Annotated in this window: 108 protein-coding genes, 1 tRNA gene, 2 pseudogenes and 1 riboswitch (1 of these 112 running past the window's edge); of the genes and pseudogenes, 61 read left to right on the top strand and 50 right to left on the bottom strand. The window is 68.7% G+C overall.

Annotated elements, in window-relative coordinates; genetic code table 11:
• From OXS27_RS07765 to OXS27_RS07725, 9 genes are all read right to left on the bottom strand, one after another.
• On the bottom strand, positions 1-285 hold the start of the coding sequence (locus OXS27_RS07765; RefSeq protein ID WP_267355392.1) for a hypothetical protein. It extends 960 nt beyond the left edge of the window; only the first 285 of its 1245 coding nucleotides appear in the window; its start codon is at positions 283-285; the stop codon falls past the left edge of the window.
• A gap of 70 nt (positions 286-355) precedes the next feature.
• A complete protein-coding gene (locus OXS27_RS07760) occupies positions 356-1381 on the bottom strand; it encodes an ABC transporter ATP-binding protein (RefSeq protein WP_243927005.1) in 1026 nt (341 codons plus the stop codon).
• 8 nt (positions 1382-1389) lie between these two features.
• Positions 1390-2445 carry an ABC transporter ATP-binding protein gene (locus OXS27_RS07755; protein ID WP_267355391.1) on the bottom strand — a complete coding sequence of 352 codons (1056 nt, stop codon included), beginning with the start codon at positions 2443-2445 and terminating at the stop codon, positions 1390-1392.
• Positions 2442-3371 (bottom strand): ABC transporter permease, encoded by a 930-nt coding sequence (locus OXS27_RS07750; RefSeq protein WP_243927219.1) that lies wholly within the window; start codon positions 3369-3371, stop codon positions 2442-2444. Before OXS27_RS07750 ends, OXS27_RS07755 begins: the two co-directional genes overlap by 4 nt.
• Positions 3372-3384: 13 nt before the next feature.
• On the bottom strand, positions 3385-4338 hold the full coding sequence (locus OXS27_RS07745) for an ABC transporter permease (RefSeq protein ID WP_267355390.1): 954 nt from the start codon (positions 4336-4338) through the stop codon (positions 3385-3387).
• A gap of 161 nt (positions 4339-4499) precedes the next feature.
• Complete coding sequence (locus tag OXS27_RS07740; protein ID WP_267355389.1) at positions 4500-6122, bottom strand: ABC transporter substrate-binding protein; 1623 nt, start codon at positions 6120-6122, stop codon at positions 4500-4502.
• Between the two features lie 417 nt (positions 6123-6539).
• Positions 6540-6923, bottom strand: coding sequence for an oxalurate catabolism protein HpxZ (gene hpxZ, locus OXS27_RS07735; protein WP_267355388.1), 384 nt, complete (start codon positions 6921-6923; stop codon positions 6540-6542).
• Positions 6923-8302 carry an AtzE family amidohydrolase gene (locus OXS27_RS07730; protein ID WP_267355513.1) on the bottom strand — a complete coding sequence of 460 codons (1380 nt, stop codon included), beginning with the start codon at positions 8300-8302 and terminating at the stop codon, positions 6923-6925. Before OXS27_RS07730 ends, hpxZ begins: the two co-directional genes overlap by 1 nt.
• 14 nt (positions 8303-8316) lie before the next feature.
• Positions 8317-8523, bottom strand: a complete 207-nt coding sequence (locus OXS27_RS07725; RefSeq protein ID WP_267355387.1) for a DUF4089 domain-containing protein — start codon at positions 8521-8523, stop codon at positions 8317-8319.
• A gap of 922 nt (positions 8524-9445) precedes the next feature.
• Between OXS27_RS07725 and OXS27_RS07720 the strand changes: the two genes are divergently transcribed.
• From OXS27_RS07720 to OXS27_RS07710, 3 genes are all read left to right on the top strand, one after another.
• Positions 9446-9826 carry a DUF6481 family protein gene (locus tag OXS27_RS07720; protein WP_243926993.1) on the top strand — a complete coding sequence of 127 codons (381 nt, stop codon included), beginning with the start codon at positions 9446-9448 and terminating at the stop codon, positions 9824-9826.
• 175 nt (positions 9827-10001) lie between these two features.
• Positions 10002-10268 carry a hypothetical protein gene (locus OXS27_RS07715; RefSeq protein ID WP_267355386.1) on the top strand — a complete coding sequence of 89 codons (267 nt, stop codon included), beginning with the start codon at positions 10002-10004 and terminating at the stop codon, positions 10266-10268.
• Between the two features lie 130 nt (positions 10269-10398).
• Positions 10399-10653 (top strand): hypothetical protein, encoded by a 255-nt coding sequence (locus OXS27_RS07710; RefSeq protein ID WP_243926989.1) that lies wholly within the window; start codon positions 10399-10401, stop codon positions 10651-10653.
• Positions 10654-10671: 18 nt separating this feature from the next.
• Here the strand turns inward: OXS27_RS07710 and OXS27_RS07705 are convergent, their stop codons facing one another.
• The 4 genes from OXS27_RS07705 to OXS27_RS07690 all read right to left on the bottom strand — a co-directional run bounded on the left by OXS27_RS07705 (position 10672) and on the right by OXS27_RS07690 (position 12878).
• Complete coding sequence (locus tag OXS27_RS07705; protein WP_243926987.1) at positions 10672-10878, bottom strand: hypothetical protein; 207 nt, start codon at positions 10876-10878, stop codon at positions 10672-10674.
• 189 nt (positions 10879-11067) lie between these two features.
• Complete coding sequence (locus OXS27_RS07700) at positions 11068-11733, bottom strand: HAD family hydrolase (protein ID WP_267355385.1); 666 nt, start codon at positions 11731-11733, stop codon at positions 11068-11070.
• A 146-nt stretch (positions 11734-11879) separates the two neighbouring features.
• Positions 11880-12335 carry a DUF2934 domain-containing protein gene (locus OXS27_RS07695; protein ID WP_267355384.1) on the bottom strand — a complete coding sequence of 152 codons (456 nt, stop codon included), beginning with the start codon at positions 12333-12335 and terminating at the stop codon, positions 11880-11882.
• A gap of 78 nt (positions 12336-12413) precedes the next feature.
• Positions 12414-12878 carry an atp-dependent helicase gene (locus OXS27_RS07690; RefSeq protein ID WP_243926981.1) on the bottom strand — a complete coding sequence of 155 codons (465 nt, stop codon included), beginning with the start codon at positions 12876-12878 and terminating at the stop codon, positions 12414-12416.
• A gap of 174 nt (positions 12879-13052) precedes the next feature.
• Between OXS27_RS07690 and OXS27_RS07685 the strand changes: the two genes are divergently transcribed.
• The 12 genes from OXS27_RS07685 (at position 13053) to OXS27_RS07630 (ending at position 27885) form a co-directional block, all read left to right on the top strand.
• Entirely contained in the window at positions 13053-13619 is a 567-nt protein-coding gene (locus OXS27_RS07685; protein WP_243926979.1) for a NifU family protein, read from the top strand.
• Between the two features lie 1214 nt (positions 13620-14833).
• Positions 14834-16525, top strand: a complete 1692-nt coding sequence (locus OXS27_RS07680) for a HAMP domain-containing methyl-accepting chemotaxis protein (RefSeq protein WP_267355383.1) — start codon at positions 14834-14836, stop codon at positions 16523-16525.
• Positions 16526-16709: 184 nt separating this feature from the next.
• Positions 16710-17390, top strand: a complete 681-nt coding sequence (gene tsaB, locus OXS27_RS07675; RefSeq protein WP_267355382.1) for a tRNA (adenosine(37)-N6)-threonylcarbamoyltransferase complex dimerization subunit type 1 TsaB — start codon at positions 16710-16712, stop codon at positions 17388-17390.
• Positions 17387-17902 carry a GNAT family N-acetyltransferase gene (locus OXS27_RS07670; RefSeq protein WP_267355381.1) on the top strand — a complete coding sequence of 172 codons (516 nt, stop codon included), beginning with the start codon at positions 17387-17389 and terminating at the stop codon, positions 17900-17902. The genes tsaB and OXS27_RS07670 overlap by 4 nt, the downstream gene beginning before the upstream one ends.
• Before the next feature lie 4 nt (positions 17903-17906).
• A complete protein-coding gene (locus OXS27_RS07665) occupies positions 17907-18773 on the top strand; it encodes a lysophospholipid acyltransferase family protein (RefSeq protein ID WP_243916918.1) in 867 nt (288 codons plus the stop codon).
• 168 nt (positions 18774-18941) lie between these two features.
• Positions 18942-20678 carry an L-lactate permease gene (locus tag OXS27_RS07660; RefSeq protein ID WP_243916920.1) on the top strand — a complete coding sequence of 579 codons (1737 nt, stop codon included), beginning with the start codon at positions 18942-18944 and terminating at the stop codon, positions 20676-20678.
• 166 nt (positions 20679-20844) lie between these two features.
• Positions 20845-22182, top strand: coding sequence for a tRNA (N6-isopentenyl adenosine(37)-C2)-methylthiotransferase MiaB (gene miaB, locus OXS27_RS07655; protein WP_267355512.1), 1338 nt, complete (start codon positions 20845-20847; stop codon positions 22180-22182).
• 112 nt (positions 22183-22294) lie between these two features.
• Positions 22295-23311: a PhoH family protein gene (locus OXS27_RS07650; protein WP_243917216.1), complete on the top strand. Its 1017-nt coding sequence runs from the start codon at positions 22295-22297 to the stop codon at positions 23309-23311.
• Between the two features lie 2 nt (positions 23312-23313).
• Entirely contained in the window at positions 23314-23793 is a 480-nt protein-coding gene (gene ybeY / locus OXS27_RS07645; RefSeq protein WP_267355511.1) for an rRNA maturation RNase YbeY, read from the top strand.
• 36 nt (positions 23794-23829) lie between these two features.
• Complete coding sequence (locus OXS27_RS07640) at positions 23830-24960, top strand: hemolysin family protein (RefSeq protein WP_243916921.1); 1131 nt, start codon at positions 23830-23832, stop codon at positions 24958-24960.
• A 10-nt stretch (positions 24961-24970) separates the two neighbouring features.
• A complete protein-coding gene (gene lnt / locus OXS27_RS07635) occupies positions 24971-26644 on the top strand; it encodes an apolipoprotein N-acyltransferase (protein ID WP_267355380.1) in 1674 nt (557 codons plus the stop codon).
• Positions 26641-27885 carry an MFS transporter gene (locus OXS27_RS07630; RefSeq protein ID WP_267355379.1) on the top strand — a complete coding sequence of 415 codons (1245 nt, stop codon included), beginning with the start codon at positions 26641-26643 and terminating at the stop codon, positions 27883-27885. The genes lnt and OXS27_RS07630 overlap by 4 nt, the downstream gene beginning before the upstream one ends.
• Here the strand turns inward: OXS27_RS07630 and OXS27_RS07625 are convergent.
• Positions 27837-28340 (bottom strand): cupin domain-containing protein, encoded by a 504-nt coding sequence (locus OXS27_RS07625; protein ID WP_267355378.1) that lies wholly within the window; start codon positions 28338-28340, stop codon positions 27837-27839. The two genes, OXS27_RS07630 and OXS27_RS07625, sit on opposite strands and share 49 nt — an antisense overlap.
• A gap of 232 nt (positions 28341-28572) precedes the next feature.
• Between OXS27_RS07625 and OXS27_RS07620 the strand changes: the two genes are divergently transcribed.
• Positions 28573-29073, top strand: coding sequence for a hypothetical protein (locus OXS27_RS07620; protein ID WP_267355377.1), 501 nt, complete (start codon positions 28573-28575; stop codon positions 29071-29073).
• A 122-nt stretch (positions 29074-29195) separates the two neighbouring features.
• Here the strand turns inward: OXS27_RS07620 and OXS27_RS07615 are convergent, their stop codons facing one another.
• On the bottom strand, positions 29196-30785 hold the full coding sequence (locus tag OXS27_RS07615; RefSeq protein WP_267355376.1) for a catalase: 1590 nt from the start codon (positions 30783-30785) through the stop codon (positions 29196-29198).
• Between the two features lie 135 nt (positions 30786-30920).
• On the opposite strand from OXS27_RS07615, the gene OXS27_RS07610 reads away from it, so the two are divergent.
• From OXS27_RS07610 to ilvA, 4 genes are all read left to right on the top strand, one after another.
• A complete protein-coding gene (locus OXS27_RS07610; RefSeq protein ID WP_267355375.1) occupies positions 30921-31856 on the top strand; it encodes a LysR substrate-binding domain-containing protein in 936 nt (311 codons plus the stop codon).
• A 144-nt stretch (positions 31857-32000) separates the two neighbouring features.
• Positions 32001-33059, top strand: a complete 1059-nt coding sequence (locus OXS27_RS07605; protein ID WP_267355374.1) for an AbrB family transcriptional regulator — start codon at positions 32001-32003, stop codon at positions 33057-33059.
• Positions 33056-33403 (top strand): diacylglycerol kinase, encoded by a 348-nt coding sequence (locus OXS27_RS07600; protein ID WP_243916940.1) that lies wholly within the window; start codon positions 33056-33058, stop codon positions 33401-33403. The genes OXS27_RS07605 and OXS27_RS07600 overlap by 4 nt, the downstream gene beginning before the upstream one ends.
• Before the next feature lie 88 nt (positions 33404-33491).
• On the top strand, positions 33492-35021 hold the full coding sequence (gene ilvA, locus OXS27_RS07595; RefSeq protein ID WP_243916947.1) for a threonine ammonia-lyase, biosynthetic: 1530 nt from the start codon (positions 33492-33494) through the stop codon (positions 35019-35021).
• Between the two features lie 13 nt (positions 35022-35034).
• Here ilvA and OXS27_RS07590 read toward each other — a convergent pair whose 3' ends face one another.
• The 3 genes from OXS27_RS07590 to OXS27_RS07580 all read right to left on the bottom strand — a co-directional run bounded on the left by OXS27_RS07590 (position 35035) and on the right by OXS27_RS07580 (position 38132).
• Positions 35035-35694 (bottom strand): MgtC/SapB family protein, encoded by a 660-nt coding sequence (locus OXS27_RS07590; RefSeq protein ID WP_267355510.1) that lies wholly within the window; start codon positions 35692-35694, stop codon positions 35035-35037.
• A gap of 82 nt (positions 35695-35776) precedes the next feature.
• Complete coding sequence (locus OXS27_RS07585; RefSeq protein WP_267355373.1) at positions 35777-36718, bottom strand: EcsC family protein; 942 nt, start codon at positions 36716-36718, stop codon at positions 35777-35779.
• A 25-nt stretch (positions 36719-36743) separates the two neighbouring features.
• Positions 36744-38132, bottom strand: coding sequence for an AmpG family muropeptide MFS transporter (locus OXS27_RS07580; protein ID WP_267355509.1), 1389 nt, complete (start codon positions 38130-38132; stop codon positions 36744-36746).
• Between the two features lie 234 nt (positions 38133-38366).
• On the opposite strand from OXS27_RS07580, the gene OXS27_RS07575 reads away from it, so the two are divergent.
• On the top strand, positions 38367-39407 hold the full coding sequence (locus OXS27_RS07575) for a histidine kinase dimerization/phosphoacceptor domain -containing protein (protein WP_267355508.1): 1041 nt from the start codon (positions 38367-38369) through the stop codon (positions 39405-39407).
• Between the two features lie 68 nt (positions 39408-39475).
• Positions 39476-39907 (top strand): response regulator, encoded by a 432-nt coding sequence (locus OXS27_RS07570; protein WP_243916951.1) that lies wholly within the window; start codon positions 39476-39478, stop codon positions 39905-39907.
• Between the two features lie 359 nt (positions 39908-40266).
• Here OXS27_RS07570 and mutS read toward each other — a convergent pair whose 3' ends face one another.
• From mutS to OXS27_RS07545, 5 genes are all read right to left on the bottom strand, one after another.
• Positions 40267-42981 carry a DNA mismatch repair protein MutS gene (mutS, locus tag OXS27_RS07565; RefSeq protein ID WP_267355372.1) on the bottom strand — a complete coding sequence of 905 codons (2715 nt, stop codon included), beginning with the start codon at positions 42979-42981 and terminating at the stop codon, positions 40267-40269.
• An 86-nt stretch (positions 42982-43067) separates the two neighbouring features.
• Positions 43068-43370: a hypothetical protein gene (locus tag OXS27_RS07560; RefSeq protein WP_267355371.1), complete on the bottom strand. Its 303-nt coding sequence runs from the start codon at positions 43368-43370 to the stop codon at positions 43068-43070.
• Positions 43371-43588: 218 nt separating this feature from the next.
• Positions 43589-44446, bottom strand: a complete 858-nt coding sequence (locus OXS27_RS07555; RefSeq protein ID WP_267355370.1) for an alpha/beta hydrolase — start codon at positions 44444-44446, stop codon at positions 43589-43591.
• A gap of 41 nt (positions 44447-44487) precedes the next feature.
• Positions 44488-44664, bottom strand: a complete 177-nt coding sequence (locus OXS27_RS07550; protein WP_267355369.1) for a hypothetical protein — start codon at positions 44662-44664, stop codon at positions 44488-44490.
• A gap of 101 nt (positions 44665-44765) precedes the next feature.
• Positions 44766-46499 (bottom strand): patatin-like phospholipase family protein, encoded by a 1734-nt coding sequence (locus OXS27_RS07545; RefSeq protein WP_267355368.1) that lies wholly within the window; start codon positions 46497-46499, stop codon positions 44766-44768.
• A gap of 326 nt (positions 46500-46825) precedes the next feature.
• On the opposite strand from OXS27_RS07545, the gene OXS27_RS07540 reads away from it, so the two are divergent.
• The 4 genes from OXS27_RS07540 to mmsB all read left to right on the top strand — a co-directional run bounded on the left by OXS27_RS07540 (position 46826) and on the right by mmsB (position 52006).
• Positions 46826-47575: an SDR family oxidoreductase gene (locus OXS27_RS07540; RefSeq protein WP_243916977.1), complete on the top strand. Its 750-nt coding sequence runs from the start codon at positions 46826-46828 to the stop codon at positions 47573-47575.
• A 423-nt stretch (positions 47576-47998) separates the two neighbouring features.
• Positions 47999-49054 (top strand): multiple monosaccharide ABC transporter substrate-binding protein, encoded by a 1056-nt coding sequence (chvE, locus tag OXS27_RS07535; RefSeq protein ID WP_267355507.1) that lies wholly within the window; start codon positions 47999-48001, stop codon positions 49052-49054.
• Between the two features lie 193 nt (positions 49055-49247).
• Complete coding sequence (gene mmsA / locus OXS27_RS07530) at positions 49248-50783, top strand: multiple monosaccharide ABC transporter ATP-binding protein (RefSeq protein WP_267355367.1); 1536 nt, start codon at positions 49248-49250, stop codon at positions 50781-50783.
• 56 nt (positions 50784-50839) lie between these two features.
• Positions 50840-52006: a multiple monosaccharide ABC transporter permease gene (mmsB, locus tag OXS27_RS07525; protein WP_267355506.1), complete on the top strand. Its 1167-nt coding sequence runs from the start codon at positions 50840-50842 to the stop codon at positions 52004-52006.
• Between the two features lie 155 nt (positions 52007-52161).
• Here mmsB and OXS27_RS07520 read toward each other — a convergent pair whose 3' ends face one another.
• Positions 52162-53133: a polyprenyl synthetase family protein gene (locus tag OXS27_RS07520; RefSeq protein ID WP_243916980.1), complete on the bottom strand. Its 972-nt coding sequence runs from the start codon at positions 53131-53133 to the stop codon at positions 52162-52164.
• Positions 53134-53289: 156 nt separating this feature from the next.
• On the opposite strand from OXS27_RS07520, the gene mtgA reads away from it, so the two are divergent.
• Positions 53290-53940, top strand: a complete 651-nt coding sequence (gene mtgA / locus OXS27_RS07515; RefSeq protein WP_267355505.1) for a monofunctional biosynthetic peptidoglycan transglycosylase — start codon at positions 53290-53292, stop codon at positions 53938-53940.
• Here the strand turns inward: mtgA and OXS27_RS07510 are convergent.
• Positions 53918-54493 carry a hypothetical protein gene (locus tag OXS27_RS07510; RefSeq protein ID WP_267355366.1) on the bottom strand — a complete coding sequence of 192 codons (576 nt, stop codon included), beginning with the start codon at positions 54491-54493 and terminating at the stop codon, positions 53918-53920. The genes mtgA and OXS27_RS07510 overlap by 23 nt on opposite strands.
• Before the next feature lie 269 nt (positions 54494-54762).
• Between OXS27_RS07510 and OXS27_RS07505 the strand changes: the two genes are divergently transcribed.
• Complete coding sequence (locus OXS27_RS07505) at positions 54763-55413, top strand: hypothetical protein (RefSeq protein ID WP_243916984.1); 651 nt, start codon at positions 54763-54765, stop codon at positions 55411-55413.
• A gap of 4 nt (positions 55414-55417) precedes the next feature.
• Here the strand turns inward: OXS27_RS07505 and OXS27_RS07500 are convergent, their stop codons facing one another.
• Positions 55418-56656, bottom strand: coding sequence for an argininosuccinate synthase (locus OXS27_RS07500; RefSeq protein WP_243916986.1), 1239 nt, complete (start codon positions 56654-56656; stop codon positions 55418-55420).
• A 199-nt stretch (positions 56657-56855) separates the two neighbouring features.
• Here OXS27_RS07500 and OXS27_RS07495 point away from each other — a divergent pair, with 199 nt between their 5' ends.
• From OXS27_RS07495 to OXS27_RS07465, 7 genes are all read left to right on the top strand, one after another.
• Positions 56856-57482, top strand: coding sequence for a 2-hydroxychromene-2-carboxylate isomerase (locus tag OXS27_RS07495; protein ID WP_243916988.1), 627 nt, complete (start codon positions 56856-56858; stop codon positions 57480-57482).
• A 108-nt stretch (positions 57483-57590) separates the two neighbouring features.
• Positions 57591-58280 carry a DsbA family protein gene (locus OXS27_RS07490; protein WP_243916990.1) on the top strand — a complete coding sequence of 230 codons (690 nt, stop codon included), beginning with the start codon at positions 57591-57593 and terminating at the stop codon, positions 58278-58280.
• 217 nt (positions 58281-58497) lie between these two features.
• The gene (locus OXS27_RS07485) at positions 58498-59070 is read left to right on the top strand and encodes a F0F1 ATP synthase subunit delta (RefSeq protein ID WP_243916992.1); all 573 of its coding nucleotides are present in this window, start codon (positions 58498-58500) and stop codon (positions 59068-59070) included.
• Positions 59071-59124: 54 nt separating this feature from the next.
• Positions 59125-60657, top strand: a complete 1533-nt coding sequence (atpA, locus tag OXS27_RS07480) for a F0F1 ATP synthase subunit alpha (protein ID WP_243916995.1) — start codon at positions 59125-59127, stop codon at positions 60655-60657.
• 133 nt (positions 60658-60790) lie between these two features.
• Complete coding sequence (locus tag OXS27_RS07475; protein WP_244000767.1) at positions 60791-61681, top strand: F0F1 ATP synthase subunit gamma; 891 nt, start codon at positions 60791-60793, stop codon at positions 61679-61681.
• Positions 61682-61723: 42 nt separating this feature from the next.
• Entirely contained in the window at positions 61724-63181 is a 1458-nt protein-coding gene (atpD, locus tag OXS27_RS07470) for a F0F1 ATP synthase subunit beta (protein ID WP_243917010.1), read from the top strand.
• Between the two features lie 149 nt (positions 63182-63330).
• Positions 63331-63732 carry a F0F1 ATP synthase subunit epsilon gene (locus tag OXS27_RS07465; protein ID WP_243917012.1) on the top strand — a complete coding sequence of 134 codons (402 nt, stop codon included), beginning with the start codon at positions 63331-63333 and terminating at the stop codon, positions 63730-63732.
• A gap of 91 nt (positions 63733-63823) precedes the next feature.
• On the opposite strand, the gene OXS27_RS07460 is transcribed toward OXS27_RS07465, so the two are convergent.
• The 7 genes from OXS27_RS07460 to hrpB form a co-directional block, all read right to left on the bottom strand.
• Positions 63824-65065, bottom strand: a complete 1242-nt coding sequence (locus tag OXS27_RS07460; RefSeq protein WP_243917014.1) for a CCA tRNA nucleotidyltransferase — start codon at positions 65063-65065, stop codon at positions 63824-63826.
• Positions 65062-65319, bottom strand: a complete 258-nt coding sequence (locus OXS27_RS07455) for a DUF6111 family protein (protein ID WP_243917016.1) — start codon at positions 65317-65319, stop codon at positions 65062-65064. Before OXS27_RS07455 ends, OXS27_RS07460 begins: the two co-directional genes overlap by 4 nt.
• 12 nt (positions 65320-65331) lie before the next feature.
• Positions 65332-66003 carry a CoA pyrophosphatase gene (locus OXS27_RS07450; RefSeq protein ID WP_267355365.1) on the bottom strand — a complete coding sequence of 224 codons (672 nt, stop codon included), beginning with the start codon at positions 66001-66003 and terminating at the stop codon, positions 65332-65334.
• The gene (locus OXS27_RS07445) at positions 66000-66581 is read right to left on the bottom strand and encodes a DUF1285 domain-containing protein (RefSeq protein ID WP_267355364.1); all 582 of its coding nucleotides are present in this window, start codon (positions 66579-66581) and stop codon (positions 66000-66002) included. Before OXS27_RS07445 ends, OXS27_RS07450 begins: the two co-directional genes overlap by 4 nt.
• Before the next feature lie 87 nt (positions 66582-66668).
• Entirely contained in the window at positions 66669-67892 is a 1224-nt protein-coding gene (locus OXS27_RS07440; protein ID WP_267355363.1) for an SMP-30/gluconolactonase/LRE family protein, read from the bottom strand.
• Between the two features lie 77 nt (positions 67893-67969).
• A complete protein-coding gene (locus OXS27_RS07435; protein WP_243917047.1) occupies positions 67970-68395 on the bottom strand; it encodes a PaaI family thioesterase in 426 nt (141 codons plus the stop codon).
• Between the two features lie 45 nt (positions 68396-68440).
• A complete protein-coding gene (gene hrpB, locus OXS27_RS07430) occupies positions 68441-70894 on the bottom strand; it encodes an ATP-dependent helicase HrpB (RefSeq protein WP_267355362.1) in 2454 nt (817 codons plus the stop codon).
• 156 nt (positions 70895-71050) lie between these two features.
• Here hrpB and OXS27_RS07425 point away from each other — a divergent pair, with 156 nt between their 5' ends.
• From OXS27_RS07425 to OXS27_RS07410, 4 genes are all read left to right on the top strand, one after another.
• Positions 71051-71689 (top strand): carboxymuconolactone decarboxylase family protein, encoded by a 639-nt coding sequence (locus OXS27_RS07425; protein WP_267355361.1) that lies wholly within the window; start codon positions 71051-71053, stop codon positions 71687-71689.
• A gap of 148 nt (positions 71690-71837) precedes the next feature.
• Positions 71838-72071: a hypothetical protein gene (locus tag OXS27_RS07420; protein ID WP_267355359.1), complete on the top strand. Its 234-nt coding sequence runs from the start codon at positions 71838-71840 to the stop codon at positions 72069-72071.
• Between the two features lie 105 nt (positions 72072-72176).
• Positions 72177-72563, top strand: a complete 387-nt coding sequence (locus OXS27_RS07415) for a hypothetical protein (protein WP_267355358.1) — start codon at positions 72177-72179, stop codon at positions 72561-72563.
• A gap of 189 nt (positions 72564-72752) precedes the next feature.
• On the top strand, positions 72753-73451 hold the full coding sequence (locus tag OXS27_RS07410; RefSeq protein WP_267355357.1) for a YoaK family protein: 699 nt from the start codon (positions 72753-72755) through the stop codon (positions 73449-73451).
• Here OXS27_RS07410 and OXS27_RS07405 read toward each other — a convergent pair.
• From OXS27_RS07405 to OXS27_RS07390, 4 genes are all read right to left on the bottom strand, one after another.
• On the bottom strand, positions 73441-73689 hold the full coding sequence (locus tag OXS27_RS07405; protein ID WP_243917058.1) for a flagellar protein: 249 nt from the start codon (positions 73687-73689) through the stop codon (positions 73441-73443). The genes OXS27_RS07410 and OXS27_RS07405 overlap by 11 nt on opposite strands.
• Positions 73690-73810: 121 nt before the next feature.
• Positions 73811-73897 (bottom strand) — tRNA-Leu (locus OXS27_RS07400).
• Positions 73898-73931: 34 nt separating this feature from the next.
• A complete protein-coding gene (locus OXS27_RS07395) occupies positions 73932-75125 on the bottom strand; it encodes an FAD-dependent monooxygenase (RefSeq protein WP_267355356.1) in 1194 nt (397 codons plus the stop codon).
• 13 nt (positions 75126-75138) lie between these two features.
• Positions 75139-75396: a zinc-finger domain-containing protein gene (locus OXS27_RS07390; RefSeq protein ID WP_243917062.1), complete on the bottom strand. Its 258-nt coding sequence runs from the start codon at positions 75394-75396 to the stop codon at positions 75139-75141.
• A 199-nt stretch (positions 75397-75595) separates the two neighbouring features.
• On the opposite strand from OXS27_RS07390, the gene map reads away from it, so the two are divergent.
• The 6 genes from map (at position 75596) to OXS27_RS07360 (ending at position 81365) form a co-directional block, all read left to right on the top strand.
• Positions 75596-76423, top strand: a complete 828-nt coding sequence (map, locus tag OXS27_RS07385; RefSeq protein ID WP_243917064.1) for a type I methionyl aminopeptidase — start codon at positions 75596-75598, stop codon at positions 76421-76423.
• 6 nt (positions 76424-76429) lie between these two features.
• On the top strand, positions 76430-77176 hold the full coding sequence (gene radC, locus OXS27_RS07380) for a DNA repair protein RadC (protein ID WP_267355355.1): 747 nt from the start codon (positions 76430-76432) through the stop codon (positions 77174-77176).
• A gap of 96 nt (positions 77177-77272) precedes the next feature.
• Positions 77273-78712: a circularly permuted type 2 ATP-grasp protein gene (locus OXS27_RS07375; protein WP_243917068.1), complete on the top strand. Its 1440-nt coding sequence runs from the start codon at positions 77273-77275 to the stop codon at positions 78710-78712.
• Positions 78713-78777: 65 nt separating this feature from the next.
• Positions 78778-79725 (top strand): alpha-E domain-containing protein, encoded by a 948-nt coding sequence (locus tag OXS27_RS07370; RefSeq protein ID WP_243917070.1) that lies wholly within the window; start codon positions 78778-78780, stop codon positions 79723-79725.
• Positions 79726-79746: 21 nt separating this feature from the next.
• Positions 79747-80574, top strand: coding sequence for a transglutaminase family protein (locus OXS27_RS07365; RefSeq protein ID WP_267355354.1), 828 nt, complete (start codon positions 79747-79749; stop codon positions 80572-80574).
• A 41-nt stretch (positions 80575-80615) separates the two neighbouring features.
• Complete coding sequence (locus OXS27_RS07360; RefSeq protein WP_243917074.1) at positions 80616-81365, top strand: peptidase; 750 nt, start codon at positions 80616-80618, stop codon at positions 81363-81365.
• 14 nt (positions 81366-81379) lie between these two features.
• Here the strand turns inward: OXS27_RS07360 and OXS27_RS07355 are convergent, their stop codons facing one another.
• Genes OXS27_RS07355 through thiO form a run of 4 tightly spaced genes read right to left on the bottom strand, consistent with a single transcriptional unit; the run spans position 81380 to position 84211 of the window.
• Positions 81380-82009, bottom strand: coding sequence for a thiamine phosphate synthase (locus OXS27_RS07355; RefSeq protein ID WP_267355353.1), 630 nt, complete (start codon positions 82007-82009; stop codon positions 81380-81382).
• The gene (locus OXS27_RS07350) at positions 82006-82809 is read right to left on the bottom strand and encodes a thiazole synthase (RefSeq protein ID WP_243917078.1); all 804 of its coding nucleotides are present in this window, start codon (positions 82807-82809) and stop codon (positions 82006-82008) included. The genes OXS27_RS07355 and OXS27_RS07350 overlap by 4 nt, the downstream gene beginning before the upstream one ends.
• Before the next feature lie 2 nt (positions 82810-82811).
• Positions 82812-83024 (bottom strand): sulfur carrier protein ThiS, encoded by a 213-nt coding sequence (gene thiS, locus OXS27_RS07345; RefSeq protein WP_243917080.1) that lies wholly within the window; start codon positions 83022-83024, stop codon positions 82812-82814.
• On the bottom strand, positions 83021-84211 hold the full coding sequence (thiO, locus tag OXS27_RS07340; RefSeq protein WP_267355504.1) for a glycine oxidase ThiO: 1191 nt from the start codon (positions 84209-84211) through the stop codon (positions 83021-83023). The genes thiS and thiO overlap by 4 nt, the downstream gene beginning before the upstream one ends.
• 97 nt (positions 84212-84308) lie before the next feature.
• A riboswitch (TPP riboswitch) is annotated at positions 84309-84437 on the bottom strand.
• 215 nt (positions 84438-84652) lie between these two features.
• On the opposite strand from thiO, the gene OXS27_RS07335 reads away from it, so the two are divergent.
• Together OXS27_RS07335 and OXS27_RS07330 are read left to right on the top strand one after the other, a co-directional pair.
• On the top strand, positions 84653-85162 hold the full coding sequence (locus tag OXS27_RS07335; RefSeq protein ID WP_267355352.1) for a TIGR02281 family clan AA aspartic protease: 510 nt from the start codon (positions 84653-84655) through the stop codon (positions 85160-85162).
• Between the two features lie 255 nt (positions 85163-85417).
• The gene (locus OXS27_RS07330; RefSeq protein ID WP_267355351.1) at positions 85418-86590 is read left to right on the top strand and encodes a glycosyltransferase; all 1173 of its coding nucleotides are present in this window, start codon (positions 85418-85420) and stop codon (positions 86588-86590) included.
• Positions 86591-86834: 244 nt separating this feature from the next.
• Here OXS27_RS07330 and OXS27_RS07325 read toward each other — a convergent pair whose 3' ends face one another.
• The 3 genes from OXS27_RS07325 to dnaG form a co-directional block, all read right to left on the bottom strand.
• A complete protein-coding gene (locus tag OXS27_RS07325) occupies positions 86835-88094 on the bottom strand; it encodes an adenylate/guanylate cyclase domain-containing protein (RefSeq protein WP_243917089.1) in 1260 nt (419 codons plus the stop codon).
• A gap of 70 nt (positions 88095-88164) precedes the next feature.
• Positions 88165-90153, bottom strand: coding sequence for an RNA polymerase sigma factor RpoD (rpoD, locus tag OXS27_RS07320; RefSeq protein ID WP_243917091.1), 1989 nt, complete (start codon positions 90151-90153; stop codon positions 88165-88167).
• A 210-nt stretch (positions 90154-90363) separates the two neighbouring features.
• On the bottom strand, positions 90364-92253 hold the full coding sequence (gene dnaG / locus OXS27_RS07315; RefSeq protein WP_267355350.1) for a DNA primase: 1890 nt from the start codon (positions 92251-92253) through the stop codon (positions 90364-90366).
• 246 nt (positions 92254-92499) lie between these two features.
• On the opposite strand from dnaG, the pseudogene OXS27_RS07310 reads away from it, so the two are divergent.
• Together OXS27_RS07310 and OXS27_RS07305 are read left to right on the top strand one after the other, a co-directional pair.
• Positions 92500-92745, top strand: a pseudogene (locus OXS27_RS07310) (BrnT family toxin); the annotation flags it as partial.
• A gap of 13 nt (positions 92746-92758) precedes the next feature.
• Positions 92759-93016, top strand: a complete 258-nt coding sequence (locus tag OXS27_RS07305; protein WP_267355349.1) for a BrnA antitoxin family protein — start codon at positions 92759-92761, stop codon at positions 93014-93016.
• Positions 93017-93022: 6 nt separating this feature from the next.
• Here OXS27_RS07305 and OXS27_RS07300 read toward each other — a convergent pair whose 3' ends face one another.
• A complete protein-coding gene (locus OXS27_RS07300) occupies positions 93023-93484 on the bottom strand; it encodes a GatB/YqeY domain-containing protein (protein ID WP_267355348.1) in 462 nt (153 codons plus the stop codon).
• Between the two features lie 211 nt (positions 93485-93695).
• Here OXS27_RS07300 and carA point away from each other — a divergent pair, with 211 nt between their 5' ends.
• On the top strand, positions 93696-94928 hold the full coding sequence (gene carA / locus OXS27_RS07295) for a glutamine-hydrolyzing carbamoyl-phosphate synthase small subunit (protein WP_243917104.1): 1233 nt from the start codon (positions 93696-93698) through the stop codon (positions 94926-94928).
• A 144-nt stretch (positions 94929-95072) separates the two neighbouring features.
• The gene (locus OXS27_RS07290) at positions 95073-95450 is read left to right on the top strand and encodes a hypothetical protein (RefSeq protein ID WP_243917242.1); all 378 of its coding nucleotides are present in this window, start codon (positions 95073-95075) and stop codon (positions 95448-95450) included.
• Between the two features lie 30 nt (positions 95451-95480).
• Here the strand turns inward: OXS27_RS07290 and OXS27_RS07285 are convergent.
• Positions 95481-95911: pseudogene (locus OXS27_RS07285) on the bottom strand (pseudoazurin).
• A 307-nt stretch (positions 95912-96218) separates the two neighbouring features.
• On the opposite strand from OXS27_RS07285, the gene carB reads away from it, so the two are divergent.
• From carB to OXS27_RS07250, 7 genes are all read left to right on the top strand, one after another.
• Positions 96219-99692: a carbamoyl-phosphate synthase large subunit gene (carB, locus tag OXS27_RS07280; RefSeq protein WP_243917106.1), complete on the top strand. Its 3474-nt coding sequence runs from the start codon at positions 96219-96221 to the stop codon at positions 99690-99692.
• 90 nt (positions 99693-99782) lie between these two features.
• Positions 99783-100259, top strand: a complete 477-nt coding sequence (greA, locus tag OXS27_RS07275; RefSeq protein WP_243917246.1) for a transcription elongation factor GreA — start codon at positions 99783-99785, stop codon at positions 100257-100259.
• Between the two features lie 4 nt (positions 100260-100263).
• Entirely contained in the window at positions 100264-100764 is a 501-nt protein-coding gene (locus OXS27_RS07270; protein WP_267355347.1) for a hypothetical protein, read from the top strand.
• Positions 100765-101035: 271 nt separating this feature from the next.
• A complete protein-coding gene (locus OXS27_RS07265) occupies positions 101036-102085 on the top strand; it encodes a mitochondrial fission ELM1 family protein (protein WP_267355346.1) in 1050 nt (349 codons plus the stop codon).
• Positions 102086-102097: 12 nt separating this feature from the next.
• Positions 102098-103078, top strand: a complete 981-nt coding sequence (gene trxB, locus OXS27_RS07260) for a thioredoxin-disulfide reductase (protein ID WP_243917112.1) — start codon at positions 102098-102100, stop codon at positions 103076-103078.
• Positions 103079-103354: 276 nt separating this feature from the next.
• Positions 103355-104245: a LysR family transcriptional regulator gene (locus OXS27_RS07255; protein ID WP_243917114.1), complete on the top strand. Its 891-nt coding sequence runs from the start codon at positions 103355-103357 to the stop codon at positions 104243-104245.
• Between the two features lie 41 nt (positions 104246-104286).
• On the top strand, positions 104287-104553 hold the full coding sequence (locus OXS27_RS07250; RefSeq protein ID WP_267355345.1) for a YARHG domain-containing protein: 267 nt from the start codon (positions 104287-104289) through the stop codon (positions 104551-104553).
• A gap of 28 nt (positions 104554-104581) precedes the next feature.
• Here the strand turns inward: OXS27_RS07250 and msrP are convergent, their stop codons facing one another.
• The 4 genes from msrP to OXS27_RS07230 all read right to left on the bottom strand — a co-directional run bounded on the left by msrP (position 104582) and on the right by OXS27_RS07230 (position 109798).
• Positions 104582-105535: a protein-methionine-sulfoxide reductase catalytic subunit MsrP gene (gene msrP, locus OXS27_RS07245; protein WP_243917117.1), complete on the bottom strand. Its 954-nt coding sequence runs from the start codon at positions 105533-105535 to the stop codon at positions 104582-104584.
• Between the two features lie 128 nt (positions 105536-105663).
• Positions 105664-107370 (bottom strand): AMP-binding protein, encoded by a 1707-nt coding sequence (locus tag OXS27_RS07240; protein ID WP_267355503.1) that lies wholly within the window; start codon positions 107368-107370, stop codon positions 105664-105666.
• A 150-nt stretch (positions 107371-107520) separates the two neighbouring features.
• Positions 107521-108252: a hypothetical protein gene (locus OXS27_RS07235; RefSeq protein ID WP_267355344.1), complete on the bottom strand. Its 732-nt coding sequence runs from the start codon at positions 108250-108252 to the stop codon at positions 107521-107523.
• Between the two features lie 34 nt (positions 108253-108286).
• Positions 108287-109798, bottom strand: coding sequence for a leucyl aminopeptidase (locus OXS27_RS07230; RefSeq protein WP_267355343.1), 1512 nt, complete (start codon positions 109796-109798; stop codon positions 108287-108289).
• Positions 109799-110009: 211 nt separating this feature from the next.
• Between OXS27_RS07230 and lptF the strand changes: the two genes are divergently transcribed.
• The 3 genes from lptF to OXS27_RS07215 all read left to right on the top strand — a co-directional run.
• Positions 110010-111170 carry an LPS export ABC transporter permease LptF gene (gene lptF / locus OXS27_RS07225; protein WP_267355342.1) on the top strand — a complete coding sequence of 387 codons (1161 nt, stop codon included), beginning with the start codon at positions 110010-110012 and terminating at the stop codon, positions 111168-111170.
• 7 nt (positions 111171-111177) lie between these two features.
• Positions 111178-112266: an LPS export ABC transporter permease LptG gene (lptG, locus tag OXS27_RS07220; RefSeq protein WP_243917131.1), complete on the top strand. Its 1089-nt coding sequence runs from the start codon at positions 111178-111180 to the stop codon at positions 112264-112266.
• Positions 112267-112343: 77 nt separating this feature from the next.
• Positions 112344-112529: hypothetical protein (locus OXS27_RS07215; RefSeq protein WP_267355341.1), on the top strand; the 186-nt coding region annotated here is incomplete at its 3' end.

Below are 112529 nucleotides of genomic sequence, written 5' to 3'. Positions count from 1 at the left end.
CGGCGCGTGCAGGCCCGGGCCCTCGTTCGAGAGGTCGAGCAGCAGCGCCGCGCGCCCGGTGCGCAGGTTCTCGACATCGCCCGGGTGCAGCAGATCCAGCCGTCCGTTCGCTTCCGGGAAACCCAGGCGGACGAAATCGAGCACCGGCAGGCAGAGGACGTGGCGCGCCGCGCCCGGATCGGCCGTGACGGTGATCGGCTTGCCCATCCAGCCGAGCGCAGCCGGCAGGAAATGGCCGGCCTCGCCCCGGGGGACGAGCAGAATTTCGGAGGAGGGTTGGCTCATCGTCACGCCCGGACGGCCCACAACCGGGCCGCGCGAAGCCGGATAAAGCCTCTGCGCGCAGGCGTCGAGGTCAGGCCGGGACCGGCTCCGCGGCGCGCACCGGCGTCGGCCCCGCCCGGTAGGCGGCCGAGGCCTCCTCGGTCCGCCAGCAGGCGACGTCGTGGCCGGCGGCGATCGCGGCGACCGGCGGCATCTCCCGGCGGCAGCGCTCCTCCGCCAGGAAGCAGCGCGGCGCGAAGGGACAGCCCGGCGGCCGGTTCGCGAGATCCGGCGGGCTGCCCGGGATGGTCTCCAGCCGGGAACCCTTGGCGAGCGCCCCCTCCGCGCGGCTGCGCAGGAGGCCGATCGTGTAGGGGTGGTGCGGGTTCAGCACCACCTGATGGGCGGTGCCGGTCTCGACGATCTTGCCCGCGTACATCACGGCGATCCGGTCGGCGACCTCGACCGCCGCGCCGAGATCGTGCGTGACGATCACGATCGACAGGCCGAGATCGCGCTGGAGTTCGCGGAGCAGCAGCAGCACCTGGATCTGCACCGTGGCGTCGAGCGCCGTGGTGGGCTCGTCGGCCAGCAGCACCTGCGGGTGGCAGGAGAGCGCCAGCGCGATCATGGCCCGCTGACGCATGCCGCCCGACATCTCGTGCGGGTAGTTGTCGAGGCGCCGCTCCGGGCTCGGGATCCGGACCCGCTCGAACAGGGCCAGCGCCCGCTTGCGGGCCTCGTCCTTGGAGATCGTCTCGTGCCGCCGGATCGCCTCGGTGATCTGCTGGCCGACCGTATAGACCGGATCGAAGGCGAGCAGCGGTTCCTGGAAGATCATCGAGACGTCGCCGCCGCGGAAATCGGCGAGCTGGCGCTTGGTCAGGGCCTGCACGTCCTTGCCGGCGGCCAGGATCCCGCCCTCGATCCGGCTGCGCCCCTCCGGGAACAGCCGCAGGATCGCCCGCAGGGTCACGCTCTTGCCGGAGCCGGATTCGCCGATGAGCGCCAGCGCCTGCCCGCGCTCCAGGGTCAGGTCGACACCGTCGACGACCTGCACCTTGCCGAAGGCGACGCGCAGGTCCTTGAGCGCAACGGCGGGTTCTGAAGAGGACATCGGGGTGCTCATGCGGCCAGGGCCGCGGCGGGGGCCGCGGAATGGCCTGAGCCGGGCTGACGGGCGAGGCAGGCGACGCGGTGCAGCGGCCGGATCGGGTCGAGCGGCGGCTCGGTCTCGGCGCAGACGCCCTCCGCCAGGGCGCAGCGGGGATGGAAGCGGCAGCCCGAGGGCGGGTCGATCGGGTTCGGCGGATCGCCGGCCAGCAGCGCGACCTCGGTGCGGTTGTCGGGATCGAGCGACGGCATCGAGGCGAGGAGCGCCTCGGTGTAGGGATGCGCCGGCGCGTCGAGCACGGTGTCGGACGGGCCGATCTCGGCGACCCGGCCGAGATACATCACCATCACCCGGTCGGAGATGAAGCGCACCACGTTCAGATCGTGGCTGATGAAGATGTAGGTCAGGCCGAACTCGGCCTTCAGGTCGAGGAGCAGGTTCAGCACCTGCGCCTCCACCGACTTGTCGAGCGCCGAGACCGCCTCGTCGAGCAGCACCAGCCGCGGCTCCAGGGCGAGCGAGCGGGCGATGTTGACCCGCTGGCGCTGGCCGCCGGAGATCTCGTGCGGATAGCGGCCCGCGAAGCGCTTCGGCTCCAGCCCGACCCGGGCCAGCAGCGCGCGGGCGCGCTCCACCGCCTCGCGGCCCGGCACGCCGTTGACCTTCGGGCCGAACGCGATCGACTGCTCGACCGTCATGCGCGGGTTCAAGGACGCGTAGCTGTCCTGGAACACCATCTGGACCTGGCGGCGGTAGGCGCGCCACGGCATGGCGCGCTCGCCGATCGCCTGTCCGTCATACAGCATGGCGCCGGAATCGCGCTCGATCAGCCCCATGAGCAGCTTGGCGGTGGTGGACTTGCCGCAGCCGGATTCGCCGACGATGCCGAGCGTTTCGCCCTTCAGGACATCGAAATCGACACCGTCGACCGCGCGGACGACCTGTTTCTTGCCGCCGGCCTTGCGGACCGGGAAGTGCTTGATCAGCCCCGAGACTGACAGCAGCGGCTGGGCCGGTCCGCCGCGGTCGTGGGCGAACGGATCGGGGGCGTCCGGGATGACGCTCACTGGCGAATCTCCATGGCCGCGCGCAGGCCGTCCGAGAACAGGTTGAAGGCGATCGAGACGATGAAGATGCACACGCCCGGCAGGGCGGCCACGACCGGATTGACGTAGATCGCGGTGCGCAGGGTGTTGAGCATCAGGCCCCATTCGGGCTCCGGCGGGCGCACGCCGAGGCCGAGGAACGACAGGCCCGAGGCCAGGATCATCGAGACCGAGATCAGGCTCGTGGAATAGACGAAGATCGGCCCGACGACGTTGCCCAGCACCTGCACGCGCATGATCGTCAGCGCCGAGGCCCCCGAGAGCTTGGCGGCATCGATGTAGTCGCGGCGGCGGATGCCGGTGGTGACGCTCTCGGCCACCCGGGCGATCTGGGGCACGAACACGCAGGTCAGCGAGACGATCGAGTTGAAGATGCCCGCCCCCAGGGCGCCGGACAGCGCGATCGCCAGCAGGACGGAGGGGAACGCGAAGAATACGTCGATCGTGCGCATCAGGATCGTGTTGGTCCAGCCGCCGACGTAGCCGGCCAGGATCCCGATGCCGGAGCCGATCACGAAGGCGATCAGCACCGGGGTGACGCCGATGAACAGCGACAGCCGCGAGCCCAGCATCAGCCGGCTGATCATGTCGCGGCCGAGCTCGTCGGAGCCCAGCCAATAGGTCGCGTCGCCGACATGCTTCAGGCGGCGGATCATGGAGCCCTTGTAGGGGTCCATCGGGGTGATCCAGGGCGACAGGATCGCGATCAGGACCACGAGGAGGATCACGGCGCCCGCGCCCATGGCGACGGGGTCGCGGACAAGCCGGTGGCCGACATGGCCCCAGAACCCGCGCGACGGCGCGAAGGCGGCCTCGGGGGCGATGTCGTCGACGGCGAGCACGCCGCCGTCGAGGGCCAGTGAGGCGGCGGTGATGGGCGCGGTCATCATGGCCTCCGGGTCAGGCGCGCTCGATGCGCGGATCGAGGGCGGTTTGCATCACGTCCACCAGCAGGTTGAGCAGCACGAAGAACATCGCCAGCACGAGGATCGAGCCTTGCAGCAGGGGCAGGTCGCGCTGGAAGATCGCGGCGTTGAGCAGGAAGCCGGTGCCCGGCCATGCGAACACGGTCTCGACCAGGATCGAGCCGCCGAGCAGGTAGCCGAGCTGCAGGCCCATGATGGCGAGTGCGGTCGGGGCGGCGTTGCGCACGACGTGCTTGAACACGCCGCGCTCGTCCATACCCTTGGCGCGCAGGGCCTCGACGAAATCCTGGGACAGGATGTCGGCCACCAGCGCCCGGACCGTGCGGGCGATGATGCCCATCGGGATCACCGACATGGTGATCGCGGGCAGAAGCAGGTAGCGCAGGTGGTCGAAGTCCGGCCGCCAGTTGCCCGATCCGTCGGGCCCGGCGCCGGTCGGCGGCAGCCAGCCCAGCGTCGCCGAGAACACGATCACCAGCACCATGCCGAGCCAGTAATGCGGCACGCTCACCCCGAAGACCGAGAGGGCGGAGGCGGCCCGGTCCGCGAGCGAGTTGCGGCGATAGCCCGCTACGAAGCCGAACAGCGTGCCGAAGGTGAAGCCGATCACGGTCGCCACGGAGGCGAGGATCAGGGAGTTGACCACCGCGCGGCTGACCTCCCCCAGCACCGGACGGCCGGTGGCGATCGAGATGCCGAGATCGCCGTGCAGCACGTGCCAGAGCCAGATCGCGTATTGGACCGGCAGCGGCTTATCGAAGCCATAGGCGGCGCGCATCTCGTCGATGGTCGCCTGGGTGGCGTCGGCCGGCAGGATCGCGCTCAGGGGATCGCCCGGCGCGAGATGGACGAGCAGGAAGCAGACGATGCTGACACCGAACGCCACCGGTGTGGCGGAGACCAGTCGTTTGAGGGTGTAGAGGAGCATTCAAAGACCTGTTGTCATGCATAGCCGAAGCTATTCCCCTCCCCCTTGCGGGAAGGGGTTAGGGGTGGGGGTGGTGCAGGAGGCACCGCAGCGCCTCATTCTGCACCACCCCCACCTCCGGCTCCTCCCCGCAAGGGGGAGGAGAAAGGGGCCCCGTTACGCTACCGCCCCGCCGTGGCGATGGTGATCTTCGAAAAGTCCTGGAACCAGTTCTGCGCCTGAACGAAGCCCTTCACCTTCGGGCTCATCGCCCGCGGATTGACGTCGTGCGTGATCATGACGAACAGCGCGTCGTCAACGTACTTCTCGTGGATCTTCTCCAGCACCTTCGTCTGCTCGGCCTTGTCGAAGGTGTTGCGGACCTGATCGAACAGCTTGTCCATCGCCGGGTCACAGTAATAACCCCAGTTGGTGCCGTTCGGCGGGGCGAAATTGCACTGCAGATGGCGGATGAAGCCGGTGAACGGGTCCTGGATGAAGTACGAGTAGTTGATCGCCGAGACGCCGCGGGAGATCTCGGCCTTGGCGCCGGCCCGCCAGATGTTGATCAGCGTATTCCACTCGACCACTTCGTAATCGACCTGGATGCCCACGTCGGCGAGGTTCTGCTGGATGAACTCGTTCATCGGCAGCGGCTGCATCTGGCCCGAGCCCGAGGCCGAGATCGCGACCTTCAGCTTCAACGGCTTGGCGGGGCTGTAGCCGGCCTCCGCGAGCAGCTTCTTGGCGGCCTCAGGATCGTACTTCACGTCGAAGGTCGGATGGCCGAACCACTGGTGGCCGGGCGGCATGAAGCCCTTGGCGGGGATGGCGAGGCCGCCGAGCAATTCCTTCAGCCCATCGCGGTCGATGGCGAGGTTGGCGGCCTTGCGCACCCGGATGTCGTTCCAGGGCGAGCCCTCGACCCGCGACAGGTGCCACGTCCAGTTATGCGGATAGGCGTTGGTGACGATGGTGAAGCCGGCGCCCTTGAGCGAGGCCACGGAATCCGGCGCGGGCGCCTCGATCCAGTCGACCTGGCCGGAGCGGAGTGCCGCGGTCCGGGCATTGGCCTCCGGCAGCGGGATCAGCACCAGCTTGTCGAGCTTCGGCACCCGGTCCTTGTCCCAGTACTCCTTGAAGGGGACCATCTCGGCGCGCTCGCGCGGGGCGAACAGGGTCAGCTTCCACGGGCCGGTGCCCGAGGGCTGCTTGGCGAAGGCATCCCAGGATCTGCCCAGCTTCTCCCACTGGGCGGGCGACGACATCATGATCCAGGCGATCTGGTAGGGCAGCGTCGCGTCGGGAGCCTTGGTGGTGATCTCCACCGTCAACGGATCGACCACGCGGTAGCTGGCCACGGCCGGGACGCGGGTCTTGCCCTGCGCCGACTGGCGCGGATCGTATTGCGGCGCGTCGGCCTTCAGGAGCTTGTCGAGGTTCCACACCACTGCGTCGGCGGTGAAGTCGGAACCGTCGTGGAATTTCACGCCGGGCCGCAGCTTGAAGGTCCACTTGGTCTTGTCGGCGGGATCGACGGCCCAGCTGGTCGCCAGCCCGGGCACGAGGTCGGAGGCGAGTTCCGCGCTCGACAGGTCCCAATTGATCAGCCCGTCATAGACCGTGTAGCCGAGGAAGCGCATGCCCTCGCCGCCATTGTCGGTTTGCCCTGTGGTCAGCGGGATGTCGGAGGCGGTCATGCCGATCCGCAGCGTCCCCTGCGCGAGGGCAGCGGTGCTCGCGGTGAGCGCCAGGGCGCCGGCCAGCGCCGCACGGGCGCCGAGTTTTCTCAGACGGGACAGCATCTTGGATCGGGTACTCGCGTCGGTCCGGGCCAGGACGGCCCGGAATACGCTCGACCGTATGCAAGCCCGCGGCCACTCGCCCCGCGGAGCTGGAACGGCGACTGATTGCGTTGCCCATCGTGCACGACAGAACCCTGCGGCTGGGTCATGAGCGATCCCACCCAATCCCCCTCATCCTGACGTGTGAGCGCAGCGAGCCTCGAAGGAGGGCTCCAGCCAGCCGCGCGATCCCTGGAGACCTCCTTCGAGGCCTGCACAACGCTTCGGCACCTCAGGATGAGGGCTTGGGTGGGATGTCCGGAAGGGTTTCAGTCTTCTGTCGTGTACTGTGCGCGTTGCATACATGCGCAGCACCAAACCATTACTTTCAAACCGCTTTCGTGCTGCGAACCGGTGTCCACGTCGGCGCCGAGCGCTTTAGTCAGCGTCAATCAAACTCACATGCGCGGCGATCACCCGCCAGCCCTCGGGGAAGCGCATCCAAGTCTGGCTCTGGCGGCCGATCTTCCCGGGTGCCGACGCGCGGGTGAACAGCGTCATGGCGATAGCGGCATCGCGCCCGTACGTGGTGATCTGTGTCTGCGCCAGGGTGCGCTCCAGGCCCACGGGCGAGCGGGCGCGGCGGAAGGCGCGGATGGCGTCCATGCCGTAGAGGTTCTCGCCGATACCGTAGCGGATGGTCAGCGGATCGTCCCGGAACAAAGCCTCCAGGGTCGGGACATCGTTGGCGGTGAGCGCCGTTTCGTAGGCCTCGAACGCGGCCTCGACCTCGGCCTTCACGGCGGGATCGTCGATCACCATCAGGTCAACTCCGCGATCGGCGCCGTGCAGATTCCAGCCCGTTCGAGGTGGCGGGCGACACGCAGGGCCAGATCCTCCCGCCAGGGGGCGGCGATCACCTGAACACCGAGCGGCAGCCCGTCGTCGAGCCGGACCGGTACGGCGACCACCGGCAGGCCGATGAACGAGATCGGCTGCGTGAACACGCCGATATTGGCCCGCACCGGCAGGCTCACCCCGTCGAGCACGAAGTGGGTCTGGCCACCCTTCGGCGCCCGGCAGGGGGTGGCGGGCGCCAGGATCACGTCGACGCCGCCGAACAGGTCGAGCACCGCATCCCGGTACCAGCGGCGGAAGCGCTGCGCCCGCTCGACGAAGGGCGCCGGGATCATCGCGCCGGCGATCAGCCGGTCCCGCACCGCAGGATCGAAATCCCCCGGCCGGGTGCGCAGGCGGTCGAGGTGGAGCGTCGCGCCCTCGGCCGCTGTGATGAGGTAGGCGGCAGCCCGGGCGCGATGGGCCTCCGGCAGCTCGACGGTCCGTTGTGCGCCCAGCGCCTCTGCGACGCGCGCTACCGCGGCGAACGCGTCCGGATCCCCCCCACGGGCGAAATAGCCGCCCGCAACCGCGATCCGCAGGCCGTCGATGCCGGATTCCAGAACCGGCAGGACCGGCTCGGCTGCGCGGGGCGTCGCCACGGGATCGTCCTGATCCGGGCCCTGCATCGCGTCATACGCCAGGGTGAGATCGGCGACGCCGCGGGCCATCGGCCCGAGATGATCGAGGCTGCCGACGAAGGGGAAGCTCCCGGCGCGGCTGAGCCGGCCGTAGGTCGGCTTCAACCCGAAACAGCCGCAGAAGGCGGCGGGCACCCGGATCGAGCCGTTGGTATCCGAGCCCAGCGTCAGCGGCACCATTCCGGCAGCCAGCGCCGCGCCGGACCCGCTGGATGAGCCGCCGGTCATGTGATCCAGCGCGTGCGGGTTGTGGGCGTCCCCGTCGTGGATGTTCTCGCCCGTGAAGTCATAGGCGTATTCGCCCATGTTGAGCGCCCCGACGACGATCGCCCCGGCCGCCTCGAGCCGACGCACCAGGGCGCCGTCCCGCTGGGCCTGGGGATGCCCCCGGTTGATCTTCGCGCCCGCCCGGGTGGTCAGGCCTGCGACATCGATGAGGTTCTTCACCGCGAACGGCACGCCCGCGAGCGGCCCGGCGGTGGCGCCCTCACTGAGGGCGGCGTCGAGGGCCTCGGCCCGGGCCAGGGCGCGGGCGCCGAGCACGTCGGTGAAGGCGTTGATGCGACCGTCGGTCCGCGCGATCCGGTCGAGGGTCTGCGCAACCACGTCGCGCGCGGTGCTGCGTCGGCCGGCGACCGCGGCGGCGATCGACGCCGCATCCATCGGAGGCGCCGCGCTCACGCTTCGAACCTCGGCGCGGCCTCGACTGTATCGGGCAGCGGGAACTCGGTCAGCAACGCGGCGGCCCCCGCGAGGACGCGCAGATTGGCCGTGATCGCGTCCGTCCACCCGGCCTCGATGGCGATGCCGAGAAGCGGCGCGGTCGCCGCGATGTAGGCGTCCGGATCGAACACGGCGGCGGATGACGGTACGGGTTCGGGCATGGCGCGACTCGATTCGGCGCTGGGATCGACGCGGCTGGGTTTAGCAGGCCTCATGCCGACAGGTTCGGCGGCGAAGACTTTGATCCCCTGCCTCATTAATGTGCAACACCCTATCGGCTGCGCGAGCGAGCAGTTCAGGATGCCGCGCTGCCTCATTCTTGAGCGCAAAGCGCTCGTCGCCAAGGCTGGCTCTGGGTCGATTTGATAGACCGCGTCGGTGCTGGGTTTAGACGCTGTGCCTGATCGTGATGCGCTGAGACGCGGCCTGGGCGGCCCGTCGCCACCAATACCCGAGGGCCGAGACCCCGCTTCCAAATACGGCGCAGCCATTCCGCAGATCGGCTCGCATCACCCGGCAACGCAAAGATGTCGCTGGTGCAAATCAGGGTTGCAGCCACCGAAGGTGAACCATCGCAAACAAGTCCGGTGGTGTGTTGGCGCGCGAACCGTGATGCCGAATGAGCTGCGCATGGCCTCGGGCCGTCTGTCAGGGTGACGGCCAATACAGGTTGGCCATCTTGCCGCCTCTTAGGCCCCGTCCTATCTTGTGGAAGGCGCCGCGCGATGCTGGCACCCCACTCACTGAGGCATGCGTTGCGACTGGCGCTTGATGTTTTTCTGCATCGCCGGGTGAGACTCTTACAGAGACGGTGTGGATTGTCGCTGTGTCGGCGGGCCGAACGTGTTCCCGCGATTGCATCGCCGCCGGGGCTCCGGCTAAAGGCTAACCGTTTTCAAACCTTGGTTCGACCCGAGCGCTGCGGCGTCCGCTGAGCGCTCGGGTCGAGCCATCGGTACACCCGATGGGTCGGCATGGTTCCGAGGTCCGGGGACGGCATCGGGATCCGCAGACGAAAGGTCCCGCACCGGCGTGGCCGGATGTCCCTGTGCATGTCGAACGTATTGAACTGAGAAAGGTCAGATGAGCGCATTCGACTACAGAAATTTCGACGACCGCCGCCAGCACTCCCAGAGTGCCAAGGCTGCCCTGCTGGCCAAGTTCAAGGCACGCCCCCCGGCCGATGATCCGGAGGTGATCGCCAAGGCCAAGGCCCGGGCCGAGATCACGAAGGCCCGCGAGGAGCGTACCCGCGAGCGTGAGGCCGCGCGCATCGCCGCCGAGCTGAAGGCCGCCGAAGAGAAGCGTGAGCGCGAGGAAACCGAGCTGGCTGCCCAGCTCGCCCGCGAAGTCGCCGAGTTCGCCGCCGCGCAGGAGCGCAAGTCGGCCGAACTTCACGCCAAGAAGGCCCAGCGCGACGCGCGGTACGCGGCGCGAAAGGCCAGCGTCAAGGTCAAGCGCTAAGCGCGCGCCGGTCGACTCGGCTGTTTCGATGGCACGACGCCCGCCCCTCCGGCGGGCGTCGTCGTATTTGGGCCTGGAGCCTGAAACCTGCGCGCGGCGTGCCGCGTTTGCGACTGTCCTTCGGCCGTCCTGATTCGTGCGGCTGCCCTGGAGAGGTCGCGCGATGCTGTACAGGATGAGTCCGCTCGTTGCCCTTCTGCTGTGGTCAGGGGCCGCCGCGGCTCAGGACCCGGCCAAGGCGATGGCGTGCGACACGCTGCTGGCGGCCCGCCGGGTCGATGCCTCGACTGGCGCGAGCCGTACGGCCGAGGGCGAGGTTGGCTGCCGCAGCATCGATCGGAAGTCGATCGGTTCGGTGGAGCAGCGGGCTCTGATCGGCGGCGCGCCGTACGAATGCATGACGATCGCGGGTGCCGGCCGCTGCCTGTGGATCGTGCCCTGACGGACGCGCAGACCGTAGTCTCGGACGGTTCACTGCCGCGCGAAACGCTCTATTTCGGCATCGGAGTGGAGCAGGGATCGCGATCGGAATGCTGAATAATTGGGCGAGACAGCGTTTATCCGCATGCGGAGTGTTCGGAACGCTGATCGGCCTGATGCTGGCCGTGAGCCCCGCCCGCGCCGAACCCCCGATTCGCAGTCCGGAAGACGCAGCCTGCCGGCTGGAGGCCCGGGCCAAGGTCTTCGTGGCACCCAACCCCCGCGGTCTGGAACTCGAGGAGATCGGGAAGCAGATCTATTACGCCTGCATGGCGCGCTTGGGAGAGGCCGCGCAGCCGGCCAAGCCCGCACACCGACGGCACAAGCGGCGCCATCGGCGGTCGTGAGCCCTCAGGCTCCGGCGATTACGAGTTGAGCGGCGCTCCGATCCGGGCGCGCAGGCGCAGGCGCAGGGTCTCGTCGCCGCCCTCGGCCTGCAGGGCCGCCATCAGGCGCAGCAGGTGGCTCAGCGGGGTCGACTGACACGCGACGGCGTCGGCGATCTGATCCGGCAGCGACTTGGCGGCCGGAACGAAGCGCATCGCCGGTTCGGCCTGATGGGTCTGAGGCATCCGCAGCGCTCGTCCTTTGAAAGGATCCAGGTTGGCGGGCGGCTGGCTACGCCTTTTGCCGAAGCCGCACCAGCCCCTATCGCGATTTTACGTAGCCGGCATCATGCCGAGTCACCGCGCTGCAACAGATCGCGTGAAACATGGGGATAGCGCGGGTTGCCGTATAGACAGCGCGGGTCTGGCGGGCCGTCAACGCTGCGCCAGCGGGGAGCGGTCGTAGCCGTCGAGGAGATCCTGGGGATCGCGGAAGATCGCCACGCAGCCCGCCGCCGAGAGGTCGGCCTCCGGGAATCCACCGCAGAGCACGCCGATCGTCGGCACGCCGGCCTTTCCCGCGGCCTCGGCATCGTAGGGCGTATCACCGACCGCGTGGATCGTGTCGGACCGCCCGGCTCCGAGCTTGGTCAGGGCAGCCTGAAAGATGTCGGGATGCGGTTTCGACCGCTCGGCGTCATCCGAGCTGGTGGCGACATCGAGGAGATCGCCGATCTTCAGGATCTCGGTGTAGCGCTCCACCTCGGGCCGCTTGCCCGACGAGGCCAGCGCGATCGTGAGGCCATCCGCGCGGATCCGCTCGAACAGGGCGCGGACGCCGGGGAACGGCCGCACCTCGGGCAGGAACTTCTGCTTGAACAGGTCCGACCGGAACGCCTCGATGGTCTTGCCCTCGCGTTCGATCCGCTCCTGCGGCAGGAACACCGGCATCAGTTCGTCGCCGCCCTTCCCGATCTGGCTGCGGACGTGGCCCTGATCCGTCTCCACGCCGAAATGCGCGAAGGCTTCCACCCAGGCGCGGGCATGCAGATCGACGCTGTCGAGCAGGGTCCCGTCGATGTCGAAGATAACAGCGCGCATGCGAGCCTCGTTGCGGCGCAGGGCAGCCCGCTTCAGGGCCAACAACCGGGGCGGCGGGAGGCCTGTTCCCTTTCGGGGCGCCGGAACGGCAGAAGCCCGCCCCCGGTCGGGGACGGGCTTCTGAAATGAATCCGGTGCGGCGTGCGTCAGTGCATCGCGGCCGGGGTGCGGGCGGGCTTCGCCTTGGCGGCCAGCCCAGCGGTGACCGCAACCTTCGAGGCCCGGACGGGCTTCGGCGCCGTCGGCTTCGCGGCAGCCTTGACGGGGGCGGGCTTCGGCGCAGCCGGCTTGGCGGCAGCCTGGGGCGCAACCGCCTTCGCGGTCTTCGGCGCGGCGGCCTTCGTCGCAGCCTTGGGGGCAGCGGCCTTGAGGGCAGCGGACTTGGGGGCAGCGGCCTTGGGCGCGGCAACCTTGGCAGAGGCTGGAATGGCGGCCTTCTCGGCGGTGACGGCCTGGATCACGGTTCCCGCCGCCAGCGTGGCGTTGGCGTGCAGCTCGGTCTCCGCGCGCATCCAATGCGCCACGGCCTGGCCGTGGATCCGGCCTTCGTTTTCCCAGATGAAATAGGCGCATTCGCGCACGTGGTGTTCGCTGATCTGCATGCCGTCGGCCTCCTGCTGTCCGTCCCGCGACCGACGATGGGAGGGCTGGGTTAAGGGGCAGTTAACCCTGCAGATCGGCTACTCGGTGCGGCCGAGAATGCGCCGGGCCTCGGCGAGGAGAATCGCGTGGCGCTCCGCCCCGGGACCGGCCACGGGAGCGTCGCGGCCGGCTTGAGCGATGCGCTTCTGGAACCGGCGCCGGTCCAAGCCCCAGACGCGCAGGCTTGCCAGGACGGCGTCGAGAACGATGCGGACGGCATCGGTACGCGCCTCGGCGCGGGCGACGACCTCGCCGTGGGCGGCTGTGGCATCCGCCACGGTCCTGGCGTCCGCAGCCGCGATGTCTGCGCCGGCCCGGGCGTGATCGAGGTCCAGGCCCGCGCGCCGCGCGGCCTGCCAGGCTTGCGCGTGCTGGTGCGTGCGCAGGGCGAGCAGGACCTTGAGGGCCGCGACCTCGGTCTGGGCCGCGTCGAGCTTCGCCTGGATCTCGCGTAGGTCTCCCGGCTGATCCTGCGCGAGCATCTCGTCCCCGGTCACGGTCACCGCTGGCTCCTCTGTTGCCTCGATGCGCCCGTCCTCGGATGCGCGAAGCGGAATGTCCACTCTCGCGGGAGGCCGCGCAGGTTGAGAAAATCCGATGGTCGGTCCACATGAACAGGGCGCCCTGGGGCGCATGTCCCGGCCGGCCTTGAACCGGCGCAGCGGAGTTATGCCAGCATGTTCATCCAGACCGAAGCCACGCCGAACCCGGCCACCCTCAAGTTCCTCCCCGGGCGCGTCGTCCTGTCCGAGTCGACCTTCGAGGCGAAGGACGCCGAGGCTGCCGCCCGCTCGCCCCTGGCGTCCGCCCTGTTCGCGGTCCCGGGCGTGTCGGGCGTCTATTTCGGGCACGACTTCATCTCGGTCACCAAGGCCGAGGACGGGTCCGACTGGGCGCAGGTGAAGCCCGCCGTGCTCGGCGCGATCATGGAGCATTTCCAGTCCGGCGCCCCTGTGATGGACGAGGGCGGTCATGATGCGACCGAGGCCGGGGACGAGTTCTACGACGAGGCCGATCACGACACGGTCGTCACCATCAAGGATCTGCTCGAGACGCGCGTGCGCCCGGCCGTAGCGGGCGACGGCGGCGACATCACCTTCCGCGGCTACAAGGAGGGCGTCGTCTATCTCGAGATGAAGGGTGCGTGCTCGGGCTGCCCGTCCTCGACCGCGACGCTGCGGCACGGGGTTCAGAACCTGTTCCGGCACTTCCTCCCCGAGGTGCGGGAAGTTCAGGCGATCTGAGGAGCGTATCGGCGACGAACGGTGCGCCGCGGGCTTTTTCGCCCGCGGCCGCGAGGGTGTCGGCGTGGCGCCGATGCTTCGAAAAGAGAGCGTATTTCCGCTCTCCGCACACGATACGATAGTTAAACCTTTCTCGCCGCGGGGCTGTCTTCTCCCCCTTGCGGCTACGGGTGACACAGGTTTTCGGTCTCGTCAGGCGCGCCCTTCTGCAGGTTGAGGCGCGGGTCCCCTCTCCCGCTCGGGAGAGGGGGCCGGTCGCGCTCTATCATGAGCGGCATGCTTCAAACCTGCGTCCCCCGCAGCCGCGATAGGAGAGCGCGCATCGGGGGGTAAGGTGTGATCAGCGTGACCAAAGGGCTGACCACCCTACGCCATCCTTGACAATGTTCCTATTTTATGCTCATTAGCCGCCACCTGTCCGCGACGCTTCTGGGGTGACCCAGGGGCGTCCTTCGGGGGCCCGCGCGGTGGCTGACCGGGCGGGTCCGGGGACGGGGCGGTGCCCGCGTCGGTGGCTCTCAGCCGCCATCGCCCCGGGCGGCGGACCGGTACGGGGCGTGCCTCGGATGCGGGCGTGAGACCGGGCGGCAGTTTGCCCGGCGGGGGGAGGAAATGCCCCCCGCGCCGACCCGCGTCTGGGCTGACCCTGAGCGACCTGCGGACCCGCCCACGACGAGGCGGGGGACGGCTGGAAGGCCACGGCGCCGATGCGGGTTCCGGGGGTGCGTGCACCCCGCCCGAGACCGCTAACGGGGAGTCGCAGGATCGGGACGTCGGAGACACCGCGACGAGAAAGACGGCACCGGCCGGGGGCGATGCCCGGTCGATGCCGCGGGCGCCGCGGGGACCGGATCCCGCGCGTTACTTGGCCGACACCTGGGTTCCCGCGGCGTCCCGCGTCCCGCGTGTTGCTTCTTGGGCCATGCCCCCGGCGCCGAAAGGCGCGCGGGGACGATCAGACGTGTTCGAAGCCATGCGCGTTCGCGTTCCAGGTTTGCCGCTCCGGGCAATTTATCAGAGCATGCCAAGGGTCATCAGCGGTAAGGATATTTGCAGTCTTTCAATTAAGAAGCGTCTAAATCTATTTTTGTTTCTGAATATTTTCTTGAACGGAAAATTTTATCTCGAAACGATCGTCATGGTCATTCGATCTTGTTCGGATTGACTGTCGCGATGATCCAGACTTCTGGTGTGACCGGGTCTCGGAGATTCGCATGAGCTTGCTGGCGCGCACGAACATCCTCACGAAACTGCTGTCGATCAACCTGATCACCGCAGCCATCGTGGGAAGTTGCATCTGGTTCGCGCAGGACCGGATGGCCATGGTCGATGCCACGTACAGCATCATGGTCGCGCGCGACGCAAAGGCCGTCTCGAACGTCCGCCGCAGCAACCGTCTTCACAACACGCTGACATATCTGCTGTATCGGATGATGGCCGAGACCGATCCGGAGCAGGTCCGGCGGCTTGCGGCGGCGTTCGAGGCGGCGGTCGCGCAGACCGACGCGACGCTGGCCGAGATCGCCCAGCAGGTTCCAGCCTTCGCCGAACAGGTCCAGGCGCAGCGGGATCGCACCACGCGCTTCGTCGAGCAGGCCTCTGTCGTGCGCAGCCTCGTGCTCGCGGGCCGGAGAAGTGAGGCGCTGGATCGGGCGCATGACGCGGTCGATCCGATCTTCGCGTCGCTCGGGACCGAGGGGACGCGGATCGGGAACGCCATCGAAGACAGCATGTACCGGCGTTCCAACGACCTGACTGCTCAGACCGATGCCACCCGCCACAGCCTGATCGGCTTCGGCGCGCTCGGGATGCTGGCCGGGCTGGTCTGCGTCCTTGTGGTCTCGACGATCGGGATCACCGGCCCCCTCAAGCGTCTCGTGGCGGTCCTGGAGCGAATGGCGCAGGGCGCGATCGATGCCGAGATCGCCGAGGCGCGCCGCGGCGACGAGATCGGCGCCGTGGGCCGGGCGGTCGAGGCCATCAAGGCGTTCATGGCCGCGAAGGCCGCCGAGGAGGCCCAGATCAAGCGCAACGCCGACGAGGCTGCGTCCAACGAACGGCAGCGCGTTCAGGTCGAGCTGGCCGACCGCTTCGAGGCGGCGGTGGTCGGCATCGTCGGCCAGGTCTCGTCCTCGGCCACGGCTTTGCGGGCCACCGCACAGGGCCTCAGCGAGACCGTGGCCCTGACCGCCCGGCAATCCACGGCCGTGGCGGCTGCCGCCGAGCAGGCGGCCAGCAACGTCAACACCGTCGCGGCAGCGGCCGAGGAACTCGGCAGCTCGATCGGCGAGATCGGCCGGCAGGTCGAGGGCTCGTCCGACCTCGCCCGGCAGGCGGTGGACGAGGCCGATCAAACCGCCGCCCTGATGCACGAACTCAGCGCCGCCGTGACGACGATCGGCGCCGTCATCGAGATCATCTCGACCATCGCGGGTCAGACGAACCTGCTGGCCCTGAATGCCACGATCGAGGCCGCGCGGGCCGGCGATGCGGGCCGGGGCTTCGCCGTCGTGGCGGGCGAGGTCAAGGAACTTGCGCTTCAGACCGCCCGGGCCACCGAGACGATCACCGGACAGATCGGTCGGATCCAGGGCCGGACCGGCGATGCCGAGGACGCGATCCGTACGATCACGGGCCGGATCCGCGAGATCAACGGCGTGGCCGCCTCCATCGCGGCGGCGGTGGAACAGCAGGGCGCGGCGACGCAGGAGATCGTGCGCAACGTCGCCCAGGCGGCGGGCGGCACGGATGAGGTGACGCGCAATATCGGCGGCGTGGCCGAGGCCGCGGAGGGGACCGGCACGGCGGCCAGAGAGGTTCTGGCATCGGCCTCCGCGCTGTCGGGCCAGTCCGACCGGTTGAATGCCGAGATCCGTTGCTTCCTCGACACCATCCGGGCCGCCTGAGAACCGCCAGCCGGCGCTCCGGGGCAAAGCGGCGCAAGCCGGCAACACTCCGCCGCTGATCGGGCACACGCGGCCGGCTCGACGCTGACGGGACGGTGATTTTGCTCTATCGATTCCGACTCTTCGCGCCCTTCCGGGGCGCAGGGAGCCGAGGGCCGGTGAAGCCCGGCAGGTGGGAGTGGGCGTGCGTATCCTGGCCATCGACACAGCGCTGGAGACCTGCGCCGCCTGCGTCATGGCGGAGGGTGACGACACGCCGATCTCCACCGAATCGCTCCCGATGGCGCGCGGACATGCCGAGTCGCTTCTGCCGCTGATCGAGCGGGTCATGGCCCGCCTGGACGGCGGCTTCGAGGCCATCGACCGTGTCGCCGTCACGGTGGGTCCGGGCAGCTACACGGGCCTGCGCGTCGGCCTCTCGGCCGCCCGGGCGATCGGCCTCGCCACGGGCAAGCCCGTGGTCGGGGTCGGCACCCTCTCGGCCCTGCTGGCCCATCTGCTGGCCGAGACGATCGAGGGCTCGATCGCCGCGGCGATCGATGCCCGGCATGGCGCGCTCTACGTCCAGGCTCTCAACCCGGGGGGCGACGGCATCGCTCCGGCCCACCTGTCCGTCGCGGACGTCGCCGACCGTTTGGTCGGGGCGGGTCCCATGCTGCTCGCCGGATCCGGTTCGTCGGCGCTCGCGGCCGCGTTGGCGGAGCGCGGGGTCGAGGCCCGCGTCAGCCGCGTCACGGGGCCGGACATCGCGTCCGTGGCCGCCCTCGGCTTGCTGGCCGATCCCGAACAGGCCCTCCCCCGGCCGCTCTACCTGCGCGGGCCCGACGCGCGGCCTCAGGATCACGCGCGGATCGCCCGGCAATGACGCGGCCCATCCTCTTCTGGCCCTTCGACTGGTGGTCCGCATGGTGGGACGCGCTGAGTCCCGAGCCCTACGTGGCGCCGCTCACCGATGCGTCGCAGGCCCCGGCGCTGGCCCGGCTGCACGCGACCGCCTTCGCGCGGCCCTGGGAGGCCCATGAATTCGAGCGGATGCTCTGCGAGCGCTCGACGCAGGCACATGCCCTCTGGCGCGCCGGCACGCTCCACGGCTTCGTGCTCTCGCGCCGCGCCGTCGACGAGGCGGAGATCCTGACCGTGGTGCTGTCACCGGCGCTGCGGGGCGGCGGCCACAGCCGCAAGCTGCTGCGCGAGCACCTGTCGAGCCTTGCGTTGTCCGGTATCGCCCGGGTCCACCTGGAGGTCGCCGAGGGCAACGCGCCGGCCCTGCGCCTCTACGCCCGCAACGGCTTCCGGCAGGTCGGTGCGCGCACGGGCTACTACCTCAAGGCCGACGGCAGCCGGGCGACCGCGCTGACGATGAGCGCCGACCTCTGACGCCGTGAGCCGCTTCGGCATCGCCTGCCGCGTGGCGGCCCTGGCCCTCGCCTTCCTGGTTCTGGTGCCGCCGCACTGGGTGGCGCTGCGCCTGCTCGGCCGCCGCTCCGCCCTGGCGCCGATCCTGTTCCACCGGGTCGTCCTGCGCCTGTTCGGGGTGCGGGTGACGCAGAGCGGCACGCCGCCCGCCCCCGGCGAGGCCGCCCTGGTGCTCGCCAACCACGTCTCCTGGCTCGACATCATCGCCATCGGCTCGCTGCGGCCGCTCTCCTTCGTGGCGAAGTCGGAGATTGCCGGCTGGCCGGTGATCGGCGTCCTCGCCGGGCTTCAACGGACGATCTACATCGACCGGCAGCGCCGGGGGGCGACCGCCACGGTGAGCGTCGCGATGGGACATCGCTTGGCCGAGGGCGAGCTGGTCGTCCTGTTCGCGGAGGGTACGACCGGCGACGGCACCCGGCTCCTGCCGTTCCGTTCGTCCCTGGTCGGCGCCGCCCGAGCGGCGCTGCAGGCCGAGGCTGGCCGCAGCCGCGTGCGCCTGCAACCGCTGGCGATCGCCTATCCCCGGCGCAACGGCCTGCCGGTGACCCGCTCCGAGCGGGCCGAGATCGCATGGTACGGGGATATGGAACTGGCCCCGCACCTCACCGCCTTCGTGCAGGGCGGCCCGCTTGACGTGCATGTCGCCTGGGGCGCACCGATCGCCTTCGAGGCGACGACGGACCGGAAGGTCGCCACCGCCGCCGCGGAGGCCGAGGTCCGCGCCGCGCTGCGGGGCATCGGCACGGGGGGCTGCCGCACGCCTGCGGTCAGCGTAAGCCCGGCCCGCCCGGGCCTCGACCTTCACGACCCGGAGGTCGCGGCGATCTGATTGTGCGGGCACGACCCCTTTGTGGCGTCACCTGCGATGATCAGACCGCACGCTAGATCATCGGTAGAAATGGTCGCTGTAATACATGATGCAGTGCATTGAGCAGGCCGAATCTCTCTGCTAGCTAGGCCGCAATCCGCATCAGGCGGGATTAGTGGAGGTCGCCCGGTGCAAACCTGGAATCAGGTTTACGATCCGTTTGGGAGCGCTTGGCTCTCGACGCTTGCCGCCTCAGTGCCGGTCATCGCGCTGCTCGCCATGATCGCCAGTGGGCGCGTGAAAGCCCACATCGCGGCCGTGATCGCGCTGGGCCTCGCCATGCTGGTGGCCGTCGTCGGCTTCGGCATGCCGACGGAACTCGCCACCCGCGCCGCCATCCTCGGGATGGTCACGGGCTTCTTCCCGATCGGCTGGATCATCCTCAACGTCATCTTCCTCTACCGGCTGACGGTGGAGAAGGGCTGGTTCGCGATCCTGCAGCAATCGGTCGCCGGCATCACGGCCGACCGCCGCCTGCAACTGCTCCTGGTCGCCTTCGCGTTCGGCGCCTTCTTCGAGGGCGCGGGCGGCTTCGGCACCCCGGTCGCCGTCACCGGCGCGATCCTGATCGGTCTCGGCTTCTCGCCGCTGGCCGCCTCCGGCCTGTCGCTGATCGCCAACACCGCCCCCGTCGCCTTCGGCGCCCTCGGCGCGCCGATCCAGGGCCTCGCCTCGGTGACCGGTTACCCGCCCGAGATCCTCGGCGCGATGATCGGCCGGCAATTGCCGCTGTTCTCGCTGATCGTGCCGTTCTGGCTGATCTGGGTGTTCGCGGGCTTCCGCGGCATGATCCGGGTCTGGCCGCCGATTCTGGTCTGCGGCGCCACCTTTGCGGTCGCGCAGTTCCTGATCTCCAACTACGTCAATCCCTGGATCGTCGATATCGGCGCATCGTTGGCCTCGATGCTCGCCCTCGTGCTGTTCCTGAAGGTCTGGCAGCCGCGCGAGATCTGGACCTCCCCGGCACTGCGCGGCCACGATCCGTCGCTCGCCGTCGCGGGCCCGCGTCCGGTGGCGCTCGGTGCCGGCGTGCCCGGCATGCCCCCGGTCCATACCGGCGCCCGCACGGCTTCGCAGGGCGAGATCCTGATGGCCTGGGTGCCATGGATCGTGCTTTCGATCATCGTGGCGATCTGGGGCACCGGCTGGTTCAAGGGCATCGTCAACCCGCTCTTCACCTGGAAGTACGAGGTGCCTGGCCTGCACAACGTGATCATGAAGGTGCCTCCGGTGGTGGCCAAGCCCGTCCCCGAGGGTGCGGTCTTCCTGTTCACCTACATGTCGTACACCGGCACGGGTGTGCTGATCGCCGCGCTCATCTCGGGCCTGATCATGCGCTTCTCGCCGCTGCGGCTGATCACGGCCTACTTCGAGACCATCTGGGCCCTCCGCTATTCGCTGATCACGATCGCGGCGATGCTCGCGCTCGGCGTCCTCACCCGCTACGCGGGCGTCGATGCCACGCTCGGCCTCGCGTTCGCCGGCACCGGCATCCTGTACCCGTTCTTCGGGACGCTGCTCGGCTGGCTCGGTGTGGCGCTCACCGGGTCGGATACGGCTTCGAACGTGCTGTTCGGCGGTCTGCAGCGGATCACCTCCGAGCAGCTCGGCCTGCCGGGCGTGCTGATGGCGGCGGCGAACTCGTCGGGCGGCGTAATGGGCAAGATGGTCGACGCCCAGTCGATCGTCGTCGCCTCCACGGCCACCGGCTATTTCGGCCAGGAAGGCAAGATCCTGCGCTTCGTGTTCTGGCACTCGATCGCGCTGGCCTGTCTGGTCGGCCTGTTCGTCATGCTCCAGGCCTACGTACCGTTCTTCCAGCAGATGGTGATCGACGTGCCGAACGCGGCGCCGGTCGCCCACTGAATACCGGCGGCAGACACATCTGCCGCCCGACTACACCGGCCGCCTACGGGCGGCCGGTCGCGTTTCAGGGACGCCGCGACGCCTCGCGCGATCCGTGCTACAGGCCGGACGCCGAGCCCTGCGGGGCGGGCGCATGGATCACGCTGACGGTTCGGGACGGCGCGCGTTGAAGAAGGCCTACGTCAAATCCTACGGCTGCCAGATGAACGCCTACGACGCGGCCCGCATGGCCGATGTCCTGGGCGCCGAGGGCTACGTACCGACCGATTCGGTGGACGAGGCCGATGTCGTCGTCCTCAACACCTGCCATATCCGTGAGAGGGCCGCCGAGAAGGTCTATTCCGAACTGGGCCGCCTGCGTGTCCTGAAGAACGAGCGGACCGCGAAGGGGCTCGATACGCGCATCGTCGTGGCGGGCTGCGTCGCCCAGGCCGAGGGTGCCGAGATCCAGGCGCGCCAGCCCGCTGTCGATGTCGTTGTCGGCCCGCAGAGCTACCACCGGCTGCCCGACCTGCTGGCCCGCTCCCGCGAGCGGCGCGTGGTCGATACGGAGTTTCCGGTCGAGGACAAGTTCGACCACCTGCCCCGGCGGCGTACCCTCGGGGCCTCGGCCTTCCTCACCGTGCAGGAGGGCTGCGACAAGTTCTGCGCCTTCTGCGTGGTTCCCTACACCCGCGGCGCCGAGGTCTCGCGTCCGGTCGCGAAGGTGCTGGCCGAGGCGGAAAAGCTCGCCGAGGGCGGCGTGCGCGAGATCACGCTGATCGGCCAGAACGTCAACGCCTATCACGGCGCGGGCTCCGACGGCGCGCCGGTCGGCCTCGCCGAACTGGTGCAGGCCGTCGCAAAGATCCCCGGCCTCGCGCGGATCCGCTACACGACGAGCCACCCGAACGATTTCGACGACGCCCTGATCCGGGCGCATGCCGAGGTCCCGGCCCTGATGCCCTACCTGCACCTGCCGGTGCAGTCGGGCTCGGACCGGATTCTCGCGGCGATGAACCGCAAGCACACCGGCGACGCGTATCGACGCCTGATCGACCGGATCCGTGCTGCGCGTCCGGACATCGCCCTCTCCTCCGACTTCATCGTCGGCTTCCCGGGCGAGACCGACGCGGATTTCGCCGAGACTCTGCGGCTCGTGCGCGATATCGGCTTCGAGAGCGCCTTCTCGTTCAAGTACAGCACACGCCCGGGGACGCCGGCCGCCGATCGCACCGATCAGGTGCCCGAATCCGTGATGGCGGCGCGGCTCGCGGAGCTGCAGGCGCTCCTCGACAGCCGGCGCTACGCCTATCAGCGCGCGGCTGCTGGCCAGGTCTTCGACGTGCTGGTCGAGAAGCCGGGCCGGTATCCGGGGCAGGTCGCGGGCAAGACGCCGCACCTGCTCGCCGTGCAGTTCGATGCAGCACCGCACCATATCGGTTCCGTGGTTCCGGTGCGCATCATCGAAGCCGGCACCAACAGCCTGTTCGGACAGCTCGTCTCGGAAGCTGCGGCGGCATGAGGCACATGACGAGGATGACGGCTTGAGCGCATCGGACGGGGCGGGCGCGCGCGGCGCGCTCAAGGGGCGCGGCCCGGCGGCGCGGCCGCCCGGATCGGACGAGCCGGTCGAAGTGCCGCTGACCTTCGACGACAACCGCCTCGCGAGCCTCGTCTTCGGCCAATACGACCAGAACGTCGCCCATATCGAGCGGCGGCTCGATGTGACCGCGACGGCGCTCGGCAACCACCTCGTCATCAAGGGCTCGCCCGACGCCGCCGAGAAGGCCCGGCGGGTGTTCCAGAAGCTCTACACCCGGGTTCGCACGGGCGGCAGCACGCTGACGCTCGGTGATGTCGACGGCGCGATCCGCGAGGCCACCGCGCAGGCGACGCTGTTCCCCGCCGAGACCATCGCGGCCGAGGCCGACAAGCCGCATTTCGAGCAGATCGCGACTCGGAAGCGCGGAGCCGTGCGGGCGCGCAACCCGGCGCAGGACGAATACATCAAGCTCCTGCGCACCAACGAGCTGGTCTTCGCCGAAGGCCCGGCCGGGACCGGCAAGACCTGGCTCGCCGTCGGTCACGCGGTCTCGCTGCTGGAGCAGGGCCATGCCGAGAAGCTGATCCTGTCGCGTCCCGCCGTCGAGGCTGGCGAGCGCCTGGGCTTCCTGCCTGGCGACATGCGTGAGAAGGTCGATCCGTATCTGCGCCCGATCTACGACGCGCTCTACGACTTCATGGAGGCACGCCATGTCGATCGGGGCCTGCAGACCGGGCAGATCGAGATCGCGCCGCTCGCCTTCATGCGCGGGCGGACGCTCACAAATGCCGTGGTGCTGCTCGACGAGGCGCAGAACACGACCTCCATGCAGATGAAGATGTTCCTGACTCGCCTGGGCGATGGCTCGCGCATGATCATCACGGGCGATCCGAGCCAGATCGACCTGCCGCCGGGCCAGAAGTCGGGTCTCGTGGAGGCGGTCCGGGTGCTGGAGGGCGTCGAGGGGATTGGTCGCGTGCGGTTCAAGGACGTCGACGTGGTCCGCCACGATCTCGTCCGCCGGATCGTCACCGCCTACGAGAGCGCCGCCCACGGGGCGGACGAGGCCGACCGCAACCCGAATCCCCGGCGCCGGCCGCTGGCGTGAGCATGCCGCACGAGATCGACCTCGCCGTCGAGGATGAGCGCTGGGAGACGGCGATTGCCGACCTCGAAGCGCTCGTCACCCGCGCCGTGGAGGCCGGGCTGGCGATCGCCCCAGAGAAGCCGGACGGCCCCGTCGAGGTCAGCGTCCTGCTGACGGATGATGCTGCGGTCCAGGAGCTGAACAAGACCTGGCGCGGCAAGGACAAGCCGACCAACGTCCTGTCCTTCCCGGCCGCCCCGCAGCCGCGGCATGCGCAGGTCGCGACGCCGCTCGGCGACGTGGTCCTTGCGTACGAGACCCTGGTGCGCGAGAGTGCGGAACAGTCGAAGCCGCTCCAGAATCACCTCGCTCACCTCCTCGTCCATGGCACCCTGCATTGTCTCGGTCAGGACCACGAGATCGGCGAGGCCGAGGCCGAGGCCATGGAATCCCTCGAAGTCGCGGCTCTCGCGACCCTCGGTATCCCGGATCCCTATGCCTGAGTGCGCGACGTCCGAACGCTCCCAGACCCGAGAGACATGAGCAACGATCGAAGTCGCGGCGCGGCCCTGGCCGCGCCCAGTTCCAACGAGGGCGAGTCCCCAAATCGGGAGCCCTGGTACGACCGCCTGCTACAGGCGCTTCACCTCAAGCCGCGCGATTCCCTACGCGAGGGTCTTGAGGAGGCGCTGGCGGAGCCGGATGCCGGCGAGAGTGGTCTTTCCCCGCTCGAGCGCGTGATGCTCAAGAACGTGCTGGGCCTGCACAAGGTGCGGGTCGACGACGTGATGGTCCCCCGGGCCGACATCGTTGCCGTCTCCAACGAGACGAGCCTCGGCGAACTGCTCAAGCTGTTCCGCACCGCCGGCCATTCCCGCTTGCCGGTCTACGGTGAGACCCTCGACGACCCCCGCGGCATGGTCCACATCCGCGATCTCGTGGATCACATCGCCGCCAAGGCCGAGCCGACCCGGCGCAGCGTCCCGGCTGCCAAGCCCGCCGAGCCGGGGATCGACGGCGCGGTCGATGCGGCGGCCGCGCCGCGCGTCCGCCGTCCGGCGCCACGGCTTCCGCGCAGCCTCGACCTCGGCAAGGTCGACCTGACCACGACCCTGGCGGCGACGCGTATCCAGCGGCCGGTCCTGTTCGTGCCGCCCTCGATGCCGGCGATCGATCTGCTGGTGCGGATGCAGGCCACGCGCACCCACATGGCGCTGGTGATCGACGAGTATGGCGGGACCGATGGGCTGATCTCCATCGAGGACCTGATCGAGGTGGTGGTCGGCGACATCGAGGACGAGCACGACGTCGCCGAGGCCAGTTACGTTCAGCGGGTCGATGGCGAAGGCGATGTCTTCGTGGCCGACGCGCGCACGCCGCTGGCCGAAGTGTCGGAGGCGACCGGCGTCGATCTCGCTGCCGCAGTCGGCGAGATGGCCGAGGAGATTGACACGCTCGGCGGGATGATCGTGACGCTGGCCGGACGCGTCCCCTCCCGGGGCGAGCTGATCGCCGGGCCTGGCGATCTCGAATTCGAGGTGCTCGACGCGGATCCGCGCCGCCTGAAGCGGCTGCGCTTCCACAAGGGCGCGGCGCGGATCGGTGCCGTCGTTCCGCTCGCCCTGCCCCCGCCCTCCAATCCACCGGCCGCCGAGACGCCTCACCCGTGATGGTCCCGGCGTGACGCGCGTGACGGCGGGGTACGCCCGGGCTTCCGCAGCACCGGGCACGCCGACGCATGACCGGATGCCGGGTTTCGTGCAGGCCATCGCGGGTCTGACCGGTTGGCGTCGCCTTGGGCTGGCGTGGCTCGTGGGTGCGCTGGGTGCGCTGGCAATGCCGCCCTTTGGAGCTCTGCCGGCCTTGGTCCTATCGCTGACCGTCGTGGTCTGGCTCATGGATGGGGCCGCTGCGGATCGCCCTGCCCTGCGCCGCCTCTGGCCATGCTTTCTGATCGGCTGGGCCTGGGGTTTCGGTTATCTCACCGCCGGTCTGTGGTGGCTGGGCCAGGCCTTTCTGGTGCAGGCCGACGAGTTCCTTTGGGCGCTGCCGCTCGGCGTCGTCGGCCTGCCCTTCGGGCTCGGCCTGTTCTACGGCACGGGTTTTGGCGCCGCAGGCCTTCTATGGCGCCGGGGGGCGGGGCGGATCGCCGCCCTCGCCTTCGGAATCGGCGGCGCCGAATGGCTGCGCGGCCACCTGTTCACGGGCTTCCCGTGGAACACCCTTGGCATGGCGCTCGCCCAGAACCTCTGGCTGATACAGGGGGCCGCCGAGATCGGCCTCTATGGCCTGACCGTGCTGGCCATCCTGATCTGCGCCGCCCCTGCGACGCTCGCCACCGGCTCGCAGCCGCGCAGCCGGCTCGGTCCGAGCGTGGCCGCCGCCTTGCTGCTTGGCGGTATGGCCCTGTTTGGGGCCGAGCGGTTGGGGTCGGCGGATCCGGTGGTTGCGGGTATTCGCCTGCGCCTCGTCCAACCGAACCTGCCGCAGGACGCCAAATTCAGACCGGAGAATCGCGCCGACATCGTCGACCGCTACATCGAGTTGAGCCAGCGCCCGGTGGAGGCTGGCGAGCCTGAGCCGACCCATATCGTCTGGCCGGAATCCGCCTTCCCGTTCCTGATTCAGCGCGATCCCGAGGCTCTGGCCAAGGTGGCGGCTGGCCTCAAGCCCGGTCAGCACCTCGTCACCGGCGCGGCCCGGGCCGAGGAACCGCTGCCGGGCGAGCGCCTGCGCTACTTCAATGCCATCCTGGTGATCGGGCCGGATGGCGTGATCTCCGACAGCTACGACAAGGTCCACCTTGTCCCGTTCGGCGAGTACCTGCCCAGCCCCCTCGACGCCGCCCTGCGGGCGCTGGGCCTGCGCCAGTTCGTGGCAGTTCCCGGCGGCTTCTCGGCGGGGGCGCTTGCCGCGCAGCGGATCCTGGCCGTGCCCGGCCTGCCGCCGGTGGCGGCGACGATCTGCTACGAGGCAATCTTTCCGGGTGCGATCCTGCCGGCGGGCCACGCCGCGCCTGCCGCCCATCCCCCGGGGCTGATCCTGAACGTCACCAACGATGCATGGTTTGGCGACACGCCGGGCCCGCGCCAGCATCTCGCCCAGGCACGCCTGCGCGCCGTCGAGGAGGGGCTGCCCCTGGTCCGCGACGCCAATACCGGGATCTCCGCGGTGATCGACCCGCACGGCCGCATCGTCGCCGAAACGCCGCTCAATCAGGAGACTTGGCTCGACGCCGATCTGCCTGCGCGGATCGTCGGGGGCACCCTGTACGGTCGGTTCGGCGACGCGGTCTTCGCGCTGATGCTGGCTGCCTGCTTCGTCGGGGCGGTGACGGCCGGGCGCCGGATATGAGTGCGGGATTCGCCAGCGGGCGTCGGATCCTGCTCGTTCTCGCGCTGATGCTGGTCGCGTTCAACCTGCGGCCGGCGCTCAGCACGGTCGGGCCCCTGCTGGCGACCATCCGGGACGAGACCGGCCTCGGCGCGGGCGGGGCCGCAATCCTCACCACGCTCCCGGTCCTGTGCCTCGGCATCGCCTGCGCGCTGGCGGCGCCGCTGATCCGGCGGATCGGGGCCGATCTCGCGGTGCTCGCGGGCACCACCATCCTGACGGCCGGCCTGACGCTGCGCGGCCTTGGCGGCCTCGTGCCGCTGTTCGCCGGAACGGCGCTCGCCGCCATCGGCATCGGCCTTGACAACGTCCTGCTGCCCGCTCTGGTCAAGCGCGACTTCGCCGGCAGCAGCGGCCTGATGACCGGGCTCTATACCATGACCCTCTGCCTCGGCGCCGCGGCCGGGGCGGGTGCGGCGGTCCCGGTCGAGCACGCCCTCGGGGGCGGCTGGCCCTCCGCCCTGGCGATCTGGGCGCTGCCGGCGCTGGTCGCCGGTCTGGTCTGGATCCCCTTCGCACGCCGGCCGAGCGCGCGGTCGGCGCCCTCGGCCGGGCGGCTGCTCCGCAACCCTCTTGCCTGGTGGGTGACCGGGTTCATGGGCCTGCAATCCTCGCTCGCCTACACCCTGTTCGGCTGGCTGCCGCTGCTGCTGCAGGGCCGTGGCCTGACGCCGCTGGATGCCGGCCTGTTCGCCTCGCTGACCACGCTGGTCCAGGCACCCGGTGCTTTGCTGATCGCGATGCTGGCCGCCCGCGCCCGCGATCAGCGGGCCTGGATCGTCGCGATCCCGGGCCTGACCGCCGGCGCCTTTCTGGTTCTCGCCTTCGGACCCGACACTCTGCGCGTCCCGGCTGCCTGCGCGCTGGGTTTCGGGATCGGCGGCTGCTTCGGCCTGGGACTCACCCTGATCGTGCTCCGCGCGGCCGACGCGGCCAGTGCCGCCGGCCTGTCGGCCATGGCGCAGGGCATCGGCTACGCCGGGGCTTGCCTCGGACCGCTGGCCTTTGGGCTCGCCCACGAGGCGACCGGGGGATGGGGCATCCCGGGCATCCTGTTCGCGGGGATCGCCACCGCCGCGATCCTGATCGGCCTCGCGGCGGGCCGTGACCGCAAGGTCAGCGCGGCAGAGCCGGAGTTCTCTGGTCCCGTGGATCAGCGACTGAGCGCGTTCCAGCCCTCGAACCCGGCCAGCGGCTCCTGATCGTAGCGCAGCATCAGGTCTTCCATCGCCTCGGCCTCCGACAAGCGCTCCGCGGCCGCGAGATCCGCCAAGCCCTCGAAGAAGCCCTCACGGGCGAGTGCCGGCGCGAAGCTCAGGGTGAAGCGGACCGCCTCGTCGCCGCGGTTGGCGAAGGCGTGCGGCGTGCCGGGCCGGACCAGCGCGAAGTCGCCGGGCCCGAGATCGATGTCGGTCCCGTCGAGGTTGAGGATGAGGGTGCCGGCCTCCACCGCAAACGTTTTAGTGAGCCGGGCGTGCCGGTGCAGCCCGGCTCCGGGCGTGCGCGGATCCATCGTGACCCGGTAGATGCCGATCGCGTCGGCAGTGGCATCGCTGCGCGCGAGATAGGTGACGTGCATCCCGCCGATGACCGCGTCGGGCTTCGCATCGTACCGGACGATCGCTGTTATGGCATCCTCCCAACGCTCCAGACTCAAGCCGGCCTGCCTCCGCATCATGGGGAACGACCCAGAGCGTCGCAATACTCAGAGAAGTTCAAGCACGTGCCTCGCCGATGCATGACTGCTGAAGATAGACCTCCCGGCCTGCATCCCGAAGGTCCTTGACTGCCCCCATTCCGCAAGCACGTTTACTCGGAGTATTGCGGCATGGGCCAGCCGTGATGGCCGCTTTCGGCGTCGGGTGATGAGCATGGCACGGATCGCTAGGATGGGATGGCGTCTGGTTTCCGCGGCGCTGTTCGCGTTTGCGCTGACGTCGACGGGGGCCGAGGCGCGCGGGTTTGGCGGTGGTTTCCATGCTGGCGCGGTCGGGCCGCGGGTCGGCGCCTGGGGTCGCCCACTGGGACCCGTTCGGCCGGGCTTCGCTCCCGGCGGCGGCTTTGCCCGGCCCGGCTTCGTCGGCCGGCCTCCCTATGCCCATCGTCACTGGCATCGCGGCGACTCGGGCTACTACGCCTACGGGCTGGGTGGCTTCGGGCTCGGCCTGGGCCTCGGCGGCTTGTTCGGGCGTTACGGCTACCCCTGGTATGACGACGACTACGTCTACACACCGCCGGTCTACGTGGCGCCCGTCGAGGTGCCCCTTGAGACAGAGGTCGTGACGGACGATCCCGCCGCCATCGCGGCCTGCGCGTGGCGGTTCAAGACCTACGATCCGAGCACGCAAACCTTCATCGGCAAGGGTTACGTACGGAGCCACTGCCCCTGAGGCGACATCGCGGCAAGGGGGGCGGCGACTTTCGCCGCGTGAGGGCCGCAGCCTCGACACAACGAAAAGGCCCCGCGCGCTGATGCTCGCGGGGCCTCCCATCGGTCAGGTATTAGGAGACCTTACTCCGCGGCGACCCGGTGGGCCTGCGAGCCGTCCGTGTAGGTCTCGGCCTGCAGGCGCTTGCCCGGGGCGGCGCGGCCCGGCAGAGGCGGCAGGGCCTTGGCCTTCTCCAGATCGATGCCCGCACCCTCGGCGACACGACGGCCGTAATCCTCGTCGGCGTGCCAGAAGTGCCAGACCATCCGCAGCTGGATCGGCTCCGGGCACTGCTTCATGTCGCCGACCAAGTTGGCGATCAGGTCGTCGCGCTCCCAATCCTCGAACGAGCGGTAGCGCACGCCCGCCTGCGTGTAGTCATCCTCGGTCCGCGAGGTCTGGTAGCGGCCCAGATTGCCCTGGACCGGCTGGTGATAATCCCGGGACGGCTTCGGGGCCTCCTGCAGGCCTTCGGCCAGCGTCGAGGGCTCGTAGTTGATGTGCTTGTTCGGCCCCGTGCCGTCGACCGAATAGGTCATCTGGCCGTCCCGCTGATTCGAATAGACCTTCACGCCGGGCTGCGGCGCGTTGATCGGAAGCTGCAGGTAGTTGGCGCCGACCCGGTAACGCTGCGTGTCCGAGTAGGACAGCGTCCGGCCCTGAAGCATCTTGTCGTCCGAGAAGTCGATGCCGTCGACCAGCACGCCGGTACCGAAGGCCGACTGCTCGACCTCGGCGAAGAAGTTGTCCGGCACCCGGTCGAGCACCATCCGGCCGCAGGGCAGCAGCGGGAACTGGTCCACCGGCCACAGCTTCGTGTCGTCCAGCGGGTCGAACGACAGGTGGTCGTTCGGGCCGTCCGGCATGATCTGAACCGAGAACTCCCACTCGGGGAAATTGCCGGCCTTGATGTTGTCGTACAGGTCGCGGGTCGCGTGCCCGACATCCTTGCCTTGGATCTCGGCGGCCTGGGCCGAGGTCAGGTTCCTGACGCCCTGCTTGGGAGTCCAGTGGAACTTGCACAACACCGCCTCGCCCTGGTCGTTGACCAGCTTGTAGGTGTTGACGCCTGAGCCTTCCATCTCGCGATAATTGGCCGGGATGCCCCAGGGCGACTTCAGGTGCGTCACCATGTGGATCGCTTCGGGGTGCTGGGCCACGAAGTCGAAGAAGCGCCACGCCTCCTGGCGGTTCGTCACCGGATCCGGCTTGAACGCGTGGATCATGTCGGGGAACTTGATCGCGTCCCGGATGAAGAAGACCTTGAGGTTGTTGCCGACGAGATCCCAGTTGCCGTCGACGGTCTTGAACTTCACCGCAAAGCCGCGCGGGTCGCGCTCGGTCTCGGGGCTTTCCTTGGCGCCGGCCACGGTCGAAAAACGCACGAACATCGGCGTCTTCACGCCGGTCTCGTTCAGCACGCGGGCGCGGGTGTACTTGGAAGCGGGCTCGTTGCCAATCTTGCCGTAGGCCTCGAAATAGCCATGGGCGCCGGCGCCGCGGGCGTGGACGACGCGCTCCGGGATCCGCTCGCGATCGAAGTGGGTGATCTTCTCGATGAACTGGTAGTTCTCGAGCGTCGCCGGCCCCCGCTCACCGACCGTGCGGGTGCTCTGGTTGTCGCGGACCGGATGGCCCTGGCGGGTGGTCAGGATCGGGCGTTGATCGGTCATACGTACCGTCTCTCCGTTTGCGAAGGCTCGCGGCTGACACCGGGGACAACCTGGAACCGTTCTCGTGATTGGTTATGACCCTGCCGTGACCCCGAAGCAAATGCATCGTCACAAACGCTGTGATAGATAGGGTCTATGAATCTATCGGGCCTGTCCCTGCGCGATCTGGAATACGTCATCGCCGTCGCCGACGAGGGCCATTTCAGCCGGGCGGCGGAGCGCTGCAACATCAGCCAGCCGACGCTGAGCGTGCAGATCCGCAAATTGGAAACCGCCCTTGGCGTGGTTTTGTTCGAACGCTCGAAGCGCCGGATCCTGCTGACGGAAGCAGGTCAGGTGATCGTGCGGCAGGCGCGCGTCGTCCTGGTCGAGGCGCAGCGCCTGCTCGCCTTCGCCAGCGAGGGACGCGGCTCGCCGCTCACCGGGCGACTGATCCTCGCCGCGATTCAGACCCTCGGTCCCTATCTCTTTCCGCTGGTGCTGCGGCCGCTGCGCGAGGAATATCCGCTGCTGACCTTGTCGCTGCGGGAATCCCGCACGGCCGACATCGTCGAGGGCCTGCGAGACGGGCGGATCGATGCGGCGCTGGTTTCGCTGCCGGTACCCCAGCACGGGTTGACCGCGTCGCCCCTGTTCATCGAGCCGTTCTGGCTCGCCTGCCCGGCCGAGCACGCCCTCGCCCGCGGCGGCGCCCTGTCGGCCACCGAGATCGCGGGGCCGGACCTTCTGCTCCTCGACGAGGGCAACTGCTTGCGCGATCAGGCGATCGCGGCCTGTGGCGCCGGCTCCTCGATCGGCCGCCACGCGACGAGCCTGGAAACCTTGCGCTCCATGGTGGCGGCCGGAGCCGGGTACACCTTGCTCCCCGCTTTGGCGGTGCCGGCCGGGCCCGACCCGAGCGGGCTGATCGTCACGCGGGCGTTCGACCTCGACGGTCCGGGCCGGACCATCGCCCTCGTCTGGCGTACCAGCGATCCACGTGCGCCCGGCCTGTCGAGCTTGGCGGCCTTCTTCCGGGCCCACGCGCCGCCCGGTACGGCGGCCTGTCGCGATATGGCTCCACGGATCTGAGCGCCGCGCGCAGCCTCGGAGGCGTGAGCCCTGACATCCGCGCGGGGCCGCGATGCTCAATCTTTGCCGTGACAGGGCCAATATTGCCGTGTAGCGCGCGGAGGACGCCTGACCGTCCGTCCGGGCCCCGCCCCTCCGATCGCCTTGCCCTCCCTTCGCTCAATCGGCCTCTGGGCCGCCCTCATCGCCGCGTCCGCGGCCATCTCGTACGGGCTGATGCGCGCGCATTTTCCGGCGGCTTTGCTGCTCGGACCGATGATCGCAGCGATTGCGTTCGGCGTCGGCGGATCGCGGCTCCACGTGGCGCGGCCCGCCTTCAACGCCGCGCAGGCGATGATCGGCTGCCTCGTTGCCCACGCCGTCACCGGGCAGATCGCCCAGACCCTGCTGGAGGATGGCCCGCTTATCGTCGCCGTCGTGCTCGTAACGGTGGCGGTCAGCGGCGTCGTCGGCTTGGTCCTGACGCGCCTGCGGGTGCTGCCCGGCACCACCGCGGCCTGGGGCTCCTCGCCGGGCGGCGCCTCCGCGATGGTGGCGATGGCCGAGGATTTCGGTGCGGATCCGCGGCTCGTGGCCTTCATGCAGTATGTGCGCGTAGCCGCCGTGGTGTTCTCGGCCTCGCTGGCCGCCCGGTTTCTCATGGAAAACCCGGCCGCAGCGGGTGCCTCCGCCGGTGCCGAGGCGATTGAGCCGCTCTCCCTGCTGGCCACCCTCGCGGTGGCGGTGATCGGTGCCGGCGCGGCGCTGGCGCTGCGGGTGCCGGCCGGTGCTCAGATCGGTCCGATGGTGCTGGGAAGCCTCCTCCACGCCACCGGCCTCGTTCGGATGGCCCTGCCGGTGCCGATCCTCGAACTCGCCTATGCCTGCATCGGCATCTATGTCGGCCTGCGCTTCACCCGCGAGACCCTGCGCCTCACCATCACGGCGCTGCCGGGGGTCCTGGTGGCGACCTTCTCGGTGATCGCGCTCTGCGCGGCCTGGGGCTGGGGGCTGACCCTGCTGCTGCCGATCGACCTGCTGACCGCCGTGCTCGCCACGAGCCCGGGGGGGCTCGACTCGGTCGCGATCATCGCGGTCGGCTCGAAGGCCGACGTCTCCTTCGTGCTGGCGGTCCAGACCCTGCGGTTGTTCGTGGTTTTGCTCACCGGACCGCTGCTCGCCAAGTGGATCAGCCGGTCCGTGCCGGAGGGCGCGGCCCGATGAACGCCCTGGTCCTGGCCTTCCTCAACTCCTGGCGCGGCCTGCGCCATGGCGCGCGCACCGAGCGGGCGGTCCGACAGGAACTGGTATTGCTGGCGGTGGGCGTGCCGGTGGCGTTGCTACTCGGCGCGACCCTTTGGGTGCGTGTTGCCCTGATGGTGAGCCTGCTGCTGATGCTGGCCGCCGAGTTCCTCAACACCGCCGTCGAGAAGCTCTGCGACCACGTCCATCCGAGCCACCATCCGATGATCGGCCGGGTGAAGGACCTCGCTTCGGCCGGGACCTTCATGGCGCAGGTGGCGGCGCTGCTGGTGTGGGTGGCCGCGCTGGTCGAACGGCTGGGCTGATCTGCCCTGCCTGTCAGGTGCTCGCTTCTCTGACTGTGAGGGTCTATCTGCCGGACCTATCCAAGTGCATCGCCTGAGATCCCGCCCCGTGACGGACTACATCCGCAAGATCCTCACCGCCCGCGTCTACGACGTGGCGATCGAGAGCCCACTCGATCCGATGCCGCGTATCACGAAGCGGCTCGGTCGACCGGTGCTGCTGAAGCGCGAGGATCTGCAGCCGGTCTTCTCGTTCAAGCTCCGCGGCGCCTACAACAAGATGTCGGGCCTGAGCCCCGAGCAGATCGCCCGCGGCGTTGTCTGTGCCTCGGCGGGCAACCACGCTCAGGGCGTCGCGCTCGCCGCCGCAAAGCTCGGGGCGCGGGCCGTGATCGTGATGCCGCGCACCACGCCGTCGATCAAGGTCGATGCCTGCCGAGCCCGGGGTGCCGAGGTGGTGCTGCATGGCGACGCCTTCGACGAGGCGCTGACCCAGGCCAAGATCCTCGAAGCCGAGCAGGGCCTGACCTTCCTGCACCCCTTCGACGATCCGGAGGTGATCGCCGGCCAGGGCACGATCGGCAAGGAGATCCTGGAGCAGCATACCGGACCGATCGAGGCGATCTTCGTGCCGGTGGGCGGCGGCGGGCTCGCCGCCGGCATCGCCACCTTTGTGAAGTACCTGCGCCCGGGCACCAAGGTGATCGGCGTCGAGCCGGAGGACGCCGCCTGTATGGCCGCAGCGCTGGCCGCCGGGACCCGGGTCAGCCTGCCCACGGTCGGGCTGTTCGCCGACGGCGTCGCCGTGCGGCAGGCCGGCGAGGAGACCTTCCGGCTCTGCCGCGAGCACCTCGACGAGGTCATCACGGTCGATACCGACGCCATGTGCGCGGCCGTCAAGGACATCTTCGACGATACCCGCGCGGTGTCGGAGCCCTCCGGCGCGCTGAGCCTCGCCGGCGCCAAGCTCTATGCCGAGCGTGAGGGCGGCGACGGAACGCTGATCGCCATCTCGTCGGGGGCCAATCTCAACTTCGACCGTCTGCGCCACATCGCCGAGCGGGCGGAGATCGGCGAGCAGCGGGAGGTTTTGATCGGCGTCACGATCCCCGAGCGGCCCGGCGCTTACCGGGCCTTCATCAATGCCCTGGGGCCGCGCGCCGTCACCGAGTTCAACTATCGCCACGCTCCGGGTGCCGAGGCGCAGATCTTCGTTGGTATCAACGTCACCGGCGGCAGGCACGAGAAGCAGGCGCTGATCGGCTCCCTGCGCGAGGCCGGCTACCGCGTCCTCGACATGAGCGACAACGAGATGGCCAAGGTCCATGTCCGCTACATGGTGGGCGGCCGGGCCGTTGGCGTCGCGCACGAGCGGCTGTTCCGCTTCCAGTTCCCGGAGCGGCCCGGCGCGCTGATGAAGTTCCTCGACGTGCTGGGGCCCGACTTCGACATCACGCTGTTCCACTACCGCAATCACGGTGCGGATTATGGCCGCGTGCTGGCCGGCATCGCAGTCCCCCCGGGCGAGCGGGCGCGGTTCGATGCGGTCATCGAGGCGCTAGGATACCCGGCCACCGACGAGACCGAGAACCCGGCCTACCGTCTGTTCCTCGACGGCGAGATGGCCGGGGCTGCGTGAGGCTGGGCCCAGTCTATTCGGACGCGTCCTCCACCGCAGTCACGTCCGGCATGGCCCGGAGCTTCTCGGCGATCGCCGCGACGCTCGTCCGCGAAAGTCGCACGAAAGTGACCGTAACGTCGTCGAAATCCGGGTTCGCGCTGGGGCGGACCGTGAAGGTCCGCACCCGGGAGGCGCGCTCGCCCGTCGCCATCTGAAGGGTGTCGATCGACAACCTGCCCGCGCGTGCAGTCAGCCGGAGCGTCCGCGCCCGCATCCGGTCGCGCCAGCGCTCCTCGAACGGCTTCACACCGGCCAGGATGCCGACGATCAGCGCCGTCGTGGCGATGGCCGGCACGTAGAGCCCGCTGCCGATCGCGAGGCCGATCGCGGCCACGCCCCAGAGGCTCGCCGCCGTGGTGAGCCCCTTCACCACCTCGCCGCGCAGCAGGATCGTCCCCGCCCCCAGGAAGCCGATCCCCGACACGACCTGGGCCGCGATACGGGACGGATCGAGCACGACATGCTCGGTGCCCAGCACGTCGCCGAAGCCGAAGGCCGAGACCAGCATGATCAGGCAGGAGCCGACGCAGACCAGCATGTGGGTCCGCAGGCCTGCCGCCCAGAGCAGCCGCTCGCGTTCGAGGCCAATCACGCTGCCGAACAGGGCCGCCAGCGCCAGCCGCGCCACCATCTCACCGTTGCCGATCACGACCCGCTCCGCTCATCCGCGTAATGCGGAATGAGCCGATCCTGGACGATGATGAGCCGACTTATCAACTGGTTCCCAGCGCCGCCTTCTCGACCTCGTAGGCGGCCCGCACGACATCCGACCCGTAGACGCGCTCCAGGCGACGGACGGTGAAGTGGGCCCGCGCCGTGGCCTGAAAGTGGTTCATGAAGGCGGTGTTGACCGCTGCCCCGCCGAACGCCCCGAGGATCGGCACCGCCTGCGCGGCAACCTTCTGCGATACGACGATGCCGAAGCGGGCCGCGATCTGCGCGGTGAAGCGGATCAGCGCGGGGGCCGACTGGTCGAGAAGGGTCTTGCTGCCGGCGTAGCGCGCGGCCTCCGCCAGTGTCTTGGCCAGGGCTGCGCGGACCGCGAAGTAGCCGCTCTCGGTGAGCGCCGAACCCGCCTCCGTGACCGCCGGCGCCCGGCCGCCCAGGGCGAAGACCTGCACGCAGGCCAGCGCGCCTTCGGGCGTTTCCAGATCCTCGCCCGCCTCACGGGCGATCTCGGCGATCGAGCGGAGCATCAGCGTTGTCGAGACCGGCAGTTCGACCGCCAGGGTCGAGAGGCCGAACGCGCCGCCGATGGCGCCGGACAGCGCGGCATAGGCCTTGTGCTTGGCGTCGCCCGAACCGAGGAGCCGCGTGATCCGACTCTCGGCCTTGGCGGTCGCCGTCCCGATTGTCTCGCCCCCAGTCGCCGGCGCGAGTTCCGTGCGGGGCAGCGTCGCCAGCGCGACCCGGAGGGCGCCGCGCATGGCGGCCTCGGTGCTGCGGCTCACCACCTCGGTTACGGGTGCCGGCAGCGAGCGTCCGATGATGTCCAGCGGCGCCCCGGCGGCTGCGGAAAGGCGGGCGGCGAGGCTCGGCCGTTCCAGGGCCTGCACGGCCCGGCGCAGGGCGGCGAGATCCGCCTCGCTCAGCATCGTCTCGCCGGTCACCGTCGGCAGCGTCGTATCGGCGCGGGAAATATCGGTCGTGGTCATCCAAGGATCCCTGGATCTGTTCCGGTCACACGGCCCCCGGGGCGCGCGCCGTGGAAGGAAGTTCTGCGCCCGTCGCGCGGTTCCCCACCGCGTTCGGCCCCGGTGCTAACGGAGCCTCCGCGGCCGTTCTGCCGCTGCGACGACCGACGGCGAGGCACAGTGCCAGCACCGGAATGCCGACCAGCGATGTCAGCACGAAGAAGGCCGGGTAGCCGATGGCCGCGACGATGAAGCCCGAGGCCCCCGCGATCAGCTTGCCGGGCAGCGCGTAGAGCGAGGAGAACAGCGCGTATTGCGTTGCCGCGTAGGCCGGGCTGGTGAGACTCGACATGAAGGCGATGAGCACGATGCCCGCGAAGGAGCCGCAGAAGTTCTCGATCGAGATGGCCACCGTCAAGCGCCAGAGCTCCGGGGCGCCGGCCGAGAGCCACGCGAAGGCGAGGTGCGAGGCGGCCGCCAGGAAGGCGCCTAGCAGCAGCGTCGGGAACAGGCCGAGCCGCGCGAGCGCCCAGCCCCCCGCGAAGCCGCCCGCGATTCCGACCCAGATGCCGTAGAGCTTGGTGACGGTCGCGATTTCCTTGAGGTCGAAACCGAGCGTCCGGTAGAGCGGGCTCGCCATCACCCCCGAGAGGAAGTCCGGCAGGCGGAATAGCGCCACGAGCAGCAGGATGCCCCACAGGGCGTTCCCGAAGCGGCCGCGCAGCTCGATCAGCGGTTCCAGCACGGCACGGCGCATCGACCAGAGCCGCGAATGGCCGGGCGTGTTGGCCACGGTCGCCCGGTGGGCATCGAAGGCGGGCGCCAGCAGAGCGGCCCCCATGCCGACCAGCATGAGCGCGGCCATGATCAGGTAGGCCAGCGTCCAGCCCCCGGACGCGGCGATGAACAGCGCGCCGGCGCCCGCGGTGATCAGCCCGAGGCGGTAGCCGAGGTTCGATGTCGCCGCCAGGATGCCCTGGAAGTCGCTGCCGGCGGCGTCGATGCGCCAGCCGTCGATGACCACGTCCTGGCTCGCCGCGCAGAACGCGACCAGGAAGGCCCCGAACCCGAGCAGCGCGAGGTTGGTCTTCGGATCGGAGAAGGCCATCAGGACGAGGCAAATCGCGACGGCGGCCTGCGTCGTCACCATCCAGGCCCGGCGGCGACCCAGCCGCGCGCCCAGGACCGGTACGTTCAGGCGGTCGATCGCCGGCGCCCAGAGGAACTTCAGCGAGTAGGGCAGCGCCACGTAGCTGAAGAGCCCGATGGCGCGCACGTCGATGTCCGAGAAGGCGAGCCGGAGCGTGAAGGTCCCCAGCACCAGCAGCAGCGGCAGGCCCGATGAGAATCCGAGCGCGAGCATCAGGATAATGCGCCGGTCCTCCACGATGTCGCGGAGACGGAAGCGGCGCATAGCCTGTGGCTGGTTGCCCATGGCATGGAACTCCTGAGCCTTCATGGCCTTGATCCCGCGAAATCGTGGCAACTGTGCGCCGCGGTGATGCTCGCTGGATTGTGATGCAGGTCGCCTCGATCTTGATCGAAGCTTGGTTAACGCAATCTCCATGCACCGTGGATCGGGGCTGGGAGCTATGGGACGGACGCGTCGCGTTACACAGTGTGGAATGATGCGGTGAGTGCCCGATCGGAGCCCACTCCGCCACCCGCGATGCTGGTCGATGCTTTCGCACGCAGCCTGTCGCCGATGGTGATCACCGACGCCCGCGCACCCGATAACCCGGTCGCCTGGGCCAACGATGCCTTCCTCCAGGCCACTGGCTACGACGCGACGGAGGTCGTCGGGCGCAATTGCCGCATGCTCCAGGGGCCGGGCACCGATCGGGCAACGGTTGAGCGGATTCGCGCGGCCGTCGAGGCGGCCGAGCCGATTTCCGTTGAGCTGCTCAATTACCGGAAGAATGGCACGGCGTTCTGGAACGCCATGACGATCACGCCGGTGAGCGACGCGCAGGGTGTGGCGTTCTACTATGCCGCCCAGGCGGACATGACCCCCACCCACCAGCTCGAAGACACGATGCGGGGCACCAACGACGAGCTCGAGCGTCTTGTCGATGCCCGCACGCACGCCCTGACCGCAGCACTGGAGCAGAAGACCGCGCTGCTGCACGAGGTCGATCACCGGGTGAAGAACAATCTCCAGGTGATCTCCTCACTGATACTGCTGAAGGCCCGCCGCACGCCGGAGGGCGAGGCGCGCGACGCGCTCCAGGGCATGGCGGAGCGCATCGGGGCGCTGTCGACGGCGCACCGGCTACTCTACTCGGAGGGGGACTGCGCCCATTTCAATCTCGGCGAGTTCGCGTCCGAATTCCTGTCCGACATGAATGCGGGCCTCGACCCTGAGCGGCATCGGATCGAGGCCGACGTGGAGTCGATCTCGGTGGCGGCCGCGATGGCGGCGCCGCTGGCTCTGCTGATCCATGAACTCACCGCTAACGCCCTGCGCCATGCCTTCCCGGACGCACGAGAGGGACGGGTGTCGATCGCCGCGAAGCGGACCGAGCGAGGGATGCATCTGACGATTCGGGACGACGGGGTCGGCCTTGCGGCGGCGCCGCCGAACCCGGCGGGTTTCGGGCGCAATCTCGTGGAAATGGTGGTGCGGCAGATGCGCGGAACCATCGCCTGGATGGATGCCGTGCCGGGCACAACCGTCGAGATCGACATCCCGCTGCAGACGGCGTCTTGAGTATTCGGCGCCAACACTCCACGCTCGCCGAAGCGTGTGCGATCGAGGCGTCGGAGCACGGAGACGGGATGGGGACCGGAAACGCGGGGGCCGCGCTTCGCATCCTCGTGGTCGAGGACGAGGCACTGATCGCCCTGGAGCTCGAGTGCCTGCTGGACGATCTCGGTCATGTCACGGTGGGCATCGCTGGAACCTCTGCCGAGGCGATCGCGCTCGGCCGCTCCATGGCGCCCGACGTCGCCCTGGTGGATATTCATCTCGTTGACGGCCCGACCGGGGTCGATGTCGCTCGGGCGCTCTCGGAGGACCGGCGCACCACCGTGGTGTTCATGACGGCCAACGCGAAGCGGATTCCGACGGATTTCGCGGGCGCCATCGGGGTGATCGCCAAGCCGTATTCCGAGCGGGTGGTGGCCAGTACCCTCGACTACGTGGCGGAACGGCGCGCCGGCCGGAGCGGAGAGGTCTGCCCGGACGGATTTTTGCCGGCGCCGGGGTGAGGTTTTCTGGGTTTATGGCAGGCCATCCCCTTATCCTCAGCGAAGGCCGTGCTTTTCACGCATCTCTCACGCACATCGACGCTGGCGGCAGAGCGCGACAGGCCCCCTCTCCCGTGCGGGAGAGGGTTGGGGTGAGGGACGAGAACTCGCAGGATAAGGCACGAAATCGATGCGCCGACCGGGCGCGCGTCGTTTTGCGACTATCGCGACCCTCACCCCGTCCCTCTCCCAACCGGGAAAGGGGGGGACTTGCGTTCGTTTTTGAACCGGGGTGACCGGTCCTGATGGCTTAATCCGCAAGCCCGGAAAGGGTGAAGAAAAGACGCGGCGCCGTCTGAGCCTCCTTCGACATCCGCACCTCACCCCCGCCCCGCCCGCTCCCGCTTGAGCCGATAGAGCGCGTCCAGCGCCTCCCGGGGCGTCAACGCATCCGGATCGATGGCGTCGAGGAGCGCCCCGAGTGGATCCTCGGGCAGGGGCTCCGGGGGCGGCGGTGGTGCGAGGGCGGCGAAGAGCGGCAGGTCGTCGATCCGGGCGCGGGCCGGGCGGCCGCGCTCCGCCTTCTCCAGGCTCTTGAGGATCGCCCCGGCCCGCGCCACGACGCTGCCGGGCAGGCCGGCAAGCCGCGCCACCTGCAATCCGTAGCTGCGCTCGGCCACACCGGCCACCACCTCGTGTAGGAACACGACGCCGTCCCGGTGCTCGGCGACCTTCAGTGTCGCGTTCTCCAGCCGGGCGAGGCGGTCGCCCAGCGCGGTCAGCTCGTGGAAATGCGTGGCGAACAGCGCCCGGCAGGCGTTCACCTCGTGCAAATGCTCCAGGCAGGCCCAGGCGATGGACAGGCCATCGAAGGTCGCCGTGCCGCGGCCGATCTCGTCGAGGATCACCAGGGAGCGGCGGGTGGCCTGATTTAAAATCGCGGCGGTCTCGACCATCTCGACCATGAAGGTCGATTGCCCGCGGGCGAGATCGTCTGCCGCGCCGACCCGGGAAAACAGCCGGTCGATCCGGCCGATCCGCGCCTCCGCGGCCGGCACGAAGGCCCCCATCTGGGCCAGTACCGCGATCAGCGCGTTCTGGCGCAGGAAGGTCGACTTGCCGCCCATGTTGGGGCCGGTGATCAGCCGGATCCGGCCCCGTGTGTCGCCCGAGAGATCGCATTCGTTGGCGATGAACGGCTCGCCCGCCCGGCGCAAAGCCGCTTCGACCACCGGATGGCGCCCGCCGACCACGACGAAGCTTAGGGAATCGTCCACGACGGGCCGGCGCCAGTCGAGCTCGACCGCCAGTTCGGCATGGCTCGCCGCCACGTCGAGACCGGCCAGCGCCTCCGCCACCTCCGCGATGCTCTCGGACTGTGCGAGCACGCGCGCCGCGAGATCGTCGAAGACGGCCGCTTCGAGGCCGAGCGCCCGGTCGGAGGCCCCCGAGATCTTGGATTCGAGGCCTCCCAGCTCGACGCTGGTGAAGCGCATGGCGTCGACCATTGTCTGACGATGGACGAACTCGTTCTGGAGACCCTTCAGACAAGCCTCGCCGATGGATTGCGGGACCTCGATGAAATAGCCGAGCAGGTTGTTGTGCTTGATGCGCAAGGTCCTGCACCCGGTCTGCTCGGCGTAGCGGGCCTGAAGGGCGGCGATGACCTTGCGGGAATCCTGGCCGAGCGTCCGGGCCTCGTCGATCTCAGGGTGATAGCCGGCGCGCACAAATCCGCCGTCCCGGCGGTTCAGGGGAAGCTCGTCGGCGAGCGCGGCCGACAGCGTGGCGATCAACGCCGCGTCGGCTCGCGCCAGATGGTCGGCCAGACGGGCGAGATCCCCGGGCAGGTCCGGCGTGGCCAAGAGGCGTGCACCAAGATCCGCCGCGACGGCCAGACCTGCGCCGATGGCGGCAAGGTCCCGTGGCCCGGCGCGTCCGAGGCCGGTGCGCGACAGGGCGCGGGCGAGGTCGGGCGCCCGGGCGAGCGCATCGCGCAGGCCGGCACGTTGGGGGCCGTTCTCGGCGAGGTGCGCCACCGCTTCGTGCCGCCGGGCGATAGCTTCGAGGTAGGTCAGCGGGCCCGCGAGGTGCTCGGCGAGCAACCGTGCCCCGTTGGCCGTCACGGTGCGGTCGATCGTTGCGAGCAGGCTTCCCGTTCGCTCCCCCGACAGGGTGCGGGTGAGTTCGAGATTGGCCCGGGTGGCTGCATCGATGGCGAGCGTCGCGCCGGCATCCTCCCGGGTCGGGACCGCCAGGGTCGGGCGGGCCGCGAGCTGCGTGCGCGCGATGTAAAGGAGCGCGGCCCCGGCCGCCGCAATTTCGGCGCGGGTGAACTGGCCGAAGCCCTCCAGGGTCGTGACGCCGTACTGCTCGCGCAGGCGCCGCTCGGCGGCGGCCGGCTCCAGCTCCGCCTGCGCCAAGGGGACGATCGCGGCGCGGCTCTCCTGCCAGATCCGCGCCAGCGCCGGATCTGCGTGGATCGCCTCCGACAGCACGATCTCCCGCGGGTCGTGGCGGGCAATGGCGCCAATCAGGTCGCCGGCCGGAACTTCGCTCAAGGAGAAGCGGCCGGTCGAGATATCGACCGCGGCAAGCCCGTAGGCGACCGCGCCCTCCCCCGTCTTGCGACGTCCGATCGCCAGCAGGAGGTTGGCCTGGGCCGGATCGAGCAGACGGTCCTCGGTGATCGTCCCGGGGGTGACGAGGCGCACGACCTCCCGGCGCACCACCGATTTCGGGCCGCGCTTCTTGGCCTCGGCGGGATCCTCGGTCTGCTCGCAGACCGCCACCCGATGCCCGAGGGCGATGAGGCGGTTGAGGTAGTCGTCGGAGCGCTCGACCGGCACGCCGCACATCGGGATCTCACCGCCCGCATGCTTGCCGCGCTTTGTCAGCACGATGCCCAGCGCCCGGGAGGCGATCTCCGCATCCTCGAAGAACAGCTCGTAGAAGTCGCCCATCCGGTAGAACAGCAGGCAGTCCGGATTGGCGGCCTTGATCTCGATGTACTGCGCCATCATCGGCGTGGCGCCGACTGGATCGAGGCCCGGGGCGGGCGGTAGCTCTGCGGGGCGGACGGCGGTTCGGGCCATGGCGCGTCTTAGCAGAGCGCAGCTCGCGAATCAGGAGCCGCGCACCGCCGCGGCTGGGGAGAAGCCGCGGCGGCAGTGGATGGCGCTCAGTAGCGCGGGCCGTTCGTGGTGCCGCCGAGGTTCTGCTGGTAGCCCCGGAGGGCGGGGTTCTTCGCGTTCGGGTTGCCGTGGCGCATCGTGTTGTGACGGCGCATCCGGCGCTCATGGCGGGTCGTGTGATGCCGGTGCATCCGATGATGATGATGATGGTGATGCATCACGACGTTCTCGGTCAGGCCGCCGTCGGCCAGGCCGGGCTGCGGCATCGCGGGGGCGGCATGAGCCACCGCCGAGCCGGCCAAGAGGCTGCCGGCGAACAGGCCCGCGGTCAGCAGGGTGCGAAACGACATAATCTCAAATCTCCAATCGGCTTTCAGAAGCCATCCCCCAATCAGGAAACGATCGGACAGTTCCATCTCAGTGCTCGAAACGACAAAATATACCTTAGGCAAAGACGGGATTAAAGCGATGCCTGCTGCGTGCTGAGGATTGTCGCCCTATCGACTTGCAGTAACTGTAACGCGAAATCGCTTTATTGGTGCAATTTTATGGAGCGGACAGCGGCGGCTCAGGCGAGAAAGGCGATGAGCTCGGCATTCACCGCGGCCGGCTCCTCGTGCGCGAGCCAGTGGCTGGCGCGATCGAACCAGCGAATCCGTCCTTCGTCGCAGACCGCGAGGCTCGCCTCCGCCAAGCCCGCCTGCAGGGCTGTGTCCCGCCGGCCCCAGAGAATCAGGGTGGGCACCCGAACCCGGGGCGGCTTCGCCCGGGGGAGCCGCACCAGGGCCCGGTACCAGTTCAGCATGCCGGTCATCGCCCCGGGCTGACGCCAGGCCTCGACGTAGCGGTCGAGATCGGCGGCCGCGAAGGCGCCGGGACGGCTGGTGGTGGTGAGCGCCCGCCGCAGCGCCCGGCACCGGTCCGCGGTGAGCAGGCGTTCCGGCAGACCGGGCAACTGGAACAGGCCGATGTAATAGCTGCGCAGCATCTGGCCCGGATGGTGCCGCATATAGTCACCGACGATGCCGGGATGCGGCGCGTTCAGGATCGCCAGTCGCTCGATCCGATCCGGGTAGTGGCTCGCAACCCACCACGCGACCAGACCGCCCCAATCGTGCCCGACCAGCCGCACCGTCGGGAAACCATAGGCGTCGGCGAGCGCGATCACGTCGCCGGCCAAGCGGTCCAGATGATAGGCGGCGAGGTCCGTCGGCTTGTCGCTGAGGCCATAGCCGCGCTGATCCGGCGCGATGACCCGCAGGCCCGCCGCGGCGAGCGGGCCGATCTGGTGGCGCCAGCCGTACCAGAATTCCGGAAAGCCGTGCAGCAGGATGGTCGGCGCGCCGGCAACCGGACCGGCCTCGGCCACGTGCAGGCCGAGTTCCGGGAGCGCGATCCGCCGGAAGGTCACACCCGCACCATCCATCGTCGTCGATGCTCCGCTCAAGCGGGCGGCCTGCTTGGCCGTCAGAAGCCCAGGGTGGCGCAGGCGCCGGCTTCTGGCGAGAGCTGGTCACGCAGGCGATCCGGCGCGGTCCGGGTCCACAGGCAGAGCAGGACGAAGGCCGCTCCCGCGAGCAAACCTCGGGACTGATCGGCGGCGGACAGGTTTCGGGCAGATTCGGTCGTGGCGGAGGTGAGCACGGTCTTGAACTCCGATGGCGATCCTGTGGGAAAGATCGTTGCCGGGGCGCCGGGGTTACAGGGGGAGGCGGTGTCCCTGTGCGCTGCCGCACGCGGACATCTCAGCGCACCGGGTCCAGCCAGCGTGCGAGGGTGCCGTCCTCAAGGCCGGCGCGGGTCTCGCGGTAGCCGAGTTCGGCCGATTCGCGGAACCGCGACCATGCCCGCAGGTCGATGCCGGACAGCTGGGGTTTGAGCACCGCCGTGGCATGAGTCGCCGCCATCAGGCTCTGCGCGTCGCTCGAAACGGTGGCGGCGCGCAGCAGCAGCGGCGCGAGGCCCGGCATCGCCAGCGGCGAGCCGATCAGCTTGCGCACGAGGCGGCCGGTCCAGCCGCGCGCGGGCATGTCCTGGAACGCGCGGTCGCTGCCGACATCGACGGCGAGCACCGGGCCGCGTTCCAGATCGGCGGCGACGTCGGCCGGGAGGTTGTTCATCATGCCGCCATCGACCAGCACGCCCTCGTCGCAGAGCACCGGTGGCAGCAGGCCCGGGATCGCGATGCTGGCGCGCAAAGCCTGCGTCAGGTCGCCGGAGCGGTGGACCATCGTGTTGCCGGTGGTGAGGTTCGAGGAAACGCAGAAGAACGGCAGCCACAGATCCTCGATGCGTGCGCCGCCGTAGCGGGCCGCGAGGCCCGCATCGACCTTGGCGCCCCGGGTCAGGGCGTGGAGCGGCAGCGTGTAGTCGTTGATCGGGTTGCTGGTGGCGAAGAACGCCTCGATCTGACTCTGGATCTCGGGGAGGCTCCAGCCCATGGCGACGCTTGCCGCGATGATTGCTCCCATACTCGTCCCGCCGACGAAATCTGGGGCGCACGACACCTCGTCGAGGGCCTTCAGGACGCCGAGATGGGCGAGCCCGCGGGCGCCACCGCCGCCGAGCACGAGGCCCCTGGCCGCGCCGCTGGCGAGCCGGGCGAGCCGGTGCAGATCGGCTTGCTCACCGTCGCGGAGCTGGATCCGCAAGGCAGCGGGCAGCTTGGCGACTGCCGGATGCAGCGGCTTCGGGCGCCGCGCCCCGGGATCCTGCCGGACGACGAAGTCCATGCGGATCCAGTCGGAGCGCACCCGCTCCAGATAGGCTGCCGCCGCGGGTCGCGGCGGGGCTCCGGGCTCGGCCAGCAGCAGCGCATGGTCGCCCCGGCGCTGGCTCTGCCGGCACCACGGGCAATCGATCTCGCGGGCCGCGAAGATCACGCGCGCATGCCGCGCCTCGTAGGCCTGGAACCACGCCTCGTCGGCGCCGTCCGGCCAGTCCGTCAGACAGCCGGTCTCGCCGGGCAACAGAGCGTCGAAGGCGGCGGCGAGCCGATGGGCGAAATCCGCCGGATCCGGCCCGTCCGTCACCGACAGGATCGTGAAGATCCGGGGCGCATGATGCACCGAGTGGCCGTCGTAGATGTGGCGCAGGCGGTCGGCGAGGACGCGGGACAGGTAAAGGAGTGTCTGCGGATACTCGGCGATCACAGCCTCGAAGGCGCCGCGGGTGAGCTGCAGAAGCTGCGTATCGCGCAGGGCGATCACCGTCGCCGCCCGTGGGGCGTCGGACAGCAGCGCCATCTCACCGAAGATCTCGGGAGGGCGCAGCCGCGCGATCCGGGTCGGCATCCCGGTATGGTCACGGGCCGAGACACCGACGACGCCGGAGACGAGGACGTAAAGCGCATCCCCGGGCGCGCCCTGGTCGAACAGGATCCGGCCGGCCGGCACGGTCACCGGAACCATGCGGGCGCGCACAGCCGCGACGGCCGCCGGGTCGAGCCCGGCCAGGAACGGGATCTCGGGCGCGCTCAAACCCGCCCCGCTCCGTGGATCGCCTCGGGCCGTTCGGCCGTCATCCACCGTGGCTTCTGCCCGCTCTCCACTGGATTTGACCTGCCTTCGACTGACTTGGGCGCTACTCGAGTGTCCCGCCCCGAAAGGAGGCCGTCAGCTCTCGCCGTCAAGACAACGGGGCTCGAAATACGGGTGCCGCTGTCCGGTTCCGATGCGCGGCCCGTATCGCTGTGCGCGATTCCGCCCGGCGCACATGTAACCGCGCGTCGCCTCTGACATGCCGATCCCTTCGCGCCGGCGTCGCCATCCGGTACAGCGCCGTGAGACAGAAGCGGGAGGCATCCATGGCGGGCAATCGGATCGCAATCGTGACCGGAGCCGGAACCGGAGTCGGCCGGGCCGCCGCCGTGGCGCTCGCTGGCGCCGGGTGGCACGTGGTGCTCTCGGGGCGGCGGCCGGCGCCCCTCGAAGAGGTGGCGGCCGAGATCGGGGCAGACCGGTCGCTGGTGGTGCCCACCGACGTGACCGACCCCGATTCGATCGCCAACCTGTTCGCCCGCACCCGGGCGCAGTGGGGCCGCCTCGATCTCCTGTTCAACAATGCCGGTATCGGCGCTCCGCCGGTGCCCCTGGAGGATCTGCCGCTCGAGACGTGGCGGCAGGTGGTGGACACCAACCTGACCGCCCTGTTCCTGTGCACCCAGCACGCCTTCCGGATCATGCGCGATCAGGATCCCCGTGGCGGCCGGATCATCAACAACGGCTCGATCTCGGCCCACGCCCCGCGGCCTAACTCGATCGCCTACACGGCGACCAAGCACGCGGTGACCGGCCTGACCAAGGCGACCTCGCTGGACGGCCGCGCCTACGACATCGCCTGCGGACAGATCGATATCGGCAACGCCGACACGCCCATGGGCGGCAAGATGAAGGCCGGGGTCCCCCAGGCGGACGGCTCGCTGCGGGCCGAGGCGGTGATGGATCCCGCGCATGTCGGTCAGTCCGTACTCACGATGGCGAGCCTGCCGCTCGACGCCAACGTGCAGTTCATGACGATCATGGCCACCAAGATGCCGTTCGTCGGCCGCGGCTGAGCCCGGCGGCCGTGGCCGCCTCTCCGACTTCGCTGTGCATTCTTGGAAGCGGCGCGGCCTGCCCGCGAACACGCGATTGACGTCCCGTTCTATAACTCATACAAATTCAGCAACGAAGAACGGACGGGGTCGAACCCGTTCACATGATGGGATGAGGAATTCCGCCGCCTCGGCGTCGACTTCGCGGTGATTCCGCAAACGATCGCGATACGCGCTCGATAGAATTCAGCACATCGGTAGATTCTCAATATCCATTTCAATTACTGGAAATGGATAGCGTCGATCCAAGTCACATTTATGCTTAAAGCATAAATGATTATGATTCGGATTCTCCGCCGGTGGTGATGGAACGCGGTGGCAAAAGGCGTGAAAAGCCTTGTACTGCCGCACGATAAACAAGGGGGAGTCATGTTCGCCAAGCAGATGTTACGCAAGCTGATCCTCGGTGCCGCGCTCCTGGGGAGTGCCTTATCGTCGGCCCAGGCCGCGGGCGGTGACCCGATCGGGGTTGCCATGCCGACGAAGTCGTCTCAGCGCTGGATCGATGATGGCAACAACATCGTGAAGCTGCTCCAGGCGAAGGGCTACAAGCCGGACCTGCAATACGCGGACGATGACATCCCGACCCAGCTTGCCCAAATCGAAAACATGCTGACGAAGGGCGTTAAGCTCTTGGTCGTCGCGTCGATCGATGGAACAACCCTCGGTGACGTGCTGTCGAAAGCGGCCGAGCGCGGCGTGAAGGTGATCGCTTACGATCGTCTGATCAAGGGAACGCCGAACGTCGATTATTACGCGACGTTCGACAACTTCAAGGTCGGAGTGCAGCAGGCGACCTCAATCGTCGATGCTTTGGGCCTCAAGGATGGCAAGGGCCCGTTCAACATCGAGCTGTTCGGAGGCTCGCCCGACGACAATAACGCATACTTTTTCTACGACGGCGCCATGTCGGTGCTGAAGCCTCACATCGATTCGAAGAAGCTCGTCGTGCGCTCCGGCCAGTTCGGCATGGACAAGGTTTCGACCCTGCGCTGGGACCCGGCGACCGCCCAGGCCCGGATGGATAACCTGCTCTCCGCCTATTACGGCAACGCCCGCCTCGACGCGGTGCTCTCACCCTACGACGGCATCTCGACGGCCATCATCTCGTCGGTGAAGAGCGCCGGCTACGGCTCCGGCAATCAGAAGCTGCCCGTGGTCAGCGGCCAGGACGCCGAACTGCAATCGGTCAAGTCGATCATCGCGGGCGAGCAGACCGCGACGATCTTCAAGGATACCCGGGAACTCGCGAAGGTGACCGTGGCGATGATCGACGCCATCGAGTCCGGCAAGCAGCCCGAAGTCAACGATACGAAGACCTACGACAACGGCAAGAAGGTCGTCCCGTCCTACCTGCTGACGCCGGTGATCGTGACCAAGGACAACTGGAAGCCGGTTCTGGTCGACTCGGGCTACTACACCCCAGACCAGCTAAGGTAAGCGCCGCCCGGGCCGGATGCCGGCCCCTTCGATCCTGCGCCGACGTCGCGCCGGCGTGGGCCCATCCGACGCGCTTTCCGCCGAACTGGACGCCGGTCCGGCGTGAGCGCGCGTCGAGCCAAGGATTTCGCGCCGTTCCCGATCGCGCTGCAGGGGGGAACCACGCGACGCAAACCGAGCCGGAAAAGGTCGCATGCAGCCCGTCCTCGAAATGCGGGGGATTTCAAAGTCGTTCCCCGGCGTGAAGGCCCTCAGCGACGTCAACCTCGCCGTCGCGCCCGCCGAGATTCACGCCCTTGTCGGCGAGAACGGCGCTGGCAAGTCGACGCTCATGAAGGTGCTGAGCGGCGTCTATCCGCACGGCTCCTATGAGGGCGAGATCGTCTACGAGGGCCGCCCGGGCCATTTCCGGGACATCTCCGACAGCGAGCGCCTGGGGATCGTGATCATCCACCAGGAGCTGGCGCTGGTGCCGTTCCTGTCGATCGCCGAGAACATCTTCCTCGGCAACGAGCCGGCGCGTTTCGGCATCATCGACCAGGACCGCGTCTACACCCGGTCGCGCGAGCTGATGGCCACCGTGGGGCTCGACGAGAACCCCGATACGCTGGTGACCCATCTGGGCGTCGGCAAGCAGCAGCTCGTGGAGATCGCCAAGGCGCTATCCAAAAAGGTCAAGCTGCTCATCCTCGACGAGCCGACCGCGAGCCTGAGCGAAACCGACAGCGAGGCGCTGCTGCAATTGCTGCTGCGCTTCAAGGACCAGGGCATCGCGTCGATCCTGATCTCGCACAAGCTCAACGAGATCTCGAAGGTCGCCGACCGGATCACCGTCCTGCGCGACGGCACCACCGTCGAGACGCTCGATTGCCGGAACGAGGCGGTGGACGAGGACCGGATCATCCGCGGCATGGTCGGGCGCACGATGGCGAACCGCTATCCGGTGCGCGAGCCGAAGATCGGCGACGTGCTGATGGAGGTGCGGGACTGGACGGCCCATCACCCGATCCATCCCGACCGGACCGTGGTGCGCGGGGTCAACCTGACCGTCCGCCGGGGCGAGATCGTCGGGATCGCCGGCCTGATGGGCTCGGGCCGGACCGAGCTCGCCATGAGCATCTTCGGACGCTCCTATGGGCAGGGCATCAGCGGCACCGTGCGGATCGACGGTGCAGACGTCGATGTCTCGACGATTGACAAGGCGATCGCCGCGGGGATCGCCTACGTCACCGAGGACCGCAAGCAGCTCGGCCTCGTGCTGGGCGAGGACATCGCCAAGAACACCACGCTCGCCAACCTGCCTGGCGTATCCACGGCGACGGTGATCGACGAGGACGCGGAGCACCGGGTCGCGAGCGGCTACCGGAGCAAGATGCGGATCCGCTCCTTCGGCGTGGCGCAGCAGACGGTGAACCTGTCGGGCGGCAATCAGCAGAAGGTCGTGCTGAGCAAGTGGCTGTTCACACAGCCCAAGGTGCTGATCCTGGACGAGCCGACGCGTGGCATCGATGTCGGCGCCAAGTACGAAATCTACAGCATCATCAATGAATTGGCCGATGAGGGCCGGGGCGTGCTGGTGATCTCGTCCGAGATGCCCGAGCTGCTCGGCCTGTGCGACCGGATCTACGTGATGAACGACGGGCGCTTCGTGGGCGAATTCCGGCGCGAGGAGGCCAGCCAGGAAGCGATCATGCGCGCGATCATGCGCTCCAAGGACCTGAACGGATGACCGATATCCCCATGAGCAAGCCCATGATCCCGGCCACAGAAGGACTGTCCGCCTCCATGTCTGCCAATGCGTCCCGTGCCCAGCGGGGCTTTCTGTCGATGGCGCAGCTGCGCGACTACGGGCTGGTCTTCGCGCTCGCGGTCATCACCCTGTTCTTCGAGTATACGACCGGCGGCGTGCTGTTCCAGCCGCTGAACCTCACCAACCTCATTCTCCAGAACAGCTACGTCGTGGTGATGGCACTGGGGATGCTGCTGATCATCGTCGCGGGCCATATCGACCTGTCGATCGGCTCGGTGGTGGGTCTTGTCGGCGCGCTCGCGGCCATGCTGATGGTCCGGTTCGGCTTCGATCCGTTCACGGCGACGATCATATGCCTGGCCGTGGGCGCAGCCATTGGCGGCATGCAGGGCTACTTCGTGGCCTATCTCGGCATTCCGAGCTTCATCGTCACGCTGGCCGGCATATTGGTGTTCCGCGGCGTGACGCTGGCCCTCCTGCAGGGCGCCTCGATCGGCCCGTTCCCGGAGGTGTTCCAACTCCTCTCCAAGGGCTTCCTCACCAATTTCGCCGGCCCCTGGACCGCTCTGCTGATCGCGGCCGCCCTGTCGCTGATCCTGGTCGGCCTGAACTGGCGCCGCCGCGGGGCGCGGGTCCGCAACGGCGGCGAGGCCGATTCCTGGGCCTCGTTCATCTTCCGGAACGGCGCGACCACCATCGTGATCCTCGCCTTCGCCTACCAGATGAGCGCCTATCGCGGCTTGCCGAACGTGCTGCTCGTGATGTTCGTGCTGGTGATGCTCTACCGCTTCGTCACGACCCGGACCACGATCGGGCGGCGGATCTACGCGCTGGGCGGCAACCTCAAGGCGGCGCGGCTCTCCGGTATCAAGACCGAGCGGCTCACCTTCCTGACCTTCGCCAATATGGGCGCGCTGGCGGGCCTCGCCGGCATGATCTTCGCCGCCCGGCTCAACACCGCGACGCCCAAGGCGGGCGTGGGCTTCGAACTCGACGTGATCGCGGCCTGCTTCATCGGCGGCGCCTCGGCCTCCGGCGGCATCGGCAAGGTCTCGGGTGTGGTGATCGGCGCCTTCATCATCGGGGTGATGAACAACGGCATGTCGATCATGGGCATCGGCGTCGATTACCAGCAGGTGATCAAGGGGATCGTGCTGCTCGCCGCCGTCTGCCTCGACGTCTACAACAAGAACAAGGCCTGATCGGGCGGGCGCCGGCTCTTCCGGCGCCGCTCCAACGATGATTTCGGATTTCCAAAGGGCTCAGCCCTATGGCGGGTGCTCAGGGCAGAGCCCTGAGATGGTCTCCAGGGCTCTGCCCTGGACCCGCGAAAGGTCTCGACCATTCGAAACCAGACTCAGGTCTTGCGCGCCACCGTGAACCGGGCGGCGTCCCGCAGGATGCGGGCCTTCTCGCCCCAGGAGCCGACCGCGTCCTCGCAGACGCCGACGAGGCGGTCGCATTCGGACCGTGCGCCGTCGATGCCGAGGCGGTCGACCAGCGTCGCCTTGCCGGCGTCCTTGTCCTTGCCGGTGGCCTTGCCCATCGCCTCGGGGGAGGCTTCCCGATCGAGGATGTCGTCGGCGATCTGGAAGGCCTGCCCGAGGGCGAGGCCGTAGCGCAGCAGGGCCGCGCGCTGGCTCTCATCGGCGCCGCCCACGATCGCACCGGCCTCCACCGAGAAGGCCAGGATCGCGCCGGTCTTCATCGCCTGCATGCGCAGGGTGTCGTCCACGTCCATGTTGGCCGCGCCGAACCGGCCCTCTGCGGTCAGGTCGAGGAGCTGGCCGCCGACCATGCCGCCGAGGCCCGAGGCCCGGGCGAGGCCGAGCACGAGGTCGGCCCGGATCCGCGCATCCGGCTGCCAGGTCGGGTCGGCCACGATCTCGAAGGCCAGGGTCTGGAGCGCGTCGCCGACCAGGATCGCGGTGGCCTCGTCGTAGGCCTTGTGCACCGTCGGCTTGCCGCGGCGCATATCGTCGTCGTCCATGGCTGGCAGATCGTCGTGGACGAGGCTGTAGCAATGCACCAGCTCAATCCCGGCGCCGGCCGCCAACGCCGCCGCTTCGGAACCGCCGAGCATCCGGGCGGTCTCGATCGCGAGGAACGGGCGCAGGCGCTTGCCGCCGCCCAGCACTGCGTGGCGCATCGCCTCCATCAGGCGGGGCGGCCGGGCGATCTCGCCGGGGCCGACCTCCGGGCCGAGGCGCTCGACCAGGAAGGTCTCGACCGTCCCAGCGACCTCAGTCAACCTGTGGGTAAACTCGACGGCTTGCGTGCCAGCCTTGACCGAACCGGTCGGGGCCTGCGTTGAGGATGTCGGGGTCATCGAGCGCTACGTCCGGTCCTGGCCTTGCGAAAACCAATCGCGTGTCAGTTGTACGGGAACGAAATCGCGGTGAGCGGGGTGGGCAGCATGGCGGGGGCGGCGGAACGCAATCTTCCGCGCGCCCGCCCGCGGCGCTCCCGCCGGGTCCGGCAGATCGTGGGGACGCTGCTGCTGCTCCCCGCCATCGGTTTCGTCCTCGTGCTGGGTCTGTCGCTCGTCTATAGCGCGGTGATGCCGCCGTCGACCCTGATGCTGGGTCGGCGGTTGACGCTTCAGCCGGTCAGCCGCGATCCGGTTCCGCTGTCCGGCATCGCCCCGGCCCTGGTGCTGGCTGTGATCGCCTCCGAAGATCAGCGCTTCTGCCTCGATCACGGCGTCGATTTCTCGGCGATCCGCGACGTGGTGGACGACGAGGATTCGCCGAGCCGCGGCGCCTCGACCATCGCGATGCAGACGGTGAAGAACGTCTTCCTGTGGCCCGGTCGCTCCTACATCCGCAAGGCGGTCGAGATCCCGCTGGCGCTTGCCCTCGACACCCTCTGGGGCAAGCGGCGCATGATGGAGATTTATTTGAATGTTGCCGAGTGGGGCGACGGGATCTACGGCGCCCAGGCCGCGAGTCGGCGCTGGTTCGGCAAGGATGCGAGTCGCCTGAGCCGCGGCGAGGCGGCGCTTCTCGCTGCCGTCCTGCCGAACCCGATCCTGCGTAGCGCCGGACGTCCCTCCCCCGGCGTGCGCCGCCGCGCCGCGCGGATCCAGGCCATGATGGGTCAGGTGGAGGGGCTCACGAGCTGTGTGCGGCGATGACCCGTCCCGGGCTCGAAGGGCGCTCACTGTCGCGTTTGATCGCGGCGAGCATGTGCCGCCGGATGAGACCGCTCACCGGGCGGATCAGGAGCCAATAGGGCGTGAACGCGAGCCGCGCGGCCCGGCTTGCGCAGAAGACCCGCGTCTCGGTGATGAGCGGGGTCCGGCCCTCGGGACCGCGCCGGACCACGAAGGCCAGGGCGAGCTTGGCGGCATGCGGTGCGTCGGAGTCGTGGAAGGCCGTACTGTCGGCAACCCGCTCCGGGTCGAAATCTGGCCGCCAGAACCGGCCGATCAGACCGCAGACGATCGCATCGTCGCTGCGGTCGAGCAGCGTGAAGTCGTGCAGACCGAAGGCCGGACGCGCCGCACTTTGCCCTCCCAAAAGGCGCGTCGGCAGTTCCCGCAGGCCGATCGCGAATCGGACGACGCGGTCCGTCTCCGGTCGATAGGCGACGACTCTGTCGATGATCGCCGCGGGACCAGCAGCCACGTCGCAGGCGTGCACTTCGCTGAACTGATAGATTGGAAGGTAGCGATCGAGCAGGTGCATCCCGGCCTCATACCGTGGCCGGGTGAGTCGGTGGAGCCGTCGCCCGCGCCATCGGTATGCTTTGGAGAAGTGCCGATTCGGCTTCCGTCTCTGGCGACCGTGGAGCCCATGACCCGGCTCGGGCCGGCACGGCCCCCGCTCGGCGCAACCGGAGAAACGAAACGCCGTCTGCCGGATGAACCGCGACGGAAACGACTAACGGCGGCGGTAGCAGCCGCCGAATCCGGTCTGTAAGACATGCGCCAGAACCGAAACCAGGGCCGACACCCATGAGCGACGCCGTCTACGACCTGACCTTGGAGCGCATCGCCTTGCTCCGCCGCATGGTCGTGGCCTGGGGCGGCGCCGAGCCAGGCGCGCCGACCATCCATCCGGATGCCCCCTACGGGAGCCTCGATCGGGACGGTGACATCGCCAACGTGACCGGCGACGACGAGGAGGCCGCGGCTGAGCATCGCGCGCTGGAAAAGGGATTGGCGGTCTTCGTCCAGAACGCGCAGCTGAAGCCCGGCCGCTACCAGTATCACAACGGCCTGGCGAAGCTCGACCACGGCACGGTCGGCGATGTCTTCCGGGATGCGCAGACGGGCGAGACGCCGGAGCACATCACCTTCGCGGTGACCGCCGAGCACCTCGCGCTGATCCCGCACCTCGTCTTCGACTGGGACCCGGCGGGGGACGTGCCGCGGGTGGATCCGACTCAGCCCTATGGAGCCGGTGACACCTACACCGCCGCCATGGGCCGCCATCTCGCGGCGGTGCCGGAAGCGGCGGCCAACGACGACGAGGACGCGGAGAAGCACCGGATCCGGCTCCACCGCGAGATGCAGCCGGCCCTCCAGATTTTTTTGCGGTATGCCGATCTCGGGCCGGGCGACTTCCAGTGCGCGGGATCGTCCGCGGTCTGGAAGCCGGCCTGACGCCTCAGCCTTCGCGCTTCTTGCGCTGCGCCAGCGTCCGCAACCGCAGCGCGTTGAGCTTGATGAAGCCCGCCGCGTCGCGGTGGTCGTAGGCCACGGCGCCTTCCTCGAAGGTCACGAGATCCTGGTCGTAGAGCGAGTGCGGGCTCTCGCGGCCGATCACGTGGATGCCGCCCTTGTAGAGCTTCAGCCGCACCGTGCCGGTGACCTTCTCCTGACTCCGGTCGATCAGCGCCTGGATCATCTCGCGCTCCGGCGAGAACCAGAAGCCGTTGTAGATCAGCTCCGCGTATTGCGGCATGAGCTGATCCTTGAGGTGCGCGGCGCCGCGGTCGAGGGTGATCGACTCGATGGCCCGGTGGGCCGGCAGCAGGATCGTGCCGCCCGGCGTCTCGTACATGCCGCGGCTCTTCATGCCGACGAAGCGGTTCTCCACGAGGTCGAGCCGGCCGATGCCGTTGGCGTGGCCCAGCTCGTTCAGCTTCGCCAGCAGGTTCGCGGGTGACAGCGCTTCGCCGTCGATCGAAACCGCGTCGCCCCGCTCGAACCCGATCGTGATGACCGTCGGCTGGTCCGGCGCCTCCTCGGGGGAGAGGGTGCGCGAGTAGACGTAGTCCGGCACCTCGACGGCCGGATCCTCCAGCACCTTGCCCTCGGATGAGGCATGCAGAAGGTTGGCGTCCACCGAGAACGGGCTCTCGCCGCGCTTGTCCTTGGCGATCGGGATCTGGTGCTGCTCGGCGAAGGCGATGAGCTGCTCGCGGGAGCGCAGGTCCCACTCGCGCCAGGGGGCGATGACCGTCACGTCCGGCTTCAAGGCGTAGTAGCCGAGCTCGAATCGGACCTGATCGTTGCCCTTGCCGGTGGCGCCGTGGCAGACCGCATCGGCCCCGACGCGCTCGGCGATCTCGATCTGCTTCTTGGCGATCAGCGGCCGGGCGATCGAGGTGCCGAGAAGATAGACGCCCTCGTAGACGGCGTTGGCCCGGAACATCGGGAAGACGTAGTCGCGGACGAACTCCTCGCGCAGGTCCTCGATGTAGATATTCTCGGGCTTGATGCCGAGCAGCTCGGCCTTGCGCCGGGCCGGCTCCAGCTCCTCGCCCTGGCCGAGATCGGCCGTGAAGGTCACGACCTCGCAGCCGTAGGTGGTCTGCAGCCACTTCAGGATGATCGATGTGTCGAGCCCGCCCGAATAGGCCAGCACGACCTTCTTCACGGGGCTCTTCGCGGGAACGGACATGCGGCTTCCGGAACTGGGAGAGGGCTTGTGCCGCTTATCGCGGGTGGGATTGGCCTGCAACCGGCGTGCCGCTTGGCGCGTAGCCTTTGCCGAAGGATCGGCCGCGTTTCGCCTCACGGCGGCCTTGCGGCCGTGGAAAAACGGCGCGGGCGTTGCCTGTGATCACCGCCGCGAAAGTGCATTCGGAGAAGCGAAGTCTATGGCGCGCCAGCCGATTCTGGAGTTCTGGTACGAATTCGCCTCGACCTACTCGTATCTCGCGGCGATGCGCGTCGAGGCGGCGGCCGCGGAGGCCGATGTGGCGATCCGGTGGCGGCCGTTCCTGGTCGGGCCGCTCTTCGCCTCCCAAGGCTGGACCACCTCGCCGTTCAATCTCTACGCGGCCAAGGGCAAGAACATGTGGCGCGACGTGGAGCGCGAGGCCGCGCGCCTCGGCCTGCCGCCGCTGACCAAGCCCGCGCAATTTCCGCAGAACAGCCTGAGCGCGGTGCGGGTCGCCGTGCTCGGCCAGGATCAGGACTGGCTGGTGCCCTTTTCGAAGGCGGTGTTCACCGCGAGCTTCGCCGAAGGCCGTTCCATCGCGGAGCCTGCGGCGGTCGCCGAGATCCTCGACACACTCGGCCTCGACGGGACCCAAACCGTGCGCGCCGCCGCCGCGGAGGCCAACAAGACCAAGCTCCGCGTCAACGTCGAGGAGGCGCGCTCGCGTGGCATCTACGGGGCTCCGACCTTCCTGGTCGACGACGGCGAGCTGTTCTGGGGCAACGACCGGCTGGAGCAGGCCCTGGCCTGGGCGGCGGGTGACCGACCGAAGGGCCTGCGATAGGCCGCGCGTTCACGCCGTTCGGCCATCAAACCGACGCGAGCTCCTGGTTTCGCTCAAGGCCCGCCCGGGCGAAGTCCGGGCGGACCCGTGATGCCCTGGACGAACCCCATGCCGGTCTCCCGACGTCTTTTCCTCGCAGCCGCTGGTGCCGCGCTGGGTTCCGGTCTCGGCCATGCGGCCGCGCAATCCTACGGGCAGCGCGTCGCCGTCACTGGGGACGACGGACGGGCGGTCGCCAACACGGTCCTGCCGGGCGAGATCACCGGCCAGATCCCTGCCCTGCGCGGCGTCACCTATGTCGGACCGCGCGAGGCCGGCACCACGCTCTACGAGTTCTACGATTTCAACTGCCCGTTTTGTCGGAAGGCCGCTGCCGACATGGTGGCGCTGCACGACAGCGACGGTGAATTGCGGATCGGGCTTGTCCACAATCCGATTCTGTCGCCGCAATCGGCGCAGGCCGCCAAGGTGATGCTGGCGGTCCAGCGCAGGCTCGGTTCGGAGGCCGCCTGGGGCTTCTATCGAACGCTGCTGGGCAAGCCCGGCCGGATCGACGGGCCGGGTGCGCTGACAGCCGCGGCTGCCCTCGGGATCCCGCAGGCGGAGGTCGAGGAGATTGCCGACAGCGAGGAGGTGCGCGTGGCGCTCAAGAGCCAGATGCGCATGGCCGCCGATCTCGGGCTCTATGCCACGCCCTCGTACGTACTCGGAAACAGCGGCATCCTCGGTCATCCGGGCGCCGGTGCCCTGGCGAAGATGATCGCCAGCGTCCGGCGCTGCGACCGGCTGGCCTGCTGAGGCGGGGCCTGCGTCACACTTCTGCCGTCCTCACGCGCTGCGAGACGCGCCTGCCGTGTTGCGCGCGGCCATGCTGGCATGCTAGGCGGTCGCCGCGCCGCGAGGATGGTTCTCGACCCTATCCGCTGCCGGCGCGATCCCACGTCCCGAACGGTCACGCACCGCGCTCCTGCCGGAGCGCGCGGAGCGGGCGGGCAACCAGAGAAGAGAGCGACGGGTGGCGCAGAACGGTTCCGAGGCTGGTCCCCTGGTTGCAGGCGTGGCGGGCCGGTACGCTTCCGCCCTGTTCGATCTCGCGCGCGACGAGCGCCAGGTCGACGCGGTCGCCGACTCCCTCAATCGCTTCGACACGCTGCTGAAGGAGAGCGCGGATCTCCGTCGCCTCGTCCGCAGCCCGGTCTTCAGCGCCGAGGAGCAGGCGGGCGCCATTGTCGCCGTGCTCGACAAGGCTGGGATCGGCGGGCTCGCCGGCAACTTCATCCGGCTGGCGGCGTCGAACCGCCGGCTCTTCGCGCTGCCCGACATGATCGCGGCGTTCCGCGCCCTGGTGCAGGATTCGAAGGGCATCGTGCGCGCCGAGGTGCGGGTGGCCGAGAAGCCGTCCGACACCGTGATCGAAGAGATCAAGGCGTCCCTGCGCGACATCGCCAAGGCCGAGGTCGATGTCGACCTCGTGGTTGATCCGAGCCTGATCGGCGGCCTCATCGTGAAGATGGGCTCGCGCATGGTCGACGCCTCGCTCAGGACCAAGCTCAACGGTATCCGCCTCGCGATGCGGGCTGCGCCGTAAGCGCCCCCATCCGACCCGAACACACATAGACGCTTTAGCGACAGAGGCCCGAGTATGGACATCCGCGCCGCCGAGATCTCCGCGATCCTGAAAGAGCAGATCAAGAACTTCGGTGAGGAAGCCGAGGTCTCCGAGGTCGGGCAGGTCCTGTCCGTCGGTGACGGCATCGCCCGCGCCTACGGCCTCGACAACGTCCAGGCCGGCGAGATGGTCGAGTTCGAGTCGGGCGTCCGGGGCATGGCCCTGAACCTCGAGCAGGACAACGTCGGCATCGTGATCTTCGGCTCCGACCGTGAGATCAAGGAAGGCCAGACCGTCAAGCGCACCGGCGCCATCGTGGACGTGCCGGTCGGCAAGGGCCTGCTCGGCCGCGTGGTCGATGGGCTCGGCAACCCGATCGACGGCAAGGGCCCGATTCAGTCCACCGAGCGTCGCCGGGTCGACGTGAAGGCCCCGGGCATCATCCCGCGCAAGTCGGTGCATGAGCCGATGGCCACGGGCCTCAAGGCGATCGACGCCCTCATCCCGGTTGGCCGCGGCCAGCGCGAGCTGATCATCGGCGACCGTCAGACCGGCAAGACCGCCATCGCGCTCGACACGATCCTCAACCAGAAGCCGGGCCACGCCGCAGGCGGCGACGAGAAGGCGAAGCTCTTCTGCATCTACGTCGCCATCGGCCAGAAGCGCTCGACGGTCGCCCAGTTCGTGAAGGTTCTGGAGGACCAGGGTGCGATGGAATACTCCATCGTCATCGCGGCCACCGCCTCCGACGCCGCGCCGATGCAGTTCATCGCGCCGTTCGCCGGCTGCGCCATGGGCGAGTACTTCCGCGACAACGGCATGCACGCCGTGATCGTGTATGACGATCTGTCCAAGCAGGCCGTGGCCTACCGCCAGATGTCGCTGCTGCTGCGCCGCCCGCCGGGCCGTGAGGCTTACCCGGGCGACGTGTTCTACCTCCACAGCCGCCTGCTCGAGCGCGCCGCCAAGATGGGCGACGCCGCCGGTAACGGTTCGCTGACCGCGCTCCCGGTCATCGAGACCCAGGCGAACGACGTCTCGGCCTACATCCCGACCAACGTGATCTCGATCACCGACGGCCAGATCTTCCTCGAGACCGACCTGTTCTACCAGGGCATCCGCCCGGCGGTGAACGTCGGCCTCTCGGTCTCGCGGGTGGGCTCCTCGGCCCAGACGAAGGCGATGAAGAAGGTCGCCGGCAAGATCAAGGGCGAGCTGGCACAGTACCGCGAGATGGCGGCCTTCGCGCAGTTCGGCTCGGATCTCGACGCCTCGACCCAGCAACTCCTGAACCGCGGCTCGCGGCTCACCGAGCTCCTGAAGCAGCCGCAATTCTCGCCGCTGAAGATGGAAGAGCAGGTCGCCGTGATCTACGCCGGCGTGAATGGCTATCTGGACAAGCTCCCGGTTGCCAAGATCCGCCCCTTCGAGGACAGCCTGCTCAGCACGCTGCGCACGAAGCACAAGGACCTGCTCGACGCCATCGCCACCTCCAAGGACCTGTCGGACGAGAACGCCGGCAAGCTGAAGAGCGTGGTCGAGGGCGTGGTCAAGTCGATCGCCTGATGTGAGGCCCCTCCCCTCGGGGGGAGGGATCTTGGACGGTGCACGGGGCTTCGGCCGCCTGCACCGCCCGAACTTCCGGCTCCTTCCCGCTGAGGGGAGGAGAGGCCCATAGAACGGACCTGGACCTCACCCGATGGCGAGTTTGAAGGACCTGCGCAACCGCATCACCTCGGTGAAGGCGACGCAGAAGATCACCAAGGCCATGCAGATGGTCGCCGCCGCCAAGCTGCGCCGGGCGCAGATGGCTGCCGAGGCCGGCCGTCCCTTCGCCGAGAAGATGTCTCAGGTGCTGGGCAATCTCGCGGGCAATCTGGTCGGCGGCGTCGGCGCCCCGAAGCTGCTCTCCGGCACCGGTGCCGAGCAGGTCCACCTCCTCGTCGTCTGCACCGGCGACCGCGGCCTGTGCGGTGCGTTCAATTCCTCGATCGTCCGCTTGGCGGTCCGGGAACACATCCTGAAGCTCACCGCAGCGGGCAAGACCGTCAAGATCATGACGGTCGGCAAGAAGGGCAACGACCAGTTGCGCCGGCTGTACCGCGACCAGATCGTCGAGAGCATGGACATCCGCGGCAACCGCCCGGTCGATTATGAGTTCGCGGCCGAGATCGCCAACAAGATCCTGACGCGCTTCGAGGCCGGCGAGTTCGACGTCGCGACCCTGTTCTTTTCCGAGTTCCGGTCTGTCATCTCCCAGATCCCGACCGCGCAGCGCCTGATCCCGGCGGAACTGCCCGCGGCCGACACCTCCGCGAAGGCCACCATCGGCAACGCCGCTCTGGAATTCGAGCCCTCCGAGGAGGCGATCCTGGAGACGCTGCTGCCGAAGAACCTGACGGTGCAGATCTACCGGGCGCTCCTGGAAAACGCCGCCTCCGAGCAGGGCGCGCGCATGAGCGCCATGGATTCGGCCACCCGCAACGCGGGCGAGATGATCAAGAAGCAGACGCTGATCTACAACCGTACGCGTCAGGCCATGATCACCAAAGAACTCATCGAGATCATCTCGGGTGCGGAAGCCCTCTAGGGCGCCGTTTCCCGACCGCACAGCTTGAAGGGTAGATACACGATGGCGAACACCGCACTCCCCGGCGCCGGCTCCAGCAAGGTCGGCAAGATCATCCAGGTCATCGGCCCCGTGGTCGACGTTCAGTTCAGCGGCCATCTCCCCGAGATCCTGAACGCCCTGGAGACCAAGAACAACGGCGCTCGCCTCGTCCTCGAGGTGGCCCAGCAGCTCGGTGAGAGCACCGTCCGCTGCGTCGCCATGGACACGTCCGAGGGCCTGACCCGCGGCCAGGAATGCACCGACACCGGCGAGCCGATCAAGGTTCCGGTCGGCATGAACACGCTCGGCCGGATCATGAACGTCATCGGCGAGCCGATCGACGAGGCCGGTCCGGTCGTGACCGACACCTACCGCGCCATCCACCAGCCGGCCCCCTCCTACGCCGACCAGTCCACCGAGGCGCAGATCCTCGTCACCGGCATCAAGGTGGTGGACCTGCTCGCCCCCTACGCCAAGGGCGGCAAGATCGGCCTGTTCGGCGGCGCCGGCGTCGGCAAGACCGTGCTGATCATGGAGCTGATCAACAACATCGCCAAGGTGCACTCGGGTTACTCGGTGTTCGCCGGCGTGGGTGAGCGGACCCGTGAGGGCAACGATCTCTACCACGAGATGATCGAGTCCAAGGTGAACCTGGACCCGAAGGAGAATGGTGGCTCGGCCGAGGGCTCCAAGTGCGCCCTGGTCTACGGCCAGATGAACGAGTCGCCCGGCGCCCGCTCGCGGGTGGCGCTCACCGGCCTGACCATCGCGGAGCAGTTCCGTGACGACGGCCAGGACGTGCTGTTCTTCGTGGACAACATCTTCCGCTTCACGCAGGCGGGGTCCGAGGTGTCGGCGCTTCTCGGCCGCATTCCCTCAGCGGTGGGCTATCAGCCGACGCTCGCCACCGACATGGGCGCCCTGCAGGAGCGCATCACCACCACCAACAAGGGCTCGATCACCTCGGTGCAGGCCATCTACGTGCCGGCCGACGATCTGACCGACCCGGCGCCTGCCGCCTCCTTCGCCCACCTCGACGCCACGACCGTGTTGTCGCGCTCGATCGCCGAGAAGGGCATCTACCCGGCGGTGGATCCGCTGGACTCGACCTCGCGCATGCTCTCGCCCGCGATCCTGGGCGAGGAGCACTACGACGTTGCCCGCCGCGTCCAGCAAACCCTGCAGCGCTACAAGGCGCTTCAGGACATCATCGCGATCCTGGGCATGGATGAGCTGTCCGAGGAGGACAAGCTGACCGTGGCCCGCGCCCGCAAGATCGAGCGCTTCTTCTCGCAGCCCTTCTCGGTGGCCGAGGTGTTCACCGGCTCTCCGGGCGTGCAGGTGCCGCTTGAGGACACCATCAAGGGCTTCAAGGGCCTGGTGAACGGCGACTATGACGACCTGCCCGAGGCCGCCTTCTACATGGTCGGCACGATCGAGCAGGCCCAGGAGAAGGCCAAGAAGCTGAAGGCGGCGTAAGACGACGCCCTCCCCTCCCCCTTGCGGGGAGGGGCGGGGGTGGGGGTGGTGCAGGATTGAGCGATCCGGTGCCTCCTGAACCACCCCCACCTCCGTCTCCTCCCCGCAAGGGGGAGGAGAGCTTGTCGCGGATCCGGGATCGTCCCAAGATGGCCACCTTCCACTTCGATTTCGTCGGCCCCGAGCGGACGCTGTATTCCGGCGAGGTGACCGCCGTTCAGTTGCCCGGCACCGAGGGCGAGATGACCGTGATGCCGGGCCATGCGCCCGTGCTGACTTCTCTGCGGGTCGGCGTGATCGTGGTCACCGAGAGCCAGGGCAGCGGCAAGCGGATCTACGTTCGCGGCGGCTTCGCCGATATCGGGCCGACAGCGGTCACCGTGTTGGCCGAGCGCGCAGCTCCGATTGAGGAACTGACCCAGGCCTCGCTCGATCGGGACATCGAGGCTGTCGAGATCCAGCGCGACGCGACCGAGGATCTGCAGAAGCGCGAGGAGCTGAACGGGCAGATCGTCCAGCTCCGGGAGACCAAGGCACTTCTGAAGCTCTGAGGCTGCAAAGCTTCCTATCGTTGCATCTGGATGTAAGCTTGGCTTGGCGCGTACCGTCGAAGCGCCGAGCCATCGCCGTGATATGGTGAATTTAAAGCACGTGCGCGCTGGCCAGTGCGGTCTCCATCAACGTTGCTCTTGCGTCCGCGCCAGTCGGACAGCCGCGTTCCAGCCACAGGCGACGCGCCGCCCCTAAAGCCCGGCCAATCGCCGGGCCCGGCGGTATCCCGGCGGCGACCAGATCGGCCCCCGCAATCGGGAATGCCGGCGCTCCACCCTCCCCCCGCAAGACTGTGAGCGCTTCCCGCGCCGCGTCGGTCACGTCAGGTCGTGGCTCGCCCGCGAGAATCGCCAACGTCTCCGTCACGAGCGACAGGCCGTGCTCGGCTGCGAAGGCCCGGACCGCCGCAGCGTCGACCGAGGCTCGGCCGTGGAGGTCCGCCAGTGCCGCGGCATAGGCGGTGAGCTGACCGTGGTCCGGATTGGAGAGCCGAAGCCGGTCGCGCAGGCGATCCGCATCGTGTCGTGTAGCGACTGCCAGCGCCGCCAGCCGCATCACGGGCGACAAGCCGGCTTCGGCAGCACGCTCGAGCCGTCCCATCTCGCCGATGCCACCGGTGATCCGCTGAAGCAGGCCGGTCCCGCTCAAGATCGAAACCATCGCCGGGCCGCCGGCTGCCGTCAGAAGTTTCAGGAACTCGTCGCGGATCCGCTCCCGCGATAGCCGGCGCAGACTATTCCGCGCGGCCACGCAGGCGGTGAGCGCCGCTGCCTCGGGCGCCCCGCTGCCGAAACGCGCTTGGAAGCGGAAGAAGCGCAGGATCCGCAAGGCGTCTTCCCGGATCCGCGTTGCGGGATCGCCGATGAAGCGCACCCGCCCGTCTTCCAGATCCGCCAACCCGCCGACCGTATCGTGCAGCCGTCCATCCCGGCCGAGGGATAGGGCGTTGATCGTGAAGTCGCGGCGCTCGGCGTCCTTGGCGAAATCGCTGCCGAACCGAACGACCGCATGGCGCCCGTCTGTCTCGACATCCTCACGCAGCGTGGTGATTTCGAGCGGCCCATCCCCGGTGATCAGGGTGACGGTACCGTGCTCAATCCCGGTCGGAATCGCCTTCAGACCGGCCGCCCGCGCCCGTGCCATCACGGTTTCCGGCCGCAGCGTGGTGGTCAGGTCGATGTCGGCGGCGGCGATCCCGAGCATGGCATCGCGGACGCAGCCGCCGACCAGCCGGGTCTCGGCGCCCGGCTCGTCCAGGGCCGCGAGGGTCTGGCGCACACCCGCACGGTCGAGGAGCGCCGCCAGGCCGCCAGGATCGAGATCCCGCTTCACCGGAAGCCACCGGGGACGAGCCGACCGTTCTCCATATGCGTCGGCACGTAGCCGCCGGCGCGGCGATCGGAGAACAGCCCCTCGTAGACGAGCGTCGCGATCACGATGGTCAATCCGGCGAGCACGAGACGGAAGAGGTGGGCATCCCAGTGGACCCGGCGCAGCGGGTTGCGACCGGCGAGCACGAGGTAGATCAGGAACAGCGCGAAGGGGATGAGGAAGAGGCCGAACTCTTCGAGGACGCGACGCAACATGGTGGTTCATCCTCACCCGGCCGAGCGGTGGATCCGGTCCGGTTCCGAATCCGGATAGAGCCGCTCGCGGAGGTTGTTCAGGATCCCGGCGGTGACGCCCCAGATCAGCCGCTCACCGAAGGTCAGAGCATAGAAGTAGCGGGTGCGGCCCTGCCAAGCGCGGGAGCGCAGACGGTAGTGCTCCCGGTCCATCAGCAGCGGCAGCGGCACTTCGAACAGGTCCGCCACCTCGGCGGGGTTGGGCTGGAACGTCGCCTCCGGCGCGACGATGCCGATCACCGGCGTGACGAGGAAACCGGTCCCCGACAGGTAGGGATCGATATAGCCGACGAGACGCACCGAGGCGGGGTCGAGGCCGATCTCCTCCTCGGCCTCGCGCAGGGCCGCGGCGGCGGGATCGGGGTCGGACGGGTCGATCTTGCCCCCCGGCAGCGCGACCTGGCCGGAATGGTCGCGCAGGTTCGCCGCCCGTTGCGTCAGGATTAGGCTCGGCCCCTCCGGCCGAAACACCACCGGCACCAGAACGGCGGCCCTGCGATGCGGCGGCGGCGGGATCACGGCCGAACCGTCCGGATCGAGGTTGTGGTCCCCGCGCGGGTTGGAGGTCGGATCGTCCGGCCCAGGCGGATGCGGCGAGAGGCCGGCGGCCGCGCGCGCGAGGAACTCGGCGATGGCGTCGCTCACGCGGCGGTGGCCGGTGCGATCTGATGGAACAGCCCGCCGGCCCAGAGCCCGAGCCACGTTTCCCCGTCGAGGGTGCCCTCCTCGGCCAGTTCCACGAGGTCGTAGGTGAGCGCCCGGGAGACGAGCGCCCACAGACCGCACCGGACATGGAGATAGGGCTTCAGGGCCCCGTCCGCCGCCTCCTCGAAGCGCAGGGTGTGCTCGGAATCGACCGGGACGAGGTCGTCGACATTGGTCCGGAAGCTGATGCGCCGGTCCTTACCGGACCCGTCTACCGCCATCTCGACCGCCACGAAGGGCGCGTCCTCAACCGTGATGCCGACGCTTTCAACCGGCGTCACCAGGACGACGCGCCCATCCGGCTCGCGCCGCAGAATGGTGGAGAAGAGCCGGACCAGTTTCGGCCGGCGGATCGGCGTGCCGTCGTGATACCACGTCCCATCCGCCGCGATGCGGATGTCGATCACGCCGCAATAGGGTGGGTTCCAGCGCTCCACCGGCGGCAGTCCCCGGCTCGGCAGGTCGCCAAGGGCGGCGCTGAGGCGGTTCAGGGTCGGGTCGGTCGAATCCTCACTCATGCCCGCTACAGATAGCGTCCCGAGGGCCCGACAGCCATGGCGTGTACCGGACCGACCCGATGTGAATTTGGCTGTGCGGTCAGGGCCTCATGCGGGCCCGGCACCCTGGGTGTTTACGGTCACGGCGTAGAGCGACTGGCTGGCCGCCATGAACAGGCGGTTTCGCTTCGGGCCGCCGAAGGTGATGTTGCCGCAGACCTCCGGTAGGCGGATCCGCCCGATCAGCTTGCCCGCCGGGTTCCAGATCGTGACGCCATTGTAGCCGACGGCCCGGCCGGCGTTGCTCGACGCCCAGACGTTGCCATCGACATCGGCGCGCAAGCCATCCGGCCCGCATTTGATGCCGTCGACCACGCAATCCGCGAACAGGCGCTTGTTGGAGAGCTTGCCGCCCTCCGCGACGTTGAAGGCGTAAATTTCGCCCTTGCCGCCGGGGCCGGTATCGCCGGGGCCCTTGCCGGTCGAGCAGACGTAGAGAACGCTATGGTCGGGGGAGAAGCACAGGCCGTTCGGGTCCGGCAACTGTTCGTCGGTCAGCACCCGGTCGATTCGCCCAGTCGGGTCGATCCGGTAGACCGCATTGGGGAGCTCCCGCCGGAAGGCCACGACCCCGGCCGGCTGGCCGAGGCGCGGGTTCAGATGGCCCTGCGGATTCGAAGGCCCGCCCGCTTCGTCGGGCAGGCCCTCGTAGAGCTGGCCGCCATAGGGCGGATCGGTGAACCAGTACGACCCGTCCGTGTGCTGGACCACGTCGTTCGGCGAATTGAACGGCTTGCCCTCGAATCGGTCGGCCAGCACCGTCGCCGCGCCGTCGAGCTCGTAGCGGACCACCCGGCGGTTGGCGTGCTCGCAGGAGAGTTGCCGGCCCTGCCGGTCGAAGCTGTTGCCGTTCGAATTGTTGCTGGGCGCACGGAAGGTGGAGACGTGCCCGTCCTCCTCCAGCCAGCGCAGCTGACGATTGTTGGGAATGTCGCTCCACACCAGGAACCGGCCGACCGCGTTCCAGGCCGGGCCCTCGGCCCAGAGCGCCCCGGTCCAGAGGCGGCGGATCGCGCTGTTGGGCACGATGTAGGCCCCGAAGGACGGATCGACCGTCAGTACGTCGGGATCGGTGAAGTAGGTGGTGGGGGCAGCATGGGGCCGGAAGTCGCGCGGCGGGTTCGTCACCGTGCTGGGCGGCACGGGCTCAGCGGCGGCCAGGCTGGCCGAGCCCAGCGCGAGGCCTAATCCGGCGAGGACCGAACGGCGCGAGGGCGGGGCAAACCCGCATGACGGCTCACATTCGGATTGGTTGATATCCACCTGACGCATGCGATCCCCCCGGCTCGCGTCCGCACGCCGACTCTGCGCGAACTACGTCCGAACTTAGGATGAATATCCTGCCTCCGTCAACCGGGTCGGCGCCGCAGGATCTTCCACACCCCGTCCGCGGAGGCCAGCAGCCGGCCTTCCGCGCGCAGGTCGCCGCGCATGAAAACGAGCGAGCCGGTCCGCTTCACCACCTGCGGGTGGATGCCGACCCAGTCGCCCAGGCGGCCGACATCGATGAACTTCATCTCAAGCTGGATCGTCACGCAATTGGCGCCGTCGGCCGCCCGCATGGCGGTCTCGCCGAGCGCGCGGTCGGCGAAGCTCATCAGCATGCCGCCATGGACCACGCCGATCAGGTTCGCGTGCTTCTGCTCCGCCCGGAACGCGTAAGCCCCATCGGAGGCGCGCCGGTGCACCGGGCCGACGAGGGCGATGAAGCCCGCGTCCTCGATGGGCGCCCAACCCGTGTCGGTCGGGTCGAAGGGATCGGTCTCGGTGATCATCGTGCCGTCCGTCTGTGCCGCGGCGTTGGAAACCCGCAGGGGCCGTCAGGTTCCCCGCGGCTTGACCCGCCGCGTCGGCGCCTCGGCCAGCGGATCCTCCGGCCAGGGGTGGCGGGGATAGCGCCCGCGCATCTCGGCGCGCACCGCCGCCCAGGATCCGCGCCAGAAGCCCGGAAGGTCGCGGGTGATCTGGATCGGTCGCTGGGCCGGTGACAGCAGGTGCAGGACGAGCGGCCGTCCGCCGGCCCGGGGGTGCCGGTCGAGGCCGAACAGCTCCTGCACCCGCACCGACAGGGTGGGTTCGTCGGCGTCGTAGTTGACCGCGATGCGGGAGCCGGTCGGCACCGCCACATGGGTCGGAGCCTCCGTGTCGAGGCGGGCGCGCAATTCCCAGGGCAGCAGGTCCTGGAAGGCGCCGGCGAGGTCGTCTGCGGTGACCGAGGCCAGGGACGCGCGCCCGATCAGGGTGGGCGCGAGCCACGTTTCCGCGGTCTCGGCCAGAGCTGCGTCCGACAGGTCGGGCCACACGCCGCCCTCCGCGGCGTGCAGGAAGCGTATCCGGGCGCGCCACTGCGACAGGGCCGGTGTCCAGGGGAGCCGCTCGATCCCCAGCGCTGCGATGCCCCGGGCCAGGATCGTCGCGCTGGCGAGGTCGGCCGGGACCGGCAGCGGCTTGGCGCCGAGACTGATGGCGCCGAGCCGCCGCACCGCCCGGGCCCGGAGGGCGGCGGATTGTGGGTCGAAGGTGATCTCGGTGCGCGCTTCGATCCTGTCGGCGAACAGCGCCTCGATGGTCGTCGCCTCGATCGCCGCCGCGGCCAGGATGCGGGCGTTGCCGGCCGAACCCACGAGGTCGGCGACGACGCAATAGGGTTCCCGGGCGAGCGGGCTCGCAGGGTCGAGGCGGCCGGCCCGGCCGCTCGCCATCACGAACTCGCCGTCGCGGCCCCGCGCCCGCGCCACGCGATCCGGATAGGCGAGCGCCAGGAGCGGGCCGGCCGGCGCCGATCCGGAATGCGGGCCGCCGCCCGCGATTCGCGCCCAGCCCGTGGCGAGCCGGCGCATGTCTTCGGCGCGGCCGCCCCGGTCACTTCGAAATCGTTCGACGCGTGCTTCGAGATCGACGGTGTCACCACCGAGACCGCGCTCGACCAGCACGGCCGCGAGGTTGGCGGCGGCCTGGGCCTGCCCGGATCCGGCCGCGACCGTCACCATCCGGGCGAGCCGCGGCGGCAGCGGCAGGGCGCGCAGGCGTGTGCCGGTCTCGGTGAGCCGTCCATCCGGATCGAGGGCGGCCAGCTCGGCCAGCAGGGTGCGGGCCTCGGCCAGCGCGGGAGCGGGCGGCGGATCGAGGAAGGCGAGCGTCCGCGGGTCGGCGACGCCCCAGGCGGCGCAGTCGAGCAGTAGACCCGCCAGATCCGCCGACAGGATCTCCGGCCGCGAGAACGGTTCGAGGGCGTTGGTGCCGGCCTCCGACCAGAGCCGCCAGCACAGGCCCGGCTCGGTGCGGCCGGCGCGGCCCCGCCGCTGATCCACGGAGGCCCGGGAGGCGCGCGCGGTCACGAGCCGCGTCAGGCCGAGACCCGGCTCGTAGACCGGCACCCGGGCGAGCCCGGAATCGACCACGATCCGGACGCCCTCGATGGTCAGTGAGGTCTCGGCGATGCTGGTGGCCAGCACCACCTTGCGGGTCCCGGGCGGCGCCGGGGCGACGGCCCGATCCTGCTCGGCCGGCGGGAGGGCACCGTAGAGCGGCGCCAGCACCACCCCGGGATCGACGCGCCCGGTCAGCAAATCGGCGGTCCGGCGGATCTCCGCCTGTCCGGGCAGGAACACCAGCACCGAGCCCGGATCCGCCCGGAGGGCCCGCAGCGTGACCTCGGCTACGGCCTCCTCGATCCGCCAGTTCGGGTCGCGCTCGACATAGCGGGTCTCCACCGGGAAGGCGCGGCCCTCCGACGTGACGACCGGTGCGTCGTTCATCAGCCGCGCGACCCGGGCGCCGTCGAGGGTCGCCGACATGACGAGGAGGCGCAGATCCTCGCGCAGGCCGCCCTGCGCGTCGAGGGCCAGGGCGAGGCCAAGATCGGCATCCAGGGAGCGCTCGTGGAACTCGTCGAACAGCACCGCGCCGATGCCGGACAGTTCCGGATCGTCGAGGATCATCCGCGTGAACACGCCCTCGGTCACCACCTCGATTCGAGTCCGGGCCGTGATCTTCGAGCCGAGCCGCACCCGGAGACCGACCGTGCCGCCGACCGGCTCGCCCAGCGTCTGCGCCATCCGGGCAGCCGCGGCCCGGGCCGCGAGCCGGCGCGGCTCCAGCAGGATGATCTTACGGCCGTCGAGCCAGGGTGCGTCGAGCAGATCGAGCGGTACGCGCGTGGTCTTGCCGGCCCCCGGCGGGGCCACCAGCACGGCGGCGTTGCGTGCGGAGAGGGCTGCGCGAAGGGCGGGCAGCGCCGCCTCGATCGGCAATGCGGTCTGAAAATCGGGCATCGGTGCCGCTGATGGCGCGGAGTGATGCCGCGCGCAACAGCCCCGCCATCCGGTGACGGCAGGCGGCGTTCGATACCGATCCGGCCGCCGGACACTGGCCTCCGCGCCGGCCAACCGCGAAGCTGGGGCGAATTCAAAATCATCGGGAGTGAAACGATGCGCTTTCGCCGGACCGTCCTGGCCCTGGCCGCCCTGCCCCTCGCTGCCTTGCCCCTCGCGCTCGGCGCTGCCCGCGCGCAGGACAGGCTGCCGACGATCGCGCCGCAGGACTACACGCCCGATCAGAAGCAGGCGGCCGAATCCTTCGCGCAGGCCCGGGGTAAGCCGCCCTTCGGCCCGTTCGAGCCGCTGATGTACTCGCCGGAGGTCATGACGCTGGCGCGCTCGATGGGCGATTACCTGCGCTTCAAGCCCAAGATCGGCACCACCCTGTCGGAGCTGGTGATCCTGATGACGGCACGGCGCTGGACCCAGGATTACGAATGGTACGTCCACGCCCCGATCGCCGAGAAGGCGGGCATCTCGGCCGAGATCATCGCGGCGATTCGCGACGGGCGCCGTCCGGCTCGGATGAGCGACGACGAGACCATCGTGTACGATTTCACCTCCGAGTTGCAGGACACCAAGCGCGTCTCCGACGCCACCTTCGCCCGAGCCGAGGCCCGCTTCGGCAAGCCGGCGCTCGTCGATCTCGCGGCGATCTCGGGCTACTACACGCTGCTGGCCATGGAGCTGAACGCGGCCCGCTATGCGATTCCCAAAGACGGGCAACCCCTGCCCCGATTGCCGGAGTGAGCCGGCTTATCCACAGTCCGCGGGGAGGTGAAACCGCGTTGTCCACAGGCTATGGCGGCCCGGAATGAGGTCGGCATGGGCGCGTTGACGAAGCGTTAACCTTTATGGCTTGTTCTCTTTCCGTTCCCAGCGCGAGGAGGAGAACACGATGCGGATTGCAGCCAATGCCGTGTGCGACGATCACGCCTGTCCCGTCGAGGCGATCAGCAGCGCCTATCTCGGCTTCGCGGGTGGCGATGCCGGGATCGCGCTGCGCTGCGCGATCGCCGATGCGTTGTCCGATCTCATGGAGGCCGAGCGGCGCACCCGGGAGCGCAGCCGCCTGATCTCCAGGGGCTATGTCCGGGAGGCGCCGGACCCGGCGCGTAATCCGGCAAGCTGAACCGTTGCTGCAAACGCAGTTCAGGCCCGATGCAGCGCGGCCGTGGCATCGTCTGCTCCATGATCCGGGACGGTTCGAACCGCCCGCTTCACTCGGAGACAGGTCATGAAACGCTTCGCTTTGCTTTCGGCCGCCGCGCTGATCGGCGTGGGCACCCTGGCCTCCTCGGCTGCGGAGGCGCGCGGCGGCGGCGCCATCGCGGCCGGCATCATCGGCGGCCTTGCGGCCGGCGCCCTGATCGGCGCCGCGACCCAGGCCCATGCGGCCCCCGCCTACGGGTATGACGGCGGCTATGGGTACGGCTACGCGCCGGCACCCGTGGTGGTGCGCCCGGCGCCGGCCTACCGCGTCTACGAGGAGGACGCCCCGGTCTACGCCACCCGCAGGACCGTCACCTACGAGCGCGTGCCGGTCGGATACGACCGTCACTGGCACCAGGACTGGGACGGCGGATACCGCGGCTACGGCCATCGCGCCTATGACGGCTGGTAAGCCGATGGCTGGCACCCGGGGCGCCGCCTGAAAGCCCTCGGCGCGCCCACATGGCGACAGGGCGTGCGTGCCGACAAAGGCTTGGGGCGGTTCCCGATTGCACCATGGTCGGAAACCGCTCTCAAGCGCGCTCGGCCGACGCGTCGGGCGTGAACCGTCGGTTCAGCGCCCGCGCAGTAAGACGATTCGATGCTGGTCCACGAAGGCGCAACGCGCACCCCCGAAGCCGATCGGAAGCTCGGCCTGTCGCTCGCCGCGGTGGCCGGCGCGCTGAACACGGCGGGGTTCTACGCGGTCGGCCTCTACGCCTCGAACATGACCGGGAACGTCTCGGCGATCTCCGACCGGACGGGCACCGGCGACTTCGCCCTGGCCGGCGAGGCGCTGCTGCTCGTCCTGCTGTTCGTGCTGGGCTCGACCACTTCGACGCTGCTGATCCGGCACCGCCGCCGCAGCTCCGTGCGGGGCTCCCACGCGTACAGCGTTTGCGCGGAAGCATTCTGCCTCGTCGTCCTCGGGCTCGTGGCGCTGCCGCTCGGCGAGCCGACCCGGGGCCACGCCCTCGTGCTCGGCCTGAGCTTCACGATGGGCCTTCAGAACGCCGCGGTGACCAAGATCTCCGAGGCGCGGGTGCGCACCACGCACGTCACCGGCATGATCACCGATATCGGCATCGAGCTCGCGCGCTGGCTCGATCGCGGCGCGCCCGATCGCGTCCCGCTGAAGCGCTACGATCCGGCGCGTCTGCAGCTCCACCTGCTGACCGTCGGATCGTTCCTCGTGGGCGGTCTGGTGGGCGTCATCGCCTACCGCGCCGTGGGTGTGGCGCTGCTGTTCGCGGCAGCCGCGATTCTGGCCGCCCTGGCGCTGCCGGCGCTCAGGCGTTGATGTCGAGGAGCTGGCCGGTCATCCGGTTTGCGGTCCGCGCCACGGCCGCGTTCAGCGCGAAGGCGGATTTGGCACCGAGCAGCTCGACCGCCGCGCCGGACAGGTCGACCCGCGCGGCGGGTTCCAGGGACGTTCCGGAGACGGGTGCTCCGGCGGATGCGATGGTTTGGGCGGCGCTGCCGAGACGGTCGGTGGCGCGGGCCATGCCAGTGAAGGCGGTCTGAAGGGCGTCGATCATGCGGTACCTCCGGCGGATGATTGTGCCGGACTCGCGCTGCGGTTGTGTTGAGACGATCACTCAAATGCGAGGGATCGTCGATGTCACGGCAGATGCTTAAGGCTGTGTTCTGGGGGAATGCTGGTGCGGACGGCGGGACTCGAACCCGCACGGCCTTGCGGCCGCAAGATTTTAAGTCTCGTGCGTCTACCGGTTCCGCCACGTCCGCATCGGACCCTCGGTAGCGGCGCCCGCGTCCGCGATCAAGCCGGGGGCGTCCAGCCGTAGAGCCAGGCGTAGCGGTCGCGCATGCCGTCGGGGCCGAGCCGCCCCATCACGGCGTTGCGGGCGAGCGCCACGAGGCCCCGCGCATGATAGGTGCGGCCGTTGGCGCAGGCCGCCTTCTGCACGCGTCGGACCCGCGGCGACCGCTCCGCCGCGTAGGCGGCGAGCGCCGCCGGCACGGTCGGGTGGGCGGCGAGCGCGTGCGTCAGCACCGCGGCATCCTCGATCGCGAGCGCCGACCCCTGCGCCAGATAGGGGAGGACCGGATGCGCCGCGTCACCAAGCAACGCGAAACGGCCGCGGGCGATCGGGCGCGCCACCGCCCGGTCTGCCAGCGACCAGACCAGCCAGGAATCCGGCACGGCGAGCAGTTCGCGCAGCGGCTCGGCGCAGGCGCGGAAGAATTTTCGCAGCACCGCGGGCTCTCCGAGCCGGCCCCAGCCTTCGTCGCCCACCGCCTCGGGCACGACCGCCACAACGTTAAGATATTGGGCATCGCGCACCGGATAATGCACGACGTGCCGATTCCGGCCGAGCCACAGGCCCGTCGCCGGCCCGCGCAAGGGGCCCGGCACCGCGTCGATCGGGACAAGGGCCCGCCACGCTGCCGCATGGCCCGGACGGAGCGGCGCCCGATCGAGCCGGTCGCGCAGGCGCGAGCGCAGCCCGTCGGCTCCGACCAGCAGATCGAAGGCCAATTCCTGCGTGCCGCCGCTGCTCTCGGCCGTGAGCCGGATCTCGGCCTCCGTCTCGGTGAGGCCCGTGGCGGTGCGCCCCATCATCAGGCGGATCGCCGGCCGACCGCGTAGGGCATCGAGCAGCAGGGTCTGCAGATCGGCCCGGTGGATCACGTAATAGGGCGCGCCGAAGCGCGCGCGCGCCTCGGCGCCGAGGGCGACGCCGCCGAGGCTGCGGCCGCTGTCGAGGGCGCGCACCGTCACGCCGGGGGGCTCGCTCGCCGCCCGATGCAAGGCCGGCGACAGGCCGAGGCCGGCGAGCACCCGGCTGGCGTTGGGCGAGATCTGGATCCCCGCCCCGACCTCGCTGAAGCCGGTGCGGCGCTCGATCACGGTGACGGCATGGCCGGCATCGGACAGCGCCAGCGCCGTCGTCAGGCCGCCGATCCCGGCCCCGACGATTCCGATCCGCAGGGCTCGATTCTCGGATGACACGGAAGCCGCGCGCCTACTCCGCCGCGACCTTGGCGTCGTCCTGCCAGACGCAGGCCTGCGGATCCGCCTGGTCCGGCTTCAGGCCCGCGCGATAGCGGTACAGCGTCGAGCAGTACTGGCAGATGATCTCGGTGTCGGCGCCCATGTCGAGGAAGACGTGCGGGTGGTCGAACGGCGGCAGCGCGCCGATGCACATGAACTCCTTCACCCCCACGGCGATCACCGGGACGCCCGGCTCGTTGTGGAAGTGGGGTACCGCCTTGCCTGCCATCCGGCCCTCGCCTGACCCGCAACCGATCGCGCGGCGAATCTGCCCGCGCGCGCCCGGGCGCCTCGCGGTCGCTTATGCCGCCAGCCCCGCGGCCGGCGCAAGCCTCGCCCAAGTGTCCGCTGGGCGCCGCTTGGCCTGCCGCGCCGGGCACCGTACATACGTCGCACGCCCGATTGATGACGCCGCGAAAAGTCTTGAGATGCAGCAGGAACAGGCCACCGCGCAGGGGACGCGCCGCGCCCCCGAGCCCCCGATCCACGGCCCGGAGGGCTTCGAAGGCATGCGCCGCGCGGGACGCCTCACGGCCGAGGCCCTCGATCTGCTCATGGAGGCGACCCAGCCCGGCGTCACCACCGAGGCGCTCGACAAGCTCGCCTACGATTTCGCCATGGACCACGGCGCCTATCCGGCCTCGCTGCTCTATCGCGGCTATCCGAAGTCGATCTGCACCTCGATCAATCACGTGGTCTGCCACGGCATCCCCAACGACAAGCCGCTGCGCGAGGGTGACATCGTCAACCTCGACATCTGCCTGATTCTCGATGGCTGGCACGGCGATTCGAGTCGGATGGCCTATGTCGGTGAGGTGCCTCGCAAGGCGCAGCGCCTGTGCGAGATCACCTACGAGGCCCTGATGCGCGGCGTCGCGGCGGTGAAGCCCGGCGGCTCCACCAACGATATCGGCCGGGCGATCCAGGCCTATGCGGAGAGCGAGCGCTGCTCGGTGGTGCGCGACTTCTGCGGCCACGGCCTGGGGCGCACCTACCACGACGCGCCGACGATCCTGCACTACCTCGAGGCGAGCTACGACGTGCCGTTCAAGCCCGGCCAGTTCTTCACGGTCGAGCCGATGATCAACCTCGGCCGTCCGGCCGTGAAGGTGCTGGGCGACGGCTGGACCGCCGTCACCCGCGACCGGTCGCTCTCGGCGCAGTTCGAGCACACGGTGGCGGTCACCGAGACCGGCGTGGAGATCTTCACGATCTCGCCGAAGGGGCTGCACCAGCCCATCAATCCCGCCGCCTGACCGGCCATGGCGCCGTTGCCGGACGACGCCGCGGCGGGGCTGTTCGCCGACAGCGCCGAAGCGGCCGCGCTGGGCAAGGAGGCACCGCACTATCACGGCCACCGCGACCGGCTTCGGGAGAAGTTCGCGGCGGTGGGCAGCGATGCGCTGCCGGATTACGAGCTTCTGGAGCTGGTCCTGTTCCGGGCGATCCCCCGGCGGGACGTGAAGCCGCTCGCCAAGGCCCTGGTGGCCCGGTTCGGCAGCTTCGCCGAAGTGGTGAGCGCCGAGCCGGTGCGGCTGATGGAGGTACCCGGCGTCAGCGCCGGCGTGGTGTCCGACCTCAAGGTGATCGAGGCGGCCGGGCGGCGACTCGCCCGGGGTGCGATCCGCGAGCGCGAACTGCTCGGCTCGTGGAGCGCGCTGCATGAATACCTGCGCGCCACCATGGCGTTCGCGCCGCGCGAGGAGTTCCGGATCCTGTTCCTCGACAAGCGCAACCACCTCATCGCCGACGAGGTGCAGGGGCGCGGCACCGTCGACCACACCCCGGTCTATCCCCGCGAGGTCGCCCGGCGGGCGCTGGAACTCTCGGCCACCGCCATCATCCTCGCCCACAACCACCCGTCCGGCGATCCGACGCCATCGGCGGCCGATGTGGCGATGACCCGCGAGATCATCGCCGTCCTAACGCCGCTGAAGATCGTCGTGCACGATCACGTCATCCTGGGGCGAAACGGACATGCCAGCTTGAAAGGTTTGAAGCTGATCTGATCCTTCGGCCGCCTTGAGCGTTGATGCGCACGCCTATAGCCGTGGCGGGATGGCGCGCCTCTTGCCTCAAGAGCAGGAGCATAAGGGAGGAGTGGGATGGCGTTGACGGCCTTCGACGAGATGAACGGATTCGGCACCGGTACCGCCGATCCGGCCGCCGTCCGCGACGCCTACGGCCAGCTGAAGGCGTGGCTCGACGCGACGCCGCCGGAACACTTCAACACCCGCCGCAGCCAGGCCGAGCTGCTGTTCCGCCGGATCGGCATCACCTTCGCAGTCTACGGCGATAACGAATCGACCGAACGCCTGATCCCATTCGACATCATCCCCCGGGTGATCACCAAGCCGGAATGGTCCTTCCTCGAGCGCGGGTTGAAGCAGCGGGTGACCGCCATCAACCTGTTCCTGAAGGACATCTACGGTGCCCAGGAATGCATCAAGGCCGGCATCATTCCGGCCGACCTCGTCTATCGGAACGCCCATTACCGCATGGAGATGCGCTCGTTCCGGGTGCCGCACGACCTCTACGTCCACATCGCCGGCATCGACATCGTGCGCACCGGCGAGAACGACTTCTTCGTGCTGGAGGACAATGCCCGCATTCCGTCCGGCGTGTCCTACATGCTGGAGAACCGGGAGGTGATGCTGCGCCTGTTCCCGGACCTGTTCTCCAAGCACCGGGTCGCCCCGGTGGAGAACTATCCCGATGCCTTGCTCGCCACCCTGCGCAGCCTCGCGCCGGGCACGGCCACCCGGGACCCCACCGTCGTGCTGCTGACCCCCGGCCGCTACAATTCGGCCTTCTACGAGCACTCGTTCCTGGCGGACAAGCTCGGCGTCGAGCTGGTGGAGGCGTCCGACCTCTTCACCCGGGACGACGTGGTCTACATGCGCACAACCGAGGGCCCGCGGAAGGTCGACGTGATCTACCGCCGCCTCGACGATGATTTCCTCGATCCCCTGGTCTTCCGCCCGGACTCCGTGCTCGGCGTACCCGGCCTGATGAACGCCTACGAGCGGGGCACGGTCACCTTGGCCAACGCGGTCGGGACCGGCATCTCGGACGACAAGGCGGTCTACAGCTACATGCCGGAGATCGTGAAATTCTTCACCGGCGAGGAGCCGATCCTGCACAACGTGCCGACCTACCGCTGCCGCGAGAAGGACGCCTTCGCGTACGTGATGGACAACCTGTCCGAACTCGTCGTGAAGGAGGTCAACGGCTCGGGCGGCTACGGCATGCTGGTCGGGCCGCACGCGAGCAAGCGCGAGATCGACGATTTCGCCAAGAAGCTCAGGCACGCGCCCGACGGCTTCATCGCCCAGCCGACCCTGTCACTCTCCACCTGCCCGACCTTCGTGGCCTCGGGCGTCGCGCCCCGACACGTGGATCTACGGCCGTTCGTGCTATGCGGTGCCGATCAGATCCGCATCGTGCCGGGGGGGCTGACGCGCGTGGCGCTGAAGGAAGGGTCCCTGGTGGTCAATTCCAGTCAGGGCGGTGGCACGAAGGATACCTGGGTGCTCGACGCCTGAGCCCCACGCCATCCGGACGTTCCGAGGCGCGGACATCGTGGTCCGCACGACTTGGCTGAAGACCGATGCTTTCCAGGACCGCCGACAATCTTTTCTGGCTCTCGCGCTACGTCGAGCGCGCCGATTTCGTCGCCCGCATCCTCGATGCGGCGCACCGATTCGCCTCGCTGCCGACGAGTTATGGCGGCGGCGGTACCAATGAATGGGACTCCGCGCTGGCCTCGGCCGGCGACAGGGACGCGTTCAAGGCGCATTACAGCGTGGTGAACGCCGATACGGTCTGCGACTTTCTCGCCTTCAGCCCACACAACCCATCCTCGATCCGCTCCTGCATCGAGGCGGCACGCGAGAATGCCCGTTCGGTGCGCACGGCGCTCACCACCGAGATGTGGGACGCGATCAACGGCGCATGGCTGGAGCTGCGCAACTACTCCGGCAAGGAGCTCAACCGCGACGAGTTCGGCCGCTTCCTCGACTGGGTGAAGACGGTGTCGCTGACCTTCGACGGCTCGGCCTTCCGGACGATGCTGCGCAACGACGGGTTCTGGTTCACCCGGCTCGGCACCGCCATCGAGCGCGCCGACAACACCGCCCGCATCCTCGACGTGAAGTACAAGATCCTGCTACCCCAGGACGAGACGGTCGGCGGCAGCCTCGACTATTTCCAGTGGACCACGATCCTGCGCGAAGTCTCGGCCTTCAACGCCTACCACTGGGTGTATCGGGAGAGCGTGAAGCCGCTTCTGGTGGCGGACCTGCTGATGCTCAACAAGCAGATGCCGCGTTCCTTCGCGAACTGCTACGGCGTGATCGTCGAGTATCTCGACCTGATCGCCGACGCCTATGGCCGCCGGGGGCCGAGCCAGCGGCTCGCGGGCAACATGCTGGCCAAGCTCGAAGGCGAGGATATCGACCGGGTCTTCGCCTCGGGCCTGCACGAATTCGTCGAGGCCTTCGTCGCTGAGAACAATAATGTAGGCGAAGCCATCGCCAAGCAGTATCTGGTCGGCTGACCGAGACGGACAGGACGGCGCATGCGCATTCGCGTGGTCCACGAGACCATCTACACCTACGAGCAGCCCGCCCGCGGGCTCGTGCAGGTCCTGCGCCTCACGCCCAGGGACCATGACGGGCAGTATGTCCGGAACTGGCGGATCGACACCACGGTCGACGGGCGGCTGACCGCCCGCGAGGACGGGTTCGGCAACATCGTCCATTGGTTCACCCCAGACGAGCCGACCGACGCCCTGATCATCAAGGTGACCGGCGCGGTCGATACCGAGGACACGCAAGGGGTCGTGCGCGGTACGATCGAGCGCCTGCCGGATGCGTTCTACCTGCGCGATACGGATCTCTGCGCGACGAGCGTCGAGCTGCAGGGATTCGCCGAGCGCGTCGCGACCGATGGGGACGCGTCGCCGCTGGCCTTGCTCCACCGCCTGATGGACGCTGTCCCCGAAGCGGTCGCGTTTGAGCCGGGTCCGGCCGCGAATGCCGTCCCGGCCGGCAAGGCCTTCTCGGCGGGTCGGGGCATCTGCCAGGATCTGACGCACGTCTTCATCGCGGCGGCCCGGCATATCGGCATCCCGGCGCGCTACGTGGCCGGCTACCGGGCCCGCGACGATGGCGAGGCCGAGGTTGAGGCACCGCACGGCTGGGCCGAGACATTGGTGCCGGATCTCGGCTGGGTCGCGTTTGATCCGTGCTTCGGGATGAGCCCGTCCGACAGCTACATCCGCGTCGCCACGGGACTCGACTATCTCGGTGCCGCGCCGATCCGCGGCAGCCGCACCGGCGGCGGCATCGAGACACTGGACGTGAAGCTTCACGTCGAGCAAGGCAGGGCCGCGATCCAATCCTGATTCCCGCGACACCGGCCCCGGCCGCACGAGAGCCCAAGACGATGACCTACTGCGTCGGTGTCCTAGTCGAGGACGGGCTCGTGATGGTCGCCGACACCCGCACCAATGCGGGGCTCGACGATATTTCGACCTATCGCAAGCTGCATCACTTCAACGTCCCGGGCGAGCGGGTGATGATGCTGGCCTCGGCCGGCAACCTGTCGATCACCCAGTCGGTGCTGAGCCTGCTGCAGGAGGGGGTTCCCGGCGAGGACGATGAGCCGCCTCAGCGGCTCGTCGAGGCGCCGACGATGTTCCAGGCGGCGCAGCTGATCGGGCGCGCGATCCGTAGGGTCCGCATGATCGAGAAGGACGGCTTCGAGGCGGCCAATATCCGGTTCTCGATCTCGCTCCTGTTCGGCGGCCAGATCGGCACCGGCGAGATGCGGCTGTACCTGATCTACTCGGCCGGCAATTTCATCGAGTGCAGCATGGACGCGCCGTTCCTCCAGATCGGCGAGCACAAATACGGCAAGCCGATTCTCGACCGGGCGGTGACCTACCGGACCGACCTGTACGACGCCCTGAAGGTGAGCCTCGTCTCTATGGATTCAACCATGCGTTCGAATCTCGGGGTGGGATTGCCGATCGACATCGCGGTGGCGCGCCGGAACGCCCTCAACCCGGAGGTGAACCACCGGATCGAGGCCGGCGAGGGGTATTTTCACGATCTGCGCGAGCGCTGGTCGGCGGCGCTCCGGGCCGCGCACCGGGCGATCCCGCGGCCGCCCTATGGGCCTTCGGAGAAGTAGCGAGGCGGAACGCGTCAGCCGGGCTGCAGAGCGGTTAGCAAGGTCCGCGCGGCTCCAGCTGGGTCGCTGGCGCGCATCAAACCGCCCATGATGGCGACGGCCGCCGCTCCGGCCTCCCGACACACAGCGACCGAGTCGGGTCCGATACCGCCGAGTGCCACGACCGGGAGGCTCGCACGTCGTGCGGCGGCGATCCCGTCGGGGCCGAGGGTCGGTCCGTAGCCCGGCTTGCTCGCAGTCGGAAAGATCGGGCTGAGCGTCACGTAATCGGCGCCGGCCGCCGCGGCCTGCACAACCTCCTGCAGCGCATGAGCCGATACCCCGATCAGCGACTCCGTTCCCAGCGCGTCCCGTGCAGCGGCGATCGCCTCCGCATCCGAGCCGCCGCCGAGATGCACTCCGTCGGCGCCGAGCGCCCGGGCCAGAGCGACATCGGCCCCGACTGTCAGGATCCCGCCCGCCGCCCTTACACGCTCGGCCACGGCCTCACCGAGCCGCAATCGGGCCTCGGGCTCCAGGTCGCGGTCGCGGAACCAGATCCAGCGGCCGCTGCCGTCCAGGATCGCCTGGACGGTCTCGGCGAGCGGCCGCGCGTGGCCGTGCCGGTCCGTCACCGCCAGCAGCGGCGACGGGAGCTTCCTCACGAGCCGACGAGGCCGAGTTGTGGGCTCGACGGCTCGGCCCGTCCGCGCCGCGGGATGCGTCCGGCCAGGTACGCGTCGCGCCCGGCCGCCACGGCCCGGCCCATGGCACGGGCCATGCGCACCGGGTCGTCGGCCTTGGCGACCGCGGTGTTGATCAGGCAGGCGGACGCCCCGAGCTCCATGGCGATCACCGCATCCGACGCCGTGCCGATCCCGGCATCGACCACCACGGGCACTTTGGCCCGGCGGCAGATCAGCTCGAGATTGGCCGGGTTGGCCACCCCCATCCCGGAGCCGATCAGCGAGCCCATCGGCATCACGGCGGCGCAGCCGAGATCCTCCAGGCGCTGGCAGACGATCGGGTCGTCGTTGCAATAGGGCAGGACCACGAAGCCGTCGTCCACGAGGTGGCGGCAGGCCTCCATCAACTCGACGACATCCGGGTACAGGGTCTCACGGTCGCCGATCACCTCGACCTTGATCCAGTTGGTGTCCAACGCCTCACGGGCGAGTTCGGCGGTCATGATCGCGTCGCGGGCGGTCTCGCAGCCGGCGGTGTTCGGCAGGAAGCGCCTGCCCTTCAGCAGCGTCACCGTGTCCGAGCCGTGGCCCTGAAGCGAGACCCGGCGGATCGAGGCGGTCACCACCTCGGCTCCGCTCGCCGCGACGGCGTCGCGCATGATCGCCTGTGTGGGATAACCGGCGGTGCCGATGAACAATCGGGACGACAAGCTCACCCCGGCGATGGTGAAGCTGTCGGCCTCCGGATCGGGGCGCAGCGGCGTGACGCTCTGGTCCATGGTCAACCTCCCTGCATGGCGCGGACGATCTCGACGCGGTCGCCCTCGGCGACCGGGGTCTCGCCCCAGTCCCGGCGGCGGAGCACCCGGCCGTTCAGCGCAATGGCGACGCCCTGCGGGCTCTCGATGCCGCTTTCCTCCGCCTCCTGGCGAAACAGGGCGTCCACGGTCCCGGCGTCGCGCTCGCGCGGCTCGCCGTTGATGAACAGCTTCATGCCGAGGCCCTCCAGGGCTCGGCCTGAGCGAACCGCGCCCGGGTGAAGGGACGGGCCACCTCGGGCAATGCGCCGTCCGTCACCAGTTCGGCCACGGCATCGGCGGTGACGGGGGCCAGCAGATAGCCGTTGCGATGATGGCCGGTGGCGGCGACAAGGCCGGGCGCCAGCGTGTCGATGATCGGCGCGTCGTCGTCCGAGGTCGGCCGGTAGCCGCTCCAGACGGCCTCGACGTCCATCTCCTCGATCCCCGGCAGGACCCGGCGCGCGCCTTCGAGCAGCGCGTAGAGGCCGCCCGCGGTGACGCCGGGGCGGAAGCCGCAATCCTCAACGGTGGCGCCGACGATGAGCTGGCCGTCGCTCTTCGGCGCCATGTGGACCTGCTCGGTCCAGACCATCCGGCCGAGCGTGCCCGTCCGGCGCGTGGTGCGCAGGGCCAGGGACTGGCCCTTCAGGGGCCGCACCGGCAGCGACAGGGTTTCCGGCAGCAGCCCACCCTCCCCGCTCCAGGCGCCCGAGGCCAGGATCACGGTCCCGCACCGGATGGCGTGCTCGCCGACGCGGAGGCCCGCGACGCGGCCCCCCGACCAGTCGAGGGCGGTCACCGGGGCGTGCTCGATCAGGCTGACGCCGGCCCGACGGCAGGCCTCCGCCAAAGCGGCCATCACCCGGCACGGATCGACCTGATGGTCCATCGGGCAGTGAACGCCGGCGGTGATCGAAGGGCGCAGGCCGGGCTCCAGGCGCCGGACCTCGCTGCCCGGCAGCCACGTCGCGTCGAGCCCGGAGCGGCGTTGGAGATCGTAGCGGAAGCGCAGGCGCTCGACCTCGTCGCGGCCGACCGCCAGGACCAGCGTGCCGTCCGGCCGGTAGTCGATCGACAGGCCCGCATCGGCCTCCAGGGCATCGCGGAAGGCCGGCCAGCGCCGGAGCGAGTCCAGGGCGAGCGGCAGCAGCGGATCGGAGCCGGGCTCGTGTTCGGCGGCCGGCGCCAGCATCCCGGTGGCCGCGAGGCTCGCGCCCGCGCCGATCGTCTCGCGCTCCAGCACGGTCACGGAACGGCCGGCGCGGGCGAGCCGCCACGCGATCGACAGGCCGATCAGCCCGCCGCCGACAATCGCGATGTCGGTGGCGTCGGGAAGATGGACCTGCTCGCGTGCGCCCGAGGGGCCGCGGCGTTGTCCGATCGGTGACGGGGGGCGGTCCAGGGACACGCGTCTCTCCACAAGATTCCAACGTGGAGATCGGGCCAGGTGCTTCGGTGCGAAGCTGTGGCCTGCCTGTCGGGCGGCCGCGGTCCAATCCCTACGCCGGTATGAGCCGGATCAGGTTCGAAGGATTTCCGCGCCGCAGGTCCTGACGGACGTGCCAGCGGTTTCTCAGCCCCTTGCCGGGGATCTCCCTGGAACAGGCATAGATCTGGTTGCCCGCCTGCCGCCGGTCAACCCCGCCGCCGGGGCGACGACCGGTCTTACGGCGAAAACAGCCGGGTTCCGGTCATGGTCCGGACACCACGCCGCGCGGAATCGGCACCCCACGGCGCCGGCGTCAGGTCCCGCGCACGATCCCTTCATGGGTCCGGGGTCTCATCGCCCAACGGCTGCACCCCCATCCACAGGCTGACCCGCGTGCGCACAATCCTGCTCGTCTGCACACTCGGCTTCCTGGGTGTCACGGCCGTGCAGAAGCTGCGTGAGAGCCTCCGCCCCGTGCCGGCCGCCCTGCTCGTCGCGTCCCAGACGGGGCCGGCCCTCGACGACGCCGTGACGTCGGGCGTCGCGCTTCAGGCTGGCCGCAACGGCCATTTCTTCGTCCAGGCCCTGCTGGACGGCCGTACGCTGCCGATGATGGTGGATACCGGTGCGAGCGCCTGCGCCTTCTCCGAGGAGGATGCGGCACGCATCGGGATCCGGGTCGGCCCCGCGGATTTCACCCGCGTCTGGAACACGGCGAACGGTCGGGTCCGGGTCGCACCGATCCGGATCGCGGTGGTGCAGATCGGATCGATCACGGTGCGGGACGTGGAGGCGGTGGTGATCCCGCGGGGGCTCCTCGCGACCAGCCTGCTGGGGATGTCGTTCCTCGGGCGCCTGCGTGAGTTCAGCGTTGCCGGCAGCACGATGACGCTCCGAGGTTGACCGACCAGGACGCGTCCTCACGTTGCCTTCCGCCTCGCATCAGCGCGAAGACGTGCATGGTATGTGGCTGATAAAAACGAGCTTTATCGCAGTATCTGTCTATATGATCGACTTCAGAAAATCATTTTTTGCCGATCTATAAGTATAAACAATTTATTAATCGTGGATCTTCGGTCGTTTTGCGCGTCCGATGCGCCATGTTATGTGCGCTGGTGATTGCGATTGACCATCGAAATCGACGTGCGGGACAGTTCGATGAAGAAAAAACCCGGGCCTACGATCTGTCTGTCGATGATCGTCAAGGATGAGGCCCACGTTATCCGTCGGTGTCTGGATTCGGTTCGGCCGATTATCGATCACTGGATCATCGTGGATACCGGATCCACGGACGGGACCCAGGACATCATCCGCACGGCGATGGCCGATATGCCGGGCGCCCTCGTCGAGCGGCCCTGGGTCGATTTCGCCACGAACCGGAACGAGGCCCTGAAGCTCGCCCGGCGCCACGGGGATTACGTGCTGATCATCGACGCCGATGACACGCTGATCATCCCGGACGGCTTCACGATGCCGAAGCTGACCGAGGCCGGTTATCGGTTCGAGATCATCGACGCGCATACGCGATACTGGCGCAACCAGCTCGTCAGCAGCCGGAAGGACTGGCGCTATCGGGGCGTCCTGCACGAATTCCTCGCCTGCCCCGACGTCGACGAGATGCCGATCCTGCCCCTCGCGATGCGCCGGGGCGAGGACGGCGCGCGCCATCGCGACACGACGGCGGACGCGCGCGATATCGCCGTTCTCGAGGGCGCGTTGGCGGTCGAGAGGGATCCCTTCATGATCGCGCGGTACACGATGTATCTCGGAACCACCTACGATGCGGCCGGTGAATACCGGAACGCCCTCGACTGTTTTCTGAAGCGGGTCGATCTGGGCGGCTGGAGCGAGGAAGTCTATTTCAATCTGCTGATGGCTGCCATCAACGCGGAGCGCGTGGGGGAGCCAGCGGACACGGTGCTGCGCCTCTACGAGCGGGCCATGCGCGTCATCCCGGCACGGGCGGAAGCGAACCACGGGGCTAGCCGATATTGCAGGCAGAACAAGCGGTTTGCGGAGGGGTATCGCTACGCCGAGGCGGCCCTGAAGCTTGAACTTCCGAGCGAGGGCATATCGTTGAATCCGTGGGTCTACGAGTACGGATTGCTCGATGAGTTCGCTGTCAACGCCTACCACATCGCCCAATACGGCGCATGCGGATATGCCTGCCTGAAAATTCTGGGGCGCAGCAACGTCCCAAAGGACGTCTTTGCCCGCGCCAGCACGATGGCCCGGGAGGTGACGGAGAAGATGGTCGATCCGGTCTGGGGACTAAAGCCAGCCCCCTATAGTTCGGTGTTCGAACCGGAATGGGAGAGATTGAGAGCTTAGAGCGCGGCGGGAGAGGTCGCGTGGCGACATCGTCAACAAGACCTAGAATCCTCCGGGGCTGCTGTCCAATCCACCTGTCATCTAAAGTGCCGGAGCGCGGGCCCCGAAAGAGTGACCGAGATGGCCTCGCGATCCCGGGCGCTCTCCTTCAAGGCTGCCGCGCAGCACTTAAGGATGAAGGGATTGGCGGTATCGCCCGGACACAGCGCGCTGTCTGGGGTCGCGGACGCCGTCGGCAGCGCGCTCAGCTTGGCTTGCGCGGCCGCAAGAATTTCGGTCGGAACACCGCCATCGGCTCCCGGAAGCCGTCGAGCGCGTGCTCGCCCAGCGGGATCGGATCCCCCCAGAGGAAATCGACGAACGGCTTCGACATCAGCAGCGGCTCGCCCAGGATCCGGTTGAGCTGGGCCAGACGGCTCGCGAGGTTCACGTCCCGCCCGATCACCGTGAAGTCGAGACGGGAGCCGGAGCCGACATTGCCGTAGGCGGCCTCGCCGTGGTGGAGCGCGATGCCCGCCGCCACCGGCACCGGGAACTGGTGCAGGGCGTTGGCCTCGTCGAGGGCCGCGAGCGCGTGCTGGGCCGCCGTGAGCGCTCCCTTGGCGGCGCCGCCCAGATCGTCGCCGGTCTCGCGAAAAATCGCCAGCAGGCCGTCGCCCAGGTACTTCAGCACCTCGCCGCCCTCGCGCTCGATCGGCGGCACGAGGCAGTCGAAGAACACGTTGAGCAGGCCCACCACCTCCTCGGGCGTCATGTCGGCGGAGGTGCGTGTGTAGTCGCGCATGTCGGCGAACAGGATCGCCGAGCGGATTCGTGTCACCTGCCCGCGGCGGATGTCGCCAGCCAGGATCGCCCGGTGGGGCTCGTCGCCGACGTAGAGCCGCAGCACGTGATCGAGCTGCTTGTTGAGGACGCGCATCTCCATCACGGCCGCCAGCGCCGGCATGACGAAGCGCAGGATCGCGATGTCGTCGTCGCCGAACCCCTCCGGCGCCCGCGTGGCGAAGGTGATGCCGTTCTTGGTGCCGTTGGTGAAGAACAGCGGCGCCACGACGTAGGCCGTGTAGCCGCCGGCCTTCAGGTCCGGGATGATCGCGAAGGCGTCGTCCGGCGTCTCGGCGAGGTCGAGGATCAACCACTCCCCGGTCTCGTGGACCGTGTGGAACGGGCTGTTGAGATAGGCGTCGGTCGAGCGGGCGCCGTGCGGGAACAGCCGGACCGTGGTGCCGCCGTCCCGGGTCCAGATCCGGCCGACGCCGGCATATTCCGAGTGCAGGGTGTCGATCGCCGTGGAGGCCCGGTCCACCGGCACGCCGATGGCGATCAGGCGCTCGGCGAGGCCTTCCAGCATCTCCTCGGCCTTCTCCAGCCGCGCACCCTCGCCGAGCAGCCAGTCGCGGATGCCGACGGAGGGCTGGAGTGCGCCGAAGGGCACGTCGTCGGCCTCCGAGCCGTCCGCGAAGGCCGTCGGCAGACCGGGCTTTGGCGGGCGGCGTTCGAGCATGGCGCCAGTGTCATGCCGCGCCACGGCGCGGTCGAAGGTCGGGCGCCGCGGCCCGTGCCGCGGCGGGGGCTCAGTTGTCCAGGAAGCTCCTCAGCTTCCGGCTGCGTGAGGGGTGCTTCAGCTTGCGCAGGGCCTTCGCCTCGATCTGGCGGATGCGCTCGCGGGTCACCGAGAATTGCTGGCCGACCTCTTCGAGGGTGTGGTCGGTGTTCATGCCGATGCCGAAGCGCATGCGCAGCACGCGTTCTTCGCGCGGGGTCAACGATGCGAGCACGCGCGTCGTCGTCTCGCGAAGATTGCTCTGGATCGCCGCGTCGATCGGCAGGACGACGTTCTTGTCCTCGATGAAGTCGCCGAGGTGGCTGTCCTCCTCGTCGCCGATGGGCGTCTCCAAGGAGATCGGCTCCTTGGCGATCTTCAGGACCTTGCGGACCTTCTCCAGCGGCATGGCCAGCTTCTCGGCCAGCTCCTCCGGAGTCGGCTCGCGGCCGATCTCGTGCAGCATCTGGCGCGACGTCCGGACGATCTTGTTGATCGTCTCGATCATGTGCACCGGGATGCGGATCGTGCGCGCCTGATCGGCGATCGAGCGCGTGATCGCCTGCCGGATCCACCACGTGGCGTAGGTCGAGAACTTGTAGCCGCGGCGGTACTCGAACTTGTCCACGGCCTTCATCAGGCCGATGTTGCCCTCCTGGATCAGGTCCAGGAACTGCAGGCCGCGGTTCGTGTACTTCTTGGCGATCGAGATCACGAGGCGCAAATTCGCCTCGATCATCTCCTTCTTGGCCTGCCGGGCCTCGCGCTCGCCCTTCTGGACCATGTTGACGATACGGCGGTACTCGCCGATCTCCAAACCGGTCTCGGAGGCGAGGTCGAGGATCTGCGCGCGCAGTTCCGTCACCTGCTTCGAGCCCTTCTCGACCAGGTTCTTCCAGCCCTTGCCGCCTAGGGTGCCGACGCGCTCCATCCAGTTCGGATCGAGCTCGTAGCCCTGGTAGTGGCGCAGGAACTCGTCGCGGGCGACGCCGTGGCTCTCGGCAAACCGCATCAGCCGGCCCTCGTGGCCGATCAGCTGCTTGTTGATCGAGTAGAGCTGGCCGACCAGCGCCTCGATCCGGTTGTTGTTGAGCGACAGCGACTTCACGTCGGCGACGACGATGTCCTTCAGCTCGCCCTGCTTCTGGTTCTGGGCCGGCGTGTTCTGCCCACCCGTCGCCTTGCGCTCGGTGCCCTCGGCCTGGAACTTGCGCAGCTTCCGGTAGTTCGCCGCGATCGCATCGAAGGTCTCGAGGACCCGCGGCTTGATCTCGGCCTCCATGGCGGCGAGCGAGACGTTGTTCTCGAGATCGTCCTCGTCGTCACCGCCCTCCGGGGGTACCGGCGCCTCGGCGTCCTCGGCTTCCTCACCCTCGCCCTCGGCGATCTGCGGGGCGTTCTTGCCGTCCGGACCCGCGTAGGTCGCCTCCAGATCGATGATGTCGCGCAGGAGGACCTTGCCCTCCACGAGCTCGTCCCGCCAGATGATGATCGCCTGGAAGGTCAGCGGGCTTTCGCACAAGCCGGCGATCATCGCCTCGCGGCCGGCCTCGATGCGCTTGGCGATCGCGATCTCGCCCTCGCGGGACAGGAGCTCCACCGAGCCCATCTCGCGCAGGTACATGCGCACCGGATCGTCGGTGCGGTCGGTCGGCTCCTTGGTGGTCGTGGCGACCGTGACCGCGCGCGCCGGGGCGACCTCGGCGACCTCGCCGCCCTCGGCCTCCTCCTCCTCGCCCTCGGCCGCCTTCTCGCCGGTGGCGGCCTCGTCGGTCTCCTCGGCTTCGACGACGTTGATGCCCATCTCGGACAGCTGCGACAGCACGTCCTCGAGCTGGTCCGGATCGGACTGGCCCTCAGGCAGTACCTCGTTGACCTCTTCGTACGTGACGTAGCCGCGCTTCTTGGCGAGCTTCACCATCCGCTTGACCGAAGCATCCGTCAGGTCGAGGAGCGGCCCGTCGGTCTGCTGCTCGGGGGCAGCGTCCGTCTCGTCCCGTTCCGTTGCCTTCGTCGCCATGATCAGCCTATTGTTTCGTGGGCGGGGCGCTGCGGAGGCCCTTGAGAGGCCGGTCCACGCCAGCGACGCCGCGGTACGGGATCGGCGCCGGATCGCTCCGTCGCCTTGAGTCGTCGGTATCCGTATGCAAGCCTGAGGCTTGACCGATTGTTAACTATGACGGGCCGCCCCCTGTCGCTACCGCCAGCCCATACCGCCATGACACGGCCGTCAGGCAGCCGTCGAGTCGCTCGACTCCGGCTTGTCGGCCTCAGCCTCGGCGGCGATGACGGTCTCCAGCCTCGCCTTCACCTCGCAGAGCCATGCCCATCCGGCATCGGTCGGATCGTTCTCAAACGCCTGCCGTGCTTCGCGAAGTTCGCTATGTAGCGCTCCTGCCTGCCGGTGCAAGATCATCGCCTGTCGGAGCGCGTCTGCGCGGTGCGCAGGATCGGCATGGGGCGCAAGGGTCAAGCGGTCTCGCGAGCGCCCCAGCGTCAGGATCCGCTCGGAGGCCGCCGTAAGTCCGGCACGACTGATGCGATTTTGCAACACGGCGGGCTCCGTGTGCGGATCTTCGGCCGCGCTTGCAAGAAGCACCGACAGAAGCGCCCGCGCGTCCGGATCCTCGAAATCCAGTTCGGCGATCTCTTCGGCGAACTCGCCGAGCATCTCGGGATGCGCGAGAAGCGTCCCCACGATCACCGCCTCGCGGACCGGCGCCGCACCGATGAAGCCCGCCGAGGCCGTCATGGATGCGCTCGGGCTGCCGGTGATCCGTGGCGAAACCGGCTCGCCGGGGCGGACGAAGCGGGTTCGCCCGCGGGGCGCCGGCCCGGCCGCACGCGCGCCGCGGGGCGACAGGCCGCGCAGCCGTTCCTCGATGTCGTCACGATAGTAGCGCCGCACGGTCTCGTCGCGGATCGTCGCGACGGTCGTGCGCAGGGTCTGGGTCAGGCCGGCACGCCGCTCGGGGGTGTCGATCGGACCGGCCTCGACCGCGCGACGCCAGAGAAGCTCCGAGAGCGGAAGCGCCGCGTTCAGCACCTGATCGATCGCGCCAGCCCCGCCCGAGCGCAGCAGATCGTCGGGATCCTGACCGCCGGGGAGCAGCGCGATTCGCAGCGAGCGGCCCGGTTCGAGGAGCGGCAGGGCGATGTCGAGCGCGCGGAAGGCGGCCCGCTGGCCGGCCTTGTCGCCGTCGAAGCACAGGATCGGCTCGTCGGCGTGGCGCCAGAGCAGGCCGAGCTGCTCCTCGGTCAGCGCCGTGCCGAGCGGCGCCACCGTCTCGGGGTGGCCGGCCAACGTCATGGCGATGACGTCGACATAGCCCTCGACCGCGATGATCGAGCCATGATCATGCGCGGCCTTACGGGCGCCGTGCAGGTTGTAGAGCGTCCGACCCTTGTGGAAGAGCGGCGTCTCAGGTGAGTTCAGGTACTTGGCACGCACCTCCTTGGACAGCGCTCGCCCGCCGAAGGCCACGACCCGGCCGCGCGTGTCGGTGATCGGGAACATCACCCGGTCGCGAAAATAATCGTACGGGACCGAGACGCCCTCCCCGGTCGCCAGAAGGCCCATCTCGAGCATCAAATCCTTCTCGACCCCCTGCCCGGCGAGATGATCGCGCAGGGCGTAGCGGTCGTTCGGCGCGTAGCCGAGCCGGAATTTTTGCTGGGTTTCGCGGCCAAGGGCCCGGCGTTCGAGGTAGGCGCGGGCCTCGCTGCCCTTCCCGGATTGAAGCTGGTCCTCGAACCAGCGGGCGGCCATCTCCATCACCTCGATGGCGCCGGCCCGCTTGGTCTCTGCGATACGGTTGTCCTCGGTGGGAGCGGGCAGGCTGACGCCAGCTTCCCCGGCCAGCCGCTCGACCGCCTCGGGGAAGCTGAGACCCTCCGTCTCCATCAGGAAGGTGAAGATGTCGCCGTGCTTGGACGAGGAGAAGCAGTGGTAGAACTGCTTCTGGTCGTTCACGTAGAAGGACGGGGTCTTCTCGGCGTTGAACGGCGACAGGCCGCGCCACTCGCGGCCGGCCTTCTTGAGCTGCACCCGCCGCCCGACCACGGCGGAGGCCGGCAGCCGGGCGCGGATCTCTTCCAGAATGTGGGGCGGATAGCGCACGGGGCCTGGGAGGGGTTGCGGGATCGCCGATCATAGCGCGCCGGACGTGTCCGAGTCTCAACGCCGCCGTCGTGAAAAGGTATCGCTGGGGGATTGCGTTGAGAAGTGCGCGTACCGGTCACCGCCACGCCACGGCAACCGTGGGTCGGCGCTCCGGAGGCCCGCCGATGTATATACATCTGTATCGACGGTGATTCGAGTTTGGTCTAGGATACGCCGCGTGACGGGTTCACCTGGGACCAGAGCAAGCGAGCCACCAATCTCGAGAAGCACGGTATCGATTTCCGCGACGCGATCGGCATCTTCGATGGACCGCACCTGACAACCAAGACGATCCGGAACGATGAGGTTCGGATGGTCAGCCTCGGTCGGATCGCCGAAAGCGTCATCGCCGTCGTGTGGACCGACCGGGCAGGTATCGTGCGGATCATCTCCGCGAGAGCAGCGAGGCGAAATGAAAGACAGATCTTCGCGGCGCGCGTCGGTGCCTGAGCGCCAGCCCGGTGTGACCAATCCGGCGCGGATCTCCGCGCTGAGTGACGCGGAGATCGCGACGGCGGTCGCAGACGATCCCGATGCCGCGCCGCTCGATATCGATTGGTCGCGCGCCGAGATCGTGGTCCCGGCGCGCAAGGTCGCCGTCTCCATTCGGCTGGACGCCGACATCCTCGACTATTTCAAGGATGGCGGCGGCGGTTACCAAAGTCGGATCAACGCGGTGCTGCGGAGCTATGTCAGGGCCCGAAATGCAGGCGAGACTTGAGCGCCGTCACCCCTTCGCGGCGAGCGCGGCCTTCACCAGGCCGCTCGCCTTGCCGAAATCCATTCGGCCGGCATGGGCGCCCTTCAGGGCGGCGATCACCTTGCCCATGTCCTTCGGGCCGGCGGCGCCGGTCTCGGCGATTGCAGCCTCGATCGCCGCCGTCATCTCGGCTTCGTCCATCTGCTTCGGCAGGAAGCTCTCGATGATCGCGATCTCGGCGCGCTCGTTGGCGGCGAGTTCCGGGCGACCGCCCTGCTCGTAGACGCTGGCCGATTCGGTGCGTTGCTTGATCATTTTCTGAAGCAGCGACAGGATCTCGTCTTCGGAGATCGGATCCTTGCCGTTGCCGCGAGCCTCGATGTCCCGGTCCTTCAGGGCCGCCTGGATCATCCGGACGGTCGCCAGCCGCTCCTTGTCGCCAGCCTTCATGGCCTCCTTCATTTCGGTGGTTAAGCGGGCGCGCAGCATCTGATGAGCCTTCCAAAGGTCGAAACGAGGGGCTGGCCTGCAATTTGCGGATCTGCCCTGTATTGAGCAGACATTGAGCCCAGCGGCGGGCGGAGCCACATTGACCCCATCGCGGGCCGCTCGCTAAGAGCGCCGCACACGATCATGCCGCAAGCCGAGAGCGCCGCAACACGGTGCTCGCCTTCGGCCGGACATAAGCGAGACTCACCCCATGCTGCAAGACGCTGCCGCGCACGCCCCAGACGCCACGGCGCCCGAGCCCTGGGCCGAGCCGGTCGCCACGGCCCTGCTGGTTTTGGCCGACGGGACCATCCTAGAGGGATTCGGCATCGGGCAGACCGGTATCGCCGACGGCGAGGTCTGCTTCAACACGGCGATGACCGGCTATCAGGAGATTCTGACCGACCCGTCCTATGCCGGGCAGATCGTCACCTTCACCTTCCCGCATATCGGCAATGTCGGCACCAACGACGAGGATTTGGAGAGCCTGGATGCGGCCCCGGCCTCCGGTGTACGCGGCACGGTGATCGCCTCGGCGGTGACGAAGCCGTCGAGCTGGCGCTCCTCTTCGCATCTGGACGGATGGCTCAAGGCCCGCGGCATCGTCGGGATCACCGGCGTCGACACCCGCGCGCTCACCGCCCGCATCCGCGACCAGGGCATGCCGAACGCCGTGATCGCCAACGACCCGGAGGGCCGGTTCGACCGGGAGGCCCTGAAGGCCCGGGCCGCCGCGCTCGCGCCGATGGAAGGGCTCGACCTCGTGCCGCCGGTGACGAGCCGGGCGCCGTCCGAATGGTCGGAGACCGTCTGGGCGCTGGGCAACGGCTACGGCAAGCGCGCCGCCGGCGAGGGCCTGAAGGTCGTGGCGATCGATTACGGCGTGAAGCGCAACATCCTGCGGTTGCTGGCCCAGGCCGGCTGCGACGTCACGGTGGTGCCGGCCACCACCCCGGCGGACGAGATTTTGGCGATGAAGCCAGACGGCGTGTTCCTGTCGAACGGTCCCGGTGACCCGGCGGCGACCGGCGCCTACGCGGTTCCGGTGATCCGCAAGCTGCTCGACGAGAAGGTGCCGACCTTCGGCATCTGCCTCGGCCACCAGCTGATGGGCCTGGCGCTCGGCGGGCGGACCGTGAAGATGGGCCAGGGCCATCACGGCGCGAACCATCCGGTGAAGGACAAGACCACCGGCAAGGTCGAGATCGTCTCGATGAACCACGGCTTCGCGGTGGATCCAACGAGCCTGCCGCAGACCGCGGTCGAGACCCACGTCTCGCTGTTCGACGGGTCGAATTGCGGCCTGACGCTCACAGACCGGCCCGCCTTCTCGGTCCAGCACCACCCGGAGGCCTCGCCCGGCCCGCGCGACAGCCACTACCTGTTCGAGCGATTCGTGACGCTGATGCGCTCCGGCGAGCCGGAGGCGGCGGCAAAGGCCTGATCGGCAGCCCGGCGGTATCCCATTCGGGCCCCGCCGGGGCCATAAAATCCGCCGAATTGACCGGCTTTAAGACGACCCATGACGGCCCTCGAACGGCAGCGCATCCGCGCTGACCGGCAGCGGCCCGTCACTGGGGAATGCCGGATGACCATCGACGAGGCGCGCGACGATTTCTCCCGCCTGCACCGCACCTTCACGTTGCATCTCGGCGTCGCCGTCGGCCTGTCCTGGCTGACCGCCCTCACCGCTGCCTTCTACGCTCCGTGGGTGCGCAACATCCGCGCGCTGATCGATCCGACCGGCGGCCTCGACCGCGTCGAGAGCACGGTGTCGTACCTCTTTGTCCTGCCTGCCGTCCTCGCCCTGGCCTGGGTGTCGCTGTATTTCGGCCGTGAGGCCCTGCGCCGTGCGCAGACGCTCTCCAACGTCGCCGTCGAGTTCGCCGCCGCCGCTTTGGTGGCCTTCGGGGTGTTCTACCTCTCGATCGACCGGGCCGTGGCCGCCCTCTACGCCGGCTTCTGAGACAGGGCGGCATCTGCCGCCCCGAACGGGTTACTGCACCTTCTCGAACAGCGGCTCGAACCGTTTGGCGGCGAGCTTGCCGTGCGGGTCGGCCTTGGCGGCCTCCAGGTTCTCCGGCTTGTCGCCGACCTGGATCAGGCCGACCAGGCCCATGATGTCGCCGCGCATTTGAAGCCGTACAGGCCGGGCTTGTCGAAAGTCACGGCCTCCTCCTTCCCCACCACGGTTTCGAAGCCCGGCGCACCCTCGGGGGCCATGCCTTTGATGAGTTCGGCGTTGTGGCCCTTGTCGGCTGGCACGAAGCGAATTGCGTCACCAGGCTGAATCTTCACGTAACCGGGATCGAAGACCATCATCCCGCCAGGGCCGCTGTTCAAGGTCTTCACGACGATCTCCGCGGCGCTCGCTCCCAAGATCGAGCCGATCAGCGCGGCTACGGCTCCGATGGATGCCCTGATCATTGTCAATCTCGAATGATCATGATGTCGATCGACGGGAATGACGATCGCTGAAGCCATATGGGCCGCGTCGACCACTCGCAAGCAATCACGTCATCCGGAGATAAAGTTAGAAATATTCAAAAACGATGCGCCGACGGCAGCCTGACGCGTCTTGTGCGCGCGTGGGGTGTAAATCCGACCCGGCCTTCCAAAGCGTGGACGGCCCGTGTTAACGCGGGGCTCAACGACATTCCCGCCACGTGCGTCCGGGAGCACGGCTGAAATCAGCCTTGCCCGATCGGGCGCGCTTGGCCTGAGAAGGCCTCCGATGCCCAAACGCACCGACATCTCCTCGATCCTGATCATTGGTGCGGGTCCGATCATCATCGGACAGGCCTGTGAGTTCGACTATTCCGGAACTCAGGCCTGCAAGGCGCTCCGTGAGGAGGGCTACCGCATCGTCCTGGTCAATTCGAACCCCGCCACGATCATGACCGATCCCGACATGGCGGACGCGACCTATGTCGAGCCGATCACGCCCGAGATCGTCGCCAAGATCATCGAGAAGGAGCGCCCCGACGCGATCCTGCCGACCATGGGCGGCCAGACGGCGCTGAACTGCGCCCTGTCGCTCCAGAAGATGGGTGTGCTCGCCAAGTACGGCGTGCAGATGATCGGCGCCACCGCCGAAGCGATCGACAAGGCCGAGGATCGGAGCCTGTTCCGCGACGCCATGACCAAGATCGGGCTCGACACCCCGAAATCGGCGCTGGCCAACGCCTCGGCGGCCAAGAAGGCCGACCGCGAAAAATACCTCGCCGAGGTCGCGCGCATTGAGGCCGTCGACGCGGATCCGGAGGCGCGCCAAGCCGCGTTGAAGGCCTTCGAGAAGAGCTGGATGGCGGGCGAGTCCGACCGGCGCAAGCGCTACGGCGAGCACGCCATCGGGCAGGCGCTGATCGCGCTGGCCGAGGTCGGCCTGCCGGCGATCATCCGCCCGTCCTTCACCATGGGCGGCACCGGCGGCGGCATCGCGTACAACCGCGAGGAGTTCCTGGACATCGTCGAGCGCGGCATCGACGCGTCGCCGACCAACGAGGTGCTGATCGAGGAGAGCGTGCTCGGGTGGAAGGAGTACGAGATGGAGGTCGTTCGCGATAAGAACGACAACTGCATCATCGTCTGCTCCATCGAGAACATCGATCCGATGGGCGTCCATACCGGGGACTCGATCACCGTTGCCCCCGCGCTGACGCTCACCGATAAGGAATACCAAGTGATGCGCGACGCATCGCTGGCGGTGCTCCGCGAGATCGGCGTCGAGACGGGCGGTTCGAACGTCCAATTCGCGATCAACCCCGAGAACGGGCGCATGATCGTGATCGAGATGAATCCGCGCGTCTCGCGCTCCTCGGCGCTGGCCTCGAAGGCGACCGGCTTCCCGATCGCCAAGGTCGCCGCCAAGCTCGCGGTCGGCTACACGCTGGACGAGATCGCCAACGACATCACCGGCGGCGCGACCCCGGCCTCGTTCGAGCCGACGATCGACTACGTCGTCACCAAGATTCCGCGCTTCGCCTTCGAGAAATTCCCTGGCGCCGAGCCGACGCTGACCACCGCCATGAAGTCGGTGGGTGAGGCCATGGCGATCGGCCGGTGCTTCGCGGAATCGCTGCAGAAAGCGCTGCGTTCCCTGGAGACCGGCCTGACCGGCCTCGACGACATCGAGATCGAGGGGCTGGGCAAGGGCGACGACCACAACGCCATCAAGGCCGCCATCGGCACCCCGACCCCGGATCGGCTGCTGAAGGTCGCCCAGGCCCTGCGGCTGGGCGTCAGCCACGAGCAAGTCTACGCCTCCTGTAAGATCGACCCGTGGTTCCTGGAGCAGCTCCAGGCGATCATCGACTTGGAGAACCGGGTGCGGGCCCACGGTCTGCCGAAGACCCCGGGCGCCTTCCGCCAGCTCAAGGCCGCCGGTTTCTCGGATGCCCGCCTCGCCGTGCTGGCCAAGACCGAGGAGGCTGCGGTCACGGCGGCCCGTCGCGCACTCGCCGTGCGCCCGGTGTTCAAGCGGATCGACACCTGCGCGGCCGAGTTCAAGTCGCCCACCGCCTACATGTACTCGACCTACGTGGCGCCCTTCGCCGGCACGGTGGCCGACGAGGCGTTCCCGAGCGACGCCAAGAAGGTCATCATCCTGGGCGGCGGCCCGAACCGGATCGGCCAAGGCATCGAGTTCGATTATTGCTGCTGCCACGCCTGCTACGCGCTGGCGGATGCGGGCTACGAGACCATCATGGTCAACTGTAACCCGGAGACGGTCTCGACCGACTACGACACCTCGGACCGGCTCTATTTCGAGCCGCTGACCGCCGAAGACGTCTTGGAGATCATCGAGACCGAGCGCCAGGCTGGCACCCTGCACGGGGTGATCGTGCAGTTCGGCGGCCAGACCCCGCTGAAGCTCGCCCGGGCGCTGGAAACCGCCGGCGTGCCGATCCTGGGCACCTCGCCCGACGCGATCGACCTCGCCGAGGACCGCGACCAGTTCAAGCGCCTCCTCGACAAGCTCGGCATGAAGCAGCCGAAGAACGGCATCGCCTACTCGGTGGAGCAGAGCCGACTGGTCGCGGCCGATCTCGGCCTGCCCTTCGTGGTGCGCCCGAGCTACGTGCTCGGCGGGCGTGCCATGGCGATCATCCGCGACGAGGCGCAGTTCGCCGACTACCTGCTCGACACGCTGCCCAGCCTGATCCCCTCCGAGGTGAAGGCCCGCTACCCGAACGACAAGACCGGCCAGATCAACACGGTGCTGGGCAAGAACCCGCTCCTGTTCGACCGCTACCTGTCGGACGCGGTCGAGATCGATGTCGACGCGGTCTGCGACGGCAAGGACGTGTTCATCGCCGGCATCATGGAGCACATCGAGGAGGCTGGCATCCATTCCGGCGACTCGGCCTGCTCGCTGCCGCCGCGCTCGCTCTCACCCGAGATCATGGACGAGCTGGAGCGGCAGACGAAGGCGATGGCGCTGGCCCTCAACGTCGTCGGCCTGATGAACGTGCAGTACGCCATCAAGGACGGCCTCATCTACGTGCTCGAGGTGAACCCCCGCGCCTCGCGCACGGTGCCGTTCGTCGCCAAGGTCATCGGCGAGCCGATCGCCAAGATCGCGTCGCGGATCATGGCGGGCGAGCCCTTGGCGAGCTTCGGGCTCAAGCCGAAAACCCTGACGCATATCGCCGTGAAGGAGGCCGTGTTCCCCTTCGCGCGCTTCCCCGGGGTCGACGTGCTGCTCGGGCCGGAGATGCGCTCCACCGGCGAGGTGATCGGGCTCGATGCAAGCTTCGGCGTCGCCTTCGCCAAGAGCCAGCTCGGCTCCGGGACCCAGGTGCCGAAGGCCGGCTCGGTGTTCGTCTCGGTGCGCGACGCCGACAAGCAGCGCATCCTGCCGACCATGCAGCTCCTGTCGGATCTCGGTTTCACGATCGTGGCGACCGGTGGCACCCAGCGCTACCTCGTGGAGAACGGCGTTCCGACCGAGCGGATCAACAAGGTGCTCGAAGGCCGGCCGCACGTGGTCGATGCCATCAAGAACGGCGGGATCCACCTCGTCTTCAACACAACCGAGGGCGCCGGCGCCTTATCGGACTCGCGCTCGCTCCGGCGTGCGGCCCTCTTGCATAAGGTGCCGTATTACACCACTCTAGCTGGCGCGATGGCTGCGGCCGAGGGGATCAAGGCCTACTTAGAAGGCGATCTCAAGGTCCGTGCCTTGCAGGAATACTTCGCGGCCTGAGCCTCAGGGTTCCGCCGACTTAATCTCGTGGCCCGGAGGGAGTGCTACACTCTCGGCCGGGCCTCTTCATTGTGGCGCGAGACGATGGCGATAGACAAAGTTCCGATCACGGTGGGCGGGCTCGCAGCCCTCGAAGAGGAGCTGAAGCACCGTCAGCAGGTGGAGCGCCAGCGCATCATCCAGGCGATTGCGGAAGCGCGGGCGCTGGGCGATCTGTCGGAAAACGCCGAGTATCATGCCGCCAAGGAGGCGCAGTCCCACAACGAGGGCCGCGTCATGGAGCTGGAGAGCATGATCGCGCGCGCCGAGGTGATCGATGTCTCGAAGCTCTCGGGCGACAAGATCAAGTTCGGCGCCACCGTGAAACTCGTCGACGAGGACACGGAGGAGGAGAAGACCTACCAGATCGTTGGCGAGCCGGAGGCCGACGTGCGCTCTGGCCGGGTCTCGATCACGTCGCCGATCGCCCGTGCGCTGATCGGCAAGGGCGTGGGCGACACCGTCGAGGTGACCACGCCCGGCGGCGGCAAGTCCTACGAGGTCGTTGCCGTCCGGTTCGGCGGCTGAGCGCATGCTTGCGCGTTCCCCGGGCTGGCTTGCCGGCCTGATCCTCTGCGCCGTCGCGGGCTCCGCGGCGGCAGACGACTTTCCGGCGACCGCCCGGTTCTCCGATATCCGCGTCGACGTCCGGCCTCTGATCGACAAGGGGGCGGGCCTGCAGGCGGAGGCGCTGTCGGCCGACCTGACCGAGGCCCTGCGCAAGACTTTTGCGGGCCGGATCGGCGGGCGCGGACCGCGGCTCATCGTGGTGCTGAGCGGCCTGTCGCTGCGGCCTTTTGCCGGCAGTGGCGGACGGCCGGGCTTGGGCGGTAATTTCCAGACCGATTATCTCGAGGGCGAGGCGCTGCTCGTCGGGCCGAAGGGGCAGATCCTCGGCCGGCACCCGCAGATGACCGCAACGCCGTCGAGCTACGGCGGCGCGTGGTATGATCCAGACTTCGACGGGCGCCGGCTGGCGGCGATCGCCGACATCTACGCCCAGTGGCTCGCACGGGATCTGCCGAAGGAGTGAGAATGCTCCGCCAACGTTTTCGCGTTGGAGACGACGCGCTGATCCGTCGGCGCGGCATGTGTTGCAGGAGGGGGTTCTATCCCCTTCATTCGTCCGGAAGTGCAGAGGCCGTCGCTATAGGCGGTGCGATCCCGCAAGCCCTCGTTCGAGCCCCGTGACGTGGGCACCTCAGGATGGGGGGATGGATGGGGCCGATGGGCCGATCGCTAAATGCCGTGTCCTGACGGTCGGGCTCGGCAGCGGAGCAGAGCGGGTTTTTCGAGCAAGGCGCATGGCAAGCACTGACGTCACGGAGGCGAATCCTGCTTCGGGCAACCGCCCGGATGCACGGTCCGAACCGCTGCCCGAACTGGCCCGCGCCCGCGCTTGGATCGTTACGGACGGCAAGGCAGGCGACGAGAACCAGTGCGTCGGAATCGCCGAGACATTGGGCGTTGCCTTCGAAATCCGGCAGGTTCCGGCCTCCGGGCCGTTCGGCTGGATGGCGCCTTGGGGCCCTATCGATCCGCGGGAGGGCCCCCGGCGCAGGGCCGGTGCCCTCGCGGGCCCCTATCCCGACATCCTGATCGCCTCCGGGCGCAGGTCGGTGCCCTACCTGCGCGCGGTGCGGCGCGCCACAGGCGGGCGCACCTTCACGGCTTTTCTCAAGGATCCGCGCACCGGCGAGGACAGCGCCGACTTCATCTGGGTCCCGGATTACGACGACCTGCGCGGTCCGAACGTCTTCACCACGCTGACGGCACCGCATCTCGTGACGGCAGCGCGCCTCGCCGCCGCCCGCGCCCGGCCCGACCCACGCCTCGCCCAGCTCGACCGGCCACGGGTGGCCGTCCTGGTCGGCGGTGACAGCCGCCACCTGAGCTACCGCAAGACCGATATGGTCCGCCTCGTCGGCGACCTGCGCTCGCTGGTCGACAAGGGGTGCCGGTTGATGGTGACGATCTCCCGCCGGACCCCCGATCCGCTGCGGAATGCCGTGAAGGCGCTGACCGCGGAGACCGGCGGCTTCCTCTGGGACGGGACCGGCGAGAATCCCTACGTCGCCATGCTGGCCCTGGCCGAGGCGATCGTGGTCACTTCCGATTCGGCCAATATGGTGAGCGAGGCCGTGGCCACCGGCGCGCCGGTTCTGCTGTTCGACCTGCCGCGTACCTATATCCGGCATCGGCGGATGTTCGCCGGGCTGGCGATCGCCGGAGCCCTGCGGCCGTTCACCGGTCAGTTGGTGGATCTGTCGTACAAGCCCATCGACGCGACGCCGGTGATCGCGCAGGCGCTTGCGACCGCCTATGCTGCGCACCGCACGGCCGACCACGCCTGAGGAGACCGAGAGATGGCCCATACCCACGCCAAGCTGGTGATCATCGGCTCGGGGCCGGCCGGCTATACGGCGGCGATCTACGCGGCGCGCGCCATGGTCGAGCCGCTGCTGATCTCGGGCTTTCAGCCGGGTGGCCAGCTCATGATCACCACGGATGTCGAGAACTATCCGGGCTTTGCCGAGGCGATCCAGGGACCGTGGCTGATGGAGCAGATGCGGCTTCAGGCCGAGCATGTCGGCACCCGGATCGTCTCCGAGTACATCACGAAGGTCGATCTGAAGCAGCGGCCGTTCCGGTTGGAGGCCGATTCGGGCGAGACCTATTCGTGCGACGCGCTGATCATCGCCACCGGTGCCCAGGCCAAATGGCTCGGGATCCCCTCCGAGGCGACCTTCCAGGGCGGCGGCGTCTCGGCCTGCGCCACCTGTGACGGCTTCTTCTTTCGCGGCAAGGAGGTCGTGGTGGTGGGCGGCGGCAACACCGCGGTCGAGGAGGCGCTCTATCTCGCCAACATCGCCAGCAAGGTCACGGTGGTCCACCGCCGCGATGCGTTCCGGGCCGAGCGGATCCTGCAGGAGCGCCTGTTCAAGCACCCGAACGTGGAGGTGCTCTGGCACCGTGAGATCGCCGAGATCTGCGGCGCGCTGAAGCCTGCGCCGGGCGTCACCCATGTCCGTCTGAAGGACCCGCGCTCCGGCGAAATCAGCGAGGTTAAGGCGGACGGGGTGTTCGTGGCGATCGGCCACCAGCCGGCGACCGCGATCTTCGAGGGGCAGCTGCCGATGCGCCACGGCGGTTACCTGACCGTCAAGCCCGGCACCACGGAAACCGACATTCCCGGCGTTTACGCGGCGGGCGATGTGACGGATGACGTCTACCGGCAGGCGATTACGGCCGCCGGCATGGGCTGCATGGCCGCGCTGGAGGCGGAAAAATTCCTGGCAAACCTCGAGATCGGCGAGAATCCTGTCCAGGCTGCGGCGGCCGAGTAGGCCAACATTCCCCGGTAACGCCACGTGCGGCTGTGATTGTGCTGCGGAAGCGCGGTCTTGCACGAGATTCCTGATCCATGCGCTTGCGCTCGACCATGCGCCGTGCGCATAGGAGTATCGACTGCGCCGGGATGCATCTCACGCATACCCGCGCGACGCCGCGCGTGTTTCTCAACCGTCGGCGCCGCGCAGCTCGCCCGGTGATCCGCCCGCTACGCCACGTGTCCGCCGCGTTCGGGCACCGAGAGCGGGCTTGCGCTGGTAGGGATTCTCGCCTTGGACTGGGACAAGATCCGGATCTTCCTGAACGTCGCCGAGGCGGGCAGCTTCACCAAGGCGGGTGACGATATCGGGCTCAGCCAGTCAGCAGTCAGCCGTCAGATCAGTGCCCTGGAGCGCGAGCTGAAGGCACCGCTGTTCCATCGCCACGCACGGGGCCTCCTCCTCACCGAGCAGGGCGACCTGCTGTTCCGGGCTGCCCGGGACATGAAGCTGCGGCTGGAAAACACCCGAGCCCGTCTCGTCGAGACCGCCGAGCGGCCGACCGGCGATCTCAAGGTGACCACGACGGTGGGCCTCGGCACCTCCTGGTTGTCCCAGCGGGTCGGTGAATTCCTTGATCTCTACCCGGACGTGCGGATCGAACTGATCCTCACCAACGAGGAGTTGGATCTCGCCATGCGCGAGGCCGACGTGGCGATTCGCATGCGCCGCCCGGCCCAGCCCGACCTGATCCAGCGGCGCTTATTCACCGTCCACTACCACGCCTTCGCGAGCCAGGATTACGTCAAGCGCTTCGGCGAGCCCAAATCGGTCGACGATCTCGACGATCACCGCCTCGTCTCGTTCGGCGGCAATGAGCCGTCCTACCTGCTCGCCGCCCATTGGCTGGCCGATGCTGGCCGGGAAGGCCGAGAGAGGCGCCAGGTCCATCTGACGGTGAACAATATCGGCGCGCTGCAGCGTGCGATGGAGGCCGGCGCGGGCATCGGAATCCTGCCCGACTACGCGGTGGATGGCGACCAGCAGCTTGTGCAGGTCCTGCGCGAGACCGAGATGCCGAGCCTGGAGAGCTACCTCGTTTACGCCGAGGAGATGCGGTCGGTCGCCCGGGTCCAGGCATTCCGCGACTTCCTCGTATCGAAGGCGCAGCGCTGGACCTATTGAGGTCGGACGGCTATTGCCTCCCGCGAGACGGGAGGCAATCGATGCGCAACGTGTTGTTGGCTGCGATCCCGGTAGTCCTGTGCCTGACCACGAGCGTGCGGGCGGATGACTGCCAAGAAGCTTGGTATCAGCGCAACCTGATCTACAAGCAGGCAGGCTATTGCTTCCGCACGGAGCGGACGATCCGGACCTTCGGAAATGCCGATTGCCGCTACGACGCGATGCGGGACGTGCGTCTGTCGCGCTCGGAGCAGCAGACGGCCGCCCAGCTGCAGGCCTTCGAGCGCGCCAACGCCTGTCCGCCCTGAGGCGGGAGTGCGGACGAAGCGGAAGGGGTCAGACGAACAGCCGCTCGCCCTCCAGGCCCTTGTAGAGCCCAGCGACCTGCTCGCCGTAGCCGTTATAGATCAGTGTCGGCACGCGCTGGTCGGTGCCGAGTACGCGCTCGGTCGCCTGGCTCCAGCGCGGATGCGGCACGGCCGGGTTCACGTTGGCCCAGAAACCGTACTCGGACGCCTGCAGACCCTCCCAGAAGGTCTTCGGCCGATCGGCCGTGAAGGACACCTTCACGATCGATTTCGCCGATTTGAAGCCGTACTTCCACGGCACCGCGATGCGGATCGGCGCGCCGAACTGGTTGGGCAGCGGCTTGCCGTAGACCCCCGTCACCACGAAGGCGAGGTCGTTCCCAGCCTCGGCCAGCGTCAGGCCTTCGGTGTAAGGCCAGGGGTAGTAGAAGGCGCGCTGGCCCGGGGCCATCGCCTTGTCCATGAAGGTCTCGAAGCGGATGTACTTCGCCCCCGACGTCGGCTTGGCCAGCGCCACCAGCTTCGCGAGCGGGAAGCCGGTCCACGGCACCGCCATCGACCACGCCTCGACGCAGCGGTGGCGGTACAGCCGCTCCTCCAGACCGACCTTCCGGATGAGATCGTCCACGCCGATCTCGAACGGCTTCTCGACCAGCCCGTCGATCTTCAGAATCCAGGGCTGGGTCTTGAGCGCGTTCGCGGCCGGCAGCACGGTCTTGGACGTGCCGAACTCGTAGAAGTTGTTGTAGTCGCCGCTGAACCGTTCGGACGTCACCGGCCGGTCGAGGGTGTAGGCAGGGTTCTGCGGCGCCGGATAGAGCGACGGGTCGCCCGCGGCCGCCAGGGCGGTTCGGCCACCGAGGAGTGAGCCGGCGGCGAGCCCGGCCGCACCGCCGATCAGCGCGCGCCGATTGAGGAACAGGGATTCCGGGGTGACGAGATGCTCCGGGATCTCCCAGCCGCGTTTGCGCTTGATCAACATCGCCGCCTCTTCGCGTTTCCCGCGCCTACAACTCACAGATCGGCCCAGGCCGACAGGGCTGCAAGCGCCGCAGCCTCACCTTTCGGCGAGCGCGGCCGGGCGGTTACGCGTCCAGGCGTCGCGGGTCGTCATCCGGCCCCCGGCGTCTCGTCCCGCAGCACCCGCCGCAGCACCTTGCCGACGTTGGTCTTGGGCAGGGCCTCGTGGAGTACGATCTGGCGCGGGACCTTGTAGCCGGTGAGCTGCGTGCGTGCATGGGCCCGGATCGCATCGGGCGCGAGGGACGGATCCTTCAGCACCACGTGGGCCACCACCATCTCACCGGTCTCCGCATTCGGCTTGCCGACCACCGCGCATTCGAGCACGCCGGGATGGGCCGCGAGCACCTCTTCCACCTCGTTCGGATAGACGTTGAAGCCGGAGACGAGGATCATGTCCTTCATCCGGTCGACGATCTTGAACTGGCCGTCCGGCAACATGATCGCGACGTCGCCGGTGCGGAAGAAACCGTCCGCCGTCATGGCACGGGCCGTCTCGTCCGCCCGGTTCCAGTAGCCGCACATCACCTGGGGGCCGCGCACGCAGATCTCCCCCGGCTGCCCGGGCGGGACCGGCTCGCCGGCCGCGTCGCGGATCGAGACTTCGGTGGAGGGCAGCGGGAAGCCGATCGTACCGGAAAATTCGCGCATCCCCCGCGGGTTGACGCAGACGACCGGAGACGTTTCCGACAGGCCGTAGCCCTCGATGATCGTGTTGCCGGTGAGCGCCTTCCAACGCTCGGCCACGGCACGCTGGACCGCCGTTCCGCCGCCGACCACGAAATCGAGGTGCGAGAAGTCCACCGTGCCGATTTGCGGGTGGTTGATCAGCACGTTGAATAGCGTGTTGACGCCCATCAGACAGGTGAAGCGATAGCGGCTCAGCGTCTTGACCATCCCGTCGCAGTCGCGCGGGTTGGGGATCAGCAGGCACGATCCGCCGCTGCGCATGAACTGGAAGAAGCACGCGGTCAGCGCGAAGATGTGGTAGAGCGGCAGCGCCGTGACGGCGCAGCGCTCGATGGTCGGATCCTTCGAGTCGAACCAGAGCTGCGACTGCTCGACATTCGCCATGATGTTGCGGTGGCTCAGCATCGCCGCCTTGGCGATGCCCGTGGTGCCACCCGTGTATTGCAGGAACGCCAGGTCCTCCGGGCCGACCTTGGCCGTGGCCCGGGGCAGCGCGCGGCCCTGGCGGAGCAGTGCGGCGAAGGGCAGTGCGAGCCCCTCCGGCAGCCGGAACGGCGGCACCGCCTTGCGCACGTGCCGGCTGGCGAGGTTGATCACGCGGCCCTTCAGGCCGAGTCCATCCCCGGGTCCGACCAGGACGACGCGTTTCAGTGTGAGATCCGGCAGGGCGGACGCGACCGTGGCGCCGAAATTCTCCAGGACGATCAGGATCCGCGCGCCGGAATCGTTGAGCTGCTGCGTGAGTTCCCGGGGCGTGTAGAGGGGATTGGTGTTCACGACCGTCCCGCCCGCCAGCAGGACGCCGAAGATCGCCACCGCGTAGGCCGGCACGTTCGGCAGCATGATGGCGACGCGGTCGCCCTTGGCCAAGCCTTCCGCCTCAAGCCACGCGGCGAGGTCGCGCGCCTGCTGGCTCAGCGTGGCGTAGGTCATGGCCGAGCCGAAGCACAGCATCGCCGGGCGGTCCGAGAAGGTCGCCGCGCTGGTCTCGAACAGGTCGACCAGGGTGCCGAGTCGCGCCAGATCGATCTCGGCCGGTACGCTCGGGGGATACGACGCCAGCCAGGGCCGCGCCGCTTCGTCGCCGGCCGGTGAATGCGGCATCATTCTGGACGGCAGCGCCTGCGCGCCGTGATCGATCACGTTCGCCTCATGCATCGTGAAGCCTCCCCCGGGCCCGGCTCTCGACGGCCGAGTCCCTCAACGCGGAACGGGCTGACTCTGCGGGAACGGCGCGCGCCTCGCAAGGCGGTGCGCTCAGGAGGCCGGACGAAGCCGGCGCAGTGTCGTCAACGCAGCGTGCGGCAGGGCGGCGACGGCCAGAAGCAGGGCCGCCAAGCCAACTTCGCCGATGCGCAGCGCCCTGAGCGGCCAGGGGCCGAGGCCGAGCGTGCCGGACAGACCGATCACGGCCGCGCCGAACCAGAGCGCCAGGAAGGCGAGTGCCCCCGCGCCGAACCGCCTGAGTCGCGGTCGCAGCGGGCGATTCGCCACGATGGCGAACAAGCCGAGAATGCCGCCGAACAGGGCCGCCGCCACGCCGGCTCCGAGCGCGTAGGCCAGCCACAGGGGCTGGTGGGTCAGGAATGCCATCCCGCCGGTGGCGAAGCCGGCGCGCAGGATCACGCCGCCGAAGGTCGGATAGAGCCCCGCCAGCAGCAGGACCGCCGCGCCCAAGAGGCCGAACGCAATGCGCCGCGGGATCGAGGCTGGCCCCGGCCCTGCGGCCACGCGGGCGAGATGGGCGAGCCCGTAGACGAGGGCGAAGACGAAGAGCGGGTAGCGCCCGGCGAAATACCCGAACACCCAGGGTTCGACCGCCTCCGGCATCGCCGAGCGTTGGCTGAGACCGGTCGCCGCGATGAGGACCAGGGCGAGCAGCATGGCCAGGATCGGCCCGAGGGCCGCCAGCCACCGCGTGCCGGTACGTCGCCCGGCAGCCGGAGCCACGCCGGCCGGATCAATCGCTGTCGGCGGCGCAGGCCTCATGCTCGGCTCCACGCCGCCGATCTGCGCCTTAAGCCTACTTCGCCTCGTAATGGTCCCGCACCAGCCGGTCGAGCAGGCGCACGCCCCAGCCGGCACCCCAGCTGCGGTTGATCTCGCTGGCATTGGACGACATCGCCACGCCCGCGATGTCGAGATGCGCCCACGGCACCTCCTCGACGTAGCGCTTGATGAACGAGGCCGCCGTCGCCGCGCCGCCGTGACGGCCGCCGGTGTTCTTCATGTCGGCGAACTTGGAGTCGATCGCCTTGTCGTAGGCGGGGATCAGCGGCATCCGCCAGACCTTCTCGCCCGTGGCCTCGCCCGCCGCATGAATGTTGCCCGCCAGCGTGTCGTCGTTCGAGAACATTCCGGCGATGTCCTGGCCCAGAGCCACGATGATCGCCCCGGTCAGCGTCGCGAGGTCCACCATCGCCTTCGGCTTGTAGCTGCGGACCACGTGGGTGATCACGTCGGCGAGCACGAGCCGGCCCTCGGCATCGGTGTTGATGACCTCGATGGTCTGGCCGGACATGGAGGTGATGATGTCGGACGGGCGGTAGGCGCCGCCATCCGGCATGTTCTCGACGATGCCGATGGCGCCGATCACATTGGCTCGCGCCTTCCGCGACGCGAGGGCGTGGAGCGCCCCGACCACCGCGGCCGCGCCGCCCATGTCGCCCTTCATGTCCTCCATGCCGCCGCCCGGCTTGATCGAGATGCCGCCGGAATCGAAGATCACGCCCTTGCCGATCAGGGCTACGGGTGCCTCGCCGGCGGCGCCGCCGTTCCAGCGCATGATCACGATCCGCGGCTCACGGACGGAGCCCTGCGCCACCGCGAGCAGCGCGCCCATGCCGAGCTCGCGCATCCGGGCGGGCTCCAGCACCTCGATCTCGACGCCGAGCTTGTCGAGTTCCGAGGCGCGCTTGGCGAACTCCTCGGGGAAGAGCACGTTCGGCGGCTCGTTCACGAGGTTGCGTGCCAGGATCACGCTGTCGGCGAGCGTCCGGGCGCCCTCCCCCTCGCCGGAGGCCGTGGCATGGTCGGCGAGCAGCAGGGTCAACGACGTCCCGGCCTTGTCCTCGGCATCGGGCTTCTTCTTGGTCTTGTAGCGGTCGAAGGTGTAGCTGCGCAGGCGCGCACCCAGGGCGAACTCGCCGGCCTCGCGGGCCGACACCGTCGCGCCCGGCCAGTCGAGCACCACGCGGGCGGTGCGGCCCGAGACCTTGCCGGCCGTGAAGCCGCCGAGCGCCGGCCAGTCGGTCTTGGCGCGGTCCTTGTCGGAGCCGAGTCCCACGACCACGAGGCGATCCGCCGAGACGCCCGCGGGCGCCGGCAGGCTCATCGCGCTGAGCGAGCGGCCCTTGAACTTTTCCGAGGCGGCCGCGCGGGTGACGAGATCGGCGCCGGACGCACCGATGATCTCCCGGGCCGCTGATCCGAGGGCCAAGTCGTCGCCGACGAAAACGACGAGATCGCCGGATCCACCCGGGCCCGGCCCGCTCGACTCCAGGGGACCGAAACCGATCTCGATACCGTCCGCCATACCCGCCGCCATCCCTGCCGCTACTCGTGCCGCCCCTTGGCCCGCTTGTCCGGAGCCGCACCCCGAGGCCGCGCGGTGCCCGCACAGGCCATCCGCCCTGTGTAGCCGCTGAGACGAAGAACGCAACGCGGCGCGAAAGCCCTCGAATCGCCCCTTTTGTCGGGTCATCCCGCGGTGAGGGTGCGAAGGAACGAGCGGAACTGCCGGGCCGATGAGGCAGATCGAGCGCTACATCTTCCGGATCGCCCTGGGCGCCACCTTGGCCTGCCTGATCGGGCTGACCGGCACCATCTGGCTGACGCAGGCCCTGCGCGAGCTCGACCTCGTGACCGCGAAGGGGCAGACGCTGCTCGTCTTCCTGTTCGTCACGGGATTGTCACTGCCGACGCTGATCGTCGTGATCGCCCCGGTGGCCCTGTTCATCGGCACGATCTACGCCCTCAACAAGCTCAACGGCGATTCCGAGCTGATCGTGATGTCGGCGGCCGGCATGCCGCCCCGGGCGCTCCTGCGCCCGTTCCGCAGGCTCGCGGTGATCGTCAGCTTCGTGATCGGGTTCCTGGTGGTCGTCGTGATGCCGGCGAGCTTTCAGGAGCTGCGCGACGTCATCACCCGGGTGCGCGGCGACTTCATCGCCAACGTCGTCAAGGAGGGGCAGTTCACCCAGCTCGACAACGGCATCACCTTCCATTTCCGCGAGCGCGGACCCGGGGGCACCCTCAAGGGCCTGTTCATTCAGGACCGCCGCGAGGCCGGCAAGACCAAGGTCTACCTCGCCGACCGGGGCAACGCCGTCGATATCGACGGGCAGAGCTACTTGATCCTGGAGAATGGCAGCGTCCATCAGCAACAGACGGACTCGCGCGATTCCTCGATCCTGACCTTCGAGCGCTACACGATCGACCTCGCGGCCTTCGCGCCCCCGGATGCCGACACGATCTACAAGCCGCGCGAGCGCTCGACCACGCAGCTCCTGTTCCCCGATGCGAGCGAGGGCTACTACAAGCTGCAGAAGGGCCGCTTCCGGGCCGAGCTGCACGACCGGCTCTCCGCCTGCCTGTACCCGCTGGCATTCGCCTTCATCGCGTTCGCGGCGCTCGGCGACCCCCGCACCACCCGGCAGGGGCGCGGGCTCGCCATCGCGGGGGCGATCCTCGCGGTGGTGGGGTTGCGCATCGCGGGCTTCGCGGCGGTCAGTGCTGCGGCGCGCAGCCAGGCGGCGGTGGCGGCGGTCTACGGCGTGCCGCTGCTCGCCATCGGCCTGTCCTGTCTCGTGATCTTCTTCGGGCCCCGGGTGCGGGCGTTCAACGCTGCGGTGGCGCGAGGGCTGCGGGATCTCCTGCCCGGCCGCCGTCTCGCGCCGGCGACCTGACCCGGCCATGTTCATCGGCCCAACTCTGGGGCGCTACTTCGCCGCCCGCTTCGCTCGTACGGTGCTCGGCGTCTTCGTTACCGTTTTCGCGCTGGTCTACACCCTCGATTTCGTGGAGCTGTTGCGCCGCGCCGGCGAGACCCAGGGCGCCTCCACCGGGCTGATGGCGCAGCTCTCCCTCTACCGGACCCCCGCGGTGGCCGAGGGCGTGCTGCCCTTCGCGGTCCTGTTCGGCTCGATGGCGGCCCTGCTCCAACTCTCGCGCAAGCTGGAGCTGGTGGTGGCCCGGGCGGCCGGCATCTCGGCGTGGCAGTTCCTGCAGCCCGGGATCTTCGTGGCGCTGGCCCTGGGTGCGGCGGCGGTCGGGATCTACAACCCGGTCTCGGCGATGCTGAAGCAGCGCTCCACCGAGATCGAGGCGAAGATCTTCGCCAAGGCCACGAAGGCGAGTTCCGGCAAGGATCTCTGGATCCGCCAGAGGGGCGTCGACGGCGAGGCGATCCTGCGCGCCGAGACCGCGATCGAGGGCACCACGATCCTGTCGGGCGTTTCGGTCTTCGCGTTCGACGCGTCGGGCAAGTTCGTGGACCAGCTGGTGGCCGCCCACGCCACGCTCCACGACGGCTATTGGGAGCTGACCGATGTGCGCGTTCTCACACCGGACGCGCCGCCTGAGTCGTTCGACACCTACCTGATCGCCTCGAATCTCGACCCCGGGCAGGTCCGGCAGCGCTTCACACCCCCGGAATCTGTGCCTTTCTGGCAACTCCCCACAACGATCGCACGGACCGAGCGGGCCGGTTTGGATGCCACCCGATACCGCCTCCAGTACGATGTCCTGTGGGCAAGACCCATCCTCTTCGTTGCGATGGTGATCGTCGCTGCAACCGTTTCCTTACGGTTCTTCCGCTTTGGTGGTGTTGGCAAACTCGTCCTCGGAGGCGTCGCGGCCGGCTTCGCCCTCTACGTGATCCGACAGGTCATGGAGGGGCTCGGAGCGTCCGGTCTCGTCGCCGCACCGGTGGCGGCCTGGTTCCCCGCCGTGGTAGGCAGTCTTCTCGGTACGCTCACGCTTCTGTACCAGGAAGACGGCTGACGCTCGCGGTCACGCGTGGGCAGGGAGACCGGTGGTGGGGTTGGTGGCGGTTGACGTCACAGGGGTTGGGACACGCGTTGCGTAAGGTCGCCGACATCCTGCGGAAGGCGGGTCTCCTGTTCATGCTGGCGCTCGCCGCGCCGCTGGCGGGTGGCCTGTCGGCGCACGCGCAAGGCCTGCCGGAGCTCAGGACCGGCAAGCCCGGCGACAAGCTGTTGGTCGAGGCCGACGAGCTGATCTACGACAACGACCACAGCACGGTG

The organism is Methylobacterium sp. GC_Met_3 (genome assembly GCF_026540775.1).
In the GTDB taxonomy this organism is placed as follows: domain Bacteria; phylum Pseudomonadota; class Alphaproteobacteria; order Rhizobiales; family Beijerinckiaceae; genus Methylobacterium.
The sequence above is the reverse complement of the archived record's forward strand: the minus strand, read 5'-3'. Positions and strand labels throughout refer to the sequence as shown.

What these genes read in the sequence shown, in the direction of transcription:
- OXS27_RS07760 (WP_243927005.1), bottom strand. Translation starts at nt 1,381, where the DNA reads ATGTCCTCTTCAGAACCCGCCGTTGCGCTCAAGGACCTGCGCGTCGCC.
- OXS27_RS07750 (WP_243927219.1), bottom strand. Translation starts at nt 3,371, where the DNA reads ATGACCGCGCCCATCACCGCCGCCTCACTGGCCCTCGACGGCGGCGTG.
- OXS27_RS07745 (WP_267355390.1), bottom strand. Translation starts at nt 4,338, where the DNA reads ATGCTCCTCTACACCCTCAAACGACTGGTCTCCGCCACACCGGTGGCG.
- OXS27_RS07740 (WP_267355389.1), bottom strand. Translation starts at nt 6,122, where the DNA reads ATGCTGTCCCGTCTGAGAAAACTCGGCGCCCGTGCGGCGCTGGCCGGC.
- hpxZ (WP_267355388.1), bottom strand. Translation starts at nt 6,923, where the DNA reads ATGGTGATCGACGATCCCGCCGTGAAGGCCGAGGTCGAGGCCGCGTTC.
- OXS27_RS07730 (WP_267355513.1), bottom strand. Translation starts at nt 8,302, where the DNA reads ATGGATGCGGCGTCGATCGCCGCCGCGGTCGCCGGCCGACGCAGCACC.
- OXS27_RS07725 (WP_267355387.1), bottom strand. Translation starts at nt 8,523, where the DNA reads ATGCCCGAACCCGTACCGTCATCCGCCGCCGTGTTCGATCCGGACGCC.
- OXS27_RS07720 (WP_243926993.1), top strand. Translation starts at nt 9,446, where the DNA reads ATGAGCGCATTCGACTACAGAAATTTCGACGACCGCCGCCAGCACTCC.
- OXS27_RS07715 (WP_267355386.1), top strand. Translation starts at nt 10,002, where the DNA reads ATGAGTCCGCTCGTTGCCCTTCTGCTGTGGTCAGGGGCCGCCGCGGCT.
- OXS27_RS07705 (WP_243926987.1), bottom strand. Translation starts at nt 10,878, where the DNA reads ATGCCTCAGACCCATCAGGCCGAACCGGCGATGCGCTTCGTTCCGGCC.
- OXS27_RS07700 (WP_267355385.1), bottom strand. Translation starts at nt 11,733, where the DNA reads ATGCGCGCTGTTATCTTCGACATCGACGGGACCCTGCTCGACAGCGTC.
- OXS27_RS07695 (WP_267355384.1), bottom strand. Translation starts at nt 12,335, where the DNA reads ATGCAGATCAGCGAACACCACGTGCGCGAATGCGCCTATTTCATCTGG.
- OXS27_RS07685 (WP_243926979.1), top strand. Translation starts at nt 13,053, where the DNA reads ATGTTCATCCAGACCGAAGCCACGCCGAACCCGGCCACCCTCAAGTTC.
- OXS27_RS07680 (WP_267355383.1), top strand. Translation starts at nt 14,834, where the DNA reads ATGAGCTTGCTGGCGCGCACGAACATCCTCACGAAACTGCTGTCGATC.
- OXS27_RS07670 (WP_267355381.1), top strand. Translation starts at nt 17,387, where the DNA reads ATGACGCGGCCCATCCTCTTCTGGCCCTTCGACTGGTGGTCCGCATGG.
- ybeY (WP_267355511.1), top strand. Translation starts at nt 23,314, where the DNA reads ATGCCGCACGAGATCGACCTCGCCGTCGAGGATGAGCGCTGGGAGACG.
- OXS27_RS07640 (WP_243916921.1), top strand. Translation starts at nt 23,830, where the DNA reads ATGAGCAACGATCGAAGTCGCGGCGCGGCCCTGGCCGCGCCCAGTTCC.
- OXS27_RS07630 (WP_267355379.1), top strand. Translation starts at nt 26,641, where the DNA reads ATGAGTGCGGGATTCGCCAGCGGGCGTCGGATCCTGCTCGTTCTCGCG.
- OXS27_RS07620 (WP_267355377.1), top strand. Translation starts at nt 28,573, where the DNA reads ATGGGATGGCGTCTGGTTTCCGCGGCGCTGTTCGCGTTTGCGCTGACG.
- OXS27_RS07615 (WP_267355376.1), bottom strand. Translation starts at nt 30,785, where the DNA reads ATGACCGATCAACGCCCGATCCTGACCACCCGCCAGGGCCATCCGGTC.
- OXS27_RS07610 (WP_267355375.1), top strand. Translation starts at nt 30,921, where the DNA reads ATGAATCTATCGGGCCTGTCCCTGCGCGATCTGGAATACGTCATCGCC.
- OXS27_RS07600 (WP_243916940.1), top strand. Translation starts at nt 33,056, where the DNA reads ATGAACGCCCTGGTCCTGGCCTTCCTCAACTCCTGGCGCGGCCTGCGC.
- OXS27_RS07590 (WP_267355510.1), bottom strand. Translation starts at nt 35,694, where the DNA reads ATGGTGGCGCGGCTGGCGCTGGCGGCCCTGTTCGGCAGCGTGATTGGC.
- OXS27_RS07585 (WP_267355373.1), bottom strand. Translation starts at nt 36,718, where the DNA reads ATGACCACGACCGATATTTCCCGCGCCGATACGACGCTGCCGACGGTG.
- OXS27_RS07580 (WP_267355509.1), bottom strand. Translation starts at nt 38,132, where the DNA reads ATGGGCAACCAGCCACAGGCTATGCGCCGCTTCCGTCTCCGCGACATC.
- OXS27_RS07575 (WP_267355508.1), top strand. Translation starts at nt 38,367, where the DNA reads ATGCTGGTCGATGCTTTCGCACGCAGCCTGTCGCCGATGGTGATCACC.
- OXS27_RS07570 (WP_243916951.1), top strand. Translation starts at nt 39,476, where the DNA reads ATGGGGACCGGAAACGCGGGGGCCGCGCTTCGCATCCTCGTGGTCGAG.
- mutS (WP_267355372.1), bottom strand. Translation starts at nt 42,981, where the DNA reads ATGGCCCGAACCGCCGTCCGCCCCGCAGAGCTACCGCCCGCCCCGGGC.
- OXS27_RS07560 (WP_267355371.1), bottom strand. Translation starts at nt 43,370, where the DNA reads ATGTCGTTTCGCACCCTGCTGACCGCGGGCCTGTTCGCCGGCAGCCTC.
- OXS27_RS07555 (WP_267355370.1), bottom strand. Translation starts at nt 44,446, where the DNA reads ATGGATGGTGCGGGTGTGACCTTCCGGCGGATCGCGCTCCCGGAACTC.
- OXS27_RS07540 (WP_243916977.1), top strand. Translation starts at nt 46,826, where the DNA reads ATGGCGGGCAATCGGATCGCAATCGTGACCGGAGCCGGAACCGGAGTC.
- chvE (WP_267355507.1), top strand. Translation starts at nt 47,999, where the DNA reads ATGTTACGCAAGCTGATCCTCGGTGCCGCGCTCCTGGGGAGTGCCTTA.
- mmsA (WP_267355367.1), top strand. Translation starts at nt 49,248, where the DNA reads ATGCAGCCCGTCCTCGAAATGCGGGGGATTTCAAAGTCGTTCCCCGGC.
- mmsB (WP_267355506.1), top strand. Translation starts at nt 50,840, where the DNA reads ATGTCTGCCAATGCGTCCCGTGCCCAGCGGGGCTTTCTGTCGATGGCG.
- OXS27_RS07520 (WP_243916980.1), bottom strand. Translation starts at nt 53,133, where the DNA reads ATGACCCCGACATCCTCAACGCAGGCCCCGACCGGTTCGGTCAAGGCT.
- OXS27_RS07510 (WP_267355366.1), bottom strand. Translation starts at nt 54,493, where the DNA reads ATGCACCTGCTCGATCGCTACCTTCCAATCTATCAGTTCAGCGAAGTG.
- OXS27_RS07505 (WP_243916984.1), top strand. Translation starts at nt 54,763, where the DNA reads ATGAGCGACGCCGTCTACGACCTGACCTTGGAGCGCATCGCCTTGCTC.
- OXS27_RS07500 (WP_243916986.1), bottom strand. Translation starts at nt 56,656, where the DNA reads ATGTCCGTTCCCGCGAAGAGCCCCGTGAAGAAGGTCGTGCTGGCCTAT.
- OXS27_RS07495 (WP_243916988.1), top strand. Translation starts at nt 56,856, where the DNA reads ATGGCGCGCCAGCCGATTCTGGAGTTCTGGTACGAATTCGCCTCGACC.
- OXS27_RS07490 (WP_243916990.1), top strand. Translation starts at nt 57,591, where the DNA reads ATGCCGGTCTCCCGACGTCTTTTCCTCGCAGCCGCTGGTGCCGCGCTG.
- atpA (WP_243916995.1), top strand. Translation starts at nt 59,125, where the DNA reads ATGGACATCCGCGCCGCCGAGATCTCCGCGATCCTGAAAGAGCAGATC.
- OXS27_RS07475 (WP_244000767.1), top strand. Translation starts at nt 60,791, where the DNA reads ATGGCGAGTTTGAAGGACCTGCGCAACCGCATCACCTCGGTGAAGGCG.
- atpD (WP_243917010.1), top strand. Translation starts at nt 61,724, where the DNA reads ATGGCGAACACCGCACTCCCCGGCGCCGGCTCCAGCAAGGTCGGCAAG.
- OXS27_RS07465 (WP_243917012.1), top strand. Translation starts at nt 63,331, where the DNA reads ATGGCCACCTTCCACTTCGATTTCGTCGGCCCCGAGCGGACGCTGTAT.
- OXS27_RS07455 (WP_243917016.1), bottom strand. Translation starts at nt 65,319, where the DNA reads ATGTTGCGTCGCGTCCTCGAAGAGTTCGGCCTCTTCCTCATCCCCTTC.
- OXS27_RS07445 (WP_267355364.1), bottom strand. Translation starts at nt 66,581, where the DNA reads ATGAGTGAGGATTCGACCGACCCGACCCTGAACCGCCTCAGCGCCGCC.
- OXS27_RS07440 (WP_267355363.1), bottom strand. Translation starts at nt 67,892, where the DNA reads ATGCGTCAGGTGGATATCAACCAATCCGAATGTGAGCCGTCATGCGGG.
- OXS27_RS07435 (WP_243917047.1), bottom strand. Translation starts at nt 68,395, where the DNA reads ATGATCACCGAGACCGATCCCTTCGACCCGACCGACACGGGTTGGGCG.
- hrpB (WP_267355362.1), bottom strand. Translation starts at nt 70,894, where the DNA reads ATGCCCGATTTTCAGACCGCATTGCCGATCGAGGCGGCGCTGCCCGCC.
- OXS27_RS07425 (WP_267355361.1), top strand. Translation starts at nt 71,051, where the DNA reads ATGCGCTTTCGCCGGACCGTCCTGGCCCTGGCCGCCCTGCCCCTCGCT.
- OXS27_RS07420 (WP_267355359.1), top strand. Translation starts at nt 71,838, where the DNA reads ATGCGGATTGCAGCCAATGCCGTGTGCGACGATCACGCCTGTCCCGTC.
- OXS27_RS07415 (WP_267355358.1), top strand. Translation starts at nt 72,177, where the DNA reads ATGAAACGCTTCGCTTTGCTTTCGGCCGCCGCGCTGATCGGCGTGGGC.
- OXS27_RS07410 (WP_267355357.1), top strand. Translation starts at nt 72,753, where the DNA reads ATGCTGGTCCACGAAGGCGCAACGCGCACCCCCGAAGCCGATCGGAAG.
- OXS27_RS07405 (WP_243917058.1), bottom strand. Translation starts at nt 73,689, where the DNA reads ATGATCGACGCCCTTCAGACCGCCTTCACTGGCATGGCCCGCGCCACC.
- OXS27_RS07390 (WP_243917062.1), bottom strand. Translation starts at nt 75,396, where the DNA reads ATGGCAGGCAAGGCGGTACCCCACTTCCACAACGAGCCGGGCGTCCCG.
- map (WP_243917064.1), top strand. Translation starts at nt 75,596, where the DNA reads ATGCAGCAGGAACAGGCCACCGCGCAGGGGACGCGCCGCGCCCCCGAG.
- radC (WP_267355355.1), top strand. Translation starts at nt 76,430, where the DNA reads ATGGCGCCGTTGCCGGACGACGCCGCGGCGGGGCTGTTCGCCGACAGC.
- OXS27_RS07375 (WP_243917068.1), top strand. Translation starts at nt 77,273, where the DNA reads ATGGCGTTGACGGCCTTCGACGAGATGAACGGATTCGGCACCGGTACC.
- OXS27_RS07370 (WP_243917070.1), top strand. Translation starts at nt 78,778, where the DNA reads ATGCTTTCCAGGACCGCCGACAATCTTTTCTGGCTCTCGCGCTACGTC.
- OXS27_RS07365 (WP_267355354.1), top strand. Translation starts at nt 79,747, where the DNA reads ATGCGCATTCGCGTGGTCCACGAGACCATCTACACCTACGAGCAGCCC.
- OXS27_RS07360 (WP_243917074.1), top strand. Translation starts at nt 80,616, where the DNA reads ATGACCTACTGCGTCGGTGTCCTAGTCGAGGACGGGCTCGTGATGGTC.
- OXS27_RS07350 (WP_243917078.1), bottom strand. Translation starts at nt 82,809, where the DNA reads ATGGACCAGAGCGTCACGCCGCTGCGCCCCGATCCGGAGGCCGACAGC.
- thiS (WP_243917080.1), bottom strand. Translation starts at nt 83,024, where the DNA reads ATGAAGCTGTTCATCAACGGCGAGCCGCGCGAGCGCGACGCCGGGACC.
- OXS27_RS07330 (WP_267355351.1), top strand. Translation starts at nt 85,418, where the DNA reads ATGAAGAAAAAACCCGGGCCTACGATCTGTCTGTCGATGATCGTCAAG.
- OXS27_RS07325 (WP_243917089.1), bottom strand. Translation starts at nt 88,094, where the DNA reads ATGCTCGAACGCCGCCCGCCAAAGCCCGGTCTGCCGACGGCCTTCGCG.
- rpoD (WP_243917091.1), bottom strand. Translation starts at nt 90,153, where the DNA reads ATGGCGACGAAGGCAACGGAACGGGACGAGACGGACGCTGCCCCCGAG.
- OXS27_RS07300 (WP_267355348.1), bottom strand. Translation starts at nt 93,484, where the DNA reads ATGCTGCGCGCCCGCTTAACCACCGAAATGAAGGAGGCCATGAAGGCT.
- carA (WP_243917104.1), top strand. Translation starts at nt 93,696, where the DNA reads ATGCTGCAAGACGCTGCCGCGCACGCCCCAGACGCCACGGCGCCCGAG.
- OXS27_RS07290 (WP_243917242.1), top strand. Translation starts at nt 95,073, where the DNA reads ATGACCATCGACGAGGCGCGCGACGATTTCTCCCGCCTGCACCGCACC.
- carB (WP_243917106.1), top strand. Translation starts at nt 96,219, where the DNA reads ATGCCCAAACGCACCGACATCTCCTCGATCCTGATCATTGGTGCGGGT.
- OXS27_RS07270 (WP_267355347.1), top strand. Translation starts at nt 100,264, where the DNA reads ATGCTTGCGCGTTCCCCGGGCTGGCTTGCCGGCCTGATCCTCTGCGCC.
- OXS27_RS07265 (WP_267355346.1), top strand. Translation starts at nt 101,036, where the DNA reads ATGGCAAGCACTGACGTCACGGAGGCGAATCCTGCTTCGGGCAACCGC.
- trxB (WP_243917112.1), top strand. Translation starts at nt 102,098, where the DNA reads ATGGCCCATACCCACGCCAAGCTGGTGATCATCGGCTCGGGGCCGGCC.
- OXS27_RS07250 (WP_267355345.1), top strand. Translation starts at nt 104,287, where the DNA reads ATGCGCAACGTGTTGTTGGCTGCGATCCCGGTAGTCCTGTGCCTGACC.
- msrP (WP_243917117.1), bottom strand. Translation starts at nt 105,535, where the DNA reads ATGTTGATCAAGCGCAAACGCGGCTGGGAGATCCCGGAGCATCTCGTC.
- OXS27_RS07240 (WP_267355503.1), bottom strand. Translation starts at nt 107,370, where the DNA reads ATGATGCCGCATTCACCGGCCGGCGACGAAGCGGCGCGGCCCTGGCTG.
- OXS27_RS07235 (WP_267355344.1), bottom strand. Translation starts at nt 108,252, where the DNA reads ATGAGGCCTGCGCCGCCGACAGCGATTGATCCGGCCGGCGTGGCTCCG.
- OXS27_RS07230 (WP_267355343.1), bottom strand. Translation starts at nt 109,798, where the DNA reads ATGGCGGACGGTATCGAGATCGGTTTCGGTCCCCTGGAGTCGAGCGGG.
- lptF (WP_267355342.1), top strand. Translation starts at nt 110,010, where the DNA reads ATGAGGCAGATCGAGCGCTACATCTTCCGGATCGCCCTGGGCGCCACC.
- lptG (WP_243917131.1), top strand. Translation starts at nt 111,178, where the DNA reads ATGTTCATCGGCCCAACTCTGGGGCGCTACTTCGCCGCCCGCTTCGCT.